This is a genomic window from Rhodoferax sp. (assembly GCF_028688795.1).
Taxonomy (GTDB): Bacteria; Pseudomonadota; Gammaproteobacteria; order Burkholderiales; family Burkholderiaceae_C; genus Rhodoferax.
The window spans coordinates 55,980-162,560 of the sequence record NZ_JAQTXM010000007.1; the positions used below are offsets into that span (position 1 = coordinate 55,980).

114 protein-coding genes and 1 pseudogene (1 of these 115 cut by a window edge) are annotated in these 106,581 nt (G+C 56.9%); 81 read left to right on the forward strand and 34 right to left on the reverse strand.

What is annotated here, in order from left to right:
- Positions 1 to 930: the 3' end of a methyl-accepting chemotaxis protein gene (locus PHQ58_RS07135; protein WP_300109003.1), read on the forward strand. Its footprint begins 1,332 nt before the window's first position; 930 of the gene's 2,262 nt are visible here — the last part of the coding sequence; the start codon falls outside the window, past its left edge; the stop codon is at positions 928 to 930.
- A 40-nt stretch (positions 931 to 970) separates the two neighbouring features.
- Entirely contained in the window at positions 971 to 7,060 is a 6,090-nt protein-coding gene (locus PHQ58_RS07140; protein WP_300109005.1) for an Hpt domain-containing protein, read from the forward strand.
- 89 nt (positions 7,061 to 7,149) lie between these two features.
- On the opposite strand, the gene PHQ58_RS07145 is transcribed toward PHQ58_RS07140, so the two are convergent.
- Positions 7,150 to 8,640, reverse strand: a complete 1,491-nt coding sequence (locus tag PHQ58_RS07145; RefSeq protein ID WP_300109008.1) for a deoxyribodipyrimidine photo-lyase — start codon at positions 8,638 to 8,640, stop codon at positions 7,150 to 7,152.
- A 21-nt stretch (positions 8,641 to 8,661) separates the two neighbouring features.
- On the opposite strand from PHQ58_RS07145, the gene PHQ58_RS07150 reads away from it, so the two are divergent.
- The 5 genes from PHQ58_RS07150 to PHQ58_RS07170 are packed head-to-tail and all read left to right on the forward strand — an operon-like array spanning position 8,662 to position 12,526.
- Positions 8,662 to 9,261 carry a YqgE/AlgH family protein gene (locus PHQ58_RS07150; RefSeq protein WP_300109011.1) on the forward strand — a complete coding sequence of 200 codons (600 nt, stop codon included), beginning with the start codon at positions 8,662 to 8,664 and terminating at the stop codon, positions 9,259 to 9,261.
- Complete coding sequence (ruvX, locus tag PHQ58_RS07155; RefSeq protein WP_300109014.1) at positions 9,258 to 9,695, forward strand: Holliday junction resolvase RuvX; 438 nt, start codon at positions 9,258 to 9,260, stop codon at positions 9,693 to 9,695. The genes PHQ58_RS07150 and ruvX overlap by 4 nt, the downstream gene beginning before the upstream one ends.
- Complete coding sequence (gene pyrR / locus PHQ58_RS07160; RefSeq protein WP_300109017.1) at positions 9,692 to 10,234, forward strand: bifunctional pyr operon transcriptional regulator/uracil phosphoribosyltransferase PyrR; 543 nt, start codon at positions 9,692 to 9,694, stop codon at positions 10,232 to 10,234. The genes ruvX and pyrR overlap by 4 nt, the downstream gene beginning before the upstream one ends.
- 2 nt (positions 10,235 to 10,236) lie before the next feature.
- A complete protein-coding gene (locus PHQ58_RS07165) occupies positions 10,237 to 11,199 on the forward strand; it encodes an aspartate carbamoyltransferase catalytic subunit (RefSeq protein ID WP_300109019.1) in 963 nt (320 codons plus the stop codon).
- Positions 11,200 to 11,218: 19 nt separating this feature from the next.
- Complete coding sequence (locus PHQ58_RS07170; protein ID WP_300109022.1) at positions 11,219 to 12,526, forward strand: dihydroorotase; 1,308 nt, start codon at positions 11,219 to 11,221, stop codon at positions 12,524 to 12,526.
- Between the two features lie 124 nt (positions 12,527 to 12,650).
- Here PHQ58_RS07170 and PHQ58_RS07175 read toward each other — a convergent pair whose 3' ends face one another.
- On the reverse strand, positions 12,651 to 13,715 hold the full coding sequence (locus PHQ58_RS07175) for an ABC transporter ATP-binding protein (protein WP_300109025.1): 1,065 nt from the start codon (positions 13,713 to 13,715) through the stop codon (positions 12,651 to 12,653).
- Positions 13,716 to 13,777: 62 nt separating this feature from the next.
- Here PHQ58_RS07175 and PHQ58_RS07180 point away from each other — a divergent pair, with 62 nt between their 5' ends.
- From PHQ58_RS07180 to PHQ58_RS07215, 8 genes are all read left to right on the forward strand, one after another.
- Positions 13,778 to 15,403, forward strand: coding sequence for an iron ABC transporter permease (locus PHQ58_RS07180; RefSeq protein WP_300109028.1), 1,626 nt, complete (start codon positions 13,778 to 13,780; stop codon positions 15,401 to 15,403).
- A gap of 75 nt (positions 15,404 to 15,478) precedes the next feature.
- Complete coding sequence (locus PHQ58_RS07185) at positions 15,479 to 15,823, forward strand: helix-turn-helix transcriptional regulator (RefSeq protein WP_300109031.1); 345 nt, start codon at positions 15,479 to 15,481, stop codon at positions 15,821 to 15,823.
- Positions 15,824 to 16,002: 179 nt separating this feature from the next.
- Positions 16,003 to 16,230, forward strand: coding sequence for a sulfurtransferase TusA family protein (locus tag PHQ58_RS07190; protein WP_300109034.1), 228 nt, complete (start codon positions 16,003 to 16,005; stop codon positions 16,228 to 16,230).
- Positions 16,231 to 16,276: 46 nt separating this feature from the next.
- Positions 16,277 to 16,747, forward strand: a complete 471-nt coding sequence (locus tag PHQ58_RS07195; protein WP_300109036.1) for a DsrE/DsrF/DrsH-like family protein — start codon at positions 16,277 to 16,279, stop codon at positions 16,745 to 16,747.
- Between the two features lie 6 nt (positions 16,748 to 16,753).
- The gene (locus tag PHQ58_RS07200; protein WP_300109038.1) at positions 16,754 to 17,638 is read left to right on the forward strand and encodes a hypothetical protein; all 885 of its coding nucleotides are present in this window, start codon (positions 16,754 to 16,756) and stop codon (positions 17,636 to 17,638) included.
- Between the two features lie 24 nt (positions 17,639 to 17,662).
- On the forward strand, positions 17,663 to 18,772 hold the full coding sequence (locus tag PHQ58_RS07205; protein WP_300109041.1) for a YeeE/YedE family protein: 1,110 nt from the start codon (positions 17,663 to 17,665) through the stop codon (positions 18,770 to 18,772).
- Positions 18,773 to 18,777: 5 nt separating this feature from the next.
- Complete coding sequence (locus PHQ58_RS07210; RefSeq protein WP_300109043.1) at positions 18,778 to 19,161, forward strand: thioredoxin domain-containing protein; 384 nt, start codon at positions 18,778 to 18,780, stop codon at positions 19,159 to 19,161.
- Between the two features lie 27 nt (positions 19,162 to 19,188).
- Positions 19,189 to 19,485 carry a TusE/DsrC/DsvC family sulfur relay protein gene (locus PHQ58_RS07215; protein WP_300109046.1) on the forward strand — a complete coding sequence of 99 codons (297 nt, stop codon included), beginning with the start codon at positions 19,189 to 19,191 and terminating at the stop codon, positions 19,483 to 19,485.
- Here the strand turns inward: PHQ58_RS07215 and PHQ58_RS07220 are convergent.
- The 9 genes from PHQ58_RS07220 to PHQ58_RS07260 all read right to left on the reverse strand — a co-directional run bounded on the left by PHQ58_RS07220 (position 19,482) and on the right by PHQ58_RS07260 (position 25,013).
- Entirely contained in the window at positions 19,482 to 19,928 is a 447-nt protein-coding gene (locus PHQ58_RS07220) for a hypothetical protein (protein ID WP_300109049.1), read from the reverse strand. The two genes, PHQ58_RS07215 and PHQ58_RS07220, sit on opposite strands and share 4 nt — an antisense overlap.
- A gap of 10 nt (positions 19,929 to 19,938) precedes the next feature.
- Entirely contained in the window at positions 19,939 to 20,157 is a 219-nt protein-coding gene (locus tag PHQ58_RS07225; RefSeq protein ID WP_300109052.1) for a hypothetical protein, read from the reverse strand.
- A 35-nt stretch (positions 20,158 to 20,192) separates the two neighbouring features.
- Entirely contained in the window at positions 20,193 to 20,591 is a 399-nt protein-coding gene (locus tag PHQ58_RS07230; RefSeq protein ID WP_300109054.1) for a S24 family peptidase, read from the reverse strand.
- A 23-nt stretch (positions 20,592 to 20,614) separates the two neighbouring features.
- Positions 20,615 to 22,090: a 2Fe-2S iron-sulfur cluster-binding protein gene (locus PHQ58_RS07235; RefSeq protein WP_300109057.1), complete on the reverse strand. Its 1,476-nt coding sequence runs from the start codon at positions 22,088 to 22,090 to the stop codon at positions 20,615 to 20,617.
- Positions 22,091 to 22,147: 57 nt separating this feature from the next.
- Positions 22,148 to 23,068 carry a TauD/TfdA family dioxygenase gene (locus PHQ58_RS07240; RefSeq protein WP_300109060.1) on the reverse strand — a complete coding sequence of 307 codons (921 nt, stop codon included), beginning with the start codon at positions 23,066 to 23,068 and terminating at the stop codon, positions 22,148 to 22,150.
- A gap of 13 nt (positions 23,069 to 23,081) precedes the next feature.
- Positions 23,082 to 23,699 carry a hypothetical protein gene (locus tag PHQ58_RS07245; protein ID WP_300109063.1) on the reverse strand — a complete coding sequence of 206 codons (618 nt, stop codon included), beginning with the start codon at positions 23,697 to 23,699 and terminating at the stop codon, positions 23,082 to 23,084.
- A gap of 87 nt (positions 23,700 to 23,786) precedes the next feature.
- The gene (locus PHQ58_RS07250) at positions 23,787 to 24,116 is read right to left on the reverse strand and encodes a TusE/DsrC/DsvC family sulfur relay protein (RefSeq protein ID WP_300109066.1); all 330 of its coding nucleotides are present in this window, start codon (positions 24,114 to 24,116) and stop codon (positions 23,787 to 23,789) included.
- A gap of 34 nt (positions 24,117 to 24,150) precedes the next feature.
- Positions 24,151 to 24,765, reverse strand: coding sequence for a type I-MYXAN CRISPR-associated protein Cas6/Cmx6 (gene cas6 / locus PHQ58_RS07255; RefSeq protein ID WP_300109069.1), 615 nt, complete (start codon positions 24,763 to 24,765; stop codon positions 24,151 to 24,153).
- Positions 24,762 to 25,013, reverse strand: a complete 252-nt coding sequence (locus PHQ58_RS07260) for a hypothetical protein (RefSeq protein ID WP_300109072.1) — start codon at positions 25,011 to 25,013, stop codon at positions 24,762 to 24,764. Before PHQ58_RS07260 ends, cas6 begins: the two co-directional genes overlap by 4 nt.
- A gap of 312 nt (positions 25,014 to 25,325) precedes the next feature.
- Here PHQ58_RS07260 and PHQ58_RS07265 point away from each other — a divergent pair, with 312 nt between their 5' ends.
- From PHQ58_RS07265 to cobA, 15 genes are all read left to right on the forward strand, one after another.
- Positions 25,326 to 26,606, forward strand: coding sequence for a sulfite reductase, dissimilatory-type subunit alpha (locus tag PHQ58_RS07265; RefSeq protein WP_300109075.1), 1,281 nt, complete (start codon positions 25,326 to 25,328; stop codon positions 26,604 to 26,606).
- A gap of 39 nt (positions 26,607 to 26,645) precedes the next feature.
- Entirely contained in the window at positions 26,646 to 27,716 is a 1,071-nt protein-coding gene (gene dsrB / locus PHQ58_RS07270) for a dissimilatory-type sulfite reductase subunit beta (RefSeq protein ID WP_300109078.1), read from the forward strand.
- A gap of 69 nt (positions 27,717 to 27,785) precedes the next feature.
- On the forward strand, positions 27,786 to 28,145 hold the full coding sequence (gene tusD / locus PHQ58_RS07275) for a sulfurtransferase complex subunit TusD (protein ID WP_300109081.1): 360 nt from the start codon (positions 27,786 to 27,788) through the stop codon (positions 28,143 to 28,145).
- A 23-nt stretch (positions 28,146 to 28,168) separates the two neighbouring features.
- On the forward strand, positions 28,169 to 28,558 hold the full coding sequence (gene tusC / locus PHQ58_RS07280; RefSeq protein ID WP_300109084.1) for a sulfurtransferase complex subunit TusC: 390 nt from the start codon (positions 28,169 to 28,171) through the stop codon (positions 28,556 to 28,558).
- A gap of 73 nt (positions 28,559 to 28,631) precedes the next feature.
- Complete coding sequence (gene tusB / locus PHQ58_RS07285) at positions 28,632 to 28,931, forward strand: sulfurtransferase complex subunit TusB (protein ID WP_300109087.1); 300 nt, start codon at positions 28,632 to 28,634, stop codon at positions 28,929 to 28,931.
- Positions 28,932 to 28,973: 42 nt separating this feature from the next.
- Entirely contained in the window at positions 28,974 to 29,306 is a 333-nt protein-coding gene (locus tag PHQ58_RS07290) for a TusE/DsrC/DsvC family sulfur relay protein (protein WP_300109089.1), read from the forward strand.
- Between the two features lie 59 nt (positions 29,307 to 29,365).
- Positions 29,366 to 30,100 carry a respiratory nitrate reductase subunit gamma gene (locus tag PHQ58_RS07295; RefSeq protein WP_300109093.1) on the forward strand — a complete coding sequence of 245 codons (735 nt, stop codon included), beginning with the start codon at positions 29,366 to 29,368 and terminating at the stop codon, positions 30,098 to 30,100.
- 11 nt (positions 30,101 to 30,111) lie between these two features.
- Positions 30,112 to 31,605 (forward strand): sulfate reduction electron transfer complex DsrMKJOP subunit DsrK, encoded by a 1,494-nt coding sequence (gene dsrK, locus PHQ58_RS07300; protein WP_300109096.1) that lies wholly within the window; start codon positions 30,112 to 30,114, stop codon positions 31,603 to 31,605.
- A 45-nt stretch (positions 31,606 to 31,650) separates the two neighbouring features.
- Entirely contained in the window at positions 31,651 to 33,609 is a 1,959-nt protein-coding gene (locus PHQ58_RS07305) for an NAD(P)-binding protein (RefSeq protein WP_300109099.1), read from the forward strand.
- Between the two features lie 3 nt (positions 33,610 to 33,612).
- The gene (locus PHQ58_RS07310) at positions 33,613 to 34,017 is read left to right on the forward strand and encodes a hypothetical protein (RefSeq protein WP_300109102.1); all 405 of its coding nucleotides are present in this window, start codon (positions 33,613 to 33,615) and stop codon (positions 34,015 to 34,017) included.
- Positions 34,014 to 34,790, forward strand: coding sequence for a sulfate reduction electron transfer complex DsrMKJOP subunit DsrO (gene dsrO / locus PHQ58_RS07315; protein WP_300109105.1), 777 nt, complete (start codon positions 34,014 to 34,016; stop codon positions 34,788 to 34,790). The genes PHQ58_RS07310 and dsrO overlap by 4 nt, the downstream gene beginning before the upstream one ends.
- Before the next feature lie 3 nt (positions 34,791 to 34,793).
- Positions 34,794 to 35,966, forward strand: a complete 1,173-nt coding sequence (nrfD, locus tag PHQ58_RS07320) for an NrfD/PsrC family molybdoenzyme membrane anchor subunit (protein WP_300109108.1) — start codon at positions 34,794 to 34,796, stop codon at positions 35,964 to 35,966.
- A 2-nt stretch (positions 35,967 to 35,968) separates the two neighbouring features.
- The gene (locus tag PHQ58_RS07325) at positions 35,969 to 37,714 is read left to right on the forward strand and encodes a cobyrinate a,c-diamide synthase (RefSeq protein WP_300109111.1); all 1,746 of its coding nucleotides are present in this window, start codon (positions 35,969 to 35,971) and stop codon (positions 37,712 to 37,714) included.
- 20 nt (positions 37,715 to 37,734) lie between these two features.
- Positions 37,735 to 38,112: an iron-sulfur cluster biosynthesis family protein gene (locus tag PHQ58_RS07330; protein ID WP_300109114.1), complete on the forward strand. Its 378-nt coding sequence runs from the start codon at positions 37,735 to 37,737 to the stop codon at positions 38,110 to 38,112.
- Positions 38,113 to 38,129: 17 nt separating this feature from the next.
- Complete coding sequence (cobA, locus tag PHQ58_RS07335) at positions 38,130 to 38,903, forward strand: uroporphyrinogen-III C-methyltransferase (protein ID WP_300109117.1); 774 nt, start codon at positions 38,130 to 38,132, stop codon at positions 38,901 to 38,903.
- A gap of 18 nt (positions 38,904 to 38,921) precedes the next feature.
- On the opposite strand, the gene PHQ58_RS07340 is transcribed toward cobA, so the two are convergent.
- Positions 38,922 to 39,620, reverse strand: coding sequence for a response regulator (locus tag PHQ58_RS07340; RefSeq protein ID WP_300109120.1), 699 nt, complete (start codon positions 39,618 to 39,620; stop codon positions 38,922 to 38,924).
- Entirely contained in the window at positions 39,617 to 40,744 is a 1,128-nt protein-coding gene (locus PHQ58_RS07345) for an ATP-binding protein (protein WP_300109123.1), read from the reverse strand. Before PHQ58_RS07345 ends, PHQ58_RS07340 begins: the two co-directional genes overlap by 4 nt.
- Positions 40,745 to 41,077: 333 nt before the next feature.
- Between PHQ58_RS07345 and PHQ58_RS07350 the strand changes: the two genes are divergently transcribed.
- The 8 genes from PHQ58_RS07350 to PHQ58_RS07385 all read left to right on the forward strand — a co-directional run bounded on the left by PHQ58_RS07350 (position 41,078) and on the right by PHQ58_RS07385 (position 50,091).
- Positions 41,078 to 44,014, forward strand: coding sequence for a molybdopterin oxidoreductase family protein (locus PHQ58_RS07350; RefSeq protein ID WP_300109126.1), 2,937 nt, complete (start codon positions 41,078 to 41,080; stop codon positions 44,012 to 44,014).
- Positions 44,011 to 44,739 carry a sulfite dehydrogenase subunit SoeB gene (gene soeB, locus PHQ58_RS07355; RefSeq protein ID WP_300109128.1) on the forward strand — a complete coding sequence of 243 codons (729 nt, stop codon included), beginning with the start codon at positions 44,011 to 44,013 and terminating at the stop codon, positions 44,737 to 44,739. The genes PHQ58_RS07350 and soeB overlap by 4 nt, the downstream gene beginning before the upstream one ends.
- Positions 44,740 to 44,753: 14 nt before the next feature.
- Positions 44,754 to 45,695 (forward strand): DmsC/YnfH family molybdoenzyme membrane anchor subunit, encoded by a 942-nt coding sequence (locus PHQ58_RS07360; protein WP_300109131.1) that lies wholly within the window; start codon positions 44,754 to 44,756, stop codon positions 45,693 to 45,695.
- Positions 45,696 to 45,853: 158 nt separating this feature from the next.
- Positions 45,854 to 46,756 (forward strand): sulfite exporter TauE/SafE family protein, encoded by a 903-nt coding sequence (locus tag PHQ58_RS07365; protein ID WP_300109134.1) that lies wholly within the window; start codon positions 45,854 to 45,856, stop codon positions 46,754 to 46,756.
- Positions 46,757 to 46,770: 14 nt separating this feature from the next.
- The gene (locus PHQ58_RS07370; protein WP_300109137.1) at positions 46,771 to 47,199 is read left to right on the forward strand and encodes a hypothetical protein; all 429 of its coding nucleotides are present in this window, start codon (positions 46,771 to 46,773) and stop codon (positions 47,197 to 47,199) included.
- Between the two features lie 2 nt (positions 47,200 to 47,201).
- Positions 47,202 to 48,047, forward strand: a complete 846-nt coding sequence (locus PHQ58_RS07375; protein WP_300109140.1) for a universal stress protein — start codon at positions 47,202 to 47,204, stop codon at positions 48,045 to 48,047.
- Positions 48,044 to 48,682 carry a Rieske 2Fe-2S domain-containing protein gene (locus tag PHQ58_RS07380; RefSeq protein ID WP_300109143.1) on the forward strand — a complete coding sequence of 213 codons (639 nt, stop codon included), beginning with the start codon at positions 48,044 to 48,046 and terminating at the stop codon, positions 48,680 to 48,682. The genes PHQ58_RS07375 and PHQ58_RS07380 overlap by 4 nt, the downstream gene beginning before the upstream one ends.
- 86 nt (positions 48,683 to 48,768) lie before the next feature.
- The gene (locus PHQ58_RS07385) at positions 48,769 to 50,091 is read left to right on the forward strand and encodes a DUF5723 family protein (protein WP_300109146.1); all 1,323 of its coding nucleotides are present in this window, start codon (positions 48,769 to 48,771) and stop codon (positions 50,089 to 50,091) included.
- Positions 50,092 to 50,168: 77 nt separating this feature from the next.
- Here PHQ58_RS07385 and PHQ58_RS07390 read toward each other — a convergent pair whose 3' ends face one another.
- Positions 50,169 to 50,582: a DsrE family protein gene (locus tag PHQ58_RS07390; protein WP_300109150.1), complete on the reverse strand. Its 414-nt coding sequence runs from the start codon at positions 50,580 to 50,582 to the stop codon at positions 50,169 to 50,171.
- A 239-nt stretch (positions 50,583 to 50,821) separates the two neighbouring features.
- Between PHQ58_RS07390 and PHQ58_RS07395 the strand changes: the two genes are divergently transcribed.
- Genes PHQ58_RS07395 through PHQ58_RS07405 form a run of 3 tightly spaced genes read left to right on the forward strand, consistent with a single transcriptional unit; the run spans position 50,822 to position 53,033 of the window.
- Positions 50,822 to 51,124, forward strand: a complete 303-nt coding sequence (locus tag PHQ58_RS07395; protein WP_300109153.1) for a c-type cytochrome — start codon at positions 50,822 to 50,824, stop codon at positions 51,122 to 51,124.
- A 10-nt stretch (positions 51,125 to 51,134) separates the two neighbouring features.
- Positions 51,135 to 52,427: an FAD/NAD(P)-binding oxidoreductase gene (locus tag PHQ58_RS07400; RefSeq protein WP_300109156.1), complete on the forward strand. Its 1,293-nt coding sequence runs from the start codon at positions 51,135 to 51,137 to the stop codon at positions 52,425 to 52,427.
- 6 nt (positions 52,428 to 52,433) lie between these two features.
- Positions 52,434 to 53,033, forward strand: a complete 600-nt coding sequence (locus PHQ58_RS07405; protein ID WP_300109159.1) for a c-type cytochrome — start codon at positions 52,434 to 52,436, stop codon at positions 53,031 to 53,033.
- Positions 53,034 to 53,070: 37 nt separating this feature from the next.
- Here PHQ58_RS07405 and PHQ58_RS07410 read toward each other — a convergent pair whose 3' ends face one another.
- Positions 53,071 to 54,165, reverse strand: coding sequence for a YeeE/YedE family protein (locus PHQ58_RS07410; RefSeq protein WP_300109163.1), 1,095 nt, complete (start codon positions 54,163 to 54,165; stop codon positions 53,071 to 53,073).
- A gap of 78 nt (positions 54,166 to 54,243) precedes the next feature.
- Here PHQ58_RS07410 and PHQ58_RS07415 point away from each other — a divergent pair, with 78 nt between their 5' ends.
- Genes PHQ58_RS07415 through PHQ58_RS07425 form a run of 3 tightly spaced genes read left to right on the forward strand, consistent with a single transcriptional unit; the run spans position 54,244 to position 56,402 of the window.
- Positions 54,244 to 55,203, forward strand: a complete 960-nt coding sequence (locus PHQ58_RS07415) for an MBL fold metallo-hydrolase (protein WP_300109166.1) — start codon at positions 54,244 to 54,246, stop codon at positions 55,201 to 55,203.
- Positions 55,203 to 55,685 (forward strand): thioredoxin fold domain-containing protein, encoded by a 483-nt coding sequence (locus tag PHQ58_RS07420; protein WP_300109169.1) that lies wholly within the window; start codon positions 55,203 to 55,205, stop codon positions 55,683 to 55,685. The genes PHQ58_RS07415 and PHQ58_RS07420 overlap by 1 nt, the downstream gene beginning before the upstream one ends.
- 12 nt (positions 55,686 to 55,697) lie before the next feature.
- A complete protein-coding gene (locus PHQ58_RS07425) occupies positions 55,698 to 56,402 on the forward strand; it encodes a Crp/Fnr family transcriptional regulator (protein WP_300109172.1) in 705 nt (234 codons plus the stop codon).
- A gap of 120 nt (positions 56,403 to 56,522) precedes the next feature.
- Here the strand turns inward: PHQ58_RS07425 and PHQ58_RS07430 are convergent, their stop codons facing one another.
- Positions 56,523 to 56,678 (reverse strand): hypothetical protein, encoded by a 156-nt coding sequence (locus tag PHQ58_RS07430; protein WP_300109174.1) that lies wholly within the window; start codon positions 56,676 to 56,678, stop codon positions 56,523 to 56,525.
- Here PHQ58_RS07430 and PHQ58_RS07435 point away from each other — a divergent pair.
- The 24 genes from PHQ58_RS07435 (at position 56,677) to PHQ58_RS07550 (ending at position 77,637) form a co-directional block, all read left to right on the forward strand.
- Positions 56,677 to 57,168: a DUF302 domain-containing protein gene (locus PHQ58_RS07435; protein WP_300109177.1), complete on the forward strand. Its 492-nt coding sequence runs from the start codon at positions 56,677 to 56,679 to the stop codon at positions 57,166 to 57,168. The two genes, PHQ58_RS07430 and PHQ58_RS07435, sit on opposite strands and share 2 nt — an antisense overlap.
- A 24-nt stretch (positions 57,169 to 57,192) precedes the next feature.
- Positions 57,193 to 58,578 carry an OmpP1/FadL family transporter gene (locus PHQ58_RS07440; protein ID WP_300109180.1) on the forward strand — a complete coding sequence of 462 codons (1,386 nt, stop codon included), beginning with the start codon at positions 57,193 to 57,195 and terminating at the stop codon, positions 58,576 to 58,578.
- A 68-nt stretch (positions 58,579 to 58,646) separates the two neighbouring features.
- A complete protein-coding gene (locus PHQ58_RS07445) occupies positions 58,647 to 58,964 on the forward strand; it encodes a hypothetical protein (protein WP_300109183.1) in 318 nt (105 codons plus the stop codon).
- A 70-nt stretch (positions 58,965 to 59,034) separates the two neighbouring features.
- The gene (locus tag PHQ58_RS07450; RefSeq protein ID WP_300109186.1) at positions 59,035 to 59,361 is read left to right on the forward strand and encodes a helix-turn-helix transcriptional regulator; all 327 of its coding nucleotides are present in this window, start codon (positions 59,035 to 59,037) and stop codon (positions 59,359 to 59,361) included.
- A gap of 68 nt (positions 59,362 to 59,429) precedes the next feature.
- Positions 59,430 to 60,794: a sulfite dehydrogenase gene (soxC, locus tag PHQ58_RS07455; RefSeq protein ID WP_300109189.1), complete on the forward strand. Its 1,365-nt coding sequence runs from the start codon at positions 59,430 to 59,432 to the stop codon at positions 60,792 to 60,794.
- Positions 60,778 to 61,881, forward strand: coding sequence for a c-type cytochrome (locus tag PHQ58_RS07460; protein WP_300109192.1), 1,104 nt, complete (start codon positions 60,778 to 60,780; stop codon positions 61,879 to 61,881). The genes soxC and PHQ58_RS07460 overlap by 17 nt, the downstream gene beginning before the upstream one ends.
- Before the next feature lie 57 nt (positions 61,882 to 61,938).
- Positions 61,939 to 62,394 (forward strand): thiosulfate oxidation carrier protein SoxY, encoded by a 456-nt coding sequence (gene soxY, locus PHQ58_RS07465; protein ID WP_300109195.1) that lies wholly within the window; start codon positions 61,939 to 61,941, stop codon positions 62,392 to 62,394.
- Between the two features lie 50 nt (positions 62,395 to 62,444).
- Positions 62,445 to 62,756 carry a thiosulfate oxidation carrier complex protein SoxZ gene (gene soxZ, locus PHQ58_RS07470; RefSeq protein ID WP_300109198.1) on the forward strand — a complete coding sequence of 104 codons (312 nt, stop codon included), beginning with the start codon at positions 62,445 to 62,447 and terminating at the stop codon, positions 62,754 to 62,756.
- Between the two features lie 86 nt (positions 62,757 to 62,842).
- Complete coding sequence (gene soxA / locus PHQ58_RS07475; RefSeq protein WP_300109201.1) at positions 62,843 to 63,643, forward strand: sulfur oxidation c-type cytochrome SoxA; 801 nt, start codon at positions 62,843 to 62,845, stop codon at positions 63,641 to 63,643.
- 17 nt (positions 63,644 to 63,660) lie between these two features.
- The gene (gene soxX, locus PHQ58_RS07480) at positions 63,661 to 64,314 is read left to right on the forward strand and encodes a sulfur oxidation c-type cytochrome SoxX (protein ID WP_300109205.1); all 654 of its coding nucleotides are present in this window, start codon (positions 63,661 to 63,663) and stop codon (positions 64,312 to 64,314) included.
- Between the two features lie 66 nt (positions 64,315 to 64,380).
- Positions 64,381 to 66,117, forward strand: a complete 1,737-nt coding sequence (gene soxB / locus PHQ58_RS07485) for a thiosulfohydrolase SoxB (protein WP_300109208.1) — start codon at positions 64,381 to 64,383, stop codon at positions 66,115 to 66,117.
- A gap of 419 nt (positions 66,118 to 66,536) precedes the next feature.
- Positions 66,537 to 67,034 (forward strand): Na+/H+ antiporter subunit E, encoded by a 498-nt coding sequence (locus PHQ58_RS07490; RefSeq protein ID WP_300109210.1) that lies wholly within the window; start codon positions 66,537 to 66,539, stop codon positions 67,032 to 67,034.
- Positions 67,027 to 67,287 carry a monovalent cation/H+ antiporter complex subunit F gene (locus tag PHQ58_RS07495; RefSeq protein WP_300109213.1) on the forward strand — a complete coding sequence of 87 codons (261 nt, stop codon included), beginning with the start codon at positions 67,027 to 67,029 and terminating at the stop codon, positions 67,285 to 67,287. Before PHQ58_RS07490 ends, PHQ58_RS07495 begins: the two co-directional genes overlap by 8 nt.
- Positions 67,287 to 67,625: a monovalent cation/H(+) antiporter subunit G gene (gene mnhG / locus PHQ58_RS07500; protein WP_300109215.1), complete on the forward strand. Its 339-nt coding sequence runs from the start codon at positions 67,287 to 67,289 to the stop codon at positions 67,623 to 67,625. Before PHQ58_RS07495 ends, mnhG begins: the two co-directional genes overlap by 1 nt.
- Positions 67,622 to 67,891 carry a hydrogenase subunit MbhD domain-containing protein gene (locus PHQ58_RS07505; RefSeq protein WP_300109218.1) on the forward strand — a complete coding sequence of 90 codons (270 nt, stop codon included), beginning with the start codon at positions 67,622 to 67,624 and terminating at the stop codon, positions 67,889 to 67,891. The genes mnhG and PHQ58_RS07505 overlap by 4 nt, the downstream gene beginning before the upstream one ends.
- Entirely contained in the window at positions 67,884 to 68,582 is a 699-nt protein-coding gene (mbhE, locus tag PHQ58_RS07510; RefSeq protein WP_300109221.1) for a hydrogen gas-evolving membrane-bound hydrogenase subunit E, read from the forward strand. The genes PHQ58_RS07505 and mbhE overlap by 8 nt, the downstream gene beginning before the upstream one ends.
- Positions 68,582 to 68,938, forward strand: a complete 357-nt coding sequence (locus PHQ58_RS07515; protein WP_300109224.1) for a sodium:proton antiporter — start codon at positions 68,582 to 68,584, stop codon at positions 68,936 to 68,938. Before mbhE ends, PHQ58_RS07515 begins: the two co-directional genes overlap by 1 nt.
- Positions 68,932 to 72,057 carry a proton-conducting transporter membrane subunit gene (locus PHQ58_RS07520; RefSeq protein WP_300109227.1) on the forward strand — a complete coding sequence of 1,042 codons (3,126 nt, stop codon included), beginning with the start codon at positions 68,932 to 68,934 and terminating at the stop codon, positions 72,055 to 72,057. The genes PHQ58_RS07515 and PHQ58_RS07520 overlap by 7 nt, the downstream gene beginning before the upstream one ends.
- Positions 72,058 to 72,059: 2 nt before the next feature.
- Positions 72,060 to 72,965 carry a respiratory chain complex I subunit 1 family protein gene (locus tag PHQ58_RS07525; protein ID WP_300109230.1) on the forward strand — a complete coding sequence of 302 codons (906 nt, stop codon included), beginning with the start codon at positions 72,060 to 72,062 and terminating at the stop codon, positions 72,963 to 72,965.
- Between the two features lie 5 nt (positions 72,966 to 72,970).
- Positions 72,971 to 73,612: an NADH-quinone oxidoreductase subunit B family protein gene (locus PHQ58_RS07530; RefSeq protein ID WP_300109232.1), complete on the forward strand. Its 642-nt coding sequence runs from the start codon at positions 72,971 to 72,973 to the stop codon at positions 73,610 to 73,612.
- A gap of 9 nt (positions 73,613 to 73,621) precedes the next feature.
- Positions 73,622 to 74,152, forward strand: coding sequence for an NADH-quinone oxidoreductase subunit C (locus PHQ58_RS07535; protein ID WP_300109235.1), 531 nt, complete (start codon positions 73,622 to 73,624; stop codon positions 74,150 to 74,152).
- Position 74,153: 1 nt separating this feature from the next.
- Positions 74,154 to 75,332 (forward strand): NADH-quinone oxidoreductase subunit D, encoded by a 1,179-nt coding sequence (locus PHQ58_RS07540; protein WP_300109238.1) that lies wholly within the window; start codon positions 74,154 to 74,156, stop codon positions 75,330 to 75,332.
- Between the two features lie 2 nt (positions 75,333 to 75,334).
- The gene (locus PHQ58_RS07545; protein WP_300109240.1) at positions 75,335 to 77,137 is read left to right on the forward strand and encodes an FAD-dependent oxidoreductase; all 1,803 of its coding nucleotides are present in this window, start codon (positions 75,335 to 75,337) and stop codon (positions 77,135 to 77,137) included.
- Positions 77,134 to 77,637 (forward strand): ferritin family protein, encoded by a 504-nt coding sequence (locus tag PHQ58_RS07550; RefSeq protein ID WP_300109243.1) that lies wholly within the window; start codon positions 77,134 to 77,136, stop codon positions 77,635 to 77,637. The genes PHQ58_RS07545 and PHQ58_RS07550 overlap by 4 nt, the downstream gene beginning before the upstream one ends.
- 205 nt (positions 77,638 to 77,842) lie before the next feature.
- Here the strand turns inward: PHQ58_RS07550 and PHQ58_RS07555 are convergent, their stop codons facing one another.
- The 3 genes from PHQ58_RS07555 to PHQ58_RS07565 all read right to left on the reverse strand — a co-directional run bounded on the left by PHQ58_RS07555 (position 77,843) and on the right by PHQ58_RS07565 (position 82,932).
- Entirely contained in the window at positions 77,843 to 80,140 is a 2,298-nt protein-coding gene (locus tag PHQ58_RS07555) for a VWA domain-containing protein (RefSeq protein WP_300109246.1), read from the reverse strand.
- 30 nt (positions 80,141 to 80,170) lie between these two features.
- A complete protein-coding gene (locus PHQ58_RS07560) occupies positions 80,171 to 80,977 on the reverse strand; it encodes a CbbQ/NirQ/NorQ/GpvN family protein (protein ID WP_300109249.1) in 807 nt (268 codons plus the stop codon).
- Positions 80,978 to 81,549: 572 nt separating this feature from the next.
- Positions 81,550 to 82,932 carry a ribulose-bisphosphate carboxylase gene (locus PHQ58_RS07565; RefSeq protein ID WP_300109252.1) on the reverse strand — a complete coding sequence of 461 codons (1,383 nt, stop codon included), beginning with the start codon at positions 82,930 to 82,932 and terminating at the stop codon, positions 81,550 to 81,552.
- 182 nt (positions 82,933 to 83,114) lie between these two features.
- Here PHQ58_RS07565 and PHQ58_RS07570 point away from each other — a divergent pair, with 182 nt between their 5' ends.
- Positions 83,115 to 83,882, forward strand: a complete 768-nt coding sequence (locus PHQ58_RS07570; protein ID WP_300109257.1) for a ParA family protein — start codon at positions 83,115 to 83,117, stop codon at positions 83,880 to 83,882.
- A 90-nt stretch (positions 83,883 to 83,972) separates the two neighbouring features.
- Here PHQ58_RS07570 and PHQ58_RS07575 read toward each other — a convergent pair whose 3' ends face one another.
- From PHQ58_RS07575 to PHQ58_RS07605, 7 genes are all read right to left on the reverse strand, one after another.
- Positions 83,973 to 84,182, reverse strand: a complete 210-nt coding sequence (locus tag PHQ58_RS07575; RefSeq protein ID WP_300109260.1) for a DNA gyrase inhibitor YacG — start codon at positions 84,180 to 84,182, stop codon at positions 83,973 to 83,975.
- On the reverse strand, positions 84,179 to 84,934 hold the full coding sequence (gene zapD / locus PHQ58_RS07580; protein WP_300109263.1) for a cell division protein ZapD: 756 nt from the start codon (positions 84,932 to 84,934) through the stop codon (positions 84,179 to 84,181). Before zapD ends, PHQ58_RS07575 begins: the two co-directional genes overlap by 4 nt.
- 25 nt (positions 84,935 to 84,959) lie before the next feature.
- A complete protein-coding gene (gene coaE, locus PHQ58_RS07585; RefSeq protein WP_300109267.1) occupies positions 84,960 to 85,595 on the reverse strand; it encodes a dephospho-CoA kinase in 636 nt (211 codons plus the stop codon).
- A gap of 9 nt (positions 85,596 to 85,604) precedes the next feature.
- Entirely contained in the window at positions 85,605 to 86,459 is an 855-nt protein-coding gene (locus tag PHQ58_RS07590) for an A24 family peptidase (RefSeq protein WP_300109270.1), read from the reverse strand.
- 222 nt (positions 86,460 to 86,681) lie between these two features.
- Complete coding sequence (locus PHQ58_RS07595; protein WP_300109273.1) at positions 86,682 to 86,984, reverse strand: hypothetical protein; 303 nt, start codon at positions 86,982 to 86,984, stop codon at positions 86,682 to 86,684.
- Positions 86,985 to 87,030: 46 nt separating this feature from the next.
- Entirely contained in the window at positions 87,031 to 87,291 is a 261-nt protein-coding gene (locus tag PHQ58_RS07600) for a hypothetical protein (RefSeq protein ID WP_300109276.1), read from the reverse strand.
- Between the two features lie 166 nt (positions 87,292 to 87,457).
- Positions 87,458 to 87,910, reverse strand: coding sequence for a hypothetical protein (locus tag PHQ58_RS07605; protein WP_300109278.1), 453 nt, complete (start codon positions 87,908 to 87,910; stop codon positions 87,458 to 87,460).
- 244 nt (positions 87,911 to 88,154) lie between these two features.
- Between PHQ58_RS07605 and PHQ58_RS07610 the strand changes: the two genes are divergently transcribed.
- On the forward strand, positions 88,155 to 88,445 hold the full coding sequence (locus PHQ58_RS07610) for a helix-turn-helix transcriptional regulator (protein WP_300109280.1): 291 nt from the start codon (positions 88,155 to 88,157) through the stop codon (positions 88,443 to 88,445).
- Between the two features lie 453 nt (positions 88,446 to 88,898).
- On the opposite strand, the gene PHQ58_RS07615 is transcribed toward PHQ58_RS07610, so the two are convergent.
- The 3 genes from PHQ58_RS07615 to PHQ58_RS07625 are packed head-to-tail and all read right to left on the reverse strand — an operon-like array spanning position 88,899 to position 91,383.
- Complete coding sequence (locus PHQ58_RS07615) at positions 88,899 to 90,302, reverse strand: ATP-binding protein (RefSeq protein WP_300109283.1); 1,404 nt, start codon at positions 90,300 to 90,302, stop codon at positions 88,899 to 88,901.
- Positions 90,299 to 90,961 (reverse strand): response regulator transcription factor, encoded by a 663-nt coding sequence (locus tag PHQ58_RS07620; protein WP_300109287.1) that lies wholly within the window; start codon positions 90,959 to 90,961, stop codon positions 90,299 to 90,301. Before PHQ58_RS07620 ends, PHQ58_RS07615 begins: the two co-directional genes overlap by 4 nt.
- Before the next feature lie 50 nt (positions 90,962 to 91,011).
- On the reverse strand, positions 91,012 to 91,383 hold the full coding sequence (locus tag PHQ58_RS07625; RefSeq protein WP_300109288.1) for a PepSY domain-containing protein: 372 nt from the start codon (positions 91,381 to 91,383) through the stop codon (positions 91,012 to 91,014).
- 122 nt (positions 91,384 to 91,505) lie between these two features.
- Here PHQ58_RS07625 and PHQ58_RS07630 point away from each other — a divergent pair, with 122 nt between their 5' ends.
- The 5 genes from PHQ58_RS07630 (at position 91,506) to PHQ58_RS07650 (ending at position 95,342) form a co-directional block, all read left to right on the forward strand.
- Entirely contained in the window at positions 91,506 to 91,928 is a 423-nt protein-coding gene (locus tag PHQ58_RS07630) for a DUF1924 domain-containing protein (protein WP_300109290.1), read from the forward strand.
- 29 nt (positions 91,929 to 91,957) lie between these two features.
- Positions 91,958 to 92,449, forward strand: coding sequence for a diheme cytochrome c (locus PHQ58_RS07635; protein WP_300109292.1), 492 nt, complete (start codon positions 91,958 to 91,960; stop codon positions 92,447 to 92,449).
- A 101-nt stretch (positions 92,450 to 92,550) separates the two neighbouring features.
- A complete protein-coding gene (locus PHQ58_RS07640) occupies positions 92,551 to 92,964 on the forward strand; it encodes a PepSY domain-containing protein (protein ID WP_300109295.1) in 414 nt (137 codons plus the stop codon).
- 44 nt (positions 92,965 to 93,008) lie between these two features.
- Positions 93,009 to 94,316: a ferric reductase-like transmembrane domain-containing protein gene (locus tag PHQ58_RS07645; protein ID WP_300109298.1), complete on the forward strand. Its 1,308-nt coding sequence runs from the start codon at positions 93,009 to 93,011 to the stop codon at positions 94,314 to 94,316.
- Between the two features lie 60 nt (positions 94,317 to 94,376).
- Positions 94,377 to 95,342, forward strand: coding sequence for a DUF533 domain-containing protein (locus PHQ58_RS07650; RefSeq protein ID WP_300109301.1), 966 nt, complete (start codon positions 94,377 to 94,379; stop codon positions 95,340 to 95,342).
- 1,112 nt (positions 95,343 to 96,454) lie between these two features.
- Here PHQ58_RS07650 and PHQ58_RS07655 read toward each other — a convergent pair.
- On the reverse strand, positions 96,455 to 98,923 hold the full coding sequence (locus PHQ58_RS07655) for an EAL domain-containing protein (RefSeq protein WP_300109304.1): 2,469 nt from the start codon (positions 98,921 to 98,923) through the stop codon (positions 96,455 to 96,457).
- A gap of 279 nt (positions 98,924 to 99,202) precedes the next feature.
- Here PHQ58_RS07655 and PHQ58_RS07660 point away from each other — a divergent pair, with 279 nt between their 5' ends.
- The 5 genes from PHQ58_RS07660 to PHQ58_RS07680 all read left to right on the forward strand — a co-directional run bounded on the left by PHQ58_RS07660 (position 99,203) and on the right by PHQ58_RS07680 (position 102,729).
- Complete coding sequence (locus PHQ58_RS07660; protein ID WP_300109307.1) at positions 99,203 to 100,108, forward strand: diguanylate cyclase; 906 nt, start codon at positions 99,203 to 99,205, stop codon at positions 100,106 to 100,108.
- 254 nt (positions 100,109 to 100,362) lie between these two features.
- The gene (locus PHQ58_RS07665; protein WP_300109310.1) at positions 100,363 to 100,641 is read left to right on the forward strand and encodes a hypothetical protein; all 279 of its coding nucleotides are present in this window, start codon (positions 100,363 to 100,365) and stop codon (positions 100,639 to 100,641) included.
- Between the two features lie 455 nt (positions 100,642 to 101,096).
- Positions 101,097 to 101,378 (forward strand): zf-TFIIB domain-containing protein, encoded by a 282-nt coding sequence (locus tag PHQ58_RS07670; RefSeq protein ID WP_300109313.1) that lies wholly within the window; start codon positions 101,097 to 101,099, stop codon positions 101,376 to 101,378.
- Between the two features lie 118 nt (positions 101,379 to 101,496).
- Positions 101,497 to 101,748: a hypothetical protein gene (locus PHQ58_RS07675; RefSeq protein ID WP_300109316.1), complete on the forward strand. Its 252-nt coding sequence runs from the start codon at positions 101,497 to 101,499 to the stop codon at positions 101,746 to 101,748.
- A gap of 36 nt (positions 101,749 to 101,784) precedes the next feature.
- Positions 101,785 to 102,729 (forward strand): cation diffusion facilitator family transporter, encoded by a 945-nt coding sequence (locus PHQ58_RS07680; protein WP_300109319.1) that lies wholly within the window; start codon positions 101,785 to 101,787, stop codon positions 102,727 to 102,729.
- Between the two features lie 182 nt (positions 102,730 to 102,911).
- Here the strand turns inward: PHQ58_RS07680 and PHQ58_RS07685 are convergent, their stop codons facing one another.
- Positions 102,912 to 103,340, reverse strand: coding sequence for a hypothetical protein (locus PHQ58_RS07685; RefSeq protein WP_300109322.1), 429 nt, complete (start codon positions 103,338 to 103,340; stop codon positions 102,912 to 102,914).
- A 161-nt stretch (positions 103,341 to 103,501) separates the two neighbouring features.
- Here PHQ58_RS07685 and PHQ58_RS07690 point away from each other — a divergent pair, with 161 nt between their 5' ends.
- Complete coding sequence (locus PHQ58_RS07690; protein ID WP_300109325.1) at positions 103,502 to 103,720, forward strand: hypothetical protein; 219 nt, start codon at positions 103,502 to 103,504, stop codon at positions 103,718 to 103,720.
- A gap of 586 nt (positions 103,721 to 104,306) precedes the next feature.
- On the opposite strand, the pseudogene PHQ58_RS07695 reads toward PHQ58_RS07690, so the two are convergent.
- The 3 genes and pseudogenes from PHQ58_RS07695 to PHQ58_RS07705 form a co-directional block, all read right to left on the reverse strand.
- Positions 104,307 to 105,016: pseudogene (locus PHQ58_RS07695) on the reverse strand (DNA/RNA non-specific endonuclease).
- 121 nt (positions 105,017 to 105,137) lie between these two features.
- Positions 105,138 to 105,908, reverse strand: a complete 771-nt coding sequence (locus PHQ58_RS07700; RefSeq protein WP_300109328.1) for a hypothetical protein — start codon at positions 105,906 to 105,908, stop codon at positions 105,138 to 105,140.
- Positions 105,909 to 105,921: 13 nt separating this feature from the next.
- Positions 105,922 to 106,482: a DUF4113 domain-containing protein gene (locus tag PHQ58_RS07705; protein ID WP_300109331.1), complete on the reverse strand. Its 561-nt coding sequence runs from the start codon at positions 106,480 to 106,482 to the stop codon at positions 105,922 to 105,924.
- Positions 106,483 to 106,581 lie beyond the last annotated feature (99 nt).

Here is a 106,581-nt window from a genome sequence, read left to right on the forward strand (position 1 = left end):
TTGACGCAAGAAGCCACCGTGACGGAAGACATCACCGGGGCGATTGCCGACTCGGTCAATTACACCGTGGAAGAGTTGCGCTCCTTGGTGGGCAACGTCCAGAATACCGCTGCACGGGTGGCGCAAACCACGGCCGATGTGGACATCACGTCCACTGAACTGCTGGCTGCATCCAATGAGCAGCTGAGCGAAATTCGTGACGCTGGCCGCTCGGTGCTCGACATGGCGGCGCGTATCAACCAGGTGTCTGCGCAAGCGCAGGAATCCGCTGCCGTGGCGCGGCAATCACTGCAAGCGGCCGAAGTCGGGCTGCAAGCGGTGCAAAACGCCATTGGCGGCATGAATTCTATTCGCGACCAGATTCAGGACACTTCCAAGCGCATCAAGCGTCTGGGTGAGTCATCGCAGGAAATTGGTGAAATCACTGAGTTGATTTCTGACATCACCGAACAGACCAATGTGTTGGCGCTCAACGCTGCTATTCAGGCGGCCTCGGCGGGCGAGGCCGGCCGTGGTTTCTCCGTGGTGGCCGAAGAGGTGCAGCGCCTGGCCGAGCGGTCAGCCGATGCCACGCGGCAAATTGCCACCTTGGTGAAAGCAATTCAAACCGACACCCAGGACGCGGTCGGTGCCATGGAGCGATCTACCCAGGGCGTGGTGGAAGGTGCCAAACTCTCCGACAGCGCAGGTACGGCCCTGACTGAAATTGACCAGGTGTCGCGTCGGTTGGCTGAGCTGATTGAGCAGATTTCAGCCACAACGTCCCGCGAGGCCAATCTGGCCAATGAGGTAGCGGGCAATATTCAGCATATTTTTGCGGTGACCGAGCAAACCGGTGAGGGCACCCGAAGCACCGCCGCGCAGGTGCGTGAGCTGTCCAAAATGGCCGAGGAGCTGCGTCAGTCGGTGGCGCGCTTTCGCATCGCCTGATCCCGCGTCACTCTCTCTTATTTTTTCATGATCTGACCCCATGCACTCTGAAGCTGCCCTGCCTGGTGAACATGCCGTCATTGAGCCTGATTTAGGCCCGTTGGCCTGGGTGCTCGATGAGTTGCGCAAATCTCTTGACGGCGCAACCAAGGCGCTGAAGCGGTTTGTGCGTGATGCCGAGTTGTCCCGCGGGTCTGACCTGGGCGCGCTGGATGCCAGCCAATTGCGCATTGCGCGCCAGCAACTGCACCAGGCCGTGGGTGCTTTGGAAATGGTGGGGCTGGAAGTGCCGGCCAAGATGTTGCGTGCCATGGAAGTGTTGGCGCAAAAGTTCGTGCAACGCCCCGAATTTTGCAGTGACGAGGCCGCGCTTAAGGTCGAACGGGCCAGCTACGCCTTGACGGATTACCTGGAGGGCTTGCTTAAAGGCAAATCCTCATCCCCCATCGCGTTGTTTCCGCAATACCGCGACGTGCTGGATTTGGTGGGCGAAGACCGCGTTCATCCGGCCGATTTGTGGGTGCACGACTGGCGCTGGCTGCCGGTGGCCGTGCCCGATTCGGTCAAGCCCCTGGGGTATGACTCTGGCGTGCGTTCGCGCATTGACGGTTATGTGCTCAATGTGGTCAAAACTGCCCACGTGCCTTCCGCCCAAGCGATGGCTGACATCAGCTGGGCTTTTGCTGCAGAGCAACAAAGTCTGCATCCACGTGTTTTTTGGGCCGTGTCGGCTGCTTATTTTGAGGCTGTGGCATTGGGTTTGTGCCCGGCCGATGTGTACAGCAAGCGCGCTGCTTCGCGTGTGCTGTCGCAATACCGCACGCTGGCGCGCGGCGAACCCGATGTGTCCGAGCGACTGGTGCAAGACCTGTTGTTTTTCTGTGCCCAGGCAGCTCCCGCGGCCGGTCAGTTAGCCCCGGCCCTAAGGGCGGTGCGGCAGGCCTATGGCCTGACGCAGAGCAAGCCGGTGGACTATGTCAAGCCTCAATTTGGCTTGTTTGACCCGGCGCTGCTGGCGCTAGCGCGTAAACGCATCGCTGCCTTGACCGAGACCTGGTCCGCCCTCTGCGGGGGAGACACCCAGCGCATCAAGACCGCCTCTGACCAGTTCAACCTGGTGACTGAATCGATTGTCAAGCTGCACCCGCAAGGCCGTGAGCTTGCCGTGGCGCTGACGCGTGCGATGGATTCCGTGGCTCGCTCGGGCCGGGCGCCCAGCCCGTCACTGGCCATGGAAGTGGCCACCGCCGTGTTGTACCTTGAGGCGGCTTATGACGACATGGACCCAACCAACGAGCAAATGACGCAACGCAGCCAACGGCTGGCGCAGCGGCTCGACCATGTCATGGACGCGGGCCAGTCGGAGCCCCTGGATGCCTGGATGGAGGACTTATACCGCCGCGTCAGCGACCGACAGATCATGGGCAGCGTGGTGGACGAATTGCGCACCACGCTGGGAGATGTCGAAACTTCGCTGGACGCCTTTTTCAGGCATCCCGAAGAAAAGCTGCCCTTGCACGAGGTGCCCGGCAAACTGGCCCTGATGCGCGGGGTGTTCTCGGTCCTTGGCCTGGATCAGGCGGCCCTGGCGACGCTGCGCATGCGCGATCGGGTGGAGCAATCCCTTTTGAATGACGCCGACCCGCTGCCTGACCGCTCGGAGGTTTTTGAGAAGCTGGGCAACAGCCTGGGGGCACTGGGCTTTTTGATTGACATGCTCAGCTACCAGCGTGAATTAGCCAAAAAGCTCTTTGTGTACGACGAGGCATTGGGTGAATTCCGTTCGGTGATGGGCCGCAACAAAGCACCTGCAGAGGAATTGCCACCAGCTGCGGATCAGATCGTCAGCGAAGTGCCGGTGCCACCGCTGTCAACGGCGGCCGCCAATTTGCCTGTTGCCGCTGTGGCCAGCGCGCTGCCTTCCCAAGCCGCTGGCGCGACAACAGTCTTGCCGCCTGCGCCAACAGCAGCCATGGTTGAGGAGGACGAGGATGATGCTGAGCTGCGGCTGATCTTTCTGGATGAGGCACGTGAGGTGGCTGGGGCTGGCATGGAGGCGGTGAGCGCGTTGCAGGCCAACCCGGCAGACCTTGAACAGCAAGCGGGGCTGCGCCGCGCCTTTCATACCCTCAAGGGTAGCTCGCGCATGGTGGGTTTGAGTGAATTTGGTGAGGCCTCCTGGGCCATGGAGCAGCTGCTCAATGCCTGGCTGCCACAGCAAAAGCCAGCCAGTGCGGCGTTGGTCAAGTTGTCGGGCCAGGCCATCGCCTCGTTGGGCCAGTGGGTGGAAGACATTGCCGTGGGGCAAGATGCGACCTGGAGCGCCCAGCCCTTCAGACGGGCCGCTGACCAGCTGCGACTTGAAAATGTCAGCTCTGATTTGTCGGCGTCGCCCGCAGAGGCCCCTGCCATAGCAGCAGTGCAGCTGCCAGAGATTAGCGAGCCGGTCACCGACCAAGAGTTGGAAGAGTTCAATTTGGCCGTGGCTGACACCGGGTTACAGGATGCCGATGAGTCGGTGAGCGAGAAAGAGCTGCAAGATTTTAATTTGGCCGTGGCTGACACGGTGTTGCAGGACTTCAGCGAGTCTGTGGCTGGCAGTGCGTTGCAAGCTGCCAGCGGCTCAGCTGCCGCGCCGCCATTGCCGGAGTTGTTGGATTGGCCAGAGTTCCAAATGCCCTTGACTGACACGGTACCTGTGCCTGAGCAAGCGGCCGCGGAGGCGACTGAAGACGAGGCTTTGGAAGAGGATCTGGAAGAGCCAGCAGCAGACTTTGCCAACACGCAAATGTTTGATTTTGGTGAGACCCAGTTGCTGGACAACTTGTGGTCGCCGATGGAAGACTCGATGAAGGCATTGGACGATGCCTTGAGTGGTGAAAAAGTCCCGTCGCTGGCGGAGCCAGAGACAGCACCTGAAGACCTGCTCGAGCCGCAGTCAATGTTCACCCCTGAAGCCGTAGCTGAGGTGCCAACTGAAGCACCAGAGGCACCAGAAACTGAGGCAGAAACTGAAACTGAGGCAGAGGCAGAGGCAGAGGAAGCAGAGGAAGCAGAGGAAGCAGAGGAAGCAGAGGATCAGGTCAAGGTCATTGGCAGCTTGCGCATCGGCATCCCGTTGTACAACGTTTACCTGAATGAGGCGGATGAATGGTCGCGGCGGCTGTTGACGGAGTTGACGGAGTGGTCACTGGAGCTGGACCAACCGCTGCCAGACGCTGCCATCTCCCTGGCGCACTCGTTGGCTGGCAGTTCGGCCACCGTCGGATTCATGACCTTGTCCGAGCTGGCGCGCGCGCTGGAACACGCGTTGGAACATGTGCAGTTGGCCGGTGTCGGTTTGCCCGGCCACGCCCAGTTGTTTGTGGCGGTGGCGGAAGACATTCGGCGCTTGCTGCACCAGTTTGCCGCCGGTTTCCTCAAGCAACCTGACCCTGAACACCTGCCGGCGCTGAAAGCCTTGCTGGACACTGACCTTTCAGTTTTTGAGCCAGAACCAAGCCCTGAGCCAGAGGCTATTGAAGCCGTTGCGTTGCCGGTGGATGTGATGGCTGAGGAAGATGTGGCAGACGAGGCAGAGGTAGCAGTCGAGGTAGACGCCGCAGCGGAAAGCGTCTTGGAAAAAGATGTCCTGGGTCCAGAGTTGCCTGCAGCCGAGTTGTCCGCCACCGAGGATGAGGCGCTGCTGGTTGATGCTCTGCAGGGCGATGCCCTGCTGGTAGACGATGCACTGGCAGATTTGTCAGCGTATGAGTCGGCCAACGCCCAAGAGCCGGCACTGTCGCAGTTTGCCGAGTTGCCTGGCGATGAGTTTGAAGCCGTTGACGTGCTCGACGTTGACCTGTTCCCGATTTTTGAAGAAGAAGCGCTGGAGTTGCTGCCGCAATTGAGCTCGGCCCTGCGCCAATGGAGTGCCCGTCCGGACAATCTGGGCGCGCGCCAAGAGGCACTGCGGGTGTTGCACACCCTCAAAGGCAGTGCGCGTCTGGCCGGTGCCATGCGTTTGGGCGAAATGGCCCACCGCATGGAGTCTGCGCTTGAGCGTATCGACCCTGAAGCCGCCCGTGCCAGTTTGATCGAACCCTTGCTGATTCGCCTGGATGGCATCACCCAGGTGTTCGACGCCTTGCGCGCCACACCCTTGCAAGCCCTGGCTCTGCCGGAGGCGCCGGCTATCCCGGAGGCTACCGAGCCCGCCTTGGCACCTGTGCAGGAAGCCACCGAGACCGTGGTGTCGGTGTGGGCGCCGGTGTCCTCTGTGGCGTCCATGCCGCCTGTGTTGCCGTTGCGGCGCTCAGCTGGGCAGACCATCCGGATTCGTTCGCAAGTGCTTGACCGCATGGTCAGCCAGGCCGGCGAGGTGATCATCACCCGCGCCCGGTTGGAGTCGCGCCTGGGACAGTTGCGCGGCTCGCTCGATGAATTGACCAGCAATCTGGACCGCTTGCGCAGCCAACTGCGCGATATGGAGCTGCAGTCTGAATCACAAATGCAGTCGCGTCTGGCGCAAACCAAGGATGCCGCGCAGGCTTTTGATCCGCTCGAATTTGACCGCTTCACCCGCGTGCAAGAGCTGACCCGCATGATGGCCGAGTCGGTGCACGATGTAGCCACCCTGCAGCGCAATTTGCAGCAAACCGTGGCCGGGGTCGAGGACGATCTGGTGGCCCAGGCGCGCCAGACCCGTGAGCTGCAGCGTGACCTGCTGCGCACCCGTATGGTCGAGTTCGACAGCATTTCCGAGCGTCTTTACGGGGTGGTGCGACAAGCCGCCAAGGACTCAGGCAAGCTGGTCAAGCTCGACATTGTGGGCGGCTCGCTGGAAATGGACCGCGGCGTGTTAGACCGCGTGGCCCCCGCGTTTGAACATTTGCTGCGCAACGCCGTAGGCCACGGCATTGAAGCCACTGAGGCCCGCGTAGCAGCGGGCAAGCCGCCGGTGGGCACAATCAGCATCACGCTGGAGCAGCAAAGCAACGACGTGGCCGTGAGTTTCCATGACGACGGTGCCGGTCTGGACTTGGCCGCCATTCGCGCCAAAGCGCTGGCCCAGCACCTGATGTCCGCCGATGAGGCGTTGACCGATGAGCAAGTGGCCAACCTGATTTTTGCCTCTGGGCTGTCGACCGACACCGCGGTCAGTGAACTCTCCGGGCGCGGTATTGGCATGGATGTGGTGCGCAATGAGGTGAACGCCCTGGGCGGACGCATCGAGCTCAGCACCCAAAGTGGCCACGGCACCCAGTTCAGGCTGGTGCTGCCGCTGACCACGGCCGTGACCCAAGTGGTGTTGCTGCGCATCGGTGACGCGGTGATGGGGGTGCCCGCCAGTCTGGTGGAGTTGGTGCGCAGAGTGCCGGCCAGTGAACTGGCCGCTGCCTACAGCGCCGGTGAGTTCAATTACAACGGCGCCGCGTTGCCGTTTTATTGGGCAGGTGCGTTGCTGCAGTCCTCCAAAATCAGCGCAGAGGTTCCGGGCAAAACGGCATCGGTGGCTATTTTTCGCAGTGCCGGGCGCCATGTGGCCCTGCATGTGGATGAGGTGCTGGGCAACCAGGAAGTGGTGGTCAAGAACCTCGGACCACAGCTCTCCAGGCTGCCGGGGTTGGCGGGTATGTCGGTGTTGGCCTCGGGCGCGGTAGTGTTGATTTACAACCCGGTGGCGCTTTCGGTGAGTTATGGCGCGCAGGCGCAAGCCTTCAGCGCTGCCCAAGAGGTGCCTGTCACCGGCTTGCCCGCCACCACTGCGCAGTTGCCATTGGTGCTGGTGGTGGACGATTCAATCACTGTGCGCCGTGTGACGCAGCGCCTGCTCAAGCGCGAGGGCTTTCGTGTGGTCTTGGCCTCTGACGGTTTACAGGCGCTGGAAGCGCTGCAACTTGAGAAGCCGTCGGTGGTGTTGACCGACATTGAAATGCCGCGTATGGATGGGTTCGATCTGGTGCGAAATATTCGCGGTGATGCCCGCCTGAGTGACTTGCCCATCATCATGATCACCTCGCGCATTGCCGAAAAACACCGCGATTACGCTCGCGAGCTCAAGGTCGACCATTACTTGGGCAAGCCTTACCCAGAGGACGAATTGATCGCTCTGGTGCGGCAGTATTGCGAAGCAACTATTTATGTATAAATAGTGCTCTAGCCCTTTTGAATAGGGCGTAAAAAGCTATTGAATTTATAGTATTTTGATGGAGGGCAGCACTGCTTGCGCGCGTGGCATCAGTCGGTTGTGCCTGGTAAGGCGCTGGGTTTTTTGACCACCGCGTAGCGTGCCAGGGTTTTGGCGCGTGCCTCATCATGGGCCACGATGGGCAGCGGGTAATCCACCCCCAAGGCCACGCCTGCCGCCTGCAATTCCAGCGGTTTGGCGAGCCAAGGTGCATGAATGGTTTTGTTTGACAGCTTGGCCAGTTGCGGCAGGTAGCGGCGAATGAATTTGCCACTTGCATCAAACTTTTCGCTTTGGCTCACGGGGTTGAAGATGCGAAAGTAGGGCTGCGCATCACAGCCGCTCGAAGCCACCCATTGCCAGCCGCCGTTGTTGGCAGACAGGTCGAAGTCGTTGAGTTTTTCAGCAAAATAGCGCTCGCCCCAGCGCCAGTCCAGGCCCAGGTCTTTCACTAAAAAACTGCCCACCACCATGCGCAGGCGGTTGTGCATGTAGCCGGTCTGGTTGATTTGCGCCATGGCCGCATCCACCAGTGGGTAGCCGGTTTGGCCCCGGCACCAGGCGGCAAACAGCGCATCAGCTTGCGGGCCGTTTTCCCATGGAATAGCGTCGTAGTCGGGTTTGAAGGCTCCGCTTGCCACGTGCGGAAAATTGGCCAGAATTGCAAAGTAAAAATCACGCCACACCAATTCACTGAGCCACACCGCCGCGCCTGGGCTGCCCGTGGCTTGGCGCTGCAAGGCGATGTGCACCAGTTGGCGGATCGACACCGTGCCAAAGCGCAGGTGCACGCCGAGGTAGCTTGGGCCTTTGACGGCAGGAAAGTCGCGTGTGGTGTGGTAGTCGTCCATGCGCTCAAAAAAGGACTCAAACAGGGCCTGGCCACCGTGCTCGCCGGTAGGGATTTTCAGGCTGGACAGGTTGGTGGATTGAAACCCGATGTCGCTCAAACTGGGCACGGGGCGCTTGTCGTGGTCGGGCCGTTCGCTCAGGCGATGCGCCAGCGGCGCGCTGTCATGCGTGCGCACATCTTGCGGCGTCACGCGTGACAGCCAGTTGTTCTTGTAGGGCGTGAACACGCCGTAGGGCGTGCCGGACTGCGTCAAAATCTCGCGCCCTTCAAAAATCACCTGGTCTTTGCAGGTGAAGAAGGCACAGTTGGCCTGGGCCAGCGCCGCTTGCACTTGGGCATCGCGCGCGGCGGCCTGCGGCTCGTAGTCGCGCGCGGCAAACACTGCGTGTGCCTTCAGGGTGGCGGCGAGGTCAACAATCTCGCTGGAGGCCACTGCATGGCGCACGATCAGGCCAGCGCCTGCCTTGCCACTGAGTTGTCGCAGGGCTGAATCCAGTTCCACCAGGGATTCCCGGATGAACTCCACCCGCCGGTCGGCCTGCGGCAGGCTTGCCAAAATGGCTTGTTCAAAGACAAAAACACAGTGCACCTGAGTACATTGGCTCAGCGCCATGTGCAGCGCAGCGTTGTCATTCACACGTAAATCCCGGCGAAACCACATCAGGCCAGTGTCAAAAATTGCTGCCATGTTCATCGCTAAAATTAGTTCATGTCTAAAGATTGTGCCCCCACCAACCTGACGAATCACTTCTTGATCGCCATGCCGGGGTTGCATGACCCCTTGTTTGAGCACAGTGTCGTTTATCTGTGTGAGCACAGCCAGCGCGGGGCCTTGGGCCTGGTCATCAACAAACCCTGTGAGATCGACCTGAAAGGCCTGTTTGACAAGGTTGACCTGCCCCTGACCCGCCCTGATTTGCAAAAAGCGCCGGTGTTTTACGGCGGCCCGGTGCAAACCGAACGCGGCTTTGTGCTCCATGAGGCCACGTTTTCCGACAAAGACAAGCCTGAGCACCCGGTTTACGCCAGCACCATGATCATTCCCGGTGGGCTGGAAATGACCACCTCACGCGATGTGCTGGAGGCCATTTCCACCGGGAGTGGGCCGCGCAAGGTGTTGATTTCATTGGGCTACGCAGCTTGGGGTGAAGGGCAGCTGGAGTCGGAGCTGGGAGAAAACAGCTGGCTCACGGTAGAGGCCGATACCCGCCTGATCTTCGAGACCCCGGTGGCCGAGCGTTATGCGCAGGCGCTTAAATTGCTTGGCCTGGAAGCCTGGATGCTGTCACCTGATGTGGGGCACGCATGAGCGCCGCGTTGGACAGCTCAAGCGTCAACCCGAACCCGGTGGTGCCGGCCCACTTGCAAACCTTCATGGCGCTCGACTTTGGCCTCAAACGCACCGGTTTTGCCGTCGGAAACCGCTTGATGCGCACGGCGCAGCCACAAGGCACCATCACCGCCGACGGCAACACCCGGTTCGAGAAAGTCGCACTTCAGCTCAAAACCTGGCAGCCCGACGCGCTGGTGGTGGGTGTGCCGTTTCACCCGGACGGCGCGGCGCATGAAAACACCGTGCGGGCGCGGCGTTTTGCGCGCCAATTGCATGGCCGCTTTAACCTGCCAGTATTTGAGGTGGACGAGCGTTACACCACCACCGAGGCCCGTTCACAGGGCGCGCGCGATGCCGATGCCGCCGCCGCCTGCATCATTCTTGAGCAATTTTTAAGGAGTCTGCCATGAATTCATTGGCATCGAACGCGGCTGGGGTCTCCCCAGCCGTTGGCGCTTTGGCACTGGATGCCGAGGCCTTGTATGCCGACCTGGCGCGCAGCGTGCGGGCCTTGATCACGCCTGAGACCCAATTGTTGGGGGTGACCTCGGGCGGCGTCTGGCTGGCCGAGCGCCTGTGGATTGACCTCGGTCTGACCCAGCCCATTGGCGTGATCTCGTCGGCCATGCACCGCGACGACTACGCCCGCCGTGGCATGGCTTCGGGTGCGCAGTCGACTCGCATCGAGTTTGATGTGAACGGCGCCCAGGTGCTGCTGCTCGACGATGTACTGTTCACTGGCCGCACCATTCGCGCCGTGCTCAACGAGTTGTTTGATTTTGGCCGCCCCGCCAGTGTCAAGCTGGCGGTACTGGTAGATCGAGGCGGGCGCGAGTTGCCCATAGCCGCCGACCTGTGCGCCGCGCGCATCACCTTGCCCGCCAGCCAGTCGCTGGCTTTGGCGCGCAGTGAGTCAGGCCAGTTCAGTTTCAATGTGAAAGACATCTAGCCATGCTGTACAAGCGCAACCCGCAGCTCAATTCAAACGGTGAGCTGATCCATTTGCTGTCGACCGAGGGGCTACCCAAAAGCATCCTGACCCAGGTGCTCGACACCGCTGCCAACTTTGTCTCGGTGGGCAACCGCGAGGTCAAAAAAGTGCCGCTGTTGCGTGGCAAAAGTGTTTTCAACCTGTTTTTTGAGAACTCCACACGCACCCGCACCACCTTTGAGATTGCCGCCAAGCGCCTGAGCGCGGACGTGATCAACCTCGATATTGCCAAGTCATCAGCCGCTAAAGGTGAGTCGCTGCTCGACACCATTGCCAACCTGAGCGCCATGGCGGCCGACATTTTTGTGGTGCGCCACAGCGAGTCTGGTGCGCCGTATTTGATTGCCCAGCATGTGGCGCCGCACGTGCACGTGGTCAATGCCGGTGACGGCCGCCATGCGCACCCGACGCAGGGCTTGCTCGACATGTACACCATTCGCCACTACAAAGGCGACTTTGCCAACCTGACGGTGGCCATTGTGGGTGACGTGTTGCATTCGCGTGTGGCGCGCTCCGACATTCACGCGCTCACCACACTGGGTTGTGCCGAAGTGCGCGTGGTCGGTCCCAAAACCCTGGTGCCGTCTGACATGGCGCAAATGGGCGTGCGGGTTTGTCACACGCTAGAAGAAGGCATCAAGGGCGCGGACGTGGTCATCATGTTGCGCCTGCAAAACGAGCGCATGAGCGGCGCGCTGCTGCCGTCGAGCCAGGAGTTTTTCAAGAGCTTTGGCCTGACGCCTGCCAAGCTGCAACTGGCAAAACCCGATGCCATCGTGATGCACCCGGGCCCGATCAACCGCGGGGTCGAGATTGACTCGGCGGTGGTCGACGGCGGCCAAAGCGTGATCTTGCCGCAAGTCACCTTTGGCATTGCTGTGCGCATGGCGGTGATGAGCATCGTGGCTGGCAATGAAGCCTGAACCTTACTGAGAGTCACAGATGAACAAGCAAACACGGGTGTTGATTTACGGTGGTCGGGTCATCGACCCTGCCAGTGGTATTGATGAAAAAGCCGATATAGCGCTTATAAATGGAGCGGTAGTAGCTATTAAAAATATAGCTAATGATTTTCAGCCTGAGCGCACGATTGATGCGACGGGTTGTCTGGTATTACCGGGTTTGGTGGACTTGGCAGTGCGCCTGCGCGAACCTGGCAACGAACATGCCCGCATGTTGGAGTCTGAAATGGCTGCGGCCATGGCCGGTGGTGTAACCAGCTTGGTGTGCCAGCCCGATACCGACCCGGTGCTCGATGAGCCTGGCTTGGTCGAGATGCTGCGTTTTCGGGCCGAGAAGCTGGAGCAGGCGCGTGTTTACCCGCTGGGCGCACTCACACGCGGCCTCAAGGGCGACACCCTCACCGAGATGGTCATGTTGACCGATGTCGGTTGTGTGGCGTTCAGCCAGGCCGAGGTGATGCTCGGCAACACCCAGGTGATGCAGCGCGCCATGCAATACGCCAGCACCTTTGGTTATGCCGTGTGGCTGCGCCCGCAAGACTATTTTCTGGGCAAGGGCGTGGCGGCCAGCGGGCCGTTGGCCACCCGCATGGGCTTGAGTGGTGTGCCGGTGATGGCCGAAACCATTGCTATGCACACTATTTTTGAGCTCATGCGCAGCACAGGTGCGCGCGTGCACCTGTGCCGCATCAGCAGCGCGGCTGGGGTTGATCTGGTGCGCCAAGCCAAGGCTGATGGCCTGAAGCTGACCTGTGACGTCAGCATCAACTCGCTGCACTTGACTGACACCGACATTGGTTTCTTTGACAGCCGCGCCCGCCTGAACCCGCCGCTGCGCCAACAGCGCGACCGCGATGCGCTGCGCGCTGGGCTGGCTGACGGCACCATCGACGCACTGGTGTCAGACCACACGCCAGTGGACGAAGACGCCAAAACCTTGCCGTTTGCCGAAAGCGAGCCGGGTGCAACCGGCTTGGAGTTGTTGCTGAGCCTGGCCTACAAGTGGCATCAGGACAGCGGCGTCAGCTTGGCGCGGGCCATTTCGGTGGTCACCGATGGCCCGGCACACGTGCTGGGTGCGTCGATGGGTGCACGCCAGGGGCGCACCGGGCACCTGCAAGTGGGTGGCCTGGGCGACATTTGTGTGTTTGACCCGCAGGCCAGTTGGACGGTACAAGCTGACGCTTTGGTCAGCCAGGGCAAACACACGCCGTTCTCGGGTTACGAGTTGCCGGGGCGGGTGCGCTACACGCTGGTGGGCGGGCGAGTGGCCTACCAGGCGGCTTGAGTCAGCGTTCGGGTTGCGCCTTGAGATTTATGAAAATCCAGGCGCTAGCGCTTATTGCTATTGCGTAACCAGCTATTTATTTTGTAGCAATTGAGTGGTTCGCCGGATCGGCCTGAATAACCGGTCAGTCGCGGTGGAAGGTCACCACATGGTCCACCTGGGGCCGAATGCCAATCCACTCACCCAGCGAATGGTCGTGGTGGCTGGGCACCAGCGCCATCACGGTTTCACCCGTGACCAGACGCAGCGTGTACAAAAACTCGGCACCTCGAAACGCTTTGCGCATGATTTGCGCTTTGACCGGTGCATCGTCGTCATGCACGATGTCGTCGGCACGCAGCAGCACATCACAGGTCCCGTTCGGGTAGGCGTTGGGCAGGGGGCATTCGGTCATGTTGTCCAGCGGGCCCAAGGGGGTTTGCACCACCACTTGTCCTGCCACCTCCTGAATCACGGCTGAAGTGAACACACCATGGCCAATGAATTCGGCTACAAAGCGGGTGGCCGGGCGGTGGTACAGCGTGTAGGCGTTGTCCCACTGGTGCAACTCACCGTGGTTCATCACGCCAATGCTGTCACCCACGGCAAAAGCCTCCAATTGGTCATGCGTGACAAACAGGGCGGTGGTGTTGGCAGCTTTCAGGATGCCACGCACCTCGTGCGCCAAGCGCTCACGCAAATCAACATCCAGGTTCGAGAAAGGTTCATCCAGCAACAGCAAGCGCGGTTTCGGGGCCAGCGCCCGTGCCAGCGCTACTCGCTGCTGCTGGCCGCCCGAGAGTTCGTGGGGAAAGCGCGACTCCTGGCCCGCCAAACCAACCAGCTCCAGCACTTCGGCCACGCGGTTTTGTCGGTCAGCCCGAGGCAGGTGGTCAATGCCAAACGCCACATTGCGGCCAACGCTCAGGTGGGGAAACAGTGCGTAGTCCTGAAACACCATGCCCACCTGCCGTGATTCGGGGGGCAAAGAAAGCCCCGTCCGGCTGACAACCTCGCCGCCCAGACGGATTTCGCCGCTGCTGGCCGGCTCCAGCCCGGCCACCGCCCGCAACAAGGTGGTTTTGCCACAGCCAGACGGCCCAATCAGTACGCCGATATCGCCTGCAGGCAAGCCAAAGGACACGTTGCGCACCGCAGCCGTGGCTTGGTTGGCATAGGTCACGCTGAGTTGGAGGACTTCAAGAAACATGAAAATGATTGTAGATGCCTACAATTCGCATTTACATCTAACCTCTTTCATCCCCTCATTTCATGCTTTTGTCCCGGCTGCGCCAGTTTTTGTTTTTGCTGTTGACGGCCATTTTCATGCTCCCGGTGTTGGCGGTGATGGCCTCCTGGTTGTCTTTGGGGGATTTGGATGGCCCCGCCCTGCAAATTTTGCGGGAGATGTCACAAACCGTGTTGCCTGACTATTTGGGCACCACGCTTGTCTTGAGTCTGCTGGTGGGCGCAGGCGTGGTGGGGGTGGGCTTGTCAAGCGCTGCAGCCGTTACTTTGTTTGATTTTTCTGGCCGGCGCTTTTTTGAATGGGCGCTGTTGTTGCCCCTGGCCATGCCGGCCTATGTGGTGGCCTACGCCTACACCGATTTTTTGCAATTCAGTGGCCCGTTTCAAACCTTTGTGCGTGATGCCACGGGCTGGCAGGGGCGGGTGTTTCCTGAGGTGCGTAACGTGGGTGGCGCCGCCTGGGTGTTTGTTTTCTCGCTTTACCCTTACGTCTACCTGTTGTCGCGCACGGCGCTTGGCGAACGTGCTGCACATTTGATGGAAGCCGCGCGGTTGCTGGGGGCGCCAATGCGCCGGCGCATGCTTGAAATTGCCTTTCCCCTGGCGCGCCCGGCGGTAGCCGCAGGCACGGCGCTGGCGTTGATGGAAACCCTGGCTGACTTCGGCGTGTCGAGCTACTTTGGCATTCAAACCTTTACAGCGGGCATCTACAAAGCCTGGTTGTCGATGGACAACCGCCTGGCTGCGGCCCAGTTGGCCACGGTGCTGCTGGCACTGGTGGCCTTGCTTTTGTATCTGGAGCGCCGCTCACAGCAAAAAATGCGGTTTGCCGCCAGTCGGGGCGCGCGAGCCGGGTCGCTGGATGCCCGACCCCTGCGTCTGACCGGGGTGCGCCAAGTGCTGGTCTGGGTGCTGTGTGCTGTGCCAGTGCTAGCGGGTTTTGTGTTGCCGGTGCTGTTCATGTTGCGACCGTTGGTGGCGGATTGGTCGGTGCTGTCCTGGGCGCCGTTTTTGGGCTGGGCATTCAACAGCCTGCGTCTGGGCTTGATCAGCTCGCTGTTGGCGGTGGCGCTTGCATTTGTCCTGGCCTTCAGTTTGCGGCGCCGACCCGATGCCCCGACGCGCTGGGCGGTGCAGTTGGCCAGCCTGGGTTATGCCGTACCGGGTGCCGTGATTGTGGTGGGCTTGTTGCTGCCGGTGGGTTGGGCGCAGGCCAAGTGGCCGTCCAGCGGCGTGGGTTATGTCATGACGGCCACCATGTTTGGTCTGGTGTGGGCTTACCTCGTGCGCTTTTGTGCGGTGGCGCTGCAATCAGTGCAGAGTGGTTATGCACGCATTCCGGTGAGTTTTGACGATTCGGCACGCATGCTGGGTAGCGGTGACTGGGGGCTGTTGTCGCGTGTGCATTGGCCATTATTGAAACGCTCCACAGCGGCGGCCTTGTTGCTGGTGTTTGTCGATGTCATGAAAGAGCTACCCGCCACGCTGGTGCTGCGGCCCTTCAATAGCGACACACTGGCGGTGGTGGCCTACCAGTTGGCGCGGGACGAGCGCCTGGGGGAGGCCGCACTGCCTTCGCTGGCGCTGGTGTTGGTGGGACTGATCCCGGTGCTGATGCTGAGCCGGACTTTGCGCCAGCGCAATGGCTGAACGTAAAATTACAACTTTCGTTTTGCTGCATTTGCCATAAGCAGCAGGGCAAATCGTTCAAAAGGACAAACTCATATGCCACTGCAAGCGTTGACACAAGACACCCCGAAAATGGTCAAGACGGACCAGACGTTTGAGTCAGCGGCCGACCTGTTCAGGGTGATGTCGGCCCCGATGCGCCTGAAAATCATCAATTGTCTGTGTGACGGTGAAAAAAATGTGAGCTACCTGCTGACCAAGGTCGACACCACGCAGCCCAACATGTCGCAGCACCTCAACACGCTTTACCAGGCGGGTATTCTCGGTAAACGTCGCGAAGGGGTGCAGATTTTTTACCGCATCATTGACCAGCGCATTGTGTCGATCTGTGAGGCGGTGTGCAATGAAATTGAACGCACTGCAGAAAATCCGCCTGCCTGACAGACGCGCCGTCACATAGCCCATATGGGCTACTTATGCCCACCCTTCGTGGTGATAGACGCTCTGGGGAACGTCATCAAGAATCAGTTGATCGCATCGGCATCATTCATTCGTGTGAATGGGCCGGGCGTAAAGACTAGATTGTTTGGTTATCAATTATTCACTGACGGAGACACACCATGGAATTTAATAAAGAATTTGACGCGTCCGGCCTATCTTGCCCACTGCCCATCGTGAAGACCAAGAAGGCATTGCAAGACATGACATCGGGGCAAATATTGCGGGTGATTTCCACTGATCCGGGCTCTGTCTGCGACATGGCGGCATTTGCCGAACAAACCGGCAACCCCTTGCTTGAGCAGAGCAGCGAAAACAGCAAGTTTGTGTTCTATCTCAAGAAAGCCTGAGCCTGACACTCATAGAACCTTGACCAACTGACACCGGAGCGCACCCATGGCAACCAAAAAAATGGCTCTCATCGCCACCAAAGGCACACTGGACATGGCCTACCCGCCGTTTATCCTGGCATCCACCGCGGCTGCGCTGGGCTGGGATGTGCAGATCTTCTTCACGTTCTATGGGCTGCAATTGCTGCGTAAAAATCTGGATGGGATCAAGATCAGTCCGCTGGCCAACCCCGCCATGCCCATGCCGGTGCCGATGCCCGTGATGGTGCAAATGCTGCCGGGCATGGAGTCCATGGCCACCATGATGATGAAGAACAAAATGAAGTCTAAGGGCGTGGCGTCGCTTCAGGAGTTGCGCGACATTTGCCTTGAATCAGACGTCAAGTTTGTGGCTTGCCAGATGACGGTCGATCTGTTTGAGTTTGAGACCAGTGAGTTCATCAAGGACGTGGAGTATGGCGGTGCCGCCACGTTCATGAAATTCGCCGGCGAGTCAGACGTTTGCCTGTTCATTTGACTTGCCATGAAAAAACTACTATTGGGTTGCGTCTTGCTTTGTGCTGCGCAATGGGGTTGGGCTTTGCAGCCTTACCTGCAAGCTGCCAAGCTACCTGCTGCAGAGCTGTCTAGCCAGCTTTCGCAGGTTGAAAAGAAGCTTCAGGCGGAAGGCTTCAAGGTCTTGGGCAAGCACACTCCCAAAGGCATTGCCGGCTACGCCACGCTGGTGGTTTCTGACCCTGACATGCTGGAAGCAATCCGTGCTTCAGGCACCAATAGCAGCATCATTGCCGCTGGCATCCGAATTGGTGTGAGCAGTGAAGGTGCAGTCTCTTACATGAACCCGGACTACTGGTACCGCGCCTACTTGCGTGGCCATTACGCGGGGGCTGCCAAGTCAGTCAAGTCGGTGCAGGATCGCTTGGCCAAGGCCTTGGGAGATGGCGCTGGTTTTGGTGGTGATGTACCGCAAGGCGAGCTGGTCAATTACCGCTACATGTTTGGCATGGAGCGCTTTGACTCTGAAAACAGCTTGCTCGGGACCCATGCCAGTTTTGAGGACGCACTCAAGGCCGTGCAAGGCAACCTAGCGCGTGGCGTAGGTGACACCCAGCGTGTGTATGAGGTCATCATGCCAACGCAAAAAATGGCGGTGTTTGGCGTTGCTATGAACAGTACTAGCGACGGTGAAAGCTGGTGGGTGAACAAGATTGGTTCGGATCATCCGGCGGGCCTGCCTTATGAAGTTTTCATTGTGGACAATAAGGTGTATGCGCTCTATGCGCGTTACCGTATTGCCCTGGCCTGGCCGGCTTTGGGTATGGGGCAGTTCATGGGCATCATCAACGCCCCTGAGGCGATACGCACCACACTCTCCCGGGTGGCTTCGGCGAATGTGCCCGGCAATTAACCAAGCTTGATATCTGGAGCAGTAATGACGGAAGCAATGAATCCCACCAGTTTGGTGGTTTGGGGTGGTTTTGTGCTGGCCTTTGTTTTTGGCGCAGTGGCCAACAAGACCAATTTTTGCACCATGGGCGCCATCTCCGACGTGGTCAACATGGAGCACTGGGGTCGCATGCGCATGTGGCTTCTGGTGATTGCTGTGGCCATGGCGGGTACCAACCTTTTGTACTATTTCGGCTTGATCGATTTGTCCAAGTCAATTTATGTGCGCACCAGCCTGCCCTGGTTGTCGCTGTTGGTGGGCGGGCTGTTGTTTGGGGTTGGCATGACGATCGCTGCGGGCTGCGCCAACAAGAATCTGGTTCGCCTGGGTGGCGGGAGTTTGCGTTCTTTGGTGGTGCTGGTATTTTTGGCAATTTCTGCCTACATGACACTGAAGGGGCTGTTTGGCCAGTGGCGCGCCAGCTATCTGGACCCTGTAACGGTTGATTTGACGCAGTGGGGGCTCGCAGGGCAAACTTTGCCGCAAATGTTGGCCAAGCTTTCTGGCCTGGCTGATAAATCTGCCCTTCTCTCCAGCATGGGCGTGGTGGTCTTGGGTTTGCTGGCATTTGTGCTGAAAGACAAACGTTTTCGTGGCAACACCGTGCAAATGGTGGGTGCCGTTGTGTTGGGCTTGCTAGTGGTTGGGGGCTGGTATCTCACGGGCCATGTGGGTTACGGTGAAAACCCTGAAACCATGGAAATGGTTTTTTTCGGCACCAACACCCGGACCTTGGAGTCCTTGAGTTTTGTCGCGCCAACGGCCTATAGCCTGGAGTTGTTGATGCTCTGGACTGACAAATCGATGCGTGTCACCTTTGGTATCGCCACTGCCGTGGGGGTTGTATTGGGCTCCTTTGCTTACGCCATCAGCACGCGGCAATTTCGCTGGGAAGGCTTTGCCTCCCTGGAAGACTTGCGCACCCAATTGGTGGGCGCGGTGCTGATGGGCTTTGGTGGCGTGACTGCGGTGGGTTGCACCGTTGGGCAGGGGCTTACCGGTGTCTCAACACTGGCGCTGGGTTCATTCATTGCACTGGCCAGCATCATCGCAGGCGCAGCAGGCACCATGAAGTACCAGGACTGGCGCAGTTAGACCGAATGGAACTTGTCTTTGATGTCGAGGAGTCAGATTTTGAGGCGCTGGTTGTCGCGCGATCTCACTCAGTACCGGTGGTGCTTGACATTGGGGCTGACTGGTGTGGCCCGTGCCGCATGCTGACCCCGTTGCTGGAGCGGCTCGCAGTCAAATACGCTGGAAAATTTGTGCTGGCCAAAGTCGATGCCGATGAAAACATGCGCATAGCTGGCAGGCATCAAGCCAAAGGGTTTCCGACGGTGATCGCTTATAGCCATGGGCAAGTTGTAGACCGATTTCACGGTATGCAGACAGAAGGCTTTTCGCGACACTTCCTAGATAAATTGATTGCCCACCAGGCAACACTGTCAAACGCTTCTCAGCCGGATGACTCCGGCAGGGTTTGAACTTAACCAAGATCAGAAAGAGTCCTCATGATGAATCTGCCAGAACGCGACGGCGATGGTTATTTGACCGACATGGGCGAATGGACCGAGGAGGTTGGTCGTGCCATGGCACAGGCTGACAATTTTGAACTTGATGATGTCAAGTGGGCACAAATCCTGAAAGCGCGTGAGTATTACGAAGAATTTGGCAGTGTTCCGCCCATTCGTAAATTTGCCAAGTACCTCGAAGAAGAGCAAAACGCTGTTTTCAAACTCTGGATGACCGGCCCGATGAAACCCATCACCAAGTATGGCGGCTTGCCCAAACCCACGGGTTGCGTTTAGCTCGGTGTTTTGGGCGCTGCACGGCGGCGCAGCTTCCAGGCGGCAATGCTGTTGACGATGTCTTGCCAGGGCAAGTCCAGCAGGCTGGATTGGTTGGCTTGCGCCCGCTGTACCAGGTCATGAACATCCAGCGCAGGCGCGGCAAGCGCCGCTTGTAACCCACGCAGGCCACCGCATTGCAATTGCATGGCTTTGACATGGACGATGGGGATGCCGGGGCGTGGCAGGCGCAGTGCAAAGGTGGCACGCTCTCTAAAAAGGCTCTCAAGCGTGCCGCAATTGATGCGGGCAACCTCGAAAGTGCAGGCAACCACCTCACGCTCTGCCAGTGATAGCCGCTTGGACAGGCTGCATTGCGCACAGCTTGCCAGAAGAGCTTTCTCAAAAACGCAGGGTGACGGGTTGGCGCCCTGGCGTGACGCCTGGTAGGCAAGCTCATCCACTCAGGCGCTTTCAGTCGTCGCCCTTGGGGCCGGCGACACGGGGTTGGCACAACAACTCTTCTGCCTGCAACTCGTTTTCAGCAAACATCACCTTGATTTTGATGGCTGGGTCTGTCGGCTCGGTGGTTCGCAAAATTTTGGCTTGTGCCGAGGCTTGCGCGAAGCTGTCAAATTCACACAGTTTGTCCAGCTGCATGAAGGGTTTGATGCGGTAGATGTAATAGGGCACGTTGCGGTCTTTCTGTAAGGGTAGGCAAAGGGCTGTCAGACGTAGTGTTTAGACGCACGTCGCCGCCCGGGCAAGGCTTTTTGAATGATGACGCCGCGCACACAGCTGAGGTCAGCGATTGGCTCGTCTGAGAACGCCGGATTCAGCGGATGCAGGATCCAGGCTGAATGGGCACGCAACAATTGCCTGAAAGTCCACCCATCGGCATGCCAGGCCAACACATAGGAGCCATCTTTGGCAAGGCCTTCAGGCTCGACGAGGATGATTTCATTTTCCAGAAACTCGGGTGCCATGCTGTGGCCCATCACCATCAGCGCGAAGGACTCGCCCCCCGCGCACTCGGGCAGTGCCGTTGCTTGAGCCTCGGGGCTAGCCTCTGCATAGGTGCTGATCGCGTTGTTGTCGTTGGAAGTGTGGGCACTGGTTGTGGTCATGGTCGTAGGGGCATGTGGCAAGCTTAGAGCGCCAAGGTAAAAATCTGGCTTTCCGGGACACCTGAGGCGTGCAATTCTTCATGCAGTGTGCTGACAAAACTTGCAGGGCCAGCCAGGTAGAAATCACAGTCAAGTTCAAACAGGTCGGCCCGCATGGCTTGGGCAATTTGCCAGGCACCCATGGCCACATCGCTGTGGGTGACGAGTTCATATTCAAACTGGTCCAGCGCTTCAGACCAGGCACGGCACTGGTTGCTGTAGAAGTGGCCATCACTGCGGGTTGCCAGCCAAAACAGGGACAGTGAGGGCGATGCGTCAAGTGACAAGGCGTACTCAATCAAGCTCTTGATGGGCCCGAACCCTCCGTCACAGGCCGCAAAAACCAGAGGCCGGTTACCTTCAGCCAAAACAAACTCACCTGCAGGGCCCAGAACGCTGACGGTGGTGCCCGGTTTGACATGACCGTCGAACAAGTTGTTGGCAAAGTCGTCATCTGGGTCACGAGTCACAAAAAACAGCAAATTCCGGTCATCACACGGACAGCTGGCGACCGCGTAGCTGGCATGAATGTCCGATTGCCCCGGTAGGCTGCAACCCAGCCGTACAGATTGACCCGCCAGGAAGCGCAGCCGGTGGGTGCGCGGGGTCTGCAGGTGCAACAGCAGGGTGTTGGGTGCCAAGGTGCTGAGCGCGCGCACTTGGGTGCTGATGAGTTGCTCGGGGATGTCTTGCGGGCCTGTGGCCTCCAGCATTTCAAGCGTTAGCGTGCTGCTGGCTGCGGTGTGGCAGCACATCAAGGTGTAGCCTTGCGCTTTTTCTGCCTCCGACAAGGCGTAGTCAAAGTGCTGCACCTTGGCGACTTCGCCCGAGATCACCCGCACCTTGCACATGCCGCAACTGCCGTTACCACAACCGTAGTTGAGTTTGAGGCCAGAGTGCAAACCCGCTTGCAGCAGGCTGGCCCGTCCTTCTACGGCGAACTCATGGCCGCTGGGGCGCACAGTGACCTGTGCCGTCATGACTTTGAGCATGTCGTCCATGACCTCCAGCATGCCCACAGGTTCGGTGGCCAGCGCTTTGGCTAATCCTTGTGTCACTTGTTGCTCCAATTCAAGCCAGGCGGTACCGCCGGGCGGCTGGGTGAGTTGTTGGCGGATGGTTTTTTGCAACGCAATCACCAGCTCGTGGTAACGCTGCAAGTGCCGGCGCAGGTCTGCGAGTTCCTGGCTTTGCGTGAACAGGCGTTGCGCCAGCACTTCCTGGCTGGGCAACAGGCGCTCCCGTACGCGCTTGCCAAAGGCCTCGTCGCGAATCTGGGTCACCCGTTCCAGCAAGCCCGACTCTTCGAGCTGCGCTTGCGGGTACATCTGCTGCAGCGTGTCGGTGGACACCATGCCGTCGTTCAACACCAGTGTGCCGTCGCGCACTTGTTGTTGCAACATGCCTCGCGCCACACCCAGCAACTGGGCGGCGCGCCAAACACTGACTTGGTGGGACATGATTATGCTATATGGTTAATAGCTACTCGCGCTTGTTTATAAAGGGCTAGAGCCTGATTATGTATAAATTTCTGAGATCTTTACGCTGTTGCCTGCATGTGCTGGTTTGGCGATCCGGTCCAGGTAACGCGCCCGGTAAAGTAATCTGGGCTGCTTGGGGTCATCGTCAAAGCCGGTTCGGTCATGCAGCACGTTGTTGCAAACCAGCCCCATGCCAGGCGAGAGCTGCAGCCGGAAAACATGCGGGTTGTCACTGCCAAGGAGCTGCTCCAAAAAAGCCACAGCCTGGCGGGTAAGGGCATCGTCTTTCCACACGATGCTGCGCGTGCGGGCGGTGTAGCGCATGTGCAGTTCGCCACTTTGTGCATGCACCGAAAACACCGGGCCTGCCTGCTCTGGGCGGGCAATACCGTCGTCATCCAGCCGTTCCGGAATGGTCATGGCGTCTGATGCCATCAGCGCAGCAATCCAGTCGGGGTTGGCATCGCGCAGGGCAATGTAGGCCATTTCATGGTCCATCAGGGCGGTTTCCCCGCCGCTTTTGGCTGGCCGCACGCAATGCAACACCATGCCGCGAATCAGACGGTCAGCGGGTTGGTAGTAGCCGTCGGTGTGCCATTTGATGGGGCGGTTGGTGTAGGGGATGAACGCAGGGCGGTCACCCACCGGGGCAGCGACCGCAATGGGTGAAATGCCGTCCTCATCCGCCAGCCAGTTGCCGTCAAGGCGATGCAGGCCCAGCTGGTTGGCCAAAAGCCGCGCAATAGATTTGTCTTCCAGCAAGATCGGGCTGCGGTAAATGGCCATGTTGGCCACTGCGCAGCGCTGCAGCAGCGCTTGGCGCTCGCATGTCTGCAGCGTGCGTGGGTCTGCCACGTCAACAATCAAGTCGGATGCCTGGTGTGGCTGGCTGGCCAATTTGTTGTCACGCCAGCGCTGGTAGGCGTCAGTTTGTTTCAGGTCAAAAGGGTTCGGCATGGCGGTTTGGACGTTAGTCTTCTGACGCGACACCGCGTGCGGCGCGCGCTGGACGCGGTTTTGTGGACAACACGCCCTCCATGCCGCGCTTGATCATCTCCAGGGCATCGGGCACCTCGCTGGCCATGATTTGGTCAACCACCCAGCGTTGGTCTTTTTGCGGCATCAGCGTTTCAATGCGGTGGCCCAGGTAGCGCACAAACGCAAAGTCCGGACCATGTGCATCAAAGCCAAAATCCGCGTAGTGGTCGGCCAGTTCGTTGAACAAGTCGATGAACTGGTCATAGTGGCTGGCTTGCCCTGCGGGTGGCACGCCCATCAGCCCGTCTTCGTTTTCTTGCAACACTTCGGCGACCCGCTGCACCAGGGCCGTCATGAATTCGCCACGCAAGTCGCCGTCCATGCGTTCGTCTGCCATGCGGTCCAGCACCTGAATCAGAAACACCAGCACCTCGTGGGTGAAGGCAAAGTATTGCGGCCCAATCTCAATGTCAAAACTGGCCGAGCGCATTTGCTTGAGCATGTTCTGCGCCACGCGCCAGGTGATGAATGCCATGGCGCTGGCGGTTTGCTTGGGCGTTTTGGCGGCGCCATCGTTAAACCACTGGCTCTTGATTCTTATGTTGGCCATGCGTTGCCCCAAGCCGTGCTGAATCCGACGGCCCGATGAGGCCGTCGGGGGTACTGATGTCTGCAAGGTGGGCAGCACAGGCGCATGTCAGTAGCCGCCTTTGCCCAGAGGCTGCGGCAAGCCCGCCACCTTTGGGCCTTGTTTGGCCGGGCCAATGGGGAACAGGTCGTAGAGGTATTTGCTGTCGACTTCAGGGCGAATTTCGGCAAAGCCTTTGAGCATGTTGCGGAAATTTGGGGTGTGTCCGTGTTCACGGTATTGCTCGCGCAGGTAGTTCACTACTTCCCAATGCGCATCGGTCAGCGTGATGCCTTCAGCAGCGGCAATGACGCGCACGGCTTCGTCCTCATAAATCGGCTCCAGCAGGTAGCCCAGATCGTCAGCTTCAACCTCGGTGCCATTGATCATGTATGCCATTTGTGTTCTCCGTTTTCCAGTTGATAAAACCTGTTCACACCGCGGCAGCGGATTTGTGAGGAATAAAAATGCCGCAACCCAGCAGGCGATGCGGGCCGAGGCCCAGGCATTGCACGCGCAGGGAATGCTCGGGTGCCAAGGCGTGCAGCATGAGGCTGAAGGTGTTGAGCACACCGCCGTTCAGCGTCAATTGCTGGCGCTTGCCGCAGACCCGCTCACCGCCAATCCCCAGTTCAGCCAGCTCGCGCGTGACATCGGCCATGAAGGCAACCTCATCGGCGTTGGTGGCTGCCACGTTGTAGGCGTACAGGGTGGCATGCGGAAACAATTCGCGGGTGTGAGGCGTGCCTAAGCGCATGGGCTGGTCTGTCACAACCAGGTCAACACCAGCGCTTGCCAGCAACTCGGGCGTGCGGTGTGTCGGCACACGCAGCAACAGTTTTGTGCGACGTGACAACATGGCTTGCGCTTGCGTGCCAGGCACCAGCTTGATGGTGTGGATCCCGGTTTGCACCTCTGACTCAAGCCAGGGCCATTGGCGACACAGTGCCTCCTGAAGGGCTTGCGCATGGTCGCGCGCCAAGCTGTTGCCATCCACAGGAAACACCACATCCACCGCGGTTGCCTGGGGGATTTGAGTGCTGTTCATTGGGGTTCCTGCACGGTCAACGTGGCATCAGGGTGCGACTCGGGTTGGCTATTGGCCCAGCGAAGCAGGGCGTCACCCCACGCCCTTGCAGACTGGGGGTCAATGTCAAACACGGTAAAGCGGCTTTTTTCGCGAATACGGGTGCGCAGCAAGCTCATGCCGCCGGCCTCGTAATCCAGTTGCTGCAGCTCGATCACCTGCCCGCCCACAGGAATCAATAGTTTTTCAAGCGGTGTGATGGTCGACATGGTGCGTGTTTTCTCTGCGTTAACAAAAATCAAGTCCAGCGCTACGCCGTACAAATCTGCAAGGCAAGCGCATGAACGATCACACCTGTATTGGGCGCAATGTCGGGGCGGGTCGTCTATCACCGGGACGGGTGAGGTGATATAGCCCAAATGGGTAGCCCAAACTACCCAACGAGGGGGATGGCGAACACGTTGCGTGGCTCATATTATTTGCTCCTGAGTTGATTGAGTAGTGCGCAAAAACGCCGCTGATCAACAGGCCCGGTTCCACCGATCAGCGCAAACCCTGCGCCCCATGACAGGAGATACTCGATGAGCAAAAAGCAACATGACACCCCCATGCTTGACCAGCTGGAAAGCGGTCCGTGGCCAAGTTTTGTGACCGGCCTGAAACGCCTGGCCAAAGACAGTGACTACATGACTGACCTGATGGGTCAGTTGGAGCACTCTTACAAAACCCGCAAGGGCTACTGGAAGGGTGGCACGGTCGGTGTGTTCGGTTACGGCGGTGGTGTGATTCCGCGCTTCTCGGAGGTGGCCGAGATGTTTCCGGCTTCCAAAGAATTCCATACCCTGCGCATTCAGCCGCCAGCGGGCATGCACTACAACACCGATGTACTGCGAAAAATGTGCGACATCTGGGAAACGCATGGCTCAGGCTTGATTGCATTCCATGGTCAGTCGGGCGACATCATGTTCCAGGGTGCCAGTACGGCCAACGTGCAAGGCGCGTTTGACGAGCTGAATGAACTGGGTTTTGACTTGGGTGGCGCTGGTCCGGCGGTTCGCACCAGCATGTCGTGTGTTGGCGCTGCTCGCTGTGAGCAGAGTTGTTTTGATGAGGCGCGTGCGCACCGTCAGGTGCTCAATACTTTCCTGGATGACATGCACCGCCCAGCGTTGCCCTACAAGTTCAAGTTCAAGTTCTCGGGTTGCCCTAACGACTGCATGAACTCCATTCAGCGCGCCGACATGGCTGTGATTGGCACTTGGCGCGACAACATTCGTGTGGATGAAGCTTTGGCACGCAAATGGTTTGACAAGCATGGCATGACGGAGTTGGTCAATGACGTGGTCAGCCGTTGCCCCACCAAGGCCATCATGCTCAAAGAAACCAAAGATGTGTCCAAGGGTGCCAAGGTCTCCAGCGTGGCCTTGAACGACACCCAGTCGCTTGAAATTGACAACAGCAACTGTGTGCGCTGCATGCATTGCATCAACGTCATGACCGGCGCTTTGGCTACCGGTGTGGACAAGGGCGTGAGCGTCTTGATGGGTGGCAAACGGACCCTCAAAATTGGTGACTTGATGGGCACCATGGTGGTTCCCTTCATGCCGATGAAAACGGACGAAGACTATGAGGCACTGGTTGAGCTGGGTCAGAAGTCGATTGACTTCTTTGCTGAAAACGCTTTGGAGCACGAGCGCACCGGTGAAATGATCGAGCGCATTGGCTTGGTCAATTTCCTGGAAGGTATTGGCCTTGAAGTGGATGCCAACATGGTGTCAACCCCGCGCACCAACCCCTATGTTCGCACTGACGGCTGGGATGATGAAGTCGCCAAGATCAACGCCCGTAAAGCGGCGGCCTGAAGCCAGCTTGTCCTTGATAACTGATTAAGAAAGATAACCATGGCAACTATGCGCACCCCCATTGAGAGCGGCGTACCTGACAACAAGCAGTACCTGCACCCGTTGATGCTCAAGAATTACGGCAACTGGAAATACCATGACCGGCCACGCCCCGGCGTGCTGCACCATGTGTCGCACAGTGGCGATCAAATTTGGACCGTGCGTGCCGGTACGCAACGTCAAATGGATTTGTTCACCATTCGCAAGCTGTGTGACATTGCAGACACCTACGCCGATGGCCATGTGCGCTTCACGATTCGCTCCAACATTGAGTACATGGTGTCTGACCCGGCACGTGTTGCACCGCTGGTTGAAGCCTTGACAGCCAATGGCTTTCCCGTCGGTGGCACCGGCAACTCGGTGTCAGCCATTGCGCACACCCAGGGATGGTTGCATTGCGATATTCCGGGTACCGATGCCTCAGGTGCGGTCAAGGCGCTGATGGATGACCTGCATGCTGAATTCATTCAGGAAGAAATGCCGAATCGGGTGCACTTGTCCACCTCATGCTGCGAAATCAACTGCGGCGGTCAGGCTGACATTGCCATCATTGTTCAGCATACCAAGCCGCCCAAGATCAACCATGATCTGGTGGCCAACATGTGCGAGCGCCCAACCGTGGTGGCCCGTTGCCCGGTGGCAGCTATCCGGCCAGCCATGGTGAATGGCAGGCCGTCACTGGAAATTGATGAGTCCAAGTGCATGTGCTGTGGTGCCTGCTACCCACCTTGCCCTCCCATGCAGATCAATGACCCGGAGCACAGCAAGCTGGCGATCTGGGTGGGCGGAAAAAATTCCAATGCCCGTGGCAAGCCGACCTTCATGAAGATGGTGGCCTCGGGCTTGCCCAACAACCCGCCGCGCTGGCCTGAAGTGTCGGCCATGGTGAAGAAGATTTTGTACACCTACAAGGAAGATGCGCGCTCCTGGGAGCGGGTGTCTGACTGGATCGAGCGCATTGGCTGGCCGGCCTTCTTTGAAAAGTGTGATTTGCCATTCACCAAGTACCTGATCGACGACTGGCGTGGTTCGCGTTCTAGCTTGAATGCATCGACCCACATCCGTTTTTAAACGCTCCAACATTCGACAAACCGTTGAGGACAGAGCTAAAGGTCTGCCTCGCAAATTATCAGGAACACCATGAAATTTGGCGTACTCGTGAATGAAGGTCCCTACACACATCAGGCGTCTGACAGCGCTTACCAGTTTGTAGTGGCCGCCTTGGCCAAAGGCCATTCCATCCAGCGTGTGTTTTTCTACCACGATGGCGTCAACAACGCGACCCGACTCACCGAGCCGCCGCAAGACGATCGCCATGTGGTCAACCGCTGGTCGACGCTGGCGGCGGAACACAAGGTGGATTTGGTGGTGTGCGTGGCTGCCGCTCTGCGCCGGGGCATCAAGGAAGAGGTACTGGCACCAGGCTTTCGCATTTCAGGCTTGGGTCAGTTGGTGGACAGTGGGATCAAAGCGGACCGTCTGGTCACGTTTGGCGATTAACCCCGTACAGAGAAGCACACACTATGAGCGAACAACAAGCAGCAAGCGGACCCACCGTGAAGAAATTCATGTTTGTCAACCGCAAGGCGCCTTATGGGACCATCTATGCGCTGGAAAGCCTGGAGGTGGTATTGATCACCGCCACCTTCGACCAGGACGTGAGTCTGGTGTTCATTGACGATGGTGTTTATGAACTGGTCAAGGGCCAGCAGACCAAAGGCATTGGCATCAAGAATTTTTCACCCAGCTACCGTGCGCTGGAAGGTTATGACGTTGAAAAACTTTATGTGGATCAAGCTTCGCTGGACCAGCGCGGTCTGACGGAAGGTGACTTGCTGGTACCTGTTGAGGTGCTGGATGCCCAGCAGATAGGTGAACTCATGGCGCAGCAGGACGTGATTCTGAGCTTTTGAGGACAACCAACATCCGACAAACAGTTGAGGACAGAGCTGAAGATCTGTCCCGCAAACTATCACAGGGAACCCCATGTTGCACATCATTAATAAATCGCCTTTTGACGCCAGTTCGCTGGACACCTGCTTGCGCATGGCGCAGCCAGGCCATGCCTTGTTGCTGATTGAAGACGGCGTTTATGCCGCAGCCAAAGGCAGCGCGGTAGAGAGCCGTGTGGCTGAGGCCTGCACCAAATTCACTGTGTTCGCCTTGCAGCCAGACATGGATGCCCGCGGCATGACAGCCAAGCTACTGGACGGTGTCACTCTGACCGATTACGCCGGGTTTGTGGATCTGGTCGAGAAACACAACACCTCGCACTCGTGGCTTTAGGCCTGACGCAGTACACGAATTCATTTTTAACTGGAGAAATATATGAGCTTTGAAATCAACGGCACGACCTATGAAACTGACGAAGAAGGCTACCTTCTGAACTTGGCTGAGTGGACACCCGAGGCCGCCGTCCACCTGGCCGAAGAAGAAAAAGTACCACTCACTGACAACCATTGGGAAGTGATCAATTTCTTGCGCGAGTACTACAACGAGTACCAGATTGCACCCGCCGTGCGTGTGCTGACCAAGGCCATTGGCAAAAAATTTGGCGAAGAAAAAGGCAACAGCAAGTACCTGTACGACTTGTTTCCTTACGGCCCCGCTAAGCAGGCTTGCAAGATTGCCGGTTTGCCCAAGCCGACAGGTTGCATCTGACCTGACGTGATGTCAATGAACTTGCGGGCCACACCCAGTCTGTATTCAGGTCTATAGCCATGTCCATATTGACCATCGCTTATACGGTTTTGTTCTACGTCGCCACGGTTGTGTTTGTCGTTGGACTGACCCGCAAGATTCTTTCTTATGCCAAAACCCCGGCGCCCCTGAAGATTCCCACAACGCCGGCGCCCATCACAGTGGGCGGGGTGCGCTGGCGTATGGCGCGCGAAGTTGTGTTGTTCGAGAGCCTGTTCAAGGCCAGTAAATGGACCTGGATTTTTGGCTGGCTGTTTCACGCCTCGTTGCTGCTTGTTGTTTTGCGGCATCTGCGCTACTTTCAAGAACCCGTCTGGCTGCCTGTGGTGCTGGTTCAGCCGTTTGGTACCTATGCCGGGTTCGCCATGGTCGCCGGTTTGGGTGGACTGTGGGCACGTCGTTGGCTGGTCGATCGGGTTCGTTATATTTCTACGCCATCAGACCATTTGCATCTGGTGCTGTTGTTGGCCATAGGGTTCAGCGGTTTGGCCATGCGGTTTGTGGCCCATACCGACATCGTGGCGCTTAAGGCCTTCGTGTTGGGCCTGATGCGTTTTGATTGGCAGCCATTGCCAACAGACCCTGTGTTGCTGGTTCATTTGGCATTGGTAGCCTTGCTCATGATTATTTTCCCGATCAGCAAGTTGTTGCATGCGCCTGGACTGTTTTTCAGCCCAACCCGCAACCAGGCGGACAACGCCCGTGAAGTTCGCCACATTTCCGCTTGGGCAGCCGCCCTGGACAAGAAAGCCTGAGCACACATACCATGGCAACTGCTGCGTTTGATACCCCCAAGCTCAAGAGCTACCCCGTCATTCCACTGGTGCAAGTGGGCGCGATGGCGCACATCAAGTCGTTTCCGGCCGCAGGCCCGATCCAGAAGGCCTTAGGTTTTCCTGAAGCATTGGCAGACGACTGGCAGGACAAAGCGATTGCCAAGATGGGCGACATGCTGGGTAAATATCGCTCACTCCAGGTCTATATGGATTCCTGTGTGCATTGCGGTGCCTGCTCAGACAAGTGTCATTATTTTTTAGGCTCTGGCGACCCCAAGAACATGCCTGTGGCGCGCCAGGACCTGATGCGCAAGGTCTACCGCCGCTACTTCACCTTTGCGGGTAAACATTTCCCGCAACTGGTTGGTGCGGTAGACCTGACGCGTGAGGTGCTGGACGAGTGGTACAGCTATTTCAACCAGTGTTCCGAATGCCGCCGTTGTTCGGTGTTTTGCCCCTATGGCATTGACACCGCTGAAGTGACCATGGCGGCCCGCGAAATCATGGACTCGATTGGCCTGGGTCAAAAGTATTCCAATGAAATCATTGGCAAAGTGCACCGCATTGGTAACAATTTGGGCTTGCCTGGACCCGCGCTGATCAACACGCTGGAAGGTCTGGAAGAAGACACCAAAGACGAGACGGGTCTTGACATCAAGTTTCCGATTGACGTGAAGGGTGCTGAAGTGTTGCTGATCACGCCATCAGCCGACTTTTTCTCTGAACCACATGTGGAAAGTCTAATTGGCTACGCCAAGGTATTTCATGCCGCAGGGATCAGCTGGACCTTGAGTTCGCATGCATCTGAGGCCGGTAATTTTGGCATGTTCATTGGCAACTACGAGCAAATGCGCAACATCTCCATGCGCGTCAAGGAAGCAGCCCTTGAATTGGGTGTCAAGCGCATTGTGGTGGGGGAGTGTGGTCATGCTTGGCGCGTGGCATACAGTTTCTGGAACACCTTGATTGGGCCGTTTGATTACCTCGACCAACGCTACCCGGTGCCCCAGCACATATGCGAACTCACCGACGATTTGATTCAGCGCGGTGCGTTGCAGTTTGATAAAGAGGCCAATGACAACCGCATCATCACATTTCACGATTCGTGCAATGTGGCGCGAGGTTCGCGCATGGGCAATATGGCGGGGGGGCAATTTGTCATTCCACGCCGAATCATCACCTCCGTCGCAAATCACTTTCATGACATGTCGCCCGAGACGATCCATGAGAGCACGTTCTGCTGCGGTGGTGGCGGCGGATTGTTAACAGATGACTTGATGGAGCTGCGGGTCAAGGGTGCTTTGCCCCGCATGGAAGCCTTGAAACACGTGGTGGATGACCACGGCGTAAATTTCATGGCAACAATTTGCGCCATCTGCAAAGCCCAATTCACCAAAGTGTTGCCATATTACGGCTTCAACATGAGCATGATCGGCGGGGTTCACCAATTGGTCAGCAAGGCAATTCGCCTGGGTGACAAGTAGGCCCGCCCCGCATACCGCCAAGTACACAAACCAGGAGACTTCGACATGTCTGCGACCCCCGAATCCATTGCTGCCAAACCCATGACGTTTCGTCGTTACAAAGACGGTGATGCCAAAGTCAAAAACTGGCAAGCCGATATTTTTGATGCTGGGCACTCCCATAAATGCCCCACCTATATTCAGAGTACGCCGCCTTGCCAGGGCAGTTGCCCGGCCGGCGAAGACATTCGTGGCTACCTCAATATTGTGCGAGGGATAGAGAAGCCTCCAACAGGCATGCTTTGGCAAGAGTATGCATTTCGGCGCTTAACTGAAGCCAACCCGTTCCCTTCGGTCATGGGGCGTGTTTGCCCGGCACCTTGTGAGTCGGGCTGCAACCGTAACCAGCTTGAAGATTTTGTTGGCATCAACTCGGTTGAGCACTTTCTTGGCGACTACGCCATCAAGGCCAAGTTGGCCTACAACAAGCCCGCGCATCAGACAGGAAAAACCGTCGCTGTGATCGGTGGTGGGCCAGCCGGTATGTCGACGGCCTATCAGCTCGCTCTTAAAGGTCACTCGGTCACCATTTTTGATGAGCGTGCAGAGTTGGGCGGCATGATGCGTTACGGCATCCCCGGCTTCCGTACCCCACGTGACGTGTTGGACGCCGAGATTCAGCGAATTCTTGACTTGGGTGTCACCACCCGCATGAATTGCCGTATTGGTACAGATGTGACCATGGCGCAGATTCGCGAAAGCTACGACGCCGTGTTTTTGGGTCTGGGTGCGCAAGCCGGCCGTGCGTTGCCAGTCGAAGGTGCTGATGCCCCTAACTGTGTCACAGCCACTTCCTTTTTGAAGGCCTTCAACGACGGTCGGTTGCGCCATGTGGGCAAACGTGTGGTCGTCATTGGTGGGGGCGACACCTCCATCGACGTAGCCACAGTTGCGCGCCGTCTGGGTCATATCGACAAGATCCATGAGTCTGACCGCCCGGAGCATGCCATAGCGGGTCATGTGGCTCATGACGTGGCGGCAGCTTCGGTGCGTCAGGGCGCAGAAGTGACGTTGACCACGATCTTCGACATTGCGAAAATGCAGGCATCCAAGCATGAGGTTGATCACGCGTTGTCCGAGGGGATCACCATTCGGGGCAGCATGGCGCCGGTGGCTGTGATACGAGGTGAAGATGGCCGTGCTGTAGCGTTGCGTATCATCCGCTGCGAAGCTAAGATAGTGGGTGGCCGCCTGGAGATCAAGAACATCGAAGGCACAGAAGAAGATATCCCGGCCGACTTGATCGTCTCTGCCATTGGGCAAGCGGTCGACTTTACCGGTCTGGAAGAGTTCAACAATGGCAAAGGTGCCATCAATTCAGATAAGAATTACCAGGTGCAGGGGCAGCCCGGTTTCTTTGTGGGCGGAGATGTGGTGCGTCCGCACTTGTTGACCACAGCCATTGGCCATGGGGCGATAGCCGCCGACGGTATTGACCGCTTCTTGCAACATGAGGCCCTTGAAAAGCGCCCCAAAATCGACGTGCACACGTTTGATTTGAAGCGCAAGATGATTGAAAAGGGTTTGAGTTTCACGGAGGTTCATGAGCCCACCCGTGGCACGGATAAGAGCACAGCGGCCATTCACAATTTTGACAACCGTTCAGACCGTTATGTGATTTCCCACAAGGAATTGTTTCTTGGGCACTTCCCGTTTGTGCCACGCAATGTCCGGGGTATTACCTCGCTTACTGCAGAACAAGCGCTGGACAACTTCGAAGAGCGTTTGCAACCTTTGCTTGAAGCACAGGCAACCGCAGAAGCTAAGCGCTGCATGAGTTGTGGTCAATGTTTTGAGTGCGACAACTGCGTTGTGTATTGCCCGCAGGTTGCCGTGTTCAAGGTGCCCAAGGCAAAGGCCACCATCGGGCGCTACGTGGATACCGATTACAGCAAGTGCATTGGTTGCCATATTTGCGCTGATGTGTGCCCCACCGGCTATATCCAGATGGGCTTGGGGGACTAGCCCATGCCTGGGTTCGCCTTTCCCTTGAGGAGCGCACTTGGCGCGGCGCTGGTCATGACCAGTCTGCTGGCAGTCGCCCTGGCCTGGGCTGGTGAAGCAGATCAGGCGTCAAAGCGCACCCCCTTGCCGGTCATCGAGTCAGCTCTGGGGGGGCAGTGCGTGGCCGACCCTGCTTTCATGCGGCGCAATCACATGACGTTGCTCAAGCATCAGCGAGATGAGACGGTGCACGGCGGTGTTCGCAAAGCGCCGTACGCACTAAAAGATTGCATCGCCTGCCACGCAAGTAAAACGACCAACAGTGTGACGGCGTCAGAAACCAACTTTTGTCAGAGCTGCCACACTTATGCAGCGGTCAAAATCGACTGCTTTGAGTGCCATGCCAACAAGCCACAGGCCAAGCCATGAGTGCACCCCAACCCCTTGAATCGCAGAACGAGTCGGCCCAAGTCAAGGCCAGGCGCGGCTTTCTGGGTGTCGCTGCCGCTGGACTGGTCGGCGTCATGCTGGCGCCCGGCATACGGCTGATTGAAATTGCCCAAGCGGCCACCGTTGACACATCTGCAACTGGTGCTAACCCCAAGGTGCGCTGGGGCATGTTGATTGACACCACCAAATGCACCCCCGGTTGCTCAGATTGTGTAAAGGCATGCAACACCGAAAATGGCTTGTCGGGTGGCACCAAGAGCACCGATTCCCAGTGGATTCGCAAAATCGAAATCAAGGAAGTTCGCACCGGGAAAACCCAGTCGCTGCCGGTGATGTGCCAACACTGTGCTGAGCCGCCTTGCGTTGACGTATGCCCCACCGGGGCGTCGTTCAAGCGCGCTGATGGCATCGTGTTGGTGGACAAACACCTGTGCATAGGATGCCGCTATTGCATGATGGCCTGCCCCTACAAGGCGCGCTCTTTTGTGCATGAGCCACTGGACAACCAAAAACCTGATGCGCCACGCGGCAAGGGCACGGTCGAGTCATGTACCTTGTGCGTTCACAAGGTGGACCGGGGCGAGTCTCCGGCCTGCGTCAGTGCTTGCTCAGCTGCGGGTCACGGTGCCATGGAGTTTGGTGACCTGAACGACCCCAATAGTGACATTTCTCGCCGCATTCGTGACATTCAGACCACCCAGTTGCGTGCTGATCTCAAGCTGGACCCGGGCGTTCACTACCACGGAATTTGACACATGAGAACACCCTCTGACATCCGCAACTTCTGGTTGCTTACCGTATTTGGCGGTTTGGTCACGACCATAGGACTTGGTGCTGCGCACTACATGGAGTTGCATGGGCACATTGTGAGCGGCATGAACAACCAGGTGGTCTGGGGTTTGCCCCACGTATTTGCTATCTTCATGATTGTTGCGGCCTCGGGCGCACTTAACGTCGCGTCCATCGGATCGGTTTTTGGACAGCCGGTGTATAAACCCCGCGCACCGCTCTCTGGCCTGCTCAGCATTGCTTTGCTGATGGGCGGTCTGATGGTGCTGATGCTTGATCTGGGTCGACCGGAGCGCGCCATTGTGGCGGCTACGCACTACAACTTCAAGTCTGTCTTTGCCTGGAACGTGTTTCTTTACTCCGGCATGGTGGGCATTGTTGCTGTTTACCTGTGGACGATGTTTGAGCGCCGCTTTAACCACTTATCCAAACCTGCCGGATTGGCGGCACTGGTGTGGCGCTTTGTACTGACCACCGGCACGGGTTCCATTTTTGGTTTTTTAGTGGCACGCCAGGCCTACCAGTCTGCCCTGCTGGCGCCCTTGTTTATCGTGCTGTCGTTCGGATGGGGACTAGCGGTGTTTTTGATGGCTCAGTCAAGTATGTATGCATGGAACGATCGTCACCTGACACCTGAAATCCAACGTCGCATGGCGCGGTTGCTGGGTGTGTTCATCGCCGCATCCTTGTATCTGGTGGCTGTTTACCACCTGACGAATCTGTACTTTGCCCGGCAAGCTGCTTTTGAGGCATTTATCTTGCGTGACGGAGGTATTTATCCCCTCTTGTTCTGGGGCGGCTATGTTGTGCTTGGCGCTATTGCACCCTTGGTGCTGCTTTTTCACCCCAAGTTGATCGGCGAGCGGGCAACGCTGGTTGCCTCTGTATTGGTGATTTTGGGTGCTCTGGCGTGGCTGTATGTCTTCATTGTCGGTGGGCAGGCCTTTCCGTTGGACATTTTCCCCGCCCATGTGGTGACCAGCAGTTTTGGCGATGGGCAGATCGCCAGCTACAAACCATCTGTACCTGAGCTTTTATTGGGTGTGGGTGGGATGGGCGCAGCCTTTTTGATGACCATTGTCGGCATGCGGATGTTTGACTTCATGCCACAGGATGACTTTGTTTCTGCAAAGTCCTGAAAATGAGCAGCTTGCTGATTTCTGCCGCCCATAAATCATCCGGCAAGACGACGGTGACGGTGGGCTTGTGTGCAGCCTTGTCGGCTCAAGGCACGGTGGTACAGCCGTTCAAGAAGGGGCCCGATTACATCGACCCGATGTGGTTGGCACAGGCCAGCGGGCGTGACTGCTTTAATCTTGACTCCTACCTGATGACGCAAGAGCAGATCACTGACTGCTTCACGCGTCAATCGGTGGGGTCTGACATCAGCATCGTCGAGGGTAACAAAGGCTTGTACGATGGCCTTGCATTGGACGGCAGCAACAGCAATGCTGCGCTGGCGCATTTGCTGGATATGCCTGTGGTGCTAGTGCTCGACGCACGCGGCATGACGCGCGGTATTGCCCCGCTGATTTTGGGCTATCAGGCATTTGACGCGCACATCCGTATTGCAGGCGTCATTCTGAACCAACTGGGTGGTGCTCGCCACGAATCCAAACTGCGGGCTGTGATTGAATATTACACCGACGTTCAGGTGCTCGGCGCCATCGGCCATGACCCACGTCTGGCTGTGGTGGAGCGCCATTTGGGACTGATGCCCAACCATGAGTTGGACGACGCCAGTCAGCGAGTGCGTGCCATGGGTGAGCTAATCGGTTCCCAGGTTGATTTATCCAAGGTGCTGCAGATTGCCGCCAGTGTCGCGCCGCTGCTGTCCTCAGCTATTGCACCGACGGCCACACCGCCCACCCTGCAACCATCTCGTGTTCGGATTGGACTGGCACGCGACAAAGCCTTTGGCTTCTACTACCCGGACGACCTGCTGGCATTGGAGCAAGCCGGGGCCGAGATCATTCCGTTCGACACGCTGCATGACACCCGCTTGCCCGAGGTCGATGGTCTGTTTATCGGCGGCGGATTTCCTGAAATGTTCATGCCAGAGTTGCAGGCCAATACGGCTCTGCGCAGCAGCATCAAAGCCGCCATTGAATCCGACATGCCGGTCTATGCCGAATGTGGCGGCCTCATGTACTTGGCGCGTACGTTGCGCTGGAAAGGCGAGGTTTACAACATGGTGGGTGCCCTGGCTGCCGATGTTGTTATGCACGATCGTCCGGTGGGTCGTGGCTATGTGGCACTGGAAACCACCAGCGATGCGCCCTGGCGAACCGACATCGGACAGACGCTGCGCGGGCATGAGTTTCATTACTCCAGCCTGGAAAACGTGGCTCCCGGGCTGAAGTTTGCCTACCGCGTCAAGCGTGGGCACGGCGTGGACGGCGAGCGCGACGGCATTGTTTATCGAAAGGTGCTCGCCTCCTACGCCCATCTGCGTAGCGGCGCTGGATCAGATTGGGCCGCGCAATTTGTGGCCTTTGTTCGTGCGCAAAGCATGACTTTGAAAGCGCCGATACCGGCGTTGGTGGCGACCATGAGCGTTTTGGTCAGCGGCAAAGCGATCGATACCGACACCGAAGGCTATATAAAAAATCTGGACGAATGGTCTGAGGAATTTGCGCTGGCCCGAGCGAAAGCGGAGCATTTGGAGCTTACTGAGGCACATTGGCAAGTCATTGCATTTTTGCGTGCTTACTACGAAGAGCATCGGGTGCAGGCGCAGGTGCGGGCCATGATTTGGCATTTCTCGAAAGTTTGGGGTCCTGAGTTGGGCAACAATCATCATTTACACACGCTTTTCCCGATTGGGGGACCGCAAAAGCAAGGCAACCGATTGGCCGGTCTTTTGAAGACCAAAGGCGAACATTAATTCTCATAAGGAGCGACAGCATGTTTAACTTGACCGACGCCGCTGCAAAGCAGATTCAACAGGCGGCTGATGCCAGTGGTACCAGCGAAATGGCGCTGCGAGTGGCAGCAAAAAAAGATGCTGACGGCGCATTGCAATACGGTATGGGCTTTGATCATCCCAACGAAGACGACATGAAGCTGGACCTTCAGGGTGTTGCCGTTGTCATTAACGGAGAGTCGCAGGCGTTGCTGTTTGACACCGTGCTGGATTTTGTGGAGCTCAATCCGGGCGAGTTCAATTTTATTTTCATGCATGCCAGCCATCCGTCATGTGGTGTGGACACAGCGGGCTCTGGCGGGTGTGCTAGCGGTGGATGCAGCAGTGGTGGTTGCGGCAGCAAAGGCCTCACCCATTGAAAGCAGATGTGAAGCCCATGAAGCCAAACCTTGGTAAGGTCTACCTGGTGGGTGCTGGCCCTGGCGACCCGGAGCTGCTCACACTGCGGGCTGTGCGTTTGCTTCAAAAAGCTGATGTCATTGTTTATGACAATCTGGTGTCACCCGGTGTGCTTGACTTTGTCCCACCTGCAGCAGAGCGAATTTACGCCGGCAAGCGACGCAACGAGCACACCTTGCGCCAGGAGCAGATCAACAGTTTGCTGGTCAAGCTTGCGGGGGAGGGTAAGCAGGTCGTGCGACTAAAAGGCGGCGACCCTTTCATATTCGGTCGTGGTGGTGAAGAATTGCAAACGCTCGCTGCACATGGTGTGGCTTTTGAAGTGGTTCCGGGCGTGACCGCAGCCTCTGGTGTGTCAAGTTATGCCGGCATTCCGCTCACGCACAGGGACTATGCACAGTGCTGCTTGTTTGTCACGGGACACCTCAAAGATGGCACGGCTGACTTGGATTGGCCGAGTCTGGTCAGACTAAACCAGACCGTGGTGATTTACATGGGCTTGGGCGGGTTGCCTGAAATCTGTCGTCAGATGATGGCGCACGGTGCTGCCTCAAACCTGCCCATTGCTGTTGTGCAAGACGGCAGCATCGTCACGCAAAAAGTAGTCACAGGAACTTTGGCGGACATGCCTGAAAAAGTGGCTCAAGCCGGTTTGAAATCCCCGTGTCTCACAATCATTGGTGAAGTTGTCAAATTGCACGAAGAGTTGGCTTGGTTTAACCCGGTCCAAAGTGAGGTGGCTGCGCGATGAAGCCTGGCTTTGTCAGCGTTAGCTCTTGATTTTGTGATTGTGATCGCCGATGGCCTTGGCGCCATCGGGTGTGCTGCGGTATTCAAACGAAAAAACCGCTGCTTCCACCCGCGACCGTAAATTGAGCTTGTCCATGATGTGGCGCACGTGCAGCTTGACAGTGTTGTGGCTGATATCAAGCGCCTTTGCGATGACCTTGTTGCTCTGTCCGCTGGCAACATGGTCAAGCACCTGGCGTTCACGCTCGGTTAACGTTGCAACCAGATCACCCATGGCCGAGCCTTTCGGGCCAGTTTGAAGAATCTGGGCGAACTTCAGCATCATCGCTGACGCGACCACCATTTCGCCGCGCGCAGCACGGCCAATGGCGTCTATCACCTCTTCGGGCTCCATGTCTTTGAGCAAGTAGCCACGTACCCCGGCCCGCAACGCGGCAGACATGTCGTCTTCGTTGTCACTCATCGTGAGGATCACCACAGGCGTGTCGAGTTCCCCTGCGCGAATCATCCTCAGCACGCTCAGGCCATCAGTCTGGGCCAGCCGCAAGTCCAGAACAAGCAAATCTGGCTGGTGCTCGCGTAGCATGGGCATCACCAAATCCGGGTTGCCAGTGGCCGCGACGACGGCCATGCCACCCCGGTGCTCCAACAATTCGGTCAGGCCGCTTCTACACAGCGAATGGTCGTCGACCAGCATGATGCGTGTTTTAGTGGTCATGATGCTCTATCACTTGCTGTGTTGTTGCGCGGAATGCTCAAGCGCACCCGCGTACCGATGCCGTCGTTGCTGCCCACTTCGAGGCGACCGTTCAAGCGATGTGCCCGGCTTTGCATGATGTCCAGACCAAAGTGCGTAGAGGGCACCATGGGTCGGGCAGAAGTCACAATGGTTGCGACAGAGGGCTCGTCCATTCCCAATCCGTCATCTTCGATTAGAAATTCAAGATGCTGAGAGGTTTGGCTGATCAGCACCACGGCATGGCGTGCCATGGAGTGTTTGGCGATGTTCGCCAGTGCTTCCTGAATGATGTAAAACACCTGCACTTCCTGCTCATCCGTCAGGTTCAGGTTGGATGCCGAATTGCGTATTTCAAGTGCGATGGCATTTTTGGTAAAAAAGCTGTCTGCGATGGTGCCCAGTGCGTGTAGCAAGCCAAGTGGGTCCATGCGTGTGCGGAAGTAAGTCATGACCTCCCGCAGGTTGTCATGCACTTCGGTCACTGCCGTTTTCAGGTCTGAGAAATACTTCAGGGCCTTTTCCTCATCATGGGCCACGATGGCATCGCTCAATAGCGGCAACCGCATTCGGGCGTAGGCCAGTGTTTGTGCCAGCGCATCGTGTACCTCGTTGACCATATCCTGACGCTCTTTCATCACCGTCACTCGCAAACGCTCGCGCTCAATGCGGGCGTTGTGCAAAGACAACCCCAACAACTGACCAATCAGTCGCAGCAGGGTTTCTGTCGGCGCGTCAATCTTTCGGTTGCTCTCGAAAAACAAGTTATAGATGCCGAGAATTTGCTGGTTGTGGTTTAGCGAAATGGCCAGAACACTCTTACATTTCAATCCAAAATACTTTGAGTCGCCGCCGTGCTTGCTGCATGACGATACGTCTTCAATCCAAGCCAAGGCATCGGCATTGGCTGCCATGCCGCATACGCCGCAGTGCCGGTCAACCAGTCGCTCAGAGTCCACCAGATCACTTGGTAGCCCCTGCTGCGCGATCAATCGCAAGAATTTGCCGTCGTCCGTCAATATCCGAACAGCCCCCGCTTGCGCGCCGGCCAAGGCAATGATCGCGTCCAGAAAACGTGACAACAACGCTTCTATGTCCTCAGGCATGACAAGATCTGATGCCAGTAATGTGGCAACGAACGCAACGTCCGAAGAATTTGGTTTGGCAGGAAAGGCAGTGATTGAACGCATCTTGGCTAAATATTTCGGACCATGGTAAGAGATAAATACCAACTTATGTATTGCGGAAAACCAAGGGGTGTGCGGATTTATTTCGCCATGCTACCCATTTGGGCTACTTCCAACCACCCGTGGCGGTGATAGACGCGATCGGTGACCTTGTTTTTAATAGGGTCACTTTGCATCTTTGTGAATGTCCGTTGGGTCAGCACAGTTCGCATTCCTTGTCTATTGCCAATTCAGTCAAAGAGCGCTCATCGCATGTCTGTCATACCGATTCACGACCCTCTCCGCCCACCTCTGGCTGATGCCACGCTTGAAACGCGCAACACCACCTGCTACATGTGCGCCTGCCGCTGCGGCATCCGGGTGCACTTACGCAACGGCGAGGTGCGCTACATCGAAGGCAACCCCGAGCACCCGCTGAACCAGGGCGTGATCTGTGCCAAAGGATCTTCGGGCATCATGAAGCAATATTCGCCCGCCCGGCTGACCAAGCCGCTGCTTCGTAAACCCGGCAGCGACCGTGGCGAAGGCCAGTTCGAGGAAATCGAATGGGAGGTGGCCTTCTCCATGCTGGAAGAGCGTCTCGCGAAGATTCGCGCCACCGACCCCAAAAAGTTTGCCCTGTTCACCGGGCGTGACCAGATGCAGGCGCTCACCGGTCTGTTCGCACGCCAGTTTGGCACGCCCAACTACGCTGCCCACGGTGGCTTTTGCTCAGTCAACATGGCCGCCGGGATGATATACACCATCGGCGGCTCGTTCTGGGAGTTTGGCGGCCCCGATCTGGAGCGCGCCAAGCTGTTTGTGATGATCGGCACCGCCGAAGACCACCACTCCAACCCGATGAAGGCGGCCCTGAGCAAGTTCAAACGCAACGGTGGCCGCTTTGTGTCGATCAACCCGGTGCGCACCGGCTACTCGGCCATTGCCGACGAGTGGGTGCCGATCAAACCCGGCACCGACGGCGCGCTGTTACTGGCCTTGATTCATGAACTCATCAAACTCGGCCTGTACGACCGCGAGTTTCTGGCCCGCTACACCAATGCCGGCCAACTGGTTAACCAGGACAGCGCCAGCGACGACTTCGGCATGTTCCTTCGCAACCCCGAGGGCGACATCGGCAACCCGCTGCGCCCGGCCAATTTCAAATGGTGGGACCGGCTCACCGAACGAGACGTAGCTGACCACAAGGAAGGCGCCGACCCGGCCCTGCTCGGCCACTTCAAACTGCCCGACGGCACCGCCGCCGTGCCCGCCTTTCAGCTGCTCGAAGAACGCGTCAAACCCTACACCCCCGAGTGGGCCGAAGGCATTACCGGCATTCCAGCGGCCACCATCCGCCGCCTGGCGCACGAGATGGGCATCACCGCGCGGGATCAAAAAATTGAGCTACCCATCGCCTGGACCGACAGCTGGGGCAAGCGCCACCACTCGGTCACCGGCAACCCGGTGGCTTTTCATGCCATGCGCGGCCTGGCGGCGCACTCCAACGGCTTTCAGACCATTCGTTCGCTGTCAATTTTGATGTCGATGCTGGGCACCATCGACCGCCCGGGCGGCTTCCGCCACAAAGCGCCCTACCCGCGTGCCGTACCGCCCAATGCCCGCCCGCCCAAAGGGCCGCAGGCCGTCAAACCCAACACGCCGCTGGATGGCGCGCCGCTGGGCTGGCCCGAGAGCCCGGACGATTTGTTTGTGGACGACCAGGGCCAGCCGGTGCGCATCGACAAAGGCTTCTCCTGGGAGCACCCGTTGTCGGCCCACGGCCTGATGCACAACGTCATCACCAACGCCTGGAAAGGTGACCCCTACCGCATCGACACCTTGCTGATCTTCATGGCAAACATGGCGTGGAACTCCACCATGAACACGTCTGAAGTGCGCAACATGCTCAACGACAAGCACACCGAGGGCGAGCACAGCGAGGGCGAGCACAGCGGCGAGTACAAGATTCCGTTCCTGGTGGTGTGCGACGCCTTCCAGTCAGAGATGACCGCCTTTGCCGACCTGATCCTGCCCGACACCACGTACCTGGAACGCAACGATTGCATGTCGATGCTGGACCGCCCGATCTCCGAGTTCGATGGCCCGGCCGACTCGGTGCGCATTCCGGTGGTGGCACCCAAAGGCCAGTGCAAACCGTTCCAGGAGGTACTGGTGGAGCTGGCCGGGCGCCTCAAGTTGCCCGCCTTCACGCAGTCAGATGGCAGCCGCAAGTTCAAGGGCTACACCGACTTCATCGTCAACTACGAAACCGCGCCGGGCTCCGGCATCGGCTTCCTGGCGGGCTGGCGCGGCAAGAGCGGAGAGAAATCCATGCGCGGCGAGCCCAACCCCAAGCAGTGGGAAATGTACGAAAAAAACAACTGCGTCTTCCATTACGCGATGCCGCTAGAACACCAGTACATGCGCAACTGGAACCAAGGCTACATGGACTGGGCGCAACAGGTCGGCATCCGGCGCGACAAAGACCCGATCGTGATCCACATCTACTCTGAATTTTTGCAGGGCTTTCGCCGCGCCGCGCAGGGCAAGCGCCCCGGCAAGCAGCCGCCAGACCATTTGCGCAAACGGGTGGAAACCTACTTCGACCCTCTGCCGTTTCATTACGTGCCGCTGGAAGTGCAGGCGACCGACACCGCCAAATACCCGCTCAACGCGATCACCCAGCGACCGATGGCGATGTACCACTCGTGGGACTCGCAAAACGCCTGGTTGCGCCAAATTCACACACACAACTACCTGTTTGTCAGCCCCAGAACGGCCCAGGCGCAAGGCATTCTTGATGGTGGCTGGATGTGGGTTGAGTCACAGTGGGGCAAGGTGCGCTGCATGTGCCGCTACTCCGAAGCTGTAGAGCCCGGCACGGTCTGGACCTGGAACGCCATCGGCAAGTCCGCCGGGGCCTGGAATCTGAGTGCAGACGCCAATGAATCACAAAGAGGCTTTTTGCTCAACCACCTGATCTCGGAGGTGTTGCCGCCTTCAAGTGCCGGCAAAGCGATCTCCAACTCGGACCCCATTACCGGCCAGGCCGCCTGGTATGACGTGAAGGTCCGCATCTACAAGGCGGCGGATGACGAGCCGCAGCAAACGTCGCCGCAATTCAAGGCGGTACCTGCCGCTCCCGGTATGCGCCAGGTGTTGCCGCGCATTCAGGCTTATTTTGCGGGCAAGGGAGACACGAAATGACCCAACTCGCCTTGGTCATCGACCTGAATGTGTGCGTGGGCTGCCATGCCTGCGTGACCAGTTGCAAGCAGTGGAATACCTCCGGCACAGCCGGGTCGCTGGTGGACCTGAACCCCTACGGCAAAGACCCCAGCGGCACCTTCTTCAACCGGGTGCAAACCTTTGAGGTGGGAGAGTACCCCAACACGCAGACTGTCCACTTTCCCAAATCGTGTTTGCACTGCGAAGACCCGCCCTGCGTGCCGGTTTGCCCTACCGGCGCCAGCTACAAGCGCGCTGAAGACGGTATTGTGCTGGTGGACTACGACAAGTGCATCGGTTGCAAATACTGCACCTGGGCCTGCCCATATGGTGCACGCGAGTTCGACGAAGAGCGCAAGGTCATGACCAAATGCACGCTGTGCGTGGACCGCGTCACTGACATCAAGCTGCCTGAGCCTGAACGCAAGCCGGCCTGTGTGCTGGCCTGTCCTGCCAATGCCCGCTTGTTTGGTGATGTGCATGACCCCGAATCGGTGGTTTCCAAGGCCATTGCCGAGCGTGGTGGCTATCAGCTCATGCCCGAGTGGGGCACGCGCCCGGCCAACCACTACCTGCCGAGGCGCAAGACCGAAATCCGCATTCACCCCGAAGACCTTGAGCGCGTGGACAACCCACGAAAAATCGACGCCCAGCAGCCCGAGCTTGGCCACCGCACTCCTGGCCGTGAAGACTTTGCAACCTGACCTTAGAGCCCACCATGCAGCCAGCTTTTTCTGTCATTTTTCTCACCACACTGATTGGTGCCGCTCAGGGCCTGTTTTTGGCGCTGTACGGCGCTGAGCTGACTGGTTTGGGTGGACTCTCCCCTGAAGACCACCAACGCTTTTTAGTCATTGGAAGTCTCGTTGCATTGGTGCTCACGAGTTTGGGCTTGATCGCCTCATTTTTTCACTTGGGCCATCCTGAGCGGGCCTGGCGCTCGGCCGCCATGTGGCGCACGTCCTGGTTGTCACGTGAAGTGATTGCGTTGCCGTTGTTCATGGCAGGGTTGTTCGTCTATGGTGTCGCCCATTTGATGGGTTTGAATGGCACGCTGTGGATTGGCGCCGTGGTCGTGGTGCTATGCCTGTCCCTGTTCGTGTGCACAGCCATGATTTACGCTTCGGTGCGGTTTTTACAGGAGTGGGCCAGTGCGCTCACGCTGATCAACTACTTCTTGCTGGGTTGTGCCTCCGGCTTGACGCTGGCGACTGCGCTGGCTGCCATTTTGGGTGCATCTGATTGGGCAGCAGCTTACGCTTGGGGTGCTGGCTTGCTAACAGTGCTGGCTTTTTTTACACGCAGTGCCTCCCTTTTGCGCAATGCCCGACTCAAGCCCAAATCAAATCTGCAAAGCGCCATTGGCATCAAACACCCACGAATCGTGCAAAAGGCGCAGGGGTTCATGGGCGGATCATTTAATACCCGCGAGTTCTTTCATGGGCGCACGGCGCAGATGCTGCGCTCGGTCAAATGGACTTTCCTGTTGATGGTGTTTCCACTGCCGCTGCTGTGCCTGACCCTGGGTGTCAATGCCACCTCGACAGCGCTTTTGTTCCTGGCTTTTGCCCTGCAGTACACCGGCTTGCTGGCCGAGCGCTGGTTCTTCTTTGCGCAGGCCAATCACCCCCAGAATCTGTACTACCAAACCATTTCTTGAACAATTTTTTTATTTTGCCGGTGGTTTCCAAACCGATCCGGTCGCAGGAGCACTACGATCCAATGGGAATCATGAATAGTTTAGACAGTTGCTCCGGCCCGCTTTTACCAAGAAAATTGGCGCTTATTGCTCGTGCCCTTATTGGTTTGGCGATGCTCATGCTTTTGGACGGTCCGGTGCATGCCGCTGCAGAAAGTGTCGTGCCTTCTTCGAGCCTGCCTTGGTGGTTTTGGCCGCTCGCCCTTTTTGTGACATGTTTCTTTATCGGCATAGTGGCCGTGCCTGCAGGCATTGGCGGTGGCACGTTGTTCGTGCCCATTATTGGCGGTTTTTTCCCGTTTCATCTTGACTTTGTGCGCGGTGCTGGTTTGCTGGTGGCACTGGCCAGCGCCTTGGCGGCAGGCCCCTTGCTGCTACGCGGTGGTTTGGCGAGCATGCGCTTGGCGTTGCCGTTGGCATTACTTGCGTCCATCAGTTCGATCTTCGGCGCCATGCTAGGCCTGGCCATGCCCGCATCAACAGTGCAAACTCTGCTGGGTGTGATTGTGCTGGGGATTGTGGTACTCATGTTGACAGCCAAAAAGTCAGAGTTTCCTCATGTTGCACAACCAGATAGGCTTTCCAGCGCCTTGGGAATACATGGCATCTTTATCGATGGTGCGTCAGGCCAAGCCATCAACTGGCAAGTGCATCGCACCCCCACGGGTTTGTTCATATTTTTGTTGATTGGTGTCATGGCGGGTATGTTTGGCATTGGCGCCGGTTGGGCCAATGTGCCCGCGCTCAACCTGCTGATGGGGGCTCCTTTAAAAGTGTCGGCTGGTACTTCGAGCCTGGTGTTGTCGCTGGTTGATTCGTCTGCGGCCTGGGTCTATATCAATCGGGGTGCCGTTTTGCCTATGATTGCCGTGCCATCAGTCGTCGGCATGATGGCTGGCGCAAAGATTGGGGCGCGCTTGCTAAACGTGCTCAAAGGTTCCGTCATTCGCAAAATGGTCATTGGATTGCTGCTTTTTGCGGGTTTTCGCGCGCTGCTCAAGGGCTTGGGTATCTGGGTTTAAGGAATAACGACATCATGAAAACACCCACTTCTGAGAATACTCAACTGCAGAAAGCTGAGGCCAATCTTTACGCTTTATTGCTTGATTGGGGCACCCGTGTTGGATTGTTGGTGCTCGTATTTGGCTTTGCTGCGTACGTGCTTGGTTTTATCACCCCGCATGTTTCCCTGGATCAATTGCCTCAGCTCTGGAGTCAGCCGGTGGCTATCTACCTGCAAAAAACAGATACCCCAACAGGTTGGGGGTGGTTGGTGCATGCAGGCAAAGGAGACATGCTGAATTTGGTTGGTATCGCCATCTTGGCGGGTTGCTCTTTGCCGCCGCTACTGGGATTGATTCCGCTTTACCTCAAACGGCGTGACTACGCTTATGCTGGAATTTGTGCTGCAATCATTCTGGTGTTGGTGCTGGCTGCATCTGGTGTTTTGAGCGGAGGCCATTGAACATGAGTCAGCTCTTTACTCGCCTGTTGCTGGCGACCGAACATACCGAATTTGATGCTGGCGCTGAGGCCGTGGCCATCAGCATGGCTCAGCGCTGTCAGTTGCCTTTGGCAATGGTGTTGCCGCTGGTAAGTAACCCTGAGTTTGAGGCGCTGGCCCCTGACATTGCTTTGCGTGCCGAGCAGGAGGCTGCCGTAAAAATCGCCGAGATCCGCGCCAAAGCTCAGGCGCAAGGGGTGGCCATTGATCTGCGTGTGCGCCGTGGCGAAGAGCCCTACCAGGAAATCCTCGCCGAGGCCCGCGAAAGAGACACTGAACTGATCATCGTTCGGCGACGTGGCAAGCGCGGCTTTTTAGCCAACTTGCTGGTGGGTGAAATGGTGAGCAAAGTGCTGGCACATGCCCCGTGTCATGTGTTGTTTGCGCCACGCGATGCGCACATGTGGAATCAGGGTGTATTGGTCGCCGCTGAGCCGGGTGAGCTAGGTCTGCGCCTGGTCAAAACGGCCGCCGCCATTGCCGCTGAATGTAGCTTGCCGCTACATCTGGTTTATGTCACTGCCAGTGAAACCAAATCAACTGCAATCGCCGATTTCCTTGTCGAAGCGCAGGCTGCGGCACTGCAACTCGGTGTTAGTCTGAAAATTGAGTTGCGCCATGGGAAAGCCTACACAGAAATTTTGGCTGCCGCATCTGGAAGTCAAGTTGATTTGTTAGTCATTGGTAGCAGAGGTGACAGCAACATTGGCAGAGCCATGATCGGTGGTGTAGCCCAGAAGGTCATCGGTTTGTCAGAGAAGCCTGTGCTTGCACTTAATCTAATTCGAAAACCTGGAGACAACGCATGAGTGACGCACTGAACTACCTCATCAAGACCCGGCCTGAAACCGTCAGCCATTACTTTGCTTTTTTGAAAGAAACCGGCAAACACCTTGACCCCAAGACTCGTAACCTGATTTCGGTTATCAGCAAGGTGCATTCCCAGACGGACCGCGGCTTTCGCCAGTATTTGGGCCGTGCGCTGCGGGAGGGGAGCAGTCCGATGGAAGTATTGGATGCATTGCTGATGGCGTTTCCCATATTGGGCCTGGCCAAAATCGTCTGGGCTGTCGACATCATTCTGGACATGAAAATCCCGGGCTTTGCACCCGATGTCATCACCCAGTTGACCCCCGCACCGGGCCAGTGGCGCGATGTGATGGCGGCCAAAGATGTGCCTGACGCTGAAGTTATTCGTACTGAATTTGACGGCCGTGGTCTGTTTGTTTATCGCGATAAAAAGACTTACCAGGTGTATGACAGCCACTGCCCCCACCAAAGTACAGACATTACCCAATTGGCAGTGACGGGCACCACGCTGACCTGCCCAAAACATCAATGGCAGTTCGACGCCAAAAGCGGCGACTGCATCAAGAAGGGCAACACCGGCCTCAAGCGTATTGAATCGAAAGTTGTGAAGGGGCGCTTGCTGGCTTTTTGGTAAGTCATGCGAGAAACGTCACCTTGCCCGTTCACAGTCACCCTCAGTGAATCCCCCTTGGTATTTTTTAAACAACAACCGGAGAAACCATGAAAGCAACTCGCAAAATTTTGTACCTGACCCCCTTGTGCGCGCTGCTTGCCGCTGGGTCTGCACATGCTACCAACGGCATGCTGATGGAGGGTTACGGCCCAATCTCCACTGGTATGGGTGGCGCATCGCAAGCCATTGATCATGGCAACGCCGGTATGGCTCAAAACCCGGCCACGCTGGGCATGATGGCGGACGGCACCTCGCGTCTGGATGTGGCTTTTGGTATTTTGGGGCCTGATGTGAAAAGCAGCATGGGTGGCATGGAGGCCAAGTCAGGTGGTACGTCTTATGTGATGCCTGCTTTTGGCTATACCAAGCGCAACGGGGCGTATACCTACGGCATTGGCATGTTTGCACAGGGTGGGATGGGGACTGAGTACGATGGCAATACATTTATGGGCGCTGGGCCCGCTTTTCCCGCGCGATCTGAATTGGGTGTGGGAAATGTGATTTTTCCAATTGCGTATCAAGTTAACTCCAATTTAACAGTGGGTGCTTCACTGAAGTTCATGTGGTCGTCTTTGGATATGAAGATGAATGCCAGTGTTGCTCAAATAGGGCAAATGGTCGCTGACTCTGGTGTTGCGCCTGTTAATTTTGGGATGCCCGGAAACACCGTTGCCGCAAACATCAGTTTTTCCGATGACAACGACTTCACGGGTGCTGCTAAATCGACCGGTTTTGGCGCTTCCTTGGGGGCTACTTACAAGGTCAGTCCGGAAGTCGTGGTGGGTGTCTCCTACCAATTCAAGTCGGCGCTCAACGACATGGAAACTGGCGGTAGTGCTGCGACCATGACGCTTTTCGATAATCTGGGTGGGTCAATGGTTTTCAGTGGAAAGATGACTGTGATCGATTTCCAGATGCCATCTGTTTTGGCGGCAGGTGCCAGTTGGCAAGTCAGTCCTTCCTTGTTATTGGCTGCTGATGTGAAGTACATCGGGTGGGCCGATGCCATGAAGAGCTTCAAAATGCGTTATGACAGTGGAGTAAGCGCAGTCAATTTCGCCATGAATCAAAACTGGGAAGATCAGACTGTGCTGAACTTGGGCATGGCCTGGAAGGCCAACGACAAACTCACCTTGCGTGCGGGGTTGAACCTCGCTGACAACCCAATCCCGGATACCTACGTTAACCCCTTGTTCCCTGCCACGGTGAAAAGTCACGTGACCTTGGGCTTGGGATACAAAGTGTCAGAAGCCGGTGACTTCAACATGTCTGTGACGATGGCGCCCAAGGTCACTGTGACCAGCGGAGCTGGCCCTGATATCTCACACGCTCAGACCAACTGGCAGTTCATGTACAGCCACCGCTTCTAAAACTAACTTGTGCTTGCTTGATCAAGCAGGCTTCAACGTGTGGGCGCAGTCAGACATTGGCTGTGCCCACATGCACGTCAGGGTTTGATGTAGGCAAAACCTTCCTTGACCTGAAGCTTGGCAGCTTCTGCCACACCTGAAGGCACAAGTGTTGTTTCCATCAGCAGTTTGTCGGGGTCGATGTTGCGTGAGACCAAGGTGTTGTTGCAGACCCTGAATTCAACGCCCTTGGCTGCGAGTTCGCTCACTGCCCCAGAAAACTCGCGGCCTTTGCTGTCTTTTGCGTCGGTCAATAAAAAGTCAATACCAGCTCCGTTGGTAACCACCACGATCTTTGCTTTGGGGTCGGCGTCAAGGTGGTTCTGAATGTTGTTCAGCGCCCCTGCTGCAGTGTCAATGCCGGTGGTGAAGTGGTACACCACCTTGGTGTCCTGGGCTTGTGCAAGTGCGGCACTTAAAGTCAGAAAAAAGACGATTAAAAATTTGTACATAGTGTGTTCCTGATGTGGGGAGGTTGATGAATTGTCCTGACTTGAAAGTCCGGGGTAGCAAGCCGCTACCTGAATGCGTCTGGCACAACTATTTTTTCCAGTTGGGGTTTGTACGGTGTTGGAAACCACACTACCCACAGTACTATTTATATATCCGAATCGACTGATGAAAATCACTGATGTGTTTTGTCCGTTGAACTGATAGGTTCTTTAGTGGTTGAACATTTCAAGGAGATCAAGTGAAAACTTCGTTCAAAGTAGTAACGAGCCTGATGCTCGCCAGCCTTTCCATGTGGGCCAGTGCCGATGCGCTTCAGGTTCGCAGCATGGCGGCATCATGTGCGGGTTGCCACGGCACCAGTGGCGTTGCGCAGCCGGGCATGGAAAGTCTGGCAGGGCAGAAAAAAGAAGATTTTTTGAAAAAAATGCAAGACTTCAAGTCGGACAAGAAGCCCGCTACGCTCATGCACCAGCTCTCAAAAGGCTACTCAGACGCACAGATCGACCAATTGGCTGAATATTTCGCCGCATTGAAGAAATAAGGAGAATGATATGAAACGTCGTCAATTTGTAGGTACTTTGGGCGCTGGCTCGGCGCTCGGTGCTTTTGGTACGCTTGGCATGTTGTCAGGTTGTGCATCAACCGGTGGCAGCAACGGCCCCAAAGTGGTGGTCGTCGGGGGGGGGTTTGGCGGTGCCACTGCGGCCAAATATGTGCGTATGTGGTCTGACTATGGTATTTCTGTCACGCTGGTAGAGCCCAATGCGTCGTTCATCTCATGTCCGATCTCTAATCTGGTGATCGGTGGGGTTAAAACCATGGCCGACATCACGACACCTTATGACGGTTTGGCTAAGAATCACGGCGTAAAAATGGTTCATGATTCTGTCAGTGCGATTGACGCCGACAAGCGGATTGTCAAATTGGCGAGTGGCGGCGAGTTGCCGTATGACCGGTTAATTCTGTCCCCTGGCATTGACTTTATGTGGGAAACTTTACCTGGCATGGCCAAGGCGGGCGCCAAAGACAAGGTGCTGCACGCGTGGAAAGCTGGCGCCCAAACCGTGGCCTTGCGCAAGCAGTTGGAGGCCATGCCCGATGGTGGCGTGTATGCCATGTCGATTCCGTTGGCGCCCTACCGTTGTCCTCCCGGCCCGTATGAGCGCGCTTGCCAGGTGGCCAATTACTTCAGCAAAGCCAAACCAAAATCCAAGGTGCTGATTCTCGATGCTAATGAAGATGTCACCTCTAAAGGCCCGTTGTTCAAAAAAGCTTGGGCAGAGCGTTACAAAGGCATGGTGGAGTTCCGTGGTAAACACGCCGTGCAAGATGTAGATGCGTCTACCAATACCCTTAAATTTGAGTTCCAGGATGACGTGAAAGCTGATGTACTTAACGTCATTCCGCCAATGCGTGCCGGCGCCATCGCCGTTCAAACTGGCTTGGCAACCGCCAATAAGCGTTGGTGTGAGGTTGACTTTCTGACCTTTGAATCCAAGGCTGCCAAAAACATCCATATGTTGGGTGATTCGATTCAAGTTGCGCCTGGTATGCCCAAATCCGGTCATATGGCCAACCAGCATGGCAAGACCTGCGCGGCTGCTGTGGTGGCTTTGTTGATGGACAAGACACCCAACCCATCACCAATCTACAACAACACATGCTATAGCTTTGTCAGTAGTGAGGATGTGGTCCATGTGGCCAGCGTGCACACCTATGACCCGGTAAAGAAAACAATGGTCACCGTGGCTGGTTCGGGCGGTGTTTCAAAAGCTGCCAATGAACTCGAAGGCCGTTTCGCTTTGGCATGGGCGCAAGGCATTTGGGCCGATACCTTGGGCTAAGAAGAAATGCGCACGAAAAAAACTTTTGTGGCGTCGGTGCTGGCGTTGACTTTGGGCTCCGTGTGGGCCCAGGCTGACCAAGCACGCGCTGAGAAAATTGTGTCAGGCTCGTGTTTTTTGTGCCACGGTGAAAATGGTGAGTCGTCCAGCGAGATTTTCCCTAAACTTGCTGGACAGCATGCCAACTACATTGCCAAACAACTTGACAACTTCAAAACCGGCAAGCGTAAAAGTACCGCCATGGCAGACATGTCAAGCAGGTTGACGTCTGATGAGATGCTTGCTTTGGGGCAATACTTTGAAGCCAAAAAATCAGCAGCCGAAGCGGTAAAGGATCCTGATTTGGCAGGCGTAGGGCGATATATTTTTAATAGTGGAAATCGCTTCAGTGGTGTGCCTGCCTGCGCCAGTTGTCATGGTAAGGATGGCTTGGGTACAGCTAACTTGCCGCGTTTGGCGGGTCAGTACGCGTCTTATCTTGAAACGCAACTCAAGCTCTTTAACCAGCGGGATCGCACCAACGACAATGCTGTGATGCATTCGATTGTCAGCAAGATGTCCACGCTTGAAATGGCAGCGGTCGCTGAGTACATCAGCGGCAAATAAGCGGCTCGGTCCCGGGAGCGGTTGCATCGATTATTGTTCAGGGTGCCCTTTGCCTGCTCACGGGGACCGTTGGTGACGCGGTGGCGGGTTGAGCATCAATCAGGCGGTCGGTCAACCCGGCTCCAGCCCACATACCCGCCAGCGCGAGCCAGGCCGTCAAGGCAAAAATTGACCCGCCCGTGATCCCCGCACCTACCGCGCAGCCGCCCGCCAGCATGGCACCAAAGCCCATCAAAATTGCACCGGCAATATATCGGCGCATGCTGTAGCCGTCCTTGAAACCTTCCAGCGCAAAGTCTTTACCCACCCAGGCGCCAATGAAAGAGCCCAAAATCACGCCTGGCACCAGGCCAAAGTTAAAGCCAATTGCTGGAGAGGGAGAGGCCACGACGCGCATTAGCCATTCAGCTGATGGCCCGCTGAAGGTCAAACCTTGAACTGGCACGACTTCAAATGAATTCTTTGAGACCATGTAATTGAACCCCCAGCCAGCCGCCACGGCCAAGCCGGTACCAATGCCCCCCACCCATTTCCAAAAACCCCAGCCGCTGCGAACAGAGACATATAAACCAGCAATGAGCCACAGCAATCCAAAGCCCAGGCCACCCCAATGCCCCGCCCCGACCAGCGCCAACAAGTTGCGTGCATTGCCGCCATCTACCGTCCACCAACTGCTGATGGTTTCGCGCCAAGGTGACAGTACCCCACCAAGAGCCGCCTGGGCCGTGACAGCAAAAATCAAACCTGAGAGCAGTGCACGCAAATTTCCATTGGCGGACAGCACGAGCAAACGGCTTGCACAACCCCGCGTCATGATCATGCCAGCACCAAACAGCAATCCGCCTACCAATGCACCCGAAATGCTGCCAGTGGCTGAGATCTGTCGGGTTGCACCCACGTCCATGTGCCCTGTCAGGATCAGCAACTGAACGCCAACCACCGCGCTCGAAAAAGTCAACAACCAGACTGAGAGTTTTTCGCCGAATTTGTGATGCCAAAACTCCAGCGTGGCCGATCGCAAACAGAATTTTGACCGTTGGGCGAAGAATCCAAACAGCGCACCAATCACGAGGCCACCCATGGCCAGCACTGTCTTGTCACCGTAACTTTCAATGATGCTGGCTAAGTTCATCTGTGCTCCAAATTATTCATATTTAGCTTATATTACAGAGATAAGAATAAATCGACTCAGCTTACTTTGGAGACATCCTTGAAAAAAATAGTTTGCGCCTCGCGCTTCTGTGTCCTGTTATTTGGTCTGTTGCTTGGTTGTTTGTCAACGGTGTACGCCGCTGGGGCTGCGCCAATGGAATTACATCAGGTGTCGCCATCTGCCTGGTATGTTCAGGGTCTATCTGCGCTAGGCTCGACTGAGAACCAAAACTTTATCTCAAACGCGGCCTTTGTTGTCACACCTGCAGGGGTGGTCGTGATTGATGCTTTGGGTTCACCTGCACTGGCGTCTCGGCTGGTCGCTGAGATCAAAAAGGTCACGCCTTTGCCCATCACGCATGTGCTGGTGACGCACTATCACGCAGATCATATTTACGGTTTGCAAGTGTTCAAGGCGTTGGGCGCAAGAATCATTGCACACAGAGCCTCGCTGCTTTACCTGAACAGCGAAACAGCGCGGTTACGCCTGGAAGCATCTCGCGAAGAATTGTTCCCCTGGATTGATGATAAAACACTCCTTGTGCCGGCTGACGATTGGCTTAATGGTGACAAAGAGTTGGCTATTGGTGGCGTGGTGTTTCAAGCCAAGTCAGTGGGGCCTGCGCACACCCCGGAGGATTTGGCGTTCTATATGCCGTCGGAAAAGGTGCTGTTTGCTGGTGACCTGGTGTTCCGGAGTCGCATTCCGTTTGTGGGTGGTGCCGACAGTCGTCACTGGATCACGGCATTGGACCAACTGTTAGCGTTTGATACCAATGTGATTGTGCCGGGACACGGCCCTCTATCTAATGAGGCACGCAAAGACATGCAGCAGACCAGAGAGTACTTGGTCTACCTACGTACGGCCATGGGTCGTGCCACTGAAGCCATGGTGCCCTTCGAGGAAGCTTATAAAAACACCGATTGGACACCCTTTGAGCACTTGCCACTGTTTGGCGTGGCGAACCGAATGAACGCTTACAACACTTATTTGCTGCTTGAGCACGAGGCCAAGTAATGCGCCCATCCTCATTTTTTATAACGCGCCGTCAATGGCTGCTGGCGGGTGTGACATCCAGTCTGGTGACTGTGGTCCATTCCGCTGGTGTGGCGTTGCCAGTGCCGACTTCGTTGCCAGACGAATTGGCTGCCGCGTTGAAAAGAGGCAGTCCGCTGCTGGTGATGGTGAGTTTGGAGGGCTGCCCGTTTTGCAAGGTTGCGCGCGAGAACTACCTGGCCCCGTTGCAGCGTCAGGCTGGTCTGGCCATGGTGCAAATCGACATGCGTAACCGCCAGATGGTGCAGGACTTCGGCGGCAACAGCCAAACCCAGGATCAACTGATCCGAAGCTGGGGTATAAAAGTAGCACCCACGGTGCTGTTTTTTGGGCGGGGTGGGGCGGAAGTGGCAGAGCGCCTTGTTGGTGGCTATATTCCAGATTTTTATGGTGCCTACTTGGATGATAGGCTGCGAACGGCTCGAGCCGCTGTGGCAAATTGACGAGGCAAATCCATGATTCCCATCAAAACTGAATCTGCCTGGCGGGGCATCTCAGACTGCCGCAACTGCGGTATTCGCGACATGGTGCTTTTTTCTGACCTCAATGAACATGACTTTTCACAAATACATGCGCCTATAGATGACCTTGAATTTGCGAATGGCGTGGTTTTGTATGGGGAGGGCAGTGCTGTTCAAGGCATATTCACATTGCGCAGTGGCATGGTGAAGCTGGTGCGCAGCACGCTTGATGGTCGACCACGCATCGTACGGGTCCTGCGTTCTGGCGATGTTGTGGGGTTGGAAGCCCTTGCGAGCGGACACTACGACAGTGACGCTATCGCACTGACGCCAGTCTCTGTCTGTCGCATTCCATTGGAGGTGGTTCAAAAACTTGCGTCCAACAGCCCACGTCTGCATACCCAGTTGATGAGCAAGTGGCAGCGCACACTCAAGGACGCAGACGACTGGTTGGCCGACCTGAATTTTGGTACGGCGCGACAGCGTGTGACCAATTTGGTGATGAAAATGCGCAGCCCTAGCGATCACGATGTCTCAGTGCTTTTTTCGCGCGAAGATATGGGTGCCATGCTGGATCTCAAGTTTGAGACCGTCAGTCGAGAAATGACTCGCTTGGTGCGAGAGGGCGTGATTGAGCAGCTTGACAAACAGGGGCGCATCTACCGCGTGTGTTTGCCCAACAGCATTCAGTCAGACTAATCGACCTGCGCAGTTATCAGCCGTTTTCAGGCAAACTCGTTGAGACGACACGTTTTTTTGCTGGGTTGAGGGTATATCCTAATATTGCTATGCAATTATTTAAGAGAACATTGATATAAATCAGTAAGTGCTGATTGTGCTGATGTCTTTTTTAGTTGCATCAGCGTCCCTACCTGTTCTATCAAGGAAAAACGTGAATTCTTCAATCCGTAAACTTTTTTGGTTGCCATTGCTGGCAGCCGTTTTTTTAACTGGTTGCGGCACGATCAGCACCATGGGCAAGCTAGAAAGCGGCGCTGGCGCAGAGGCCAGCACCATGTGGGATCGCTGGATTGCGGCTGATGGTGACATTGCCGTGGCCACCACTTGGGAGCGCAAGGTCAAAGCGGGCTTAACGGTTCAGGATATCGAGCAGGCGTTTGAGCAAATTTCTGCTGAGCGCAACATGAAGGGTGTGGGTGAGTTGCCACTGTCCAAAGAATTGGAGGCGCGCACCGGCGTCAAGCAAAAATTTCTCAAGGTGTACTCCTACTGCTCGCCCGCTACCGCACGCCTGATGGTTGATTTCAGTCCTGCCATGGGCGCTTATTTGCCTTGCCGTCTGACTGTTGTGGAGCGGGATGATGGTTTGTGGATTTACACCCTGAACATGGACATGATGGTCAAGATGGGTCGCAAGTTGCCATCCCCCCTGAAAGAAGAGGCGTGGAAAGTGCGTGAAACCATTTACCAAATGATGGACCGTGCAGCCAAAGGTGACTTCTAAGCCGAACTGGCCCAAGGAGACAACATGATGCATAAATTCAGGTCTAAAAAAACACCGTGCCACGCTGTTGTTCTGGCGGCGTTGGTAGCGCCATTGTCCAGTGCCATGGCCACCAATGGCATGCTGATGGAGGGCTATGGTGCAACAGCGACGGGCATGGGAGGTGCGTCGCAAGCGTATGACGTTGGTAACTCCGGCATGGCGCAAAACCCCGCTACCTTGGGCTTGCAACCTGAAGGGTCAACGCGTATTGGTATCAACATCGGTCTTTTGCAGCCCGATGTGAAAAGTACGGCAGTCACGCCAATGGGGAATATGGCCGCCCAATCTGGTGGCGATAAGTACCTCATGCCTTCATTTGGTTACAGCAAGCGCAGCGGCGACTGGACCTACGGACTTGGCATGTTTGCACTGGGTGGCATGGGTACCGAGTACGACGCCAATTCATTTATGGGTAGTCTCCCCCCGGACGGTCAACCTGGTTTGCCCGCACGCTCTGAGTTGGGCGTGGGCAATGTGTTGATTCCTGTGGCTTACCAGGTCAACAACCAATGGACGGTTGGTGCCACCGTGAAATTTGTCTGGGCTTCGCTGGACCTGATGATGAATACGTCGGGGCCACAGTTAGGGAGTCTTTACGCATCCGGCAGTGGCGCCTTCGCGCCAGCGAATGTCGCTGGACTGAGTTCAGCCACATGGACCCGATTAGAGTTTTCTGATGGCGGCAAGTTTACTGGAGCGGCCAAGGGTAATGGTTATGGCCTAACTTTCGGAACTACCTATAAATTGTCAGATGATGTGATGCTGGGCGGCTCGTATCAATTGAAAACTGCGCTGAGCAATTTGGAAACGGGAAACACGGGAGCCACACTCTCCACCTCATTGGGAATGTTGCCAAGTGTCAGCGGAAAGATCACCGTGATTGACTTTCAGATGCCCTCGGTATTGGCGGTCGGTGGCAGTTGGAAAGTGTCACCGGGTGTGATGTTGGCTGCGGACATCAAGCACATTGGCTGGTCGGAAGTCATGGATAACTTTCGCATGCGCCTTGACACCAACATTGGAAGTGTGTCGTTTGAAATTCCTCAAAAATGGAAAGATCAAACCGTGCTTAACCTGGGTGTCGCTTGGGCTGCCACTGAGGCGTTGACCCTGCGTGCCGGGCTTAACTTGGCTGACAACCCAGTGCCTGACCAGTACGTTCACCCCTTGTTTCCAGCCATTGAGAAGAACCATGTGACTTTGGGTTTTGGCTACCACTTGAGCAAGAACGATATGATTAATGCGTCCTGGTCTCATGTCCCGACGGTGACGGTAACCAACCCTGGCAATGCGGCAAGCAACTCACCTCCAGTCGTTATTTCACATGGCCAAAATAATTTGCAGTTTAACTATGTTCGGTCCTTTTAGTGCTTGGGGCCACTTCTGTTTGGCTGGCAGCGCCCTCGATTTTTTATCAATCTAAGGAGATCACAACTATGAAGCGACTTGCATTTTTGGTGTTGGGTATGGCGCTCTTCAGCGCTCAAGCGCAAGAGGTTCCTGCTCTTTATGTGGGGGCTGACCTCAAGCTTGGCGAAAAGTTAATTGCAGACAACAAGTGCGAGGCATGTCATCAGCAAAAAGTGGGTGGCAACGGCAGTGCCATCTACCGCCCAACGGGTCGTGTCAATTCTTTGGGGGCGCTACGTGGACAAGTTGAGGCTTGCAATCAGATGCTCAACATCGGGCTATTTCCTGATGAGGTGACCTCTGTCTCAGCAGTGCTGAACCGGGATCATTACCGCTTCAAGTAAGTGAAAACCCCCATAGCTTGACATGTCAATATGCGATATATTTGCATATCCGTATATATAGATTAAAAAGATGAGCGAGCCCGATCTTCCGAAAGTGTCAGCGCCAGCGCTTGAGCGTGCGGCAGAAATTTTTGGAGTTTTGTCAACGCCTATGCGTTTGCAGATCATTGGTGCCTTGTGTGGTGGTGAGCAGAATGTGACGCATTTGCTTGGAAAAATTGAGGCGTCCCAGCCCAACATGTCCAGGCATTTGCAAGTCATGTACCAAGCTGGTGTGCTGTCCAGGCGGCGCAGTGGCCAGCAGGTCTTTTACCGTATCGCAGATGAATCTGTGGTGCGTGTGTGCAAAGCGGTGTGTATGCAGGCAGAGTCTGAACAATCGACATTTGCGATTTGATTTTTGTATGCCAAATGGCATGCGGTGTGATGATGTGATTCGAGGAACGCGTAAAAGGAGTGTTTTGAATGGAACAAAGTACGAGCTCAGGCCGATTGATCAAGGCGCCTGAGAATTTTCTGAACCAAGACGGCATAAGAGCCGTTTTTTCAGAAGCCAAAAAAGGTCGGCGCGACTTTATTCGCAATGCCTTCGCTGCTGCTGCAGCAGGCGCCGCTGTACCTGCCGTGATGGCGCAAGGTAACCCAGTTCCTGTGGAGGGTGGCGACCCTAACATCTTGAACCTTCCCGCGCACAGCGTGGGCTTGGGTCAAGGCGTGGCACAGAACGATGGCTATGGCAAACCCTCGCAATATGAATCTGGCGTGCAGCGTCGTCAAAGCCCAGGCTTAACGCAAACCACGCAGTCCTCAGTGTCGTTCGCCCCTTTGCAGTCATTATTTGGCATTGTGACGCCAAGTGGTCTGCACTTCGAGCGGCATCACCAAGGTTGGTGGGATATTGACCCGTCCAAGCACCGTTTGATGATCAATGGCATGGTCAAGGCGGCCAAGGTGTTTACGCTGGATGAAATCATGCGTTTGCCCTCGGTGTCGCGTTTTCACTTTATTGAGTGTGGTGCCAATACCGCCGTTGATTGGGGTAATGTGGCCGTGCCCACCGTGCAATACACGCATGGCATGGTGTCATGCAGCGAATTCACTGGTGTGCCTTTAATCACCTTGCTTGAAATGGCGGGAGCTGACCTCAAGAACGGCAAGTTTGTGCTTGCAGAGGGTGCCGATGGCTCATCCATGACGCGTACCATTCCGATGAGCTTGATCAAGTCTGGCGAGGTATTTGTCGCCTACGGTCAAAACGGCGAAATGTTGCGGCCTGAAAACGGTTACCCGTTGCGTTTGATTGTGCCGGGTGTTCAAGGCGTGAGCTGGGTCAAATACCTGCGCCGCATTGAAGTGGGTGACATGCCCTACGCGTCCAAAGACGAGGCGGTTCACTACATTGATCTGATGCCCTCCGGACAACACCGCCAGTATTCTGGATTGCAGGAGTGCAAAAGCGTGGTCACCACGCCGTCCGGTGGCCAAGTGTTATTGGACAAGGGGTTTTACAACGTCACCGGTTTGGCATGGAGCGGCAAAGGAAAAATCAAAAAGGTCGATGTCTCGGTGGATGGTGGTCGCAACTGGCGCACTGCGCGTCTTGAATCCCCCGTGTTGTCCAAAGCGTTGACGCGATTCAATATTGACTGGGTCTGGGACGGCAAGCCCGCCATCATTCAAAGCCGGGCCATGGACGACACTGGTTTTGTTCAGCCAACTTACAAACAATTGCGCGCTGTTCGCGGCACGCGTTCGATCTATCACAACAATGCCATTCAGTCGTGGTTGGTGCAGGAAAATGGTGAGGTGAAAAATGTTCAGGTTTCGTAAAGCAATCGTCAGCGCAGTTCTTCTGGCACTTGCAGGGGCTGTGACTGCTCAACCCATACTCAAGCTAGCCGGTCTTGGACGCGACGCTACGCCCAAAGAAGTGGCTGCGTGGGATATTGATGTGCGCCCCGACTTCAAAGGCTTGCCTGCAGGTTCGGGCACAGTGGCAAAGGGGCAGGATATTTGGGAAGAAAAATGCGCCAGTTGCCATGGTTTTTTTGGCGAATCTGGTGAGGTGTTCAGTCCGATTATTGGCGGGGTCACACCCAAAGACATTGAAACTGGGCATGTGGCCAATCTGATCACACCGGGCTATCCGGGGCGCACCACTTTCATGAAGGTGGCTTCCGTCTCTACATTGTGGGATTTCATCAATCGCGCCATGCCATGGAATGCGCCGAAGACGCTGAAAACGGACGAGGTTTATGCTGTATTGGCATTCATGCTGAACATCGGTGGCATCGTGCCTGAAAACTTCACACTGAATGAAAAGACCATTCGTGATGTGCAGGCCCGCATGCCCAACCGCAATGGCATGACGACTGACCACACCCTGTGGCCTGGCAAGGAGTTTGGTGGTGCCAAAAAGCCAGACACGCAAAACGTAGCCTGCATGAAAGACTGCACACCTGAGCCCAAGTTGGCATCGTTCCTGCCAGACTTTGCCCGCAATGCGCACGGCAATCTGGCGGAGCAAAACCGCATGGTAGGGGCGCAGCACGGCGCAGACACCACGCAGCCAGAGCCAAAAGTGGGCGAGAAGCCAGCTGCGACACCAACCGCGCCCAAGCCGCAAACTGGTACGCCAGCCACAGGCGCAGATGCGGGTAAGCCAGATGCCAAAAAGGCAACGGCTTTGTTGCAGAAAAATGGCTGTCTGGTGTGCCATGGCATGACCAACAAAATTGTTGGCCCTGCATACACTGATGTCGCTAAAAAACATGTGGGCAATGTGGAATATCTTGCCACGAAGATCAAGGCAGGTGGTGTCGGCGTGTGGGGTCCTATTCCCATGCCAGCCCAAACTTTGAGCGAAGCAGATGCCAAGACCATTGCGGTGTGGTTGGCTGCCGGGGCAGGCAAGTAAAGCCTGCCAAAAATGAACAAATTTTTTCTTCGCATGAACTTAACCAAGGAGCTACCCATGCAAACTCGTCGCGAGACACTCAAACACAGCGCTATCGTGGCTGGCCTGCTGGCCACCACCGGCCTGTTTCCCCAATACGCCTTTGCTTACAACAAAGCAGCCTTTGATGCCAAATCTGTTGCCGACGTGGTAAAAGCCCTGGGTGGCAGCGCCCCTGTGGAAAGTAAAGACGTCACCATTGGTGGCCCAGATATCGCTGAAAACGGTGCCGTGGTGCCATTGACCGCCAGCACCACGCTGACCGGCGTCAAGCACATCTTGCTGCTGGTTGAAAAGAACCCGTCCGCTCTGGTGGCCCAGTTCAACGTCACCGACAGCGTCGAGCCCAACTTTGCCACCCGTTCCAAGATGGGCCAATCTTCTGACGTCTACGCTGTGGCCATCATGAACGACGGCAAAGCCTTCTTTGCCAAAAAAGAAGTCAAAGTGACCCTGGGCGGTTGCGGCGGCTAAGCCCGACTTCTTTCAGCACCCATTAATTTATTGAATTCAGGAGTTTCAAAATGGCAGATCCAATGCGCATTCGCGCCCAAGTAGCCGGCGATAAAGCCACCGTACGAGTCTTGATGAGCCATGAAATGGAATCAGGCCAGCGCAAAGATGCCGCTGGAAAACTGGTACCCGCCATGCACATCACTGAAGTCAGCGCCACCCACAACGGCAAAGTCGTCCTGACCGCCGATTGGGGCTCTGCTGTCTCCAAAAACCCGTTCCTTCAGTTTGTGGTCAAGGGTGCCAAGGCTGGCGACAAAATTGGCGTGACCTGGAAAGACACCAAGGGCGACACCCGCACCGACGAAGCCACCGCTTCCTAAAGTCGACAAGCGTGCAGAAAAGGGTGAGCCTGGTACTCACCCTTTTTTCTTAAACGATGCAACCCTACGTTGAGGAGACAAAACCCATGAAAAAAGCAATGACGCTGCTGGTGCTTGGCAGTCTGGCCATGGCCAGCGCCCACGCCCAGAAATCTGCCGCCGTCCAATCCATCGAGGAATACCGCGCCATGCTGGCCGATGGCAACCCCGCCGAACTCTTTGAAGCCAAAGGTGAAGACCTCTGGAAACAAAAGCGCGGCCCCAAAGCCGCCTCGCTGGAAAAATGTGACCTGGGCCAGGGCCCCGGCATCGTCAAAGGCGTCTTCGTTACCCTGCCTCGCTACTTTGCCGACACCAACAAGGTGCAAGACCTGGAGTCTCGCCTGCTCACCTGCATGGACACCCTGCAAGGCCTCAATGTGGCCGAGATCGCCAAGACCGGTTTTGGCAAAGGCGAACAGAAAAACGTCACCGCACTGGCCACCTGGATAGCCGCCGAATCGCGTGACATGAAATTCAACCTGCCCCAGGCCCATGCCCAGGAGCAAGTGGCCTACGAAGTGGGCAAGCGACTGTTCTTTCAGCGCGGTGGCCCACATGACTTCTCATGCGCCTCCTGCCACGGTGCCGACAACTGGCGCATTCGCCTACAAGACCTGCCCAATCTGACCAAAAACCCGGGTGACGGCATCGGCTTTGCAGCCTGGCCTGCCTACCGCGTCTCCAACGGCCAGATGTGGGGCATGCAACAGCGCCTGAACGACTGCTACCGCCAGCAGCGGTTTCCCTATCCCGGCTTTGCCAGTGATGCCACGGTGGCGCTGGCCACCTACCTAGGCGTGAACAGCCAGGGTTCCAAGTCAGTGGCACCTGCCCTCAAACGCTAATGGATTGGAGATTCAACATGAAAAAACAACATGCATTTGCGCTCTCTGCCCTCGCCGCTGTCCTGATTGCTGGCTGCGCCTCCAGCCCCAGCACCGCAGACCTGGACAAGTTGACCGCTGACATCGTCAAGGCCTCTTTCTCTGACAAAGGCATTGTCAAAGTGGCGGTGATCGCCCCGGAAGAGATCAACATCGCCTGTAGCGCCGCTGAGGTCGCTGGCAAGCCGCTGAATGCAGATGTGGCTGAAGCACTTCAAGCAGCACAGCTCAAGACCATCAAATGGCCCACTGACGGCAATTACATGGGCGACTGGAAAGCTGGCGAAAAGCTGGCCCAAAGTGGCCGTGGCCTGACTTGGACTGACGCGGCAGACACCCCCAACGGTGGCAATTGCTACAACTGCCACCAAATGGACCCGAAGGAAATATCCTTTGGCACGATTGGCCCGAGTCTGACAGGCTATGCCAAGACACGTGGCGTTATCGCAGACCCAACCAGCCCCGCCTCCAAGGCCATCATTGAGTACACCTGGGGAAAAATCTGGAATGCCAAAGCGTACAGCGCCTGCTCCGTGATGCCGCGTGCGGGACACAAGGGCATCATGACCGAGGCGCAGGTTAAAGATTTGATGGCTTTGCTGCTGGATCCGAAGTCGCCTGTGAATCAGTAAAACGGCTTATTTCTACGGCCCGGCCTGCCCGGGCTTTTTTACTTCTTTTAAAACGGTGTTTACACAATGAATTTAACCAAACGCGAATTTTTCCAGGTGCTGGGCGCTGGCACCATGGCAGGCATGGGGCTGAGCGCTTATGCACAAAAGGACATGGCCACGGCGGTCAACGGCCTCTACGACATTCCAAAATTTGGCAATGTGTCGTTTTTGCACATGACCGACTGCCACGCGCAGCTCAAACCGATTCATTTCCGCGAGCCGAGCATCAATTTGGGCATTGGCAGCATGAAGGGGCAATTGCCCCATCTGGTGGGTGAGCATCTGCTGAAAGTGTCCAAAGTACGCCCCGGCACGGCTGAGGCCCACGCGCTGACCTATCTGGACTATGAGCAGGCTGCCAAACGTTACGGTAAGGTGGGTGGTTTTGCACATTTGGCTACCCTGGTCAAACGCATGAAGGCCAGCCGCCCTGGTGCGCTTTTGCTTGACGGTGGCGACACCTGGCAAGGTTCGGGTACGGCGCTGTGGACCAATGGCCAGGACATGGTTGATGCCTGCAAATTGCTGGGTGTGGACGTGATGACAGGCCACTGGGAATTCACGCTGGGCATGGAGCGGGTGAAAGAAATCGTCGAAAAAGACTTTGCCGGCAAGATTGATTTTGTCGCGCAAAACGTCAAGACAAACGACTTTGGCGACCCGGTCTTCAAGCCCTATGTGATCCGTGAAATCAATGGTGTGCCTTGCGCCATCATTGGCCAGGCATTCCCCTACACCCCCATTGCCAACCCACGTTACATGGTGGCGGACTGGGCCTTTGGCATTCAAGACGAAAACATGCAGAAGATGGTTGATGAGGCCCGTGGCAAAGGCGCGCAGGTTGTCGTGGTCATCAGCCACAACGGCATGGACGTGGACCTGAAAATGGCCAGCCGTGTCAGCGGTATTGACGCCATCATGGGCGGCCACACGCATGACGGCATGCCGGTGGCCAGCATTATCAGCAACAAGGGTGGCAAAACCCTGGTAACCAATGCCGGCTCCAACGCCAAGTTTCTCGGCGTGCTTGACTTTGATGTCAAAGACAAGAAAGTCACCGATTTCCGCTACAAGCTGCTGCCTATTTTTGCCAACATGCTGCCTGCTGACCAGGAAATGGATGCGCTTATCACCAAAATTCGCGCGCCGTATGAAGCCAAGTTGAATGAAAAGCTGGCAGTCACTGAAGGCACTTTGTACCGCCGTGGCAACTTCAACGGCACGGGTGACCAGTTGCTGGTGGATGCGCTGATGGAAGTGCAGGGCGCCGACCTGGCGTTTTCGCCCGGTTTCCGCTGGGGCACGACGTTGCTGCCCGGCCAGGCCATCACCCGCGAGTGGCTGCTGGACATGACCGCCACGACCTACTCTTACGCGACTGTGTCCGAGATGACCGGTGCCACCATCAAGACCGTGCTGGAAGATGTGTGCGACAACCTGTTCAATCCTGACCCGTATTACCAGCAGGGCGGTGACATGGTACGCGTGGGCGGTCTGTCCTACAGCTGTAGCCCACTGGAGAGCATGGGCAAACGCATCAGCGACATGCGCATTGGTGGCAAACTGATTGATGCCGACAAAAAATACAAGGTGGCTGGTTGGGCGCCAGTGGCTGAAGAGGCCCGAACTCAGGGTAACAAACAAGTCTGGGAAGTGGTGGAAACATGGCTTGCTGCGCGTGGTGGCAAGGTGTCCAAGCGCAAGCTCAATGCACCCAAGATCATTGGCGCTTTACCTAACCCAGGCTACGCGACAGTCTGATTTTTGACGTTTGTTTAACGCCCTCGGGGGCCAGAGGTTGATTTATAAGAAATCAGCCTCTGGCCCCCGTTGTTATTGGGTTATTTGCTATTTATTAGTAGTCTGTGAGGTGTTGGTCGCTTACGTAAGCAATTAGCTTCTAGCCCTTTATTAGTAAGCGCTAATCACTATATTTTCAATAGCATATTGACAACAGAGAAAGATGGGTGACGCTCACGCAGATGGCCTTTGCGGGGCATCACAAACGGAGATCAGGGTTCCTCACGGCTACTTTTAATTTGTTTGATTAAGGTCAAGCTTATGCTGGTAAACCCGCATAAAAATATGCGCATGTACTTATTTATTGCATGCCAGTCACTGAAGGGCACTTCTGCAAAGTGTCACTCCCTGGTGAAACAGGCCAAACAAAGGATTCAATGATGAGCAAAGCGCGAGAACAGGCCGTGCTGTTCACCACCCTTTTTCTTTTCTGGATTTTGCTCAACGGCACCGTTTCCCAAGACGTTCTGCTGGTAGGGGCCATCGCTGCCTTCGTCATTGCACTTATGTTTCGTGGCGGGCTGGGGGTGTTGTCTGAGTTGCGGCTTACCCCGCGCGCGCTGGTCACCAGCGTTTTTTACGTCTTCTATTTTCTCAAAGAGCTGGTCAAGTCCAACTTGAAATTGGCGAGCATCGTGCTTTTACCTGCGTTGCCGTTAAACCCCGGCATCGTCAAAGTCCGCACCAAACTCAAAAGCCCCATGGGCCGTTTGCTGTTGACCAACTCCATCACCTTGACGCCTGGCACCCTGACGGTTGATCTGGTGGGCGAATGGATTTATGTGCACTGGGTCACGGTGGAGTCTGATGACGTAGAGGCAGCCACTGCCAGCATCGTGGCCGGTTTCGAGCGCTATCTGGAGGTGATGTATGGTTGATTCACTGGTTTATCTGGCAGCCAGCCTGACCTGTGTGGCGTTTCTGCTGGCCCTTTACCGTTTTCTCAAAGGGCCGTCGGTAGCAGACCGGGTGGTGGCTTTTGACGTGCTGACCATCATTGCGGTGACAGCCATCGTACAAATTGCGTTTGTCCAGGGGCGTGGCATCTATCTGGATGTGGCGCTGGTATACGCGTTGCTGTCATTCCTCGGGGTGATCGTGGTTGCCCGCTACCTTGAGAGGGGCTTGTGATGGATTCGATGCTTGGTATTTTGGGTGGCGTGCTGCTGGTGGCCGGTGCGGCATTCCTGCTTTTGGGTGGTTTGGGCCTGGTGCGCATGCCTGACGTGTTCAACCGGATTCAGGCGGGCACCAAAGCCACCACCTTGGGCACCTTGCTGAGCCTTGGCGGCGCGGCGTGTCTGCAGCCTGATTGGGGTTTGAAGCTGTTACTGATCGGTTTGTTCATCTTGTTCACCAACCCGCTTTCTTCCCAGGTCATGGCCCGCGCGGCACACCGCACTGGCGCGACCAAATCACCTAAAACAAGTGTGGATAGGTTGGCAGAAGACACCGGGGAGACATCATGAGTGACTTGATGAGCATCATGACCGCCGTGTTATGTATCGCCATGGTGGGCGCGGCGCTGGTGGCCATCAGGGGCAAAAGTTTGCCCGTGGCTATTCTTGCCAGCGGCTTGGTCAGTCTGGTGGCTTCGGTGGTCTTTTTGATCATGGCCTCGCCTGACGTGGCCATGACTGAGGCTGCCATTGGCAGCGGCCTGACCACCTTCCTGTTTTTCTTTGTGCTGGGGCGGGTTCGCGCTGGTGAAAAAGATGGAGACGAACGTGGTTAAACGCTTATTCACCTTGCTTTTGCTCGCTGGCATTGGCGGCATATTTTTGTCACTCTGGCTGGGTTACCAACCCGATGCCGAGCTGAACCTGACTGCAAAATACTACGCAGACAACGCACCCACGGCGCTCGGTGCGGCCAACATCGTGACGGCCATTGTGGTCACCTACCGTGGTTTGGACACCTTGGGCGAGGTCACTGTGTTGTTCTTGGCCTCCACCATTGTTGGGCTGGTTCTGGCACTGGGCCGCTCTGCCACCAAAACCGCGCAGCCACTGACGCCCGTGGGCGAATTGCTGACCACCGGCAGCCGCTTTCTGGCCCCGCTCATCATGTTGCTGGGTGTCTATGTGTTTGTGAACGGCCACCTGACGCCAGGCGGTGGTTTTCAGGGCGGGGCGATCATGGCATCCGGCGTGCTGCTGCTGTTGCTGGCTGACCCGCTCAAGCACATTGGGCACGGCCTGATTTCCGTCATTGAATCGCTGGCAGGTCTGGCCTTTGTGGTGGCGGGTTTGCTTGGCTTGGTTCTGGCAGGGGGGTTTCTGGACAATCGGTTCTTGCCCACGGGTGAGTTGGGCGCGCTTTTCTCTGCCGGTGCCATTCCCCTGATTTATTCACTGGTCGGGCTGAAGGTGGGCGCTGAGCTGTCCGGGGTGCTGGCCAATTTGTCTGAGACGGAGGCTTTGTGATGGCGCATATGGCAATGGCGACGGGGTTTCTTTTGATCCTGATCGGGTTTTACGGCGCCCTGACCCAGCGCAATCTGCTGCGCATGGTGGTGGCTTTCACCATTGCAGACACCGGAGTCAACCTGGTCATCATTGCGGTGGGTTACATGCAGGGGCGCACCGCGCCCATCATCGATGCCGCCGTCAAGGCCAGCGAGGCGGCAGCCCGCATCATTGACCCGGTGCCACAAGCCTTGGTACTGACCGCGATCGTGATCGGTGTGGGTGTGACGGCGCTCATGCTGGCCTACATCTACAAGCTTTACGAGACCAAGCGCACGCTCGACATTGCGCATTACACGGAGCTGAAATGGTAAGCGCGCTTTACCTCATTGCGGCCGCGCTGGCTGCGGCCTTCGCCCTGGGTTTGCTCAAAGAAGAGCGCAAGGGTGCCGCTTATGCGGTCACGCTGGTAGCACTGGGCTTCATGGCCTGGGTGTCGGCTGGCTGGCTTTGGGTGTTTGTCTCAAGCCACGCGGCCCCCGTCGAAATTTATACCGCCGGTGCCGAGCCGCCGTTTTCCATCAACTTGCGCATGGGCCTGCCTGAGGCGGCGCTCACCCTGTTGGTCAACCTGACCGGTTTGCTGTCGGCCGTGTACATGAAAGAGTCCTTGTTCAAGCTGGGGCGGCGCGCCATGGCGGTGCTGATCATTGCCATCATGGCGCTGTGCGGCATTATTTTGACGCGTGACATCTTCAACCTGTTTGTGTTCTTTGAACTGGTGGTGATTTCTACCGCTGGCTTGGTCTTGCTGTCTGAAGACAAGCGCGCGCTGGCCGCCGGGTTTAAATATTTGATCGTTTCGCAGGTGATCTCGGTGTTTTTGCTGATTGGCATCATCTTTGCCTACCATGCCACCGGCACCCTCAACATTGACGGCATGGCCAATGCATCGCTGCTCATGCGCACGGGCGGCGTGATGGCTTTTTTCCTGATGTTCGTGGCGGTGGTGGCTGAACTGAAGCCGTTTCCTGCCAATGGCTGGGCGCTTGACATTTATGAATCAGCCCATCCGTCGTTTTCTGCCATTTTCTCAGCGGCTTCAGGCGCTGCCGCCCTGTATGCAGTCGACAAACTGCTGCTGATTGGTGGCCCGCAGTGGCTGCCAATGGCCACTGGCATTGGCGTCATCACGTTTCTGGCGGCGAACATCTTCGCGCTGCCGCAAACCAACGACCGGCGTTTGCTGGGTTATTCCTCCATTGCGCAAACCGGCCTGGTGCTGGCGGTGCTGGGGCAGCGCGACATTTTGGGTGACAGCACATCGTTTGTGGCAATGGGCCTTTTGTTGTCCCATGCCGTGGCCAAGGCCGGGCTCTACTGGCTGTCAGGCCTGGTCAAGGGTCGCGCGCTCACGGACTGGACGGCGCTGCGTGGCCGTCCGCTGCTGATCTTTGCGTTTGTCACCTTCATCTGCATGTTGTCGGGCTTGCCACCATTTCCGGGGTTCTATGCCAAATGGGACTTGGTGCGCTTGCTGGCGGGTGAAGGCCGCCTGGCCCTGCTGGCACTGGTTCTCCTGGGTGCGTTGGTCGAGGCGGGTTACCTGTTCCGTTGGTTTGGCTACATCATCAAGCGCGAGCAAGCCGAGGACAAAGCGGCCTGCACCTTGAACAAGTTGCTGCCTGTGCTAGTGGCGGCTGCAGCGGCTTGGGCGCTGGGCTTTGTCTGGGGCGAGTTGTCTGGCCATGCCAATTTGTTGCTGACCCTGCCTTTGCTGTTTGCCTTGTCGTTCTTGTTTCTGGACTGGCTCCCCGCCTGGGTTAAAAACATCGTGGCCATCGCTGGCATGGTGGCCTTTTTTGCGCTCACCTACACCGAGTACGACCCGCTCAAGCTGATTTTCATCGTCATCTTCCTGATTGGCGGATCGATCACCTTGCTGGCAAGTTTTGACGCTCATGGCCGCCGGGTTGGCTTCTACCCGGCCGCGATGCTGATGTATGCCGGGCTGGCCATGTTGATTCGTGCCACCGACACGTTCAGCTTCTTTGCCGCCTGGGAACTGTTAACGGTAGGGTCTTACTTTTTGATCTTGCGTGGCAAGCATTCCGAGCCGCACGCCCTGTCTTACATCTTGTTTTCCTTGGGTGGCGCGTTCTTGATCTTGTCAGGCTTCGCGTTGGCCGCGCAGGGTGCTCAGCAGTTTGAGGTAGCGGCCCTGAGCCAGTTGGTGGCACCACTTGCACCTTGGGTTTTTCTGCTGTTGGCCATTGGTTTCATGACCAAAACGGCGGCGATTGGCCTGCACATCTGGCTTCCCGGAGCGCACGCCGAGGCTGAGACCGATGTCTCCCCGATGGTCTCGGGCATCTTGCTCAAAGCCGGGTTGTATGGATTGTTTGTATTGCTGATGACCATGGGCAAGCAGCAGCTTTATGGCGTTGAGCTGACCCACGTATTGCTCTGGGTGGCAGCGCTGACCGCCTTGCTGGGCAACCTCATGGCAATTTTCCAGGAAGATGCCAAGCGCTTGCTGGCCTACTCCAGCATTGGCCAAATGGGCTACGCCATGTTTGGCCTGGCCTTGATGAACCATCTGGGCTGGTTGATGGCGATGATGTTTGTCATCAACCACTACATCTACAAAGCCATGCTGTTCCTGTCCGTGGGTGGCGTGGCCAAGCGCACCGGCACCCGTGAGATGTACCGCATGGGCGGCCTGATCACCTTGATGCCGCTGTCGTTCATTGCCACGCTGATCGGCATCATCGCTGTCTCGGGTGTGCCGCCGCTGTCGGGCTTTGGTGGCCGCTGGATTTTTTACAACGCCATCATGACCGCTGACGTGCGCTTGCCCATGGTGCTGATTTTTCTGGCGGGTCCGGTGGCCTTCTTGTACCTGTTCCGCCTGATTCACACCATCTTCCTGGGGCAGCTTAAAGACGAGTTGCGCCGTGTCAAGGAGGCCCCGTTCTGGGTGGTGCTGCCGCAAATGATTTATGTCGGCTTGCTGATTGCGTTTGCCATCTTCCCCGGCATTGCGCTTAAACGTGTGGACACTTACCTCAACCAGTTTTTCCCTACCGGTGGTCTGGGCTGGGCTGGCAATGAGATCACCAGTGCCTACGGCTATTGGAATCCGGTGGCCATCATGATCATCATTGCGGTGATTTTCTGTACGCTGTTTGCCTGGCTGTTGTTTGTCGACCGCAAGGCCCAGAAGGTCAAGCAGTTCAACATTGTGTTCTCTGCTGAGCGGCCGTTCCGCCCGGAAACCACCCACTTTGCCTGGAACTTCTTCGCCCCCTACCGCAAGGCGCTTGGCTTTCTGGTGCAACCCTTTGCCACCCGATTCTGGGCTGGTCTGACCGATGTGCTGCACACCGGTGCTGATTTGTCGCGGCGTTTGTACAACGGCAACGGCCAGAGCTACGCCTTTCACTTTCTGGCCTTCGTCTTGATCGCCTCACTTTTCCGGATGGGAGCCTGACCATGTCATTTGACTGGATGAAAATCCCTTATGCCTTTTTGACGCTGTTCATCGTCGTCAACTTCGGCTTCCTCATGAATGCGTTCATTCAAAAAATAGCGGCCCGCGTCGGTCGCCGCCATGGCATTCCGATCTGGCAGAACTACGTGGACATGTTCAAAAACTATGGTCAGCGCACATCCATCACACATGGGGTCATGTTCTACCTGGGCCCGGTGTTCCGTTTGTCGGGTGGGGTGGGGCTGCTGCTGTTTGTGCCGTCCATTTACGGCTCATACATGTTTTCCAACCTGTCGTTTGCCGGCGACCTGATCCTGGCGCTGTACTTCATCTTTTTTGGCACGCTTGGCATGGCCTTGGGCGCAGGTGAAAGCGGCCACCCCCATGCAGCCATTGGTGTGTCACGCGGTTTGGCCCAGGTGACAACATCGGAGCTGCCGCTGGCGTTGGCTATTTTCTCTGTGGCCTTGCAATACCAAACACTGTCGGTGACGGCCATTGTGGCGGCGCAGCAGGGCGGCTTCATGCATTGGACGGTGTTTACCAACCCGTTGGCAGTGGCGGCCGCGATGCTGTCGTTTTTGGGCTCCATGATGCGTCCACCCTTTGACGTGGTGATTGCCCCGCAAGAAATCCCGATCGGGCCGCCTACCGAGTACCACTCGTCGTATCTGGCTTTGATGCAGACCAACCGGGCGATTTTCCCGGTGGCCAAGATCGTGATCTACATGAATCTGTTTTTTGGTGGTGCCACTGACTGGCCGACCTTCTTCTTCAAGGTGTTCCTGATCTACATGTGGTCGGCCTTTGTGGGTGTGTGTTTCCCGCGCTTTCGGGTCGAGCAGTCGATTCGCTGGTTCTTGGTCTGGGCTGTGCCGCTGGGCATCCTTTCAATCGTATTGGTGTAGTTGACATGAAAGAAGAACTCAAAATCCGTGTGGTCCAGGGCCCTGATGGTGTCAAGTTTGAAGTTGACCCCATGCGTGAGTATTTTTGCGAAGCGCCGCCCTCGGTCCAGCCTCCGGCGTATCTGAAAATTGTCGAAGACCTGTTCAACTGGGCACGTTCCAAGTCGATCTGGATTCTTGGCTTTGGCACCGGTTGTGGCGCCATTGAAATGCGCCCGCTGATGACGCCGCGCTTTGACGCCTACCGCTACGGTGTGGCGTGGCGGCCCACACCGCGTCAGGCCAACCTGCTCATCATCTCGGGCTATTTGTCGGTGAAAACGCTCAAACGTGCCATTCGTGCCTATGAGCAAATGCAAAACCCGAAATATGTGGTGGGCTTGGGTTCTTGCACCATCAACGGCGGCATGTACTGGGATTCTTACAACACCATCAAACGGTTGGACGACTACATGCCGGTGGATTTGTACATTGCCGGCTGCATGCCACGTCCCGAAGCCCTGCTGCAAGGCTTCATGGATTTGAAAAAAATCATTCGTGCTGGCAAAGGCGAGGGCGCCAACCAGTATGCGGAAAACTTTGAGTGGTACAAGGCCAACCAGAAACGTGTCATTCACGACTGGGACATGCCGGACTACAGCTGGTAGGGCGTGATGATGAAAAACCTCCACACCAAACTACAGGCGCTGTTCCCCGTGGGAGAACTCACGCTGCAGCGACCCAACTTGGGCTTCGTCACGGTGCCCAAAGACCATTTGCGCGCCACGCTGATGCACCTGCAGCGCACCGAAGGCTTCACCCACCTGATTCTGCTCACAGCGGTGGACTGGCTTGAAGAGGGCCAGTTTCAGCTCACCTACCTGCTGTGCAACCGCACCAAGCAGCTTGACCTGGGCTTGCGGGTGATGATTGCCCGCGAGGGCGCCAGCATGGACAGCATCCACGATGTCTGGCCCACAGCGGCCACCTACCAGCGCGAACTGCGTGAAATGTTTGGCATTGATTTTCCTGGCAGCCCGCATCTGAACGAAGAGTTCATTCTGGAAGGCTGGAACGACATTCCACCGTATCGCCGCGACTTCGACACCAAAAAATACGCCGAAGCCAACTACAACCAGCGCCCCGGTCGCCAAACCCATGACCCGGCCACCCACATGAAGCAGCAACTCTACCCCGAGGGGCTTTGACATGAACATGTTTGCACCCGACCGTTCCCAATACCCGGCCACCAAGGCCGATGGCTCGCAAGACATTGACCTCACTTCCGGCAAATACCTCAAGCTCTGGCAAGGCCCGAATCACCCCGGCATCACTGGCAATATGTCGGTGGAACTCACCGTGTGTGGTGACGAGGTGGTAGAAGGCAAGACCCACGTGGGTTACCTGCACCGGGGTTTTGAGAAGCTGATGGAGCGGCGTATCTTTATTCAGTGCTTCCCCATCGTCTGCCGCATCTGTGTGCCTGAACCAGACTTCAACGAATATTGTTACGCCGCTGCGGTGGAAGAACTCGCAGGCATCCAATCGCCTGAGCGTTCGGACTGGATTCGCACCCTGATTCTGGAAATGGGCCGCATCAACAGCTACCTGATGTACCTGGGCGGCCAAGCCGGTGCCTTGGGCCTGGGCGTGATCGGGCAGTGGACCACCTATGTGCGTGACCTGATGCTGGACCGTTTTGAAGAACTCACCGGCGCCCGCATCTATCACATGTTCATCGTCCCCGGTGGCGTGCGTGATGGGTTGCCTGACGGTTTTGATGGCCGCATGGAAGAGACTCTGCGCGAGATTGAGCGCGTCATGCAGGATGTGTTTGATGTGATGTTTTGCAACTCGGTCTTCAAAACTCGTACCGTCGGCCTGGGGGTGATTGACCCCGCCTGGCTGGAGATGTATGGCGTGACTGGCCCCAACGCCCGTGGCGCTGGTGTGCCCAAGGATGTGCGCCGGGACCAGCCCTACCTGGTGTACAACCAGTTGGACTTTGAGCCAGTCATTGGCCATGACTCCGACATCTACACCCGCTCTGATGTGCGTCGGCGCGACCTGTTGATGTCGTTGGACCTGGTGCGCCAACTGCTGGCCAAAATGCCCCGCACCGGTCCCCTGATGGCGCCCATGCCCAATGTGCTGCACTGGAAGATTCCGCGTGGCGAGACCTACATTCGTGGTGAATGTTCGCGCGGTGAATACGGCTACTACCTGGTCACCGATGGCAGTGGCTACCCGCGCCGGGTCAACGTGCGCGGCCCCTCGTACACCCACGCCATGACGCTGCTTGAGCGCATGATCGTGAACGTGAACATTTCCGATGTGGCGTCCCTGATGGTTTCGCTGCACACCTACCCGCCTGAGATCGAGAGATAGCCATGAGCGTGCGTGATGTCCTCTCCCCCTTCACTGCGTGGAAAAACGTTTTCCGCGACCCGGTGACCATTCCTGACCCGTTCAACGACCGCCCTGGCGCACCGCGCTACCGTGGTTTTCACCAGAACGACATTGTCAAATGCATTGGTTGCGGCACCTGTGAAACCATTTGCCAAAACGGTGCCATTGACATGGTGCCGGTTGAAGGCATCTCTGCCAAGCAAGGCGACTCTGGCCTGCGCCCCAACATCGACTACGGCCGCTGCTGCTGGTGCGCCCTGTGTGTGGATGTGTGCATGACCGGCTCGCTCACCATGAGCAACGCCTACACCTGGGTCGAGAGTGACCCGGATGCATTCAGGTTCACACCCGGTGTGGACAAAAAACATTGGGACAACGCCGAGCTGGGCTACCAACGCCCCGAAGGCCATCGCCTCACTGAGCCTGATCGCATCGAGATGCATGAGATGGCCCCCGAGGCGCGCATTTGCTCCTTCGCCGAGATCGTGGACGGCTACTCGGTCGAGCAGGCCAAGCTGGAAGCCGACCGCTGCGTGTCTTGCGGCCTGTGCATTGCCACTTGCCCCACCCACATGTCAATTCCGCAGTACATCGCTGCTGTGCGAGATGGCGACTATGAGCGTGGCATTGAGCTGCTGTATGAAACCAATCCGTTCTCAGGCATCTGTGGCCGGGTTTGCACCCACAAGTGTGAAACCTCATGTGCCTCGCGCCATGAAGGTGACCCGATTGCCATTCGTTGGCTCAAACGCCACATCATGGACCAAGTGCCGTTTGAGCGCCGCCGCGAAATCGTGGGCGGCAAGCACTTGCCCGCCACAGGCAAAAAAGTCGCCATCGTGGGCGCAGGGCCCGCAGGTTTGACCGCTGCGTTTGACCTGGCCAAGCTTGGCCACAGCGTCACGGTGTTTGAGGCGCTGGATGCCCCCGGCGGCATGACGCGCTGGGGCATTCCTGAATACCGCCTGCCCTATGACGTGATTGACGAAGACGTGGACATTATCCGCTCAGTGGGCGTGGACATTCGCTGCAATGTGCGCATTGGCACCGACATCACGCTCGATGAACTGCACAACACCCACGACGCTGTGTTGCTTGGCCTGGGTTTGCAACTGGGCCGCGCCACCCGCACACCTGGCAGTGACCACCCCGATGTGCGCAAAGCGGTCGATTTGCTGCGCCAGGCCACTTCATGTGAAGATTTCGGCACACCCCGTGAAGCGGTGGTGATTGGCGGCGGAAACGTGGCCATGGACATTGCCCGCACGCTGGCACGCCTGCAAAAGGCTGCCTATGGCGAGGTCAAGGTCACCCTGACCGCGCTGGAAGACAAGGCGCACTTTTTGGCTGACGCGGATGAAATCAAGGAAGCCGGCGAAGAAGGTGTGCACATCATCGATGCCCGTGGGCCACAACAAGTGATGCTGCAAGACGGCAAGGTGACAGGCCTGAAAACCTGGCGCGCCAAGGCCATTTTTGACGAACAAGGCCGCTTTGCCCCCAGCTTTGATGCCTCTGACGAGCAAATTCATGCGGGCAGCATGGTGGTCGAAGCCATTGGTCAGATGACCGATGCATCCCTGCTGGGCGATGCGCTGACCGAGCAACTGGTTTGGCAGCGTGGCCGCTTGCAGGTGGATGCGGGTGGCCGCACCAGTGAAGCCTGGCTGTGGGCCGCAGGCGACATGGTGCGTGGGCCAGACGTGGTGACCGCAGTCGCCGACGGGCACCGCGTGGCCGCTAGCATTCACTCAACTTTGATTCCTATAGAGGTGACCGCATGACCCAAGCCGTTCGTCGAATTGATGTGTTGCGCAACACCACCAGCGTGGCCGAGATTTTGCAAGTGGCCACCAGCTTTGAGGCCAATGCGCGTGATTTTTACACCGACCTGATCCCCAAAGTGAGCAAGCAAATTCGCTACTTGGTGGAAGAACTTGCGACTGAAGAGCAGGGCCACTTTGACTTGCTGAACACCTTGAGTGCGCGCGAAGACCTGGCGGAGCAGGTCAAGCTGCTCATCCAGCAGCCCGCCAGCGACAGCAAGTTCTCAGACAGCCTGCATGTGCCCAGCTTGGGTGAGCACCCGGATGACCAGGCCGTGCTGCAATACGCCATGGGGCGCGAGCACATTGCCATGACGCATTACACCGAGTTGGCCAAAACCGCGCCGGAGGGCCCGATTCAGGAGTTGTTTCAGTTTCTGGCCAGCGAAGAAACCACGCACAAGCTGGAGCTGGAAAAGCTCTACTACCAAATCGTACACCGGGGTGGCGGGGTTTAGTGGTTGTTTATATAAGAAATAAGCCTCTAGCCCTTGATGAATATGCGTAAGCAGCTATCAGTAATATAGCGGCTGTTGGTTTGTTTCGTTGATGTCACGGGCAGTTTGGCGTGGCTGGGTTGAGTGGCTGTTTTATATAAAAAAATAGGCTTCTAGCCTTTTATATACATGCGCAAGCAGCTATAAATAACATAGTAAAAATAGTTCATCGCGTCAGCGCCATGAACAGCTTGGGCAGTTGCTCCGGCAGGCTTGCAATGTTGTCAATCACCGTGTACTGGCGGCCAAAAATGTCGCTCACATAAGCATCGGCCGCCGCATCCAGGTTGATGCAGTAGGTGAAGATGCCTTGGTTGTCCAGCTCACGCACGGCTTGGTGGGCGTCTTCAATCAGCAGGCGTTCGTCGTGCGCGTCAATGTCTGACGGCTGGCCATCGGTCAGCACCAGCAGCAGTTTTTTGTCAGCTTGCTGCGTGCCCAGTGTGTGCGCTGCGTGGCGCATGGCCGCGCCCATGCGGGTGCTGTAACCGGCCTGCATGGCAGCCAGTCGGGCCTTGACATCATCCCCCCAGCGCTCGCCAAAACCTTTCAGGTGCAGGTAACGCACGTCATGGCGGGTGTTGGAATGAAAGCCGGCAATGGCAAACGGGTCGCCCAGTTGTTCAATGGCCCAAGCCAGCATGGATGCTGCTTCTTGGCTGAGCTGCAGCACGGTTTGATCGGAGCCACGGGCTTTTTCGTTGAGAGACTGCGACAGGTCCAGCAGCAGGGTGACGGCAATGCTGCGGCCATCGGTGGTGTGGCTCATGTTGATGCGTGGGTCGGGCTGGCTACCGGCGCGCAGGTCAATCAGCGAGCGAATCGCCACGTCCAGGTCCAATTCGCTGCCGTCTTCCTGGTAACGCACACGCACTTTGTCTTGCGGTTTGAGTAAGTCCAGTAGGCGCTTGAGTCGTTTGGTCAGCGCACTGTGTTTGGCCAGCAGCGCGTCAATGTCGGCAGCGTTGCCACTGGGGTGCAGCCGCTCGTACAGGCTGACCCAGTCGGGGCGGAAGGTCTGGCTGGTGTAGTCCCATTCCGGGTAATGGCGGGGTGGCAGGCTTTGAATCTCTTGCGTGGGCGGCGTTTGGTCGGGCGCCTCGAACGATTCTTCGTCATCCGAGAGTTCATGAAAGCGCCACAGGTGGCGGTTGTCGTCGCGGTAGTCCACCTCGGTGTCTTTGAACCAGGTGTTGGGCAACTGGTCGCTTTGCAGACGGGTTTTGCCCAGATAACTCAAGGCCAAGCCAGCCATCTCTGACGTGCTCGATTCTCCTTGCGCCAGCAGGGCGTGAAAGCGTTGTACCCAGTCGGTCAGTTGCACTTGCTCGAACCGTTTGAGTGGATTCGTCGAGGTGGGTGACAGCAGCGCGCGTGATAGCAGGGCCAACCGGTGGCGCAGGCAGGAATGCGTGGCCGGGTTGCAGGCGCCCTCTATGGGTGTCGGGTGCAGGGCCATGAAGATGCGGCGCAGGCCGGGGTAGTCGCGCATGGCAAGAGCTTCAACGCGTGAATCTTCAAAACACTCAATCGCCATGCGCTGCGCCGGGCTGAAGTTGTCGCCAAAAATGGCGGTGCTCCAGCGCTTGTGCGCGGCGATGTGGGCCAGCGCAGCGCGGTAGCGGTCCAGACCGCTTATCCCGGCACGTTCGTCATACACATCCGGCATGCGGATGCCCATGGCATCAAAGTAGGGCATGGGCTGGCGTTGCACGTTGAACGCGGTGGAGTAGGGCACCAGCACATCCGCGTCTTGCCATAGGGCGCGCAGGTACAAATCCAGCGCTCGGGTGTGGTCCATCAAAAGTGTGCCGTGGCGCTCGCGCTGCAGCACGGCGCGGCTGTCGGCAGAGGTCAGTGAAAAATAATCACGCTGCTGTTCGGGGTGGTGGCTGTAGTTGCGAATGCCGTAGTCCACCCAGTGGCTCAAGCCCTGCAGGCTGAGCAGTTCAAGCAATTGGGGCGATTTTTCAAAAAAAACAGTCAGGCTGGGGCTGGCATAGGTTTTGTGGATGCCGTGAATGGAGCTGCTGGTGCGCTCCATCAACATCAGGGTCAAATCCAGGTAGTGCTGCAACTGCGCCTGTGTGGGCAGCCGCCGGGCCACTGGCGCCAGGGCCTGCAAAAAGGGTGCAATGGCGTCGCTGTTGGGCGATTTGTTGATCAGCTTGACGGCCGCCATCACTGGGCTCAAGGCGTCTTCGCCCACCAACTGCGCCACACGGGGCCATTCCTGCAAAAAAATCAGCACAGGCTCAGCACCGCGCCCCATCTTGCCCAAAAAGCGGGCTTGTGCCAGGTAGTCATCCAGGCCTTCAACGCTCAGCTTGGCGTTGGCTTCAAGCATGCAAGCGGCAAACACGTCGGCCACTTGGGGAAAGCCGCAGGCCAGCTGTGCGCGCCAAATCTGCAGTTGCTCAGCGTTGGGCGCTACGGCCATTGGGGTGTGGATGAGGTTTGTCATGGTGAGCAAGCGCGGCAAGCCATGACGCTTTTAGCCAAACACCGCATCAATGGCATGGTCCAGCGTGGCGCGAATGTCGGCATCGTCCGTAATGGGCCGCACCAGCGCCATGCGGCAGGCGTCTACCGGCGCCACATCGCCCCGCATCAGCGTAGCGGCATACACCAGCAGGCGGGTGGAAATGCCTTCATCAAGCCCGTGGCCCTTCAGCGCCCGCGCCGTGCCACCAATTTTGACCAGCCGCACGGCATCGGCTAACGGAAGGCCGGTCTCGGTAGCGACGATGCTGGCCTCTAACTCGGGCGGGGGGTAGTCAAAGTCAAATCCGACAAAGCGCTGTTTGGTGCTTTGTTTCAGGTCTTTCATCAGGCTCTGGTAGCCGGGGTTGTAGGAGATGACCAGTTGAAAGTCGGGGTGTGCCTGGATCAGCTCGCCCTTTTTGTCCAGCGGCAACTGGCGGCGGTGGTCGGTCAAGGGGTGAATCACCACTGTGGTGTCCTGGCGCGCTTCGACAATTTCGTCCAAGTAACAAATGGCGCCAATGCGTGCCGCTGTGGCCAGTGGGCCGTCGAGCCAGCGGGTGCCGTTGGCTTCCAGCAGGTAGCGGCCGACCAGGTCAGAGGCGGTCATGTCTTCGTTGCAGGCCACGGTAATGAGGGGTTTGCCCAGTTTCCAGGCCATGTATTCGATAAAGCGCGATTTGCCGCAGCCGGTGGGGCCTTTGACCATGACCGGTAACCTTGCTTTGTACGCGGCTTCATACAGGGCCACTTCGTTGCTTTGTGGCTGGTAGAAGGGCTCTTGGGTGATGCTGTATTGCTGTGCCAGGTTTGTCATTGCGGGTTCCTGTGTGATCGTTTTGGAAGTCGGGTTACAGAGGATAGTCGTCCGGGGAGCTTATCCGGTGGCACCTACTGCGGACATTGTTGGTTTAACCCGCAGCGCACGTTGTGTGTCCGATTCCGCGAATGTCCCCCGGCTCGGGCTACGCCCGAACCTCCTCCTTGATTTCGCTACATCAGACACCCAACGCACGCTGCTTGACGTGTGTGATGTGCCTGCCTGCATTCAACTTCAAGTTGTTGCGTTGTTGTGGAACCGCAGCGCGCGCTGGATGCCTGCCATGAATACCAAAAACGTTTCAGGCATGTTGTGATGGGTTGTCCTGCATAGCAAAATCAAGGAGGAGAAAGTGGCCGCAGGCCGCTTTCGGGGGACATTCGCGGCGCAGGGCAACCCGTCGCAACGTGACCATCACGAAAAGCTGCCCCCAGCAAGCTGACCCCACTAAATCACGCCACAAAAGCAACGCAGGGTAGCCCGCCACAACATGCCTCCCAAAAAAGCTGAGCATTCCATCCCGTCGCAACATGCCTTACGCAAAAACTGCGCAAGGCATGTAACTGTGCTTACTTATGCACGCCCAGCTTCTCGCGCCAGCCTGGGAACAGCTTGTCAGCATCCCCCGGGAACGACTCGAACGCACGGGCAAATTCCTTGTGCTCTTTGGCAAATTCGATCGGATCGGCACCGGCTTTCCAGCACTCATACGATTGGCGCAGGGAAATAGCACCGGCGGCAGGTGAGTCGATGTGGCCGTAAGAGCCGCCACCCGAGGTGTTGATCACGTTGCCGTGGCCCAGATTCTGGAAGAAGCCTGGCAGACGCAGCGCGTTCATGCCGCCCGAGATGATCGGGGTGGTAGGCTTCATGCCATACCATTTTTGGAAGTAAACCGGGCCTTGGCACTCGTCACGCTCAATCATGTAAGCGATCTGGCGGTCGTCGTTCTCGCCTTCCATCTTGCCATAGCCCATGGTGCCGACGTGGATGCCGCTGGCCCCTTGCAAGCGCGAAATCTTGGCCAGCACGAAGGCGGTGTAGCCGCGCTTGGCAGATGGCGAGGTGATCATGCCGTGACCGGCGCGGTGGTAGTGCAGGTACTGGTTGGGGTACTGGCGGCGTGCGGTGGTGATCATGCCGGGGCCGCCGACAAAACCGTCGACCAGGAACGCCACTTTGTCTGCATCCGGGCCAAAAGACTCCAGAATGAAGTCAGCGCGGGCACACATTTCGTAGTGGTCATCGGCGGTGATGTTGGCCGAGAACAGCTTGGCTTGGCCGGTTTCGTCCTGAGCGCGTTTCATGGCGTCATAGACCAGCGGGTAGACCTTCTTGGCCGGGCAGAACACCTGGTTGCCTTGGGGTTCGTCGTTCTTAATGAAGTCGCCCCCCAGCCAAAACTGGTAAGCCGCTGCCGCAAACGGCTCAGGGCGCAGGCCCAACTTGGGCTTGATGATGGTGCCGGCAATGTAGCCACCGTCCTTGATGGGGCGGCCCAGAATGCGCCACATGTCAGAGATGTCTTTGCTCGGGCCATCAAACAACTGGATGGCGCGTTCTGGAAAATAGATGTCGTGAATCTTGCCGTGCTCAATGTCGCCCATGCCTTGGTTGTTGCCAATGATCAGCGTCAAGATTGACACCATCATCATGCGGCCATCGGTGATGTTGCGGTCGAACAGGTCCATCGGGTAGGCAATGCGCATGTCCTCGGTGGCTTCGTCGATGTAGTACACCAGCGCGTCCAGGCCGCGGGTGAAATCGTCGGTGGTGGAGACTTCCACATTGGTGCCAGTGGAGGACTCGGCAGCAAAGTGGGCGGCGCAGGTCAAGTAGCTGCCAAAGCCGGGTTTCTGCTTCATCTTGTAGGCGACGAGGATGTGCTTGCCGCCGGCAATGAGGTCTTCTTCCTTGAGGCTCAAGTCAGCGTAACGGTTCGATTGATCCATGTGAAATCTCCTGTTGTTGATAACGAAAGGTGGCGATGGGTTGAACTATAGGCAGGCTTATTCATCATGAAAATTCAAATATATTGATTTTCAAATCAGTTTTTTCTGATGAGTTGAGGTGTGCGTGATAAAAGACAATCACAACCCTGTACAAACCTGTTTTTTGCCCTAAAGGAGTCCTCATGCCCATCGTCGTGTTCAACCAAAAAGGAGGCGTTGGCAAGTCCACCATCACATGCAACCTGGCCGCCATCAGCGCCAGTCAGGGCTTGCGCACACTGGTGATTGACCTGGACCCACAAGGCAACTCCACCAGCTACCTGCTGGGCATCACTGCCAAAGACGATCAGCCCACTGTGGCCGGATTTTTTGAGCACTCGCTGAGCTACAGTTTCAAGACCATTCCGCCCACGGATTTCATCGTCCAGACACCGTTTGAGAATCTTGATGTGATGCCTTCCAGTGCGGCCCTCACCGAGTTACAGGTCAAGCTCGAATCGCGCCAAAAAATCTACAAGTTGCGTGAAGCGCTGCAGCAACTGGCCGACGCTTATGACCGCATCTACATTGACACCGCGCCTGCGCTCAACTTTTACACCCGTGCCGCCCTGATTGGCGCCACCGGTTGCCTGATTCCGTTTGATTGCGACAGCTTCTCACGCCAGGCGCTGTACGCGTTGATGGACAGCGTGCAAGAGATTCGTGCGGACCACAACCCCGATCTGCAGGTGGATGGCATCGTGGTGAACCAGTTCCAGGCCCGTGCAAATTTGCCCCAGCGTATGGTGGCTGAGTTGATTGAAGAAGGTTTGCCGGTGCTGCAGCCGTATTTGCCGTCGTCAGTGAAGATCAGGGAGTCGCACGAGCAGGCCATGCCGATGATTTACCTGGACCCCAACCACAAGATCACGCTGGCGATGGTGGCGCTGCACGACGGGCTGCGCCGCTAATTTGATCCGCAACCCTGCTTGTTTTATTGCTATAAATAAAATAGCTTCATGCGCTTATTTCATAAGGGCTGCAGCTTATTTTCTTATAAATTAAACGTGGGTCGGGTCGGTGGCATCGTCAGATGGCGTGTCTGCGGGCATCGTGAACCGCTCGCTGGCCCACGCCCCAAGGTCAATTTGTTTGCAGCGCTCGCTGCAAAAAGGTCGAAACGGGTTGCTGGGGGCGTAGATACTGACACCGCCACAGGTCGGGCAGGTGACCTGTTTCACTGGGGCGTCGCTTTGGACAGCCTGCTTCATGAACACAAGGCCAGCTCGAATGGCACATCGTCGGTGATGGCATGCGGGCGGTGGTCGTCACCCTGGCGCATCAGGCGAACCGACACCATGAGGCGGTTGCCACTGATCTCGGGCACCACCTCGGTGCCGACATCAAGCGCCAGGCGCAACAGCAAAAAGGTACGGCCTTGCGGCAGGTTTTGCTGGAACTGGCCGCCATTGGCGATTACTTTTTGGGGTGAGCCCGAGTCACGCAGCAGCTTGAGTAGCAGGTGCACGGCATCGGTCAGAGGCGTCAGGCTGCCCATCCATTGCGCCAATTCAGCTTGCCGCAAAACGCCGGTTTTGTGCTGCCACGCGTAGTAGGCCGGCAGGTCAAATTCACAGGTGCCACCGGGGATGCTGATGCGGCTGCGAATGCTCATCAGCCAGTCGTTTTCAGCCAGGCCTTGCCCGGCTTTGCCGGGTTGGGCGTTCAGGGCTTCAAAGCTTTGGTCCAGCTCGGTGATCACTTGCTCCAGCGCGGCTTCGGCAATGGCCGGGTTGCCGCGGTAACCTTCTAGGGTGTGTTTTTGCCGGTCAAGGTCTTTCAGCAGGTCGGTTTTCAGGTCAGCCCGGGCGGCCACGTCCATGATCTCGAACAGGGTTACCAGGGCAAAGTGATGGTCCAGCGCGTCGACCCGGCTGGCCAATTGGTGCAGACGCAAGGACAGGTGTTCAAGTCGCAGGTAAGTGCGAATGCGTTCATGCAGGGGGTATTCGTAAAGGATCACGCTGATTTGGATGGGTCGGAAAGAGTTAAGCCAATGATAGCCCGAAGCTTGGGGCCAGCGCGCGCACCTCAGCTGCCAAATCATCCAGGCTCATGGTGTCATTAAAAATCACCGCATCGGCCGCTTGCAGGCGCACCTCACGGCTGGCCTGTGCTGCCATGATGGCCAGCACCGCCTCGCGTGTGAGGGCGCTGCGTGCCATCACACGGCGAATTTGGGTCTCGGGCAGGCAGTCCACCACCAGCACTTGGGCTACTTTTTGCCGCCAGTGGCCGGATTCGACCAGCAACGGCACGTCAAACACCAGGCACCGATGGCCGGCATCTTGAGCCGCCAGAGCCTGTCGCTTGGTTTCCTGGCTGACCATTGGGTGGATGATGGCTTCCAGTCGCTGTTTGGCGCCAGGGTCGGCAAAGACCAGCGCGCGCATGCGGTCGCGGTCCAGTGCGCCGGTGGGTGCGATGAATTCGGCACCAAAGGCGTCGCAGATCGGCGCAATGGCGAGTCCATTTGGGGCTGTAAGCGCGCGCGAAATGGCATCCGCATCCAGTACCGCCGCGCCAAGTTCAGCCATCATGGTTGCCACCGTGCTCTTGCCGCTGCCAATGCCACCGGTGAGTCCCAGGCGAAACGCTGGCGCCACGGCTGAGGACTTGTTCATGGTCGAGCCTTAAAGCCCAACCGCTTTGAGAATCGCATTGGGCCCGGCCACCATGGCGGTGAGGCCGGCGCCGGCCAGAAATGGACCAAACGGGATGAAGCCGCCCTCGCGCAGGCCACTTGAGAACTTCATGGCGATGCCAATGGCAGCGCCAATGACTGAGGCCATCAGGATGATCGGGATCAACGCCTGCCAGCCAAACCAGGCGCCTAAAGCGGCAAACAGCTTGAAGTCGCCAAAGCCCATGCCTTCCTTGCCCGTGGCCAACTTGAACGCCCAGTAGACCAGCCACAGCGACAGGTAGCCGCCCACGGCGCCCCACAATGATTCCGGGAGCCCGACGTTGGTCAGTTTCAGCGCCGCAGCAATCAGCCCAGTCCACAGCAATGGCAGGGTGATGTCGTCAGGCAGCAGGGTGGTGTCCCAGTCAATCATGGCCAAGGCCAGTATGGCGGCCGCAAAACCGCACCAGACCAGGGCGCTTGGCGTGGCACCCCATTGCCAACCGCAATAAAAAAACAACGCCCCAGTGGCGAGTTCAACCAAGGGGTAACGCACGCTGATGGGGGTGTGGCACTGGCTGCATTTGCCGCGCAGCATCAGGTAGCTCAACACCGGGATGTTTTCAAACCAGCTGAGTTGGTGACCACATTTTTGGCAGCGTGAGCGCGGCGCCATCAAATTGAACGGTGCGCCAGCCGCAGGCTCTTTGCCATGCAGGTCGGCGCATTCGGCCTTCCATTGGGCTTCCAGCATGACCGGCAAGCGGTAAATCACAACATTCAGAAAACTGCCAATGAGCAGCCCCAGCAGGCCGATGAGGCTGGCGTCCATCGCTTGAGATACCTGTAGGGACTCAATCATTGTTACACCACACTTGTTGATTCATAAGCGTTTTTCCCCCACCAATCAAGTAGATTACACCAAAATCAATCAGCATACTTTGCATTATCCTAAAATTCCTAAGAACAGATAGCACAACAAGTCTTGATGCCATCAAAACTCTGACTGGCCCGCAGGCTGTAACAGACAGGGATCATCTTGCGATGCTTGGATGCAGGAACAAGGAAGACTGATCACCCAGCCTCAGGATCTAGCCTTACAAAACCCTTCGGCGATGTTGTCCAGAATTTCGTTCACAAGGCTTCGAGTTCTGATGCTGATCAGTTCTGAGTTGTCACCAACATGCTGATCAACAACTTCCCATTGTGTGCGGACGTAATCGAGGCCGAATTCCAGACAGGCCATCAAAATTACGGTGAAACCTCCGCTGATGAGTGCTTTTCGGACCAAGACTTCATCGCTGATGCCGGAGTTAGACCAGCACAGCCCCCATTTTGGATCTCTCAGGCTGTCACCTATACCGAAAAGTTCAGCGGCATCAGTCATCGTCAGGACCTTAACGAATTTGACTTCGATGCCGACTTAACAAGGGTCACCCATCGGTCGGCAGGGTGCACCCAACATGCCGACCACTATCGCGCCGAATTTCCATGGCTTTGATGCGCAAATTGCTTTCCCGGACAAAACCAAGTGCTTCATCAACCGCAGCGGACGCACGATCCGCCGACAGTTTGGCCGACTCTGCCAACAATTCAGGACCATCATGTCTGATTGGTTTAGTGGCCCTTGATGCCAGCCAAAGGCCGCCAACTAGTACAAACCCCGCAACGAAGCTCAGAACACGAATTCCCATGTGAATCCCCCTTGGCTCCAACAAACACAGGTTGAGCGCAACCACCAATTGCTGTACATCGCGTAGGTACGCCAGCGATCAACACGAACACTGGGTTGCACGCCGACGTCCGGCGAGCGCCCGACATCGCAGATCACTGTTATTGCGAGATTGGGGTTGTTCTCACTCAACTTTCTGGACCTTCCCGTCGCTTGTAAGGCCCCGAGCCGTCCCAGTCAGTCGATAGCGTTTGAATGTCAAAGATGCCTTTTTCGTCAACGCAAAGCATCCTTTTATCTTCGGCATGCAAGATAGTCAGTGGTTGCTCGTTTAGGTTTTTTGCAGGCAGGCTAGAGATCCCCTCGATGTTGAATCCAAGTAGTGCTTCTGAGTCGTACTCAGCACCTCGAAGTAGCCACATGTTGCTGATGCAAAGTCCACAATTCTCCAGGGCGGCGAGACCCTGAAGTGTCGGGGATACAAAAACAAGTTCCCGCTCATTAACACCATCCGTTGCCTCTGGCGGTGGTGACTGCACTTGAACCACTAATACATTCGGCCACGACCAGCGGACGAGGTGTGGCAAATCAATTGCCTGCGAACTTTCGGATTGTGCGTTTTGATGGTGGACCTTCATCATTTGGTGTACCTCTTGTTTAAGTAATAGGACAGTCCGGGGTGACCTTGAGTCTGTTTGTTTTGAAATTCCAGCACTACATGCGATGGCACAGTGACAATCTGGTGAGTAAAGACGTGAATCGCTTTTGAGATATTCGAATCACAATTTATGGAGGCCTTTGAGGCGGAGATGTTTGAGGGCATGGGTTTCCTTCAAAGAAAAGAAATTTACACGTATTGTGACTTAAAAGCGGCTGACTTAAAAGATGCAAAGACGCAGACTTGAAAAAGTGCAACAGTCTGCGAAAGATCCACACCCGCCATCAATTCAAGCCAGAGAATTCCTGGCGGCTAATGTTCGCCTGTTGCGTGGTGCGCTCGGTTACTCGCAGGAAGAGTTGGCGTTTGAAGCCGGGCTTCACAGAACTTTCGTTGCTCACGTTGAGCGTCGCGCTCGAAACATCTCGCTGGACAATGTTGAGCGATTGGCGATTGCGTTAAAGGTTCCAGTGCATGAACTTTTGATGCCCATCGCCGGCAAGACGCCAACGACTTGACACTGGCGCCGCACTAACGAGGTCGTGGGACAACAGCTACCCCTCTATATTGCAGCTTTAGGTGTCTCTGCGCGGTTTCCAACCCAAGAGTGCCCGATCCGACGTGGACCAGCGCGTTGCACCGATGTTGAGTGTGATCAACCAAATTGAAGGACCAATAATCTCGCTTCGTGATGGGCGGAATCAGGTGAATTTCCGCCGACCTGTGGCAAAACAACAACTTTTCCCGCCAGGTTGGGTGAACGCCCGCTTTAGAGCGTGATGAATTTCGGCAGTGCAGCGTTTCCAGACGGCCACCAATGCCAGCTTCCGGGTGAGCCAATTTCATGAATTTGGAGGCCGGTCAGCCGCTGAACTTGTCCCATGGAAATCAGAAAGCTGACCTGTCCGACTGATAGCTCGACTGATAGCTCGACGGATGGCTGCGCAGGCCCGCAACCAGACCGCAGGGTTTCAGTCAGCGCTAAGGGTGGCTGCGGGCAGCGTCAGCACCGCGCGCAAACCGCCCGCTGGCGAATCCTTCAGCGCCACGCTGCCGTCATACAGGCGCGCCAGGTCGTCCACTATCGCCAAGCCCAACCCCGACCCTGGCACTTGCTCATCCGCACGCACGCCACGCTGCAGCACCACTTCACACTGTGCAGGGGGCAGGCCTGGGCCATCGTCATCAATGGTGATGACGAGATCATGCGCGTTCAAGCGGGCATTTACATCCACATGATGGACTGCCCATTTGCAGGCGTTGTCCAGCAAATTGCCCAACATTTCCTGCAAGTCTTGGGCCTCACCTCGAAAAGAAAGGTCCGTTGCCATCGGCCCCACTTGGACATCCAGCCCGCGCTCTGCGTGAATGCGTTGCATGACCCGCACCAGGCCAAGGATGACGGGCAGCAGCTCGGTTTTGACACCCGGCAGGCGGCTGGCAGCGGCCGCCTGTGCGCGGGCAAGGTGATAGTTCACCTGCTTGCGGGCGATGTCAATCTGCTCGTTCACCAGGTGTGCCAGTTCAGATGGGGCATCACCCTGCGCTTGAGCTGCGTTGGCCAACACGCTCAGCGGCGTTTTCAGCGCATGGGCCAGATTGCCCGCATGGGTGCGAGCACGCTCGACCACCTGCGCATTCTGAGCCAACACTTGGTTGAAATCGTCAATCAAAGGCGTTACCTCCATGGGAAACTGGCCTTCCAGGCGCTGGGTATTGCCACTGTGGATTCGGCCCAATGCCCGGCGCAGGTCACGCAGCGGGGCCAACCCCACCCACACCTGCACACCGGCAGCTACCACCAAACCTGCGGCCAACACCGCTAACGCCAGCCACAACGTGCCGTTGAACTGGGCCTCGGGCTCCAACATAAAGCGCTCATTGGCGGCGGCCATCAGCCGGAACGTGACGGGTGCCTGGCCAGGCGTGTCGTCAAGTTGCACCGTGCGCACCACCGCATTGAGCCATTGCCCCTGTGGCCCGGCGATATGAACATGGTCTGAATCGCCTGCTGCCGGCTCGGGTGCGGGCAATGCCAACACATGGTCCCACAGTGAACGCGAACGCAAGGCACCCACATCATCTGCACTGCCAGCCACCCGGTCAATTTGCCAGTAGTAGCCAGAAAAAGGCCTCGTCAGTCGGGGGTCACTCAAGGGCAGTTGCAGCGCGGGTGCATTTTGTGCATCCACGATTAACTGCGCTGTCAGTTGGTCCAGGTGGCTGGTCAGCTCAGACTGAAACTGGGCTTGTACATGTTGGCGAAACAGGCTGCTCAGGCCCCAGCCCGCCACCATGATCGACGCGGCAATCCAAAACAGCGTACCCAACAGCAGGCGAACCCGCAGTGAGCCACGCAGCTTGGCCCAATTCATGCCACAGCAGCCAACCGATAACCCAGGCCACGCACAGTTTCGATCATGCCTTGGGGCAGTTTTTTGCGCAGCCGCCCAATGAAGACTTCCACCGTGTTGGAATCCCGGTCAAAGTCTTGTGCATAAATGTGCTCCACCAACGCGGTGCGCGACACTACCTCATCCCGGTGGTGCATCAAATACGCCAGCACCCGGTATTCATGGCTGGTCAAAACCAGCGCCTGACCCGACAGTGAGACCCGGCTGTTGCGGGTATCCAGGCACAGCGGGCCGCAGGTCAGCTCGGCGCTGGCGTGACCACCTGAGCGGCGAATCAATGCGCGCAGGCGGGCCAGCAATTCTTCCATGTGAAAGGGTTTGGCCAGGTAATCATCCGCCCCGGCATCAATACCAGCGACTTTTTCGTGCCAGCCGTCGCGAGCGGTCAAGATCAGCACGGGCATGGTGCGCCCGGCAGCCCGCCATTGGCGCAGGACCGACAAGCCGTCCATTTTGGGTAGGCCCAGGTCCAACACCACCGCATCAAAGGGTTCGGTCTGTCCAAGGTGGTGGGCGTGGACACCGTTGTCCGCCAGGTCCACGGCATAACCCGCGGCTTCGACCCCGTCGCTGAGTTGAATGAGCAACTTGGGCTCGTCTTCCACAATCAAAACTCGCATGTCATGGGCTCATGGCTAAAAGGGGGCAAATTACAGGGCCTGCGCCCATGTTAATCCTTGCGCTTGCGGCTGATCAGCTCGCCGCTTTTGGCATCGATCTGAAGTTTGAGCCGCGTGCCGCTGGGGGTCAACACTTTGATCGTGTAGACCCATCGCACCACACCATGGTCTTTGTCGCGGTCGAGTTCAACATCCAGCACTTTGCCCGCGTGTTCAAGCTCCACACGCTCCAGAATGGTCGCCAGTGGCAGCACTTCCCCAGCAGTGAGCGCTTGACGAGCGCGATCATGGTCACTGTCGGCACGCGCCAGCCCGCCACCCAAAGTCAGTGCACTTGCGCATAGCACCGCGATGCCGATGCGCCCAACGCGGCGCGACAAGGGCTCGGGTATCCAGACGTGGGGATCTTGAGTGTGTTGCATAGCCCCTCTTTATAGCCGCTCGAACATGAACGCCAGATGAACGCGAAATTCACCTTGCGTTCAGCAAGCGGTAGGCATAGTACAGGCCTTCACCACTTCAACACTCACCCCAGGAGCCCGACATGCATCACCAACTCAGCACCTTTCTCATCGCCAGCGCATTTGCAATGAGCCTGAGCAGCTTGGCCGTGGCCGGCCCACGCGAAGACCTCTTGGCCCAGTACGCCAGCGCGGCCAAGGCGGCCAACCCGGCGTTTGGCGGTTTCTCAGCGCAACGTGGCCAAACCTTGCACTCTCAAAATTTCACCACCGGCAAGCCCGACAGCCCCAGTTGCACCAGCTGCCACGGCACCAACCCACGCACCGCTGGAAAAAACGCCACCGGCAAAGTGATCGATGCCGTGGCCGTGTCGGCGACCCCCACGCGCTATACCGACCCTGCCAAGGTGGAGAAATGGTTTAAACGCAACTGCAACGAAGTCATTGGCCGTGAGTGCAGCGCCGTCGAAAAAGGCGACTGGCTGACCTACGTGACGAGCCTGTAACCCACCCCACTTGCAAAGAGGAAGACATCATGAACCTGCCCTACCGCCCCCTGGCCCTGACCTTTCTGGCCATCAGTTTTTTCGCCATTGTGCTGGGCCGCGCACAAGCCGGTGGCGGGCACTTTTACACCCCTGTGGCTGACGCTGTGGTGAAAGAAGAGTGCGCCAGCTGCCACCTGGCTTATTCGCCCGCCATGCTGCCGGCCAGTTCCTGGAAACGCATGATGAGTGACTTGCAAAACCACTTTGGTGAAGATGCCAGCATTGATGCGGCCACTGCCGCCACCATTGAGGCCTACCTGACGGCCAACGCGGCAGACACGGGCGGGCGCAATTTCAGCAGCAAACTGCTGCGCGGTGTGTCTTCTGCCAGTGCGCCGCTGCGTATCACCGAGTTGCCCAAATGGATGGACGAGCATCGCAAAGTCCCCGCCTGGGAATGGAAGCACAAAGACGTGCGCTCCAAGTCCAACTGCCTGGCCTGCCACCGCGACGCAGAGCGTGGCTACTACGACGAGTGAGCCTGGCAGCTCCACTGACAGGCTAAGAAATCATTAAGCAGCCCCACACACAATGGGCCACTGCTGCACAAACCCATCATTTGAAACACGAGGTGCACCCCATGAATTCAACTTCCACCCTGTCGACGCTCTGTCTTGCTGCCTGCTTCATGGCGGCTGGCGCAGTGTTCACGCCCGCGCATGCAGACGACGCATCTTCGGAATGGAGCAACAACAGCGCCGCACTGATCCTGCCGCAAGTGCTGCAAAAGCTAGAAGCAGCGGGTTACCGCAACGTTGAAAAAATCAAACTCAAACGCGGCAACTATGAAGTGCGCACCACTGGCCGAGACGGCGAGCGCATCAAACTGTATGTGAACGCAAAAACCGGTGACATCCTGGGTCAGCGCGATGCCCGCAAAGGTGACGACCACACTGGTGGCGTGATCCAAAAACTGATCGGCAACTGCAATGAGCGCCGTTGCCGCGACGACCTGGTGAGCACACCCGCTGACGTCACACCCACCAAACCCTGAACCTCTGCGCTCTTGCCCTCGCCTGCACACCCCGAAAAGCCATCATGAAAACCTTGATTTTTAGTCTGCTGTCACTTGTCACCCTGGCCTGGGGCTGGGATGTTTTCACCAGTGTTGCCCCTGCAGGGGCCAACACGTTGTGGGTGGCGCGCCAGGAGGCCCTGCACCTGAGCGGCCTGCTGTCTGTAGCCATGATGTCGCTGGTGATGTTTTTGGCTACACGCCCGGCGTGGCTGGAAACACCGCTGGGCGGCATGGATCGCATCTACCGCGCCCACAAGTGGGCCGGGATCACCGCTGTGGGTTTTGCCGCCGCGCACTGGATAATCGAGATGTCTGACGACATCCTCAAAGCCGTGGTGGGCCGCGAGGGGCGTGTCGACAAAGAAAAATTCACCGGATTTCTGGAAGTCTTGCGCAAGCTGGCCGAAGACATGGGCGAATGGGCGATCTACGCCGTGCTGGCCATGCTGGTGATCACGCTGTGGAAGAAGTTCCCTTACCGCGCCTGGAGCATCCTGCACCAGGCCATGCCGGTGCTGTATTTGATGCTGGCGTTTCATGCGGCCTTGCTGGTGCCCACCGATTATTGGGCGCAGCCCGTAGGCATGTTGCTAGGCGCATTGCTGGCAGCCGGCGTGTATGGCGCGGTGGCATCGCTGCGCAAAGCCATTGGCAAATCGCTCCAAGCCATGGGTGAAATTGTCTCCGTTGAACAGTTGCCCGGCGATGTGTGCGCGGTGCGTTGCCGCCTGAACCCCACATGGCGTGCCCACCGGGCGGGGCAATTTGCATTTGTCACATTCGAGGGCAAAGAGGGATCGCACCCCTTCACCATTGCCAGTGCAGACCGGGGCGACCGCACGATTGATTTCCAAATCAAGGCTTTGGGTGACTTCACAAAGGGCCTGGCCCAGCGCCTGCAAGCTGGCCAGGCCGTGCGTGTGGAAGGCCCCTACGGCCGCTTTGACCTGGCCCGGCGCAACCCCAAAGCGGGCCAAATCTGGATCGCCGGTGGCATTGGTGTGACCCCCTTTTTGGCCTGGCTGGAGTCCCTGCAAGCCCACCCACAACAAGCGCCAACGGCAGATTTGCATTTCTGCACCCGCAGCCAGGCCACTGATACCTTTGCCGAACGCCTGTCCACTTTGTGTGCCACGCTACCCAGCGTGCGCCTGCACATCCACGACGCCAGCCAAGGCTCGGCATTGAAGGCCCACGCCCTGGCAGCCACCAACAAAAGTGAAATCTGGTTCTGCGGCCCGGTTGGCCTGGGTAACGCCCTGCGCGACGGCCTCAAGTCCATGGGCGTGATACCGCGCTTTCACCAAGAGGCCTTCGAGATGCGCTGACCCCCAGCGCTGTCACCATCTTCATCAAGTCCATTCACCCCAGTCACTCCATACACCACCATGAACCTTGAACAACAACACGCCTTGCTCACCATCGCACTGCTGGCCGCGTTTGCCGACAACCACCATGACGACCGCGAACGCGAGCAAGTCCGCCGTCTGGTTGACACGCTGGGCAGCCACGCCACTGACCTCAACCTGGCCGGGCTGTACGGCCAAGTGCTGCTCAAGCAGGTCAACCTCGCGTCCGTTGCGGCCACTTTGACTGACCCGTCCCAGCGGCAACTGGCATTTGAGATGGCAGTGTGCGTGTGTGATGCCGACGGCCACACCACCGAACCTGAAAAGGTCTTTCTGCAAAATTTGGCACAGGTGTTGCTCCTGGATGCCAGCGTGACAACGCCGCTGAACCAACAAGGCCAAACCATGGCCGATTTGGTTGATGCCGCCGCACCCAAAGGCACCAACGTTGTCGCCACAGCACCCGCTGTGCCCGTGGCGGCTGTGCCTGATCAAGCGGAACTGGACCGCGCCATCTTGAACCACGCCATCTTGAACGGTGCGCTGGAGCTGTTGCCACAGTCATGGGCATCGATGGGCATCGTGCCCCTGCAAATCAAAATGGTGTACGGCCTTGGCAAGGCCCATGGGTATGAGTTGGACCAAGGCCACATCCGCGATTTTTTGGCCACCCTGGGTGTGGGCCTGACCTCGCAATACCTGGAGCAGTTTGGCCGCAAACTGCTGGGCGGCTTGCTGGGCCAGCTCGCCGGGGGCATGGGCAAGTCATTGGGCAAAGCCACCGCCAGCGTGGCGTTCTCGTTTGCCACGACCTACGCCCTGGGGCACGTTGCCAAACGATATTACGCCGGTGGGCGGCAAATGAGTACGGCGCTGCTGCAAGAGACTTTTCAGAGCTTGATTCAACCCGCCAAAGACATGCAGGCGCAATACCTGCCGCAAATTCGCCAAAAAGCCAACAGCCTGGACATGGGACAAATCATGTCCATGGTGCGAGGGCGCTAAGACCACGCGCAGAAGACCCGTCTTGTGCTCAGCGCGGTGAGCGCGGGCGCAAGTTCGCACCGGGCCTGTCGGTACCTTGTTTTTCCTGTTCCACGGCAATGGCCGCAGCGCATCAGGCAGTTCACGTCGGCGGCGTTGCCTTGCGACAAGAGTGACGGTTGGCTCCAGCGTAGTTGCCGTGAGCTAAAGCCTGCGTTACCGCACGGATCGCAATACAGTCAACTCCAAGTACGGGTCTCCACCAGACGATTTCCGCTGCGCCGCGCATATAAATCGCCGCTTCACTCGGTTACCAATTGACGCGGTGATCGACATCAAAGTTCGATGGGGGTTTTGCCGGCATATCCCAGTCCGGCTCGGTTTACCCTCGTCATCGATCTGCACACCACAGACCTCCCACAGCGAGGGCCTGCGTGCCGGTGCTCGTTCGTTGCCAATGCCGGCTTTCGGGAAGGCCGATCAGCTAACGCTACTACCGCTTTGGGTCTTTATGCAGAGATGTACATAGAGGCTGTTATGCACAGTTCCCAGTTATGGGCAATTGCCGTTTGAAGTGAGTTGCCTGTCATTGGCAAATTCATACCAATGCAAGGTTTCTTTCTCTACATAATTTCATCGGTCAGCATTTGACTAAGCCTCGGAACGGCGAGCCAATGATGAGCGTGGTTTTACGTGTTCTGAGCACTATTTGATACTCGCCTCCATTGGGCGGGGGTGACTTTGACACAAATGCGTGGCATGTACGCACTACAGCGGAAACGCACGACTAGAAAATTTTGAGGTGTAAGAATCAGCAGAATTATGGTGAGTTGCAACTTCCAGACATCCGAAGAAAGTCAACATCCATGCGGCTTCCACGCGAAATGCCAAATCAAACTGTTCATAACTGGGAACTGTGCATAAGGGTCTGGTCTTGACAATGGTAGGGGCGCCGAACAATTTTTCAGGTCTTTACCGGCTTCAGACCCATTGCCGCCGGTCACGATAGTCAGCTTACGGGCGACCCAGTTCATTGCCCGCTAGAAGTCGTTATTGGCGGGCTTCAGCGTGCCCATTGCTGACTTTCACACCATTGATCTGCCTCTTCGAAAGCTGCCATTGAGTTAACCGTTTCAAGCGCGTTTCGCAAGCGCCTCAAACTCCTCCAGCGGCAACGGTTTGCTGAACAAATAGCCTTGGTAGGCATGGCAGCCCAAGCTGGCGAGGAAATCTCGTTGTGCCTGAGTCTCCACCCCTTCAGCAATTGCCGCCAACCCCATGCTCTCGGCCAAGGCGATGACCATCTTTGCAATGGCTGCGTCATTGGGGTCGAGCAAAATGTCGCGCACAAAGCCCTGGTCGATCTTGAGTTGATCCAGCGGCAGTCGTTTGAGATAGGTCAGCGAAGAGTAGCCGGTGCCAAAGTCATCGAGCGAGAAACCTACGCCGCGTCCTTTGAGCGCGCTCATCTTGGCAATGACTCCTTCAATGTCGCTTACCAACATGCTCTCGGTCAGTTCGAGCTTAAGCCGGCGCGGGTTGGCGCCCGTGCGTTTGAGCGTATCGAGCACCTGATCAACAAAATCGATCTGGTGGAACTGGCGGGCACTGACGTTCACCGCCACCGTGAGGTGGGCCATCGTGGCTTGGCTGGCCCAGCGCGCCAACTGGGTACAGGCGGTGTCCAGCACCCATTGGCCCAAAGGCAGGATCAGACCGGTCTCCTCAGCCAGGGGAATGAACTCGGCAGGGGACACCATGCCACGGCGCGGATCGTGCCAGCGCACCAGTGCTTCCACGCCGGTAATCTGGTGCTCGCCATTCACCTGGGCCTGGTAGTAAAGAAGGAACTGGTGTTGCACCATCGCTTCGCGCAAACCCGTCTCAAGTACCGCACGAGCGCTGACCACGGCCTGCATCTGCGGGTCAAAGAAACGCAAGGTGTTGCGGCCCGCGGCCTTAGCCTGATACATGGCCAACTCAGCCTGCTTCAAAGGTTCTTCGGTGTTTTCCAAGTGGTTGCCGTCGAACATGGTGACGCCGATGCTGGCCGTGCTGTGATGCGATGAAGCGTCGAACTGGTAGGGCAGATTGAGCGCGGCAATGACCTTTTCGCCCATGGCCTTGGCCTGAGTGGCTACCTCCTGGTCATCTTGGCTCAAGTCTTCGAGCAGGATGATGAATTCATCGCCGCCTAAGCGTGCCACGGTGTCGCTTTGACGCACGCAAGCCCGCAACCGGCTTGCGACCTGCTGCAGTAGCAGATCGCCCTGGTCATGGCCGAGGGTGTCATTGAGGGTTTTGAAGTCATCCAAATCAATGAGCAGTAGCGCGCCCTGGCGCTGATGACGGGTTGTGGCAGCCAAGGCGTGCTTGAGTCGGTCGATCAGAAGCCGGCGGTTGGGCAGGCCGGTCAAGGGGTCAGAGAAAGCCAAGCTCTGGATCTGGTCTTCAGCAGCCTTGCGAGCGGTAATGTCACGGGCGATGCCCAGCACGCCGATGAGAGTCCCTTCCTCATCAAGCATGGGCGTCTTGATCGTCTCGAACAGTCCCCGATGCCCATCATCGGCGAACGTCAACCATTCCTCATTGACACTAGGCGTGCCTGCTGCCATGGCATTGCGGTCGTTCGCACGGAAGAAATCCGCGAGTTCCTTGTCCACAAAGTCGTAGTCGGTCTTGCCAATAATGTCCGCTTCCTTGGCGCCGTAGAGGCGCCCGAACATCGGGTTGCAACTCAGAAAGACCCCTTCGGAGTCCTTCAGCCAGACCAGGTCTGGAATGGCTTGCACAAGGTGACGCATTCGGGCATCGCTCATTGTCAACGTCAGCTCCAACTGCTTGCGCAGGGAAATGTTGTGCCCGGTTCCGTGATAGCCAGTGAAACAGCCGGTCTCGTCAAACCGAGGATCCCCGTTGATGCTGTACCAGCGAAGCTCACCATCATCGCCTGTGATCGGATACTCCAGGCTTCTGAATGGCAAATGGCCGTTGAGGGTGGCGCGGTGCGCTGCCCACTGCTCTGGCGTTAGTTCGACATTGAGCTCCCAGCGGGTTTTACCTATGGTGTTGGCAGGGGGCGTAAAGTCATTGGCAAACGCACCAGAAAATTCAGTGAATCGAAATGCCTCGTCCTGGCTCCAGAACCAGTCAGAAGACATGGTTGACAGCGCCAGAAACTGCTTTTCGCGTTTTTGCAGATCCGCCGCTGCCTGCTTGATCGCTGTAAGGTCTCGCCAAACACAGTAGATGACCGGGCGGTTCTCCAGTTCAACAATTGAAGCCGTGACCTCCGCGTCAAAACTTGTGCCATCGGCCCTGCGATGTTTCCACTCAAAACGGTGTGCGCCCTTTTCCCTGACGATCGCCATCATGCGCTCCGCCTTGACGAATGAGTCCTGTCCGTCAGGTTGAATCGGTGGTGAGAGCTTTGATGGATGAACATTTAGTAGCTCATCCCTGCATGTGTAGCCCAGCGTCCTGACGGCAACATCATTGCATTCGACAAACTTGCTGTCGTCGACAATCCATACCGGATCCGGCGACGACCGAAGCAGTTGCCGAAACAGGTCTCGGTCGGAATTGGAGTCGGAAGGAGTCATTCGGGTGTATTTGTCGTTTGTGAATGATGCCACGTCTAGGTCTAGTAAGGGAAAACACTAGCCATGAGCTTTGGTAAATGAAAGGCGACGTAAGCGCTGCACCAGCGTTGCCCAATCGGTCAAGTTGGTGGTCACCTTCGAGCGGCGACCCAAGGAGTTGGGCGACACAGATACCAGGCAACTGTCTCCCTCCCATTGCATAAGACTATCATCTGAGTAAATCACGGTAGACGCTGAGAGCGCCCCAGGGAGTCAGTAAAACAATCAGATTGGCTCACTATGTCAAACGCCACATTCAGCAACGATGTGCAGGAGTTCGTTAGGCAGCTCGACGAAGCAGGGCAGGCACACATGGCATGGTCACATCGGTTGCTACGCTGTGCGGTATTGCGCACGTCGCCTGGCGAGGATGTACTGGCTGACGACGCGCACTGCCGTTGCCTTTTTGGCGCCTGGTTCCGCAAGTACCGGGAGAACTTCGATGCCATCGACGTTGTGAGCGCACAGCGCCTGGACGAGCAGCATCGAACAATGCACGACGCGGTGCGCGACATGTGTAATCGCATACTCGAAGGCGCGGCTGGAGACGCCGCGATGCTGGAGGCTTTCGATCGGACACAAACCGGCATGATCGCCGATCTCGCACTTTTCAAGACCCAATATCTGGCACACAGTGCGCGGCTCGATGCGTTGACTGGGCTGCCGCTGCGTTATGGATTCGAGGAAGAATTCACACGCTGCCATGCCCAGGCGATGCGCCGAGGTGAAAAAATGGTCGTGGTGCAACTGGACGTGGACCACTTCAAGCGCGTCAACGATGTACACGGACACGCGGTCGGCGACTTGGCGCTGCAGCATATTGCAAACCTGCTGCGTACTGGTTGCCGTGCCGGTGAGCCACTGTTTCGTTTTGGTGGCGAGGAATTCATCGCCTTGCTGCAAGTTGCAGATCGCGAAGGGGCCGAGCAGGTCGTGCAGCGCCTATTGCAAGATTTGCGTGACACACCCCTACTCCTGCCTGACGGCCGCGTCCTTAGTTTGCGCTTGAGTGCTGGGCTGGCAGAAGTCGGCATCGATGCGTCCATGGCCGGTGTGGTGGTTCAGGCTGACCATGCACTCTATGCGGCAAAAGCCGCTGGTCGTGATACTTGGCGCTGGTCGACGACCGAGCCGTCGAAGGCATAGTGTCCGGCATTGACCAATGCATACTTTGGATGACCACCGTGGCAATCAGGTCTGAATCCCGCGCTATCTGTGTTGACGCTGCTCGGTCATCGTGCTCGGCACGGACTGGAGGCGCATCAGATCGATGCAGCCACCTGGGTGCGAAATGGTCTGCGAAGCCTTCAACCAACGAATGATAGTTGATGAAAGGCATTTGAGTTTCATCGCTATAGGTGGGTGCTGAAAAGCCAAATATAAGTTGTTGGGAACCATTGATGCTCTCCTTGTTGAACCGTCTGAGCGTGCGCAACCGCATCTGGACGATCGTGGTCATACTGATCTGCGGCATGGTGGTCGAAGTCATTGACATGCATCGGCTGCGCGAGGTTCTCTGGCGTGCGAAAGAGGAGAAAACCCGGCAACTGGTGGATACCGGGTTCAGCGTGCCGGCCCACTTTCATGCGATGCAACAAAAGGGCGAACTCTCTGAAGACGCGGCCGCTGTTGGCCGTTGGCGGGTGCAGCGATCCGTCAAGTCCATTCTTCATTGTTGACGGCCAGGACACTGGGGTGAATGTCGGGTATGGAGCGAGCATTTTTGGCAGACCTATGTCAGGTCCCGCTGCTCAAGAGCCGGACAGGTAAGAAAACTGGCATCCTCGCTTGGTTGACAGCTTCCAAGTTTTTTGCACTGCCGGTGAGCGACTGCTTCCGGCGAAATTGAAAGTCAGCTTTCCACTTTTCGGCGGGATTCATGCGGTTCCGGTGAGCGTCGGGTATGGGTCTTCAAGAGCCAGTCAACACGCTTCGAAGCCGACCGTCAAAAATCATAGCAAGGTTTGGATCGAAGCCTAGACCCGGATCGCAGCGGTTGCGGTTATTCGCCAAGGGGAGCTTTCCGGAAGTTCAATAAGAAACCCTTAAGTTGCTCTCCCTAGAATTTCAAGTGGCCAAACACGGGACCACTCCAACACCGTGTCGATGGCTCAACCTCAAATAAGGGATCTCCATGAAATGCCCCGTCTGCCCGGACTCAAACCTGCTGATGTCCGAACGCCAAGGCGTTGAAATTGACTACTGTCCGCAATGTCGGGGCGTCTGGCTTGATCGGGGCGAACTCGACAAATTGATTGAACGGTCGACGACTGGCGCAGCTGCCATGTCCGTTGCGCAGCCCAACAACCAACCCAATGGATACCCGCGCAAAGACGAACACCATTCGTCCCACCATGGAGGCTATGGACAGCAACAACATCGCAAAAAGTCCTGGCTTAACGAAATTTTCGACTGATCGAACTGATTACCCATTCAATATCTTTGCCGCAATGATTTTGGTCCGCAGCCGGAATGTGCTGTGTGGTCCTACGGTTCGCTTTGCGCATTTCACATAACAAAAAGGGAAGGAAATCATGAAACATGTCGCACTTGCCTGCCTGGGACTTGGCTTGCTGGTCTCTGGCTGTGGGGAACAACTAACCAGTGAGGCGCAAAAGGCGGTTGAGCAAATCAAGGTTGGTGCGTCAAAAGCTGCGGCCAAGACAATGGACGACATAAAAACCGATGCAGTGACGAGGCTGGGGAAAGTGCTGGGCGTGACATTAAAGAAGGACCAGCCCCAAGAGAAGACCATTAAAAATGAGGACGCCCTGGTTCAAAAATAGTCTGGATTTCCAGCACCGGAAAGAATGTCACTGTCCATGATCTCGTTATTGCCGATTCGTTTCCTGACCCCAAAGTGGTTGCTATGGGCCTCGATTGCAGTGGCTGTCATCACCATTACGCTGAAGACGCTGGCCTGGTACGTCACGGATTCAGTCGGGTTGTTGTCAGACGCGATGGAGTCGTTCGTGAATCTGGCGAGCGCAATTTTTGCGCTGATGATGGTGACGATTGCTCAGCGACCCGCAGACGAGGATCACCCTTACGGCCACCACAAGGCGGAGTATTTTTCGTCTGGCTTTGAAGGCATTCTGATTGTTGGCGTAGCCGTTGGCATTATTTGGGCGGCAGCTTCCCGATTGTTTCAACCACATCCGTTGCAGGAGTTGGGCTGGGGCTTGGCCTTGTCAGTGCTGAGCTCTGCTCTCAATGGCCTGCTGGCCTGGGTGATGTTCAGCGCTGCCAAGGTGCATCGCTCCATTGCGTTAGAGGCCGACGCCAGGCATCTGGTTACTGATGTCTGGACCTCGGTGGGTGTGGTGGTAGGTCTGATCGGGGCGGCATTGACAGGCTGGCTCTGGCTGGACGCCGTTGCCGCAATTGGGGTCGCGCTGAATATTCTTTGGGAAGGTGGACACCTGATGTGGCGGTCCTCACAAGGACTGATGGACGAGGCCGTTGAGCCTGACGTTCTCAGAGAGATACAGAAAACACTCGATTCGTTTGACCAGCAAACCATCCGCTTTGACCATGTCATGACGCGAAGCTCGGGTCAGCGTCGATTTGTGGACTTGCACATGCACATGCCATCCAACTGGACCTTGGGACGCGCAGCTGAAATTCGCAGTGATGTCGAGCAGGCGTTGATGGGTGCCGTGCCGGGGTTGCGTGCCACCATTCAATTGCTGCCCAGCGACGTCGAGGCGCATTTTGATGACCTTCCGGTCATGGCGAATACCGATCACTCAAAAGGCACACTATGAAGAAAACGCTAATCCTGATCGCCTTGCTGGGCGGTTTTGCTTCGGTTGCCCAGGCGGCCGATGAACCACCACAGACGTGCATCCAAATTCGGGAGAGGATCAAGGCAGTGACCGGTCTGGTCGCAACCCCCAGCATGGACTTGCTTCAACAAATCGGCAAGTACAAGGAGTGCAATTTTTCTTCAGCTGAAGTCTATCGAGCCGCCTACGGCGACAAACCACTGCCAGCGCAGGAATCCCATGACCATGACTACAGCCAAGATCGGGACGACGACTGACAAGGTCTGAAGCGGCCTTTGCTGCTTCGAGGGACGTACGCTCATCATGATGTGATTTTTTACGCGATAAACCTGTCGTTTGCGACCAGCTGTGACTTGCCGGTGGCGAGTGTGCAGTTCGATGAAAACAACGTCCAATTGCCGACCGTCAGCCGCTGCAAACCGCAGTTTTTGTTTAAGCATTTTCCAGTCAATGCATGGAACGTGTCCACCTTCCTGGCTCAGTACCTCCCAGATCAGCGCCGCGTTGTAGCGCATCGACCGGGCCAAGTCGGTAAGGTATTTGGCTGCAACCTGCTGCGCTTGTGATGCCTCCTTGAAGAGTTCAGCCATGAATGCTTGTGAAATGCGAATGCAAGACAGACCGATAACCCGTTTAATTTTCTGGTGCGCGTGGTCTGCGAACTGTGAAGGCAATAGCCTGTTTAGCTAACCCAATCTAACGTTTTTGGTTGTAAAGTAATGCTCTGTTGCAAAAGCGCTCGGAGCCCAAAATGCCCAACGAACAAAATCCAACAATCGAAATCCGCGTTTGCTGGAACGGCTTGGAGAGAAGAAATCCCAACGACAAGCCTGTCGAGTATGGCTCATGGCATCCTGATTCACCCGATAGAAGAGAAAAGCTTAGAGTTATCGTGGAATCAGGTAATGCTGCCAATGGAGCAGGGTCACATTGGATTGATGCACGAGAAACATCTTCAACAACCAAATAACCGACGGGCTATTAAACTGAATGTCGGCTTTGGAGGAGGCTGTTCGACAGACTCTATGACTGCAACGGGTCTTTATGCAGAGATGTACATAGAGGCTGTTATGCACAGTTCCCAGTTATGGGCAATTGCCGTTTGAAGTGAGTTGCCTGTCATTGGCAAATTCATACCAATGCAAGGTTTTTTTCTCTACATAATTTCATCGGTCAGCATTTGACTAAGCCTCGGAACGGCGAGCCAATGATGAGCGTGGTTTTACGTGTTCTGAGCACTATTTGATACTCGCCTCCATTGGGCGGGGGTGACTTTGACACAAATGCGTGGCATGTACGCACTACAGCGGAAACGCACGACTAGAAAATTTTGAGGTGTAAGAATCAGCAGAATTATGGTGAGTTGCAACTTCCAGACATCCGAAGAAAGTCAACATCCATGCGGCTTCCACGCGAAATGCCAAATCAAACTGTTCATAACTGGGAACTGTGCATAAGGGTCTTCTGGAGTCATCCTCAGCCAAAAGCCCAATGACTCCTGACGGGAAGCCGGTATTGACGACAGTTGCCAATAGCAAGCTGATCCGCCCAGTTTGTTACTCCCCAGGCTTCACACCCGGTAAGAATTCGATCCCAGTGCGCTTGACCAATTCCGCATAACTGACCGGCTTCGATCCATGGGTGGCATCGTCATTCAAATGCCAGTAAGCCCAAGCCCGGTTCTTGCTCTGGTCGTACACCAGCTTGAACAGGTATTTCGGTACGCGCACCTGGCCCGGTCCAATGCTGGGACTCTGGGCAATGTTGGGGGTGAACACCGGGCCGGTGATGACATACACATCGCCGGTGGCTCTGGAGGCATATTGCCGGGTCGGCGTCTCCACTGTCTTGGCCCACGCCCCTTTGTTGTGTTCCGGTGCCTGCGGCACCATGTTGGCCAGCGAGAAACTTTGTGCCATGGCTTCAGCGGTTCGCATGTCACCCGCCGGTGCATGTGGCCACGGTCATAACCACTGCCCTTGTAATCCTCCAAGGTCGCCCGCTCAGACGATCGTAGCCTGGCATCTGCAAAAAAGCGGGTCGAGCGTTTTTGTGGGGGCTCGGCCATCACCGCCTGAGTAAGTTTTTCCGCGACGAAGACCGGGGTTTTGCTCTCCCCTGAATGCAGGATGGCAAATGAGTCGAAACACAAGGCCCGGTCCGTGGGGCCTTGGGTCAGTAGCGGCGCCTTGCCATTGGCAAAAAACTGGGGGCAAGCAGCAAAGGTGTCTGCGGCCTGGCTGGTGGTGCAAGCCCATAACAGCAGCGTGAATGCGAAACGAAACAGTTGCGGCACGATGTCAATCAGTCTAAATGTTGGAAGGGCAAGTAGAGCATGGCTGGCAGGTCGACCGGTTCGGTTTGTTCGTTCAGTTCGTTCAGTTCGTTCAACCCACCTGGTCACCATCAACCACCAAGCCACCCTGGTCAGACAGCCCATCACCGGGCAGACCCAGATCACGCACCGGGGTTGCCTTGGCCAGCGCCATCCAGACCCCAAACGGCAATTCCGGGGCAGGCCGCTTGGGCGCCATCCGCATCACCTCCAGCTGGTTACCCTGGTACACCATCACCCCGCACTCCAGTGGAATCTCATTGGCCTTGGCAATCGGATGACCACTGCGATCACAACCCAATACATACCAGCATTGCCCACCCAGGTCCAGGTAGGCCGCACGTTTGTCCGGACGTTTGAGGTCACCCAGCAAGTCGGCCCGGCTGACCTTGATCTCATGCACGATGGGTTCCAGGTAAGCCTGCACACTGCTGTTGCGAATCGAGAACACGTCGGGCATGGCCATCTTCCAGCGTCCCGGTGTCGTCTCATCTGTCGGTGCCACCCTGGCCCGCAGGCTCAGGTTCTTCCAGACCAGCCGACCATCTCGCAGCATGGCCTTGGTCACTTGGTCCACCAGGGTCTCATGGGCGGACATCACCTGGCGGTTGTTTCGAGCAGCCTGGGCCAGGTACTGGATGCCTTGATCGGTGACCCGGACAAGGTCATGCCCATCACGGCTGTGCCGCTCCAGCAGACCCGCAGCCAACAATTCAATCTCGACCACATCCAGGCAGGGCCAACCCGCAGAGCGGTAAACCTCCCTGAGCCGTTTGGCATGGATGCGTTTCAGGCTGGGTGCGCCGGCGGGTATCTCTGTCATGGTGCTCTCCCGCTCAGGCCCTGGCCACTGGCAGGTCAGCGAGACAGGTGGTGTAACCGGGTGTGCGGCGTTGCTGCTTCATCGACCAGAGCCGTTTGTCGCCAGCCAGCCCGCTACTGGCCATCTTCAGGGTGCCACGGCCATAACGCTGGTTCAGACCATCCATGGCGGACATGAGTTGTGTCTTGTCGGCGGCTTGACCCTGGGGGTCGTCTGATGCATAGCCCAGGTCAAGTTCACCCTGGCTCACCGAATCAGATTGCAGGTCCAGCAACATGACACCGGCCTTGGCCAGTTTGAAGCCAGGTCGGTAGATGGTCTTGAGACCGAGCAAGGCGGCATGGACGATGACGCCGGTGTCGGCACTGGGCCTTACCAGTGGCACGCTCATGGAGCGGCTGTACTGGGCATCCTTGCGAAATGGGCTGGTGCGGATGAAGACCATCACCTGGGTCGCCAGGCTGTGCTGCTTCCTGAGCTTCTCGGCCGCCCGGCTGGCAAACTCAGTCACGGCTTCATTCAGTTGTTCAAGTTCAGTGACCGGGTTGTTGCCGCCGACCGAAAACTGAGCCACTTTTAGAGGATATGCCGACCCAAAACTGAGCCAGGTGTTTTACTAGCGCTGCCTACTTTTTAGGCAGGAGCAAACAAGGTGATCACCATGGAACTATTA

Excerpts from the sequence above, each read along its gene's own strand:
- PHQ58_RS07405 (WP_300109159.1), top strand. The coding sequence starts at position 52,434 with ATGCGCACGAAAAAAACTTTTGTGGCGTCGGTGCTGGCGTTGACTTTG.
- PHQ58_RS07350 (WP_300109126.1), top strand. The coding sequence starts at position 41,078 with ATGTCTGTCATACCGATTCACGACCCTCTCCGCCCACCTCTGGCTGAT.
- tusC (WP_300109084.1), top strand. The coding sequence starts at position 28,169 with ATGAGCGAACAACAAGCAGCAAGCGGACCCACCGTGAAGAAATTCATG.
- PHQ58_RS07175 (WP_300109025.1), bottom strand. The coding sequence starts at position 13,715 with ATGTTTCTTGAAGTCCTCCAACTCAGCGTGACCTATGCCAACCAAGCC.
- PHQ58_RS07620 (WP_300109287.1), bottom strand. The coding sequence starts at position 90,961 with ATGCGAGTTTTGATTGTGGAAGACGAGCCCAAGTTGCTCATTCAACTC.
- PHQ58_RS07310 (WP_300109102.1), top strand. The coding sequence starts at position 33,613 with ATGCCTGGGTTCGCCTTTCCCTTGAGGAGCGCACTTGGCGCGGCGCTG.
- tusB (WP_300109087.1), top strand. The coding sequence starts at position 28,632 with ATGTTGCACATCATTAATAAATCGCCTTTTGACGCCAGTTCGCTGGAC.
- PHQ58_RS07605 (WP_300109278.1), bottom strand. The coding sequence starts at position 87,910 with ATGATGAAGGTCCACCATCAAAACGCACAATCCGAAAGTTCGCAGGCA.
- PHQ58_RS07215 (WP_300109046.1), top strand. The coding sequence starts at position 19,189 with ATGATGAATCTGCCAGAACGCGACGGCGATGGTTATTTGACCGACATG.
- PHQ58_RS07210 (WP_300109043.1), top strand. The coding sequence starts at position 18,778 with ATGGAACTTGTCTTTGATGTCGAGGAGTCAGATTTTGAGGCGCTGGTT.
- PHQ58_RS07560 (WP_300109249.1), bottom strand. The coding sequence starts at position 80,977 with ATGACAAACCTGGCACAGCAATACAGCATCACCCAAGAGCCCTTCTAC.
- cas6 (WP_300109069.1), bottom strand. The coding sequence starts at position 24,765 with ATGAACAGCACTCAAATCCCCCAGGCAACCGCGGTGGATGTGGTGTTT.
- PHQ58_RS07345 (WP_300109123.1), bottom strand. The coding sequence starts at position 40,744 with ATGCCTGAGGACATAGAAGCGTTGTTGTCACGTTTTCTGGACGCGATC.
- PHQ58_RS07570 (WP_300109257.1), top strand. The coding sequence starts at position 83,115 with ATGCCCATCGTCGTGTTCAACCAAAAAGGAGGCGTTGGCAAGTCCACC.
- PHQ58_RS07525 (WP_300109230.1), top strand. The coding sequence starts at position 72,060 with ATGTCATTTGACTGGATGAAAATCCCTTATGCCTTTTTGACGCTGTTC.
- PHQ58_RS07660 (WP_300109307.1), top strand. The coding sequence starts at position 99,203 with ATGTCAAACGCCACATTCAGCAACGATGTGCAGGAGTTCGTTAGGCAG.
- tusD (WP_300109081.1), top strand. The coding sequence starts at position 27,786 with ATGAAATTTGGCGTACTCGTGAATGAAGGTCCCTACACACATCAGGCG.
- PHQ58_RS07460 (WP_300109192.1), top strand. The coding sequence starts at position 60,778 with ATGTTCAGGTTTCGTAAAGCAATCGTCAGCGCAGTTCTTCTGGCACTT.
- PHQ58_RS07670 (WP_300109313.1), top strand. The coding sequence starts at position 101,097 with ATGAAATGCCCCGTCTGCCCGGACTCAAACCTGCTGATGTCCGAACGC.
- PHQ58_RS07230 (WP_300109054.1), bottom strand. The coding sequence starts at position 20,591 with ATGACCACAACCAGTGCCCACACTTCCAACGACAACAACGCGATCAGC.
- PHQ58_RS07195 (WP_300109036.1), top strand. The coding sequence starts at position 16,277 with ATGGCAACCAAAAAAATGGCTCTCATCGCCACCAAAGGCACACTGGAC.
- PHQ58_RS07190 (WP_300109034.1), top strand. The coding sequence starts at position 16,003 with ATGGAATTTAATAAAGAATTTGACGCGTCCGGCCTATCTTGCCCACTG.
- PHQ58_RS07645 (WP_300109298.1), top strand. The coding sequence starts at position 93,009 with ATGAAAACCTTGATTTTTAGTCTGCTGTCACTTGTCACCCTGGCCTGG.
- PHQ58_RS07600 (WP_300109276.1), bottom strand. The coding sequence starts at position 87,291 with ATGGGAATTCGTGTTCTGAGCTTCGTTGCGGGGTTTGTACTAGTTGGC.
- PHQ58_RS07550 (WP_300109243.1), top strand. The coding sequence starts at position 77,134 with ATGACCCAAGCCGTTCGTCGAATTGATGTGTTGCGCAACACCACCAGC.
- PHQ58_RS07145 (WP_300109008.1), bottom strand. The coding sequence starts at position 8,640 with ATGGCAGCAATTTTTGACACTGGCCTGATGTGGTTTCGCCGGGATTTA.
- PHQ58_RS07235 (WP_300109057.1), bottom strand. The coding sequence starts at position 22,090 with ATGTCCCACCAAGTCAGTGTTTGGCGCGCCGCCCAGTTGCTGGGTGTG.
- PHQ58_RS07290 (WP_300109089.1), top strand. The coding sequence starts at position 28,974 with ATGAGCTTTGAAATCAACGGCACGACCTATGAAACTGACGAAGAAGGC.
- cobA (WP_300109117.1), top strand. The coding sequence starts at position 38,130 with ATGAAGCCAAACCTTGGTAAGGTCTACCTGGTGGGTGCTGGCCCTGGC.
- PHQ58_RS07445 (WP_300109183.1), top strand. The coding sequence starts at position 58,647 with ATGAAGCGACTTGCATTTTTGGTGTTGGGTATGGCGCTCTTCAGCGCT.
- dsrK (WP_300109096.1), top strand. The coding sequence starts at position 30,112 with ATGGCAACTGCTGCGTTTGATACCCCCAAGCTCAAGAGCTACCCCGTC.
- PHQ58_RS07400 (WP_300109156.1), top strand. The coding sequence starts at position 51,135 with ATGAAACGTCGTCAATTTGTAGGTACTTTGGGCGCTGGCTCGGCGCTC.
- PHQ58_RS07140 (WP_300109005.1), top strand. The coding sequence starts at position 971 with ATGCACTCTGAAGCTGCCCTGCCTGGTGAACATGCCGTCATTGAGCCT.
- PHQ58_RS07325 (WP_300109111.1), top strand. The coding sequence starts at position 35,969 with ATGAGCAGCTTGCTGATTTCTGCCGCCCATAAATCATCCGGCAAGACG.
- PHQ58_RS07690 (WP_300109325.1), top strand. The coding sequence starts at position 103,502 with ATGCCCAACGAACAAAATCCAACAATCGAAATCCGCGTTTGCTGGAAC.
- soxB (WP_300109208.1), top strand. The coding sequence starts at position 64,381 with ATGAATTTAACCAAACGCGAATTTTTCCAGGTGCTGGGCGCTGGCACC.
- mnhG (WP_300109215.1), top strand. The coding sequence starts at position 67,287 with ATGGATTCGATGCTTGGTATTTTGGGTGGCGTGCTGCTGGTGGCCGGT.
- PHQ58_RS07430 (WP_300109174.1), bottom strand. The coding sequence starts at position 56,678 with ATGGTGCTGATCGTGCCGCAACCAGTTAAAAAAACGGCTGCCAGCAAT.
- PHQ58_RS07295 (WP_300109093.1), top strand. The coding sequence starts at position 29,366 with ATGTCCATATTGACCATCGCTTATACGGTTTTGTTCTACGTCGCCACG.
- PHQ58_RS07650 (WP_300109301.1), top strand. The coding sequence starts at position 94,377 with ATGAACCTTGAACAACAACACGCCTTGCTCACCATCGCACTGCTGGCC.
- PHQ58_RS07380 (WP_300109143.1), top strand. The coding sequence starts at position 48,044 with ATGAGTGACGCACTGAACTACCTCATCAAGACCCGGCCTGAAACCGTC.
- PHQ58_RS07530 (WP_300109232.1), top strand. The coding sequence starts at position 72,971 with ATGAAAGAAGAACTCAAAATCCGTGTGGTCCAGGGCCCTGATGGTGTC.
- soxY (WP_300109195.1), top strand. The coding sequence starts at position 61,939 with ATGCAAACTCGTCGCGAGACACTCAAACACAGCGCTATCGTGGCTGGC.
- PHQ58_RS07420 (WP_300109169.1), top strand. The coding sequence starts at position 55,203 with ATGCGCCCATCCTCATTTTTTATAACGCGCCGTCAATGGCTGCTGGCG.
- PHQ58_RS07360 (WP_300109131.1), top strand. The coding sequence starts at position 44,754 with ATGCAGCCAGCTTTTTCTGTCATTTTTCTCACCACACTGATTGGTGCC.
- PHQ58_RS07590 (WP_300109270.1), bottom strand. The coding sequence starts at position 86,459 with ATGATTGAGTCCCTACAGGTATCTCAAGCGATGGACGCCAGCCTCATC.
- PHQ58_RS07555 (WP_300109246.1), bottom strand. The coding sequence starts at position 80,140 with ATGACAAACCTCATCCACACCCCAATGGCCGTAGCGCCCAACGCTGAG.
- PHQ58_RS07675 (WP_300109316.1), top strand. The coding sequence starts at position 101,497 with ATGAAACATGTCGCACTTGCCTGCCTGGGACTTGGCTTGCTGGTCTCT.
- PHQ58_RS07245 (WP_300109063.1), bottom strand. The coding sequence starts at position 23,699 with ATGGCCAACATAAGAATCAAGAGCCAGTGGTTTAACGATGGCGCCGCC.
- nrfD (WP_300109108.1), top strand. The coding sequence starts at position 34,794 with ATGAGAACACCCTCTGACATCCGCAACTTCTGGTTGCTTACCGTATTT.
- PHQ58_RS07520 (WP_300109227.1), top strand. The coding sequence starts at position 68,932 with ATGGTAAGCGCGCTTTACCTCATTGCGGCCGCGCTGGCTGCGGCCTTC.
- PHQ58_RS07610 (WP_300109280.1), top strand. The coding sequence starts at position 88,155 with ATGCAAAGACGCAGACTTGAAAAAGTGCAACAGTCTGCGAAAGATCCA.
- PHQ58_RS07390 (WP_300109150.1), bottom strand. The coding sequence starts at position 50,582 with ATGTACAAATTTTTAATCGTCTTTTTTCTGACTTTAAGTGCCGCACTT.
- PHQ58_RS07490 (WP_300109210.1), top strand. The coding sequence starts at position 66,537 with ATGAGCAAAGCGCGAGAACAGGCCGTGCTGTTCACCACCCTTTTTCTT.
- PHQ58_RS07305 (WP_300109099.1), top strand. The coding sequence starts at position 31,651 with ATGTCTGCGACCCCCGAATCCATTGCTGCCAAACCCATGACGTTTCGT.
- PHQ58_RS07150 (WP_300109011.1), top strand. The coding sequence starts at position 8,662 with ATGTCTAAAGATTGTGCCCCCACCAACCTGACGAATCACTTCTTGATC.
- PHQ58_RS07515 (WP_300109224.1), top strand. The coding sequence starts at position 68,582 with ATGGCGCATATGGCAATGGCGACGGGGTTTCTTTTGATCCTGATCGGG.
- PHQ58_RS07535 (WP_300109235.1), top strand. The coding sequence starts at position 73,622 with ATGAAAAACCTCCACACCAAACTACAGGCGCTGTTCCCCGTGGGAGAA.
- PHQ58_RS07425 (WP_300109172.1), top strand. The coding sequence starts at position 55,698 with ATGATTCCCATCAAAACTGAATCTGCCTGGCGGGGCATCTCAGACTGC.
- PHQ58_RS07385 (WP_300109146.1), top strand. The coding sequence starts at position 48,769 with ATGAAAGCAACTCGCAAAATTTTGTACCTGACCCCCTTGTGCGCGCTG.
- dsrB (WP_300109078.1), top strand. The coding sequence starts at position 26,646 with ATGGCAACTATGCGCACCCCCATTGAGAGCGGCGTACCTGACAACAAG.
- PHQ58_RS07595 (WP_300109273.1), bottom strand. The coding sequence starts at position 86,984 with ATGACTGATGCCGCTGAACTTTTCGGTATAGGTGACAGCCTGAGAGAT.
- PHQ58_RS07505 (WP_300109218.1), top strand. The coding sequence starts at position 67,622 with ATGAGTGACTTGATGAGCATCATGACCGCCGTGTTATGTATCGCCATG.
- PHQ58_RS07200 (WP_300109038.1), top strand. The coding sequence starts at position 16,754 with ATGAAAAAACTACTATTGGGTTGCGTCTTGCTTTGTGCTGCGCAATGG.
- PHQ58_RS07665 (WP_300109310.1), top strand. The coding sequence starts at position 100,363 with ATGCTCTCCTTGTTGAACCGTCTGAGCGTGCGCAACCGCATCTGGACG.
- PHQ58_RS07205 (WP_300109041.1), top strand. The coding sequence starts at position 17,663 with ATGACGGAAGCAATGAATCCCACCAGTTTGGTGGTTTGGGGTGGTTTT.
- soxA (WP_300109201.1), top strand. The coding sequence starts at position 62,843 with ATGAAAAAAGCAATGACGCTGCTGGTGCTTGGCAGTCTGGCCATGGCC.
- PHQ58_RS07370 (WP_300109137.1), top strand. The coding sequence starts at position 46,771 with ATGAAAACACCCACTTCTGAGAATACTCAACTGCAGAAAGCTGAGGCC.
- PHQ58_RS07630 (WP_300109290.1), top strand. The coding sequence starts at position 91,506 with ATGCATCACCAACTCAGCACCTTTCTCATCGCCAGCGCATTTGCAATG.
- PHQ58_RS07615 (WP_300109283.1), bottom strand. The coding sequence starts at position 90,302 with ATGAATTGGGCCAAGCTGCGTGGCTCACTGCGGGTTCGCCTGCTGTTG.
- PHQ58_RS07575 (WP_300109260.1), bottom strand. The coding sequence starts at position 84,182 with ATGAAGCAGGCTGTCCAAAGCGACGCCCCAGTGAAACAGGTCACCTGC.
- coaE (WP_300109267.1), bottom strand. The coding sequence starts at position 85,595 with ATGAACAAGTCCTCAGCCGTGGCGCCAGCGTTTCGCCTGGGACTCACC.
- PHQ58_RS07165 (WP_300109019.1), top strand. The coding sequence starts at position 10,237 with ATGCTGTACAAGCGCAACCCGCAGCTCAATTCAAACGGTGAGCTGATC.
- PHQ58_RS07365 (WP_300109134.1), top strand. The coding sequence starts at position 45,854 with ATGCTTTTGGACGGTCCGGTGCATGCCGCTGCAGAAAGTGTCGTGCCT.
- PHQ58_RS07170 (WP_300109022.1), top strand. The coding sequence starts at position 11,219 with ATGAACAAGCAAACACGGGTGTTGATTTACGGTGGTCGGGTCATCGAC.
- PHQ58_RS07450 (WP_300109186.1), top strand. The coding sequence starts at position 59,035 with ATGAGCGAGCCCGATCTTCCGAAAGTGTCAGCGCCAGCGCTTGAGCGT.
- PHQ58_RS07375 (WP_300109140.1), top strand. The coding sequence starts at position 47,202 with ATGAGTCAGCTCTTTACTCGCCTGTTGCTGGCGACCGAACATACCGAA.
- PHQ58_RS07545 (WP_300109240.1), top strand. The coding sequence starts at position 75,335 with ATGAGCGTGCGTGATGTCCTCTCCCCCTTCACTGCGTGGAAAAACGTT.
- PHQ58_RS07265 (WP_300109075.1), top strand. The coding sequence starts at position 25,326 with ATGAGCAAAAAGCAACATGACACCCCCATGCTTGACCAGCTGGAAAGC.
- PHQ58_RS07185 (WP_300109031.1), top strand. The coding sequence starts at position 15,479 with ATGCCACTGCAAGCGTTGACACAAGACACCCCGAAAATGGTCAAGACG.
- PHQ58_RS07240 (WP_300109060.1), bottom strand. The coding sequence starts at position 23,068 with ATGCCGAACCCTTTTGACCTGAAACAAACTGACGCCTACCAGCGCTGG.
- PHQ58_RS07700 (WP_300109328.1), bottom strand. The coding sequence starts at position 105,908 with ATGACAGAGATACCCGCCGGCGCACCCAGCCTGAAACGCATCCATGCC.
- PHQ58_RS07655 (WP_300109304.1), bottom strand. The coding sequence starts at position 98,923 with ATGACTCCTTCCGACTCCAATTCCGACCGAGACCTGTTTCGGCAACTG.
- soxC (WP_300109189.1), top strand. The coding sequence starts at position 59,430 with ATGGAACAAAGTACGAGCTCAGGCCGATTGATCAAGGCGCCTGAGAAT.
- PHQ58_RS07180 (WP_300109028.1), top strand. The coding sequence starts at position 13,778 with ATGCTTTTGTCCCGGCTGCGCCAGTTTTTGTTTTTGCTGTTGACGGCC.
- PHQ58_RS07435 (WP_300109177.1), top strand. The coding sequence starts at position 56,677 with ATGGGCAAGCTAGAAAGCGGCGCTGGCGCAGAGGCCAGCACCATGTGG.
- PHQ58_RS07440 (WP_300109180.1), top strand. The coding sequence starts at position 57,193 with ATGATGCATAAATTCAGGTCTAAAAAAACACCGTGCCACGCTGTTGTT.
- PHQ58_RS07625 (WP_300109288.1), bottom strand. The coding sequence starts at position 91,383 with ATGCAACACACTCAAGATCCCCACGTCTGGATACCCGAGCCCTTGTCG.
- PHQ58_RS07410 (WP_300109163.1), bottom strand. The coding sequence starts at position 54,165 with ATGAACTTAGCCAGCATCATTGAAAGTTACGGTGACAAGACAGTGCTG.
- dsrO (WP_300109105.1), top strand. The coding sequence starts at position 34,014 with ATGAGTGCACCCCAACCCCTTGAATCGCAGAACGAGTCGGCCCAAGTC.
- PHQ58_RS07495 (WP_300109213.1), top strand. The coding sequence starts at position 67,027 with ATGGTTGATTCACTGGTTTATCTGGCAGCCAGCCTGACCTGTGTGGCG.
- PHQ58_RS07685 (WP_300109322.1), bottom strand. The coding sequence starts at position 103,340 with ATGGCTGAACTCTTCAAGGAGGCATCACAAGCGCAGCAGGTTGCAGCC.
- PHQ58_RS07260 (WP_300109072.1), bottom strand. The coding sequence starts at position 25,013 with ATGTCGACCATCACACCGCTTGAAAAACTATTGATTCCTGTGGGCGGG.
- PHQ58_RS07250 (WP_300109066.1), bottom strand. The coding sequence starts at position 24,116 with ATGGCATACATGATCAATGGCACCGAGGTTGAAGCTGACGATCTGGGC.
- PHQ58_RS07540 (WP_300109238.1), top strand. The coding sequence starts at position 74,154 with ATGAACATGTTTGCACCCGACCGTTCCCAATACCCGGCCACCAAGGCC.
- PHQ58_RS07330 (WP_300109114.1), top strand. The coding sequence starts at position 37,735 with ATGTTTAACTTGACCGACGCCGCTGCAAAGCAGATTCAACAGGCGGCT.
- PHQ58_RS07640 (WP_300109295.1), top strand. The coding sequence starts at position 92,551 with ATGAATTCAACTTCCACCCTGTCGACGCTCTGTCTTGCTGCCTGCTTC.
- soxX (WP_300109205.1), top strand. The coding sequence starts at position 63,661 with ATGAAAAAACAACATGCATTTGCGCTCTCTGCCCTCGCCGCTGTCCTG.
- PHQ58_RS07565 (WP_300109252.1), bottom strand. The coding sequence starts at position 82,932 with ATGGATCAATCGAACCGTTACGCTGACTTGAGCCTCAAGGAAGAAGAC.
- PHQ58_RS07680 (WP_300109319.1), top strand. The coding sequence starts at position 101,785 with ATGATCTCGTTATTGCCGATTCGTTTCCTGACCCCAAAGTGGTTGCTA.
- PHQ58_RS07635 (WP_300109292.1), top strand. The coding sequence starts at position 91,958 with ATGAACCTGCCCTACCGCCCCCTGGCCCTGACCTTTCTGGCCATCAGT.
- PHQ58_RS07340 (WP_300109120.1), bottom strand. The coding sequence starts at position 39,620 with ATGACCACTAAAACACGCATCATGCTGGTCGACGACCATTCGCTGTGT.
- pyrR (WP_300109017.1), top strand. The coding sequence starts at position 9,692 with ATGAATTCATTGGCATCGAACGCGGCTGGGGTCTCCCCAGCCGTTGGC.
- soeB (WP_300109128.1), top strand. The coding sequence starts at position 44,011 with ATGACCCAACTCGCCTTGGTCATCGACCTGAATGTGTGCGTGGGCTGC.
- soxZ (WP_300109198.1), top strand. The coding sequence starts at position 62,445 with ATGGCAGATCCAATGCGCATTCGCGCCCAAGTAGCCGGCGATAAAGCC.
- ruvX (WP_300109014.1), top strand. The coding sequence starts at position 9,258 with ATGAGCGCCGCGTTGGACAGCTCAAGCGTCAACCCGAACCCGGTGGTG.